This window comes from Pseudomonadota bacterium (genome assembly GCA_016195085.1).
GTDB lineage: Bacteria > Pseudomonadota > Alphaproteobacteria > SHVZ01 > SHVZ01 > JACQAG01.
The window spans coordinates 1-113,410 of the sequence record JACQAG010000071.1 but is presented as its reverse complement, the minus strand read 5'-3'; the positions used below and the strand labels follow the sequence as shown (position 1 = coordinate 113,410).

At 66.7% G+C, this 113,410-nt stretch carries 110 protein-coding genes and 1 tRNA gene (1 of these 111 cut by a window edge); 65 read left to right on the top strand and 46 right to left on the bottom strand.

What is annotated here, in order from left to right:
* Nucleotides 1–843, top strand: the 3' portion of a protein-coding gene (locus tag HY058_19560) for a sugar ABC transporter permease (GenBank protein MBI3499498.1). The gene continues 9 nt to the left of window position 1, outside the view; 843 of the gene's 852 nt are visible here — the last part of the coding sequence; its start codon lies off the left edge, out of view; it ends in the stop codon at nt 841–843.
* A 77-nt stretch (nt 844–920) separates the two neighbouring features.
* Nucleotides 921–1,682 carry a carbohydrate ABC transporter permease gene (locus HY058_19555; GenBank protein MBI3499497.1) on the top strand — a complete coding sequence of 254 codons (762 nt, stop codon included), beginning with the start codon at nt 921–923 and terminating at the stop codon, nt 1,680–1,682.
* Nucleotides 1,683–1,786: 104 nt separating this feature from the next.
* Here the strand turns inward: HY058_19555 and HY058_19550 are convergent, their stop codons facing one another.
* Nucleotides 1,787–2,200: a cytochrome c family protein gene (locus tag HY058_19550; protein ID MBI3499496.1), complete on the bottom strand. Its 414-nt coding sequence runs from the start codon at nt 2,198–2,200 to the stop codon at nt 1,787–1,789.
* 174 nt (nt 2,201–2,374) lie between these two features.
* On the opposite strand from HY058_19550, the gene HY058_19545 reads away from it, so the two are divergent.
* From HY058_19545 to HY058_19505, 9 genes are all read left to right on the top strand, one after another.
* Nucleotides 2,375–3,925, top strand: a complete 1,551-nt coding sequence (locus HY058_19545) for an ABC transporter substrate-binding protein (protein ID MBI3499495.1) — start codon at nt 2,375–2,377, stop codon at nt 3,923–3,925.
* Between the two features lie 167 nt (nt 3,926–4,092).
* On the top strand, nt 4,093–5,007 hold the full coding sequence (locus HY058_19540; GenBank protein ID MBI3499494.1) for an aldose 1-epimerase: 915 nt from the start codon (nt 4,093–4,095) through the stop codon (nt 5,005–5,007).
* Nucleotides 5,008–5,021: 14 nt separating this feature from the next.
* The gene (locus tag HY058_19535) at nt 5,022–5,783 is read left to right on the top strand and encodes an SDR family oxidoreductase (GenBank protein MBI3499493.1); all 762 of its coding nucleotides are present in this window, start codon (nt 5,022–5,024) and stop codon (nt 5,781–5,783) included.
* A gap of 11 nt (nt 5,784–5,794) precedes the next feature.
* Entirely contained in the window at nt 5,795–6,112 is a 318-nt protein-coding gene (locus tag HY058_19530) for a hypothetical protein (GenBank protein ID MBI3499492.1), read from the top strand.
* Between the two features lie 197 nt (nt 6,113–6,309).
* A complete protein-coding gene (locus tag HY058_19525) occupies nt 6,310–7,926 on the top strand; it encodes an ABC transporter substrate-binding protein (GenBank protein ID MBI3499491.1) in 1,617 nt (538 codons plus the stop codon).
* 256 nt (nt 7,927–8,182) lie between these two features.
* A complete protein-coding gene (locus HY058_19520; GenBank protein MBI3499490.1) occupies nt 8,183–8,893 on the top strand; it encodes an SDR family NAD(P)-dependent oxidoreductase in 711 nt (236 codons plus the stop codon).
* A gap of 142 nt (nt 8,894–9,035) precedes the next feature.
* Nucleotides 9,036–10,259 carry a multidrug effflux MFS transporter gene (locus HY058_19515; protein ID MBI3499489.1) on the top strand — a complete coding sequence of 408 codons (1,224 nt, stop codon included), beginning with the start codon at nt 9,036–9,038 and terminating at the stop codon, nt 10,257–10,259.
* The gene (locus tag HY058_19510; GenBank protein MBI3499488.1) at nt 10,259–11,197 is read left to right on the top strand and encodes a patatin-like phospholipase family protein; all 939 of its coding nucleotides are present in this window, start codon (nt 10,259–10,261) and stop codon (nt 11,195–11,197) included. Before HY058_19515 ends, HY058_19510 begins: the two co-directional genes overlap by 1 nt.
* A 161-nt stretch (nt 11,198–11,358) precedes the next feature.
* Entirely contained in the window at nt 11,359–12,888 is a 1,530-nt protein-coding gene (locus tag HY058_19505) for an MFS transporter (GenBank protein MBI3499487.1), read from the top strand.
* A gap of 160 nt (nt 12,889–13,048) precedes the next feature.
* Here HY058_19505 and HY058_19500 read toward each other — a convergent pair whose 3' ends face one another.
* Together HY058_19500 and secA are read right to left on the bottom strand one after the other, a co-directional pair.
* Complete coding sequence (locus HY058_19500; GenBank protein ID MBI3499486.1) at nt 13,049–13,852, bottom strand: 3'-kinase; 804 nt, start codon at nt 13,850–13,852, stop codon at nt 13,049–13,051.
* Nucleotides 13,853–14,106: 254 nt separating this feature from the next.
* Nucleotides 14,107–16,824 (bottom strand): preprotein translocase subunit SecA, encoded by a 2,718-nt coding sequence (gene secA, locus HY058_19495; protein ID MBI3499485.1) that lies wholly within the window; start codon nt 16,822–16,824, stop codon nt 14,107–14,109.
* A 342-nt stretch (nt 16,825–17,166) separates the two neighbouring features.
* Between secA and HY058_19490 the strand changes: the two genes are divergently transcribed.
* The 7 genes from HY058_19490 to HY058_19460 all read left to right on the top strand — a co-directional run bounded on the left by HY058_19490 (nt 17,167) and on the right by HY058_19460 (nt 25,442).
* Nucleotides 17,167–17,967 (top strand): hypothetical protein, encoded by an 801-nt coding sequence (locus tag HY058_19490; GenBank protein MBI3499484.1) that lies wholly within the window; start codon nt 17,167–17,169, stop codon nt 17,965–17,967.
* Nucleotides 17,968–18,115: 148 nt separating this feature from the next.
* Nucleotides 18,116–19,027: a peptidylprolyl isomerase gene (locus HY058_19485; GenBank protein MBI3499483.1), complete on the top strand. Its 912-nt coding sequence runs from the start codon at nt 18,116–18,118 to the stop codon at nt 19,025–19,027.
* 65 nt (nt 19,028–19,092) lie between these two features.
* Complete coding sequence (argJ, locus tag HY058_19480; GenBank protein MBI3499482.1) at nt 19,093–20,322, top strand: bifunctional glutamate N-acetyltransferase/amino-acid acetyltransferase ArgJ; 1,230 nt, start codon at nt 19,093–19,095, stop codon at nt 20,320–20,322.
* Entirely contained in the window at nt 20,303–21,289 is a 987-nt protein-coding gene (locus tag HY058_19475) for a GNAT family N-acetyltransferase (protein MBI3499481.1), read from the top strand. Before argJ ends, HY058_19475 begins: the two co-directional genes overlap by 20 nt.
* Nucleotides 21,290–21,471: 182 nt before the next feature.
* Entirely contained in the window at nt 21,472–22,806 is a 1,335-nt protein-coding gene (locus HY058_19470) for an MFS transporter (GenBank protein ID MBI3499480.1), read from the top strand.
* A gap of 63 nt (nt 22,807–22,869) precedes the next feature.
* On the top strand, nt 22,870–24,237 hold the full coding sequence (locus HY058_19465) for a DUF1800 domain-containing protein (GenBank protein MBI3499479.1): 1,368 nt from the start codon (nt 22,870–22,872) through the stop codon (nt 24,235–24,237).
* Between the two features lie 5 nt (nt 24,238–24,242).
* Nucleotides 24,243–25,442: a DUF1501 domain-containing protein gene (locus tag HY058_19460; protein MBI3499478.1), complete on the top strand. Its 1,200-nt coding sequence runs from the start codon at nt 24,243–24,245 to the stop codon at nt 25,440–25,442.
* A 23-nt stretch (nt 25,443–25,465) separates the two neighbouring features.
* Here the strand turns inward: HY058_19460 and HY058_19455 are convergent, their stop codons facing one another.
* On the bottom strand, nt 25,466–26,401 hold the full coding sequence (locus HY058_19455) for a methyltransferase domain-containing protein (GenBank protein ID MBI3499477.1): 936 nt from the start codon (nt 26,399–26,401) through the stop codon (nt 25,466–25,468).
* A gap of 67 nt (nt 26,402–26,468) precedes the next feature.
* On the opposite strand from HY058_19455, the gene HY058_19450 reads away from it, so the two are divergent.
* The 6 genes from HY058_19450 to HY058_19425 all read left to right on the top strand — a co-directional run bounded on the left by HY058_19450 (nt 26,469) and on the right by HY058_19425 (nt 30,527).
* On the top strand, nt 26,469–27,224 hold the full coding sequence (locus HY058_19450) for a ComF family protein (protein ID MBI3499476.1): 756 nt from the start codon (nt 26,469–26,471) through the stop codon (nt 27,222–27,224).
* A gap of 16 nt (nt 27,225–27,240) precedes the next feature.
* Nucleotides 27,241–27,606: a cupin domain-containing protein gene (locus tag HY058_19445; protein MBI3499475.1), complete on the top strand. Its 366-nt coding sequence runs from the start codon at nt 27,241–27,243 to the stop codon at nt 27,604–27,606.
* A gap of 72 nt (nt 27,607–27,678) precedes the next feature.
* A complete protein-coding gene (gene grxC, locus HY058_19440) occupies nt 27,679–27,936 on the top strand; it encodes a glutaredoxin 3 (GenBank protein MBI3499474.1) in 258 nt (85 codons plus the stop codon).
* Nucleotides 27,937–27,939: 3 nt separating this feature from the next.
* Nucleotides 27,940–28,800 (top strand): carbon-nitrogen hydrolase family protein, encoded by an 861-nt coding sequence (locus tag HY058_19435; protein MBI3499473.1) that lies wholly within the window; start codon nt 27,940–27,942, stop codon nt 28,798–28,800.
* Nucleotides 28,797–29,282, top strand: a complete 486-nt coding sequence (locus HY058_19430) for a GNAT family N-acetyltransferase (protein MBI3499472.1) — start codon at nt 28,797–28,799, stop codon at nt 29,280–29,282. Before HY058_19435 ends, HY058_19430 begins: the two co-directional genes overlap by 4 nt.
* 33 nt (nt 29,283–29,315) lie before the next feature.
* Nucleotides 29,316–30,527 (top strand): mandelate racemase/muconate lactonizing enzyme family protein, encoded by a 1,212-nt coding sequence (locus HY058_19425; protein ID MBI3499471.1) that lies wholly within the window; start codon nt 29,316–29,318, stop codon nt 30,525–30,527.
* A 689-nt stretch (nt 30,528–31,216) separates the two neighbouring features.
* Here the strand turns inward: HY058_19425 and HY058_19420 are convergent.
* The 8 genes from HY058_19420 to HY058_19385 form a co-directional block, all read right to left on the bottom strand.
* Nucleotides 31,217–32,032 (bottom strand): PilZ domain-containing protein, encoded by an 816-nt coding sequence (locus tag HY058_19420; protein ID MBI3499470.1) that lies wholly within the window; start codon nt 32,030–32,032, stop codon nt 31,217–31,219.
* Nucleotides 32,033–32,176: 144 nt separating this feature from the next.
* Entirely contained in the window at nt 32,177–33,499 is a 1,323-nt protein-coding gene (locus tag HY058_19415) for a pentapeptide repeat-containing protein (GenBank protein ID MBI3499469.1), read from the bottom strand.
* Between the two features lie 422 nt (nt 33,500–33,921).
* Complete coding sequence (locus HY058_19410) at nt 33,922–34,722, bottom strand: NAD(P)-dependent oxidoreductase (GenBank protein MBI3499468.1); 801 nt, start codon at nt 34,720–34,722, stop codon at nt 33,922–33,924.
* Nucleotide 34,723: 1 nt separating this feature from the next.
* Nucleotides 34,724–35,662, bottom strand: coding sequence for a dihydrodipicolinate synthase family protein (locus tag HY058_19405; GenBank protein ID MBI3499467.1), 939 nt, complete (start codon nt 35,660–35,662; stop codon nt 34,724–34,726).
* 161 nt (nt 35,663–35,823) lie between these two features.
* On the bottom strand, nt 35,824–38,187 hold the full coding sequence (gene xdhB, locus HY058_19400) for a xanthine dehydrogenase molybdopterin binding subunit (protein ID MBI3499466.1): 2,364 nt from the start codon (nt 38,185–38,187) through the stop codon (nt 35,824–35,826).
* Nucleotides 38,184–39,620 (bottom strand): xanthine dehydrogenase small subunit, encoded by a 1,437-nt coding sequence (xdhA, locus tag HY058_19395; protein ID MBI3499465.1) that lies wholly within the window; start codon nt 39,618–39,620, stop codon nt 38,184–38,186. Before xdhA ends, xdhB begins: the two co-directional genes overlap by 4 nt.
* Before the next feature lie 161 nt (nt 39,621–39,781).
* A complete protein-coding gene (uraD, locus tag HY058_19390) occupies nt 39,782–40,681 on the bottom strand; it encodes a 2-oxo-4-hydroxy-4-carboxy-5-ureidoimidazoline decarboxylase (protein MBI3499464.1) in 900 nt (299 codons plus the stop codon).
* The gene (locus tag HY058_19385; GenBank protein MBI3499463.1) at nt 40,678–41,904 is read right to left on the bottom strand and encodes a urate hydroxylase PuuD; all 1,227 of its coding nucleotides are present in this window, start codon (nt 41,902–41,904) and stop codon (nt 40,678–40,680) included. Before HY058_19385 ends, uraD begins: the two co-directional genes overlap by 4 nt.
* Nucleotides 41,905–42,133: 229 nt before the next feature.
* Between HY058_19385 and HY058_19380 the strand changes: the two genes are divergently transcribed.
* On the top strand, nt 42,134–42,586 hold the full coding sequence (locus tag HY058_19380; GenBank protein MBI3499462.1) for a nucleoside deaminase: 453 nt from the start codon (nt 42,134–42,136) through the stop codon (nt 42,584–42,586).
* Nucleotides 42,587–42,628: 42 nt separating this feature from the next.
* Here the strand turns inward: HY058_19380 and HY058_19375 are convergent, their stop codons facing one another.
* Nucleotides 42,629–43,498: an amidohydrolase family protein gene (locus tag HY058_19375; GenBank protein MBI3499461.1), complete on the bottom strand. Its 870-nt coding sequence runs from the start codon at nt 43,496–43,498 to the stop codon at nt 42,629–42,631.
* Between the two features lie 156 nt (nt 43,499–43,654).
* On the opposite strand from HY058_19375, the gene HY058_19370 reads away from it, so the two are divergent.
* A complete protein-coding gene (locus tag HY058_19370; protein MBI3499460.1) occupies nt 43,655–44,617 on the top strand; it encodes a hydroxyacid dehydrogenase in 963 nt (320 codons plus the stop codon).
* A 6-nt stretch (nt 44,618–44,623) separates the two neighbouring features.
* On the opposite strand, the gene HY058_19365 is transcribed toward HY058_19370, so the two are convergent.
* Together HY058_19365 and HY058_19360 are read right to left on the bottom strand one after the other, a co-directional pair.
* Nucleotides 44,624–45,334, bottom strand: coding sequence for a DUF2076 domain-containing protein (locus HY058_19365; GenBank protein ID MBI3499459.1), 711 nt, complete (start codon nt 45,332–45,334; stop codon nt 44,624–44,626).
* A 96-nt stretch (nt 45,335–45,430) separates the two neighbouring features.
* On the bottom strand, nt 45,431–47,242 hold the full coding sequence (locus tag HY058_19360; GenBank protein MBI3499458.1) for an ATP-binding cassette domain-containing protein: 1,812 nt from the start codon (nt 47,240–47,242) through the stop codon (nt 45,431–45,433).
* Between the two features lie 176 nt (nt 47,243–47,418).
* On the opposite strand from HY058_19360, the gene HY058_19355 reads away from it, so the two are divergent.
* Nucleotides 47,419–47,847, top strand: coding sequence for a cyclic nucleotide-binding domain-containing protein (locus HY058_19355; GenBank protein MBI3499457.1), 429 nt, complete (start codon nt 47,419–47,421; stop codon nt 47,845–47,847).
* Nucleotides 47,848–48,029: 182 nt separating this feature from the next.
* Here HY058_19355 and HY058_19350 read toward each other — a convergent pair whose 3' ends face one another.
* The 5 genes from HY058_19350 to HY058_19330 all read right to left on the bottom strand — a co-directional run bounded on the left by HY058_19350 (nt 48,030) and on the right by HY058_19330 (nt 51,971).
* The gene (locus tag HY058_19350; protein ID MBI3499456.1) at nt 48,030–48,830 is read right to left on the bottom strand and encodes an ABC transporter permease; all 801 of its coding nucleotides are present in this window, start codon (nt 48,828–48,830) and stop codon (nt 48,030–48,032) included.
* A complete protein-coding gene (locus tag HY058_19345) occupies nt 48,827–49,609 on the bottom strand; it encodes an ABC transporter ATP-binding protein (GenBank protein ID MBI3499455.1) in 783 nt (260 codons plus the stop codon). The genes HY058_19350 and HY058_19345 overlap by 4 nt, the downstream gene beginning before the upstream one ends.
* A 46-nt stretch (nt 49,610–49,655) precedes the next feature.
* A complete protein-coding gene (locus HY058_19340; GenBank protein ID MBI3499454.1) occupies nt 49,656–50,654 on the bottom strand; it encodes an ABC transporter substrate-binding protein in 999 nt (332 codons plus the stop codon).
* 137 nt (nt 50,655–50,791) lie between these two features.
* Nucleotides 50,792–51,520, bottom strand: coding sequence for a class II aldolase/adducin family protein (locus tag HY058_19335; GenBank protein ID MBI3499453.1), 729 nt, complete (start codon nt 51,518–51,520; stop codon nt 50,792–50,794).
* A gap of 124 nt (nt 51,521–51,644) precedes the next feature.
* On the bottom strand, nt 51,645–51,971 hold the full coding sequence (locus HY058_19330) for a cupin domain-containing protein (protein ID MBI3499452.1): 327 nt from the start codon (nt 51,969–51,971) through the stop codon (nt 51,645–51,647).
* 234 nt (nt 51,972–52,205) lie between these two features.
* Between HY058_19330 and HY058_19325 the strand changes: the two genes are divergently transcribed.
* From HY058_19325 to HY058_19300, 6 genes are all read left to right on the top strand, one after another.
* Entirely contained in the window at nt 52,206–53,408 is a 1,203-nt protein-coding gene (locus HY058_19325; GenBank protein MBI3499451.1) for a 3-deoxy-7-phosphoheptulonate synthase, read from the top strand.
* Nucleotides 53,409–53,457: 49 nt separating this feature from the next.
* Nucleotides 53,458–53,904, top strand: a complete 447-nt coding sequence (locus HY058_19320; protein ID MBI3499450.1) for a GNAT family N-acetyltransferase — start codon at nt 53,458–53,460, stop codon at nt 53,902–53,904.
* A gap of 122 nt (nt 53,905–54,026) precedes the next feature.
* Nucleotides 54,027–57,323: a CHAT domain-containing protein gene (locus tag HY058_19315; GenBank protein ID MBI3499449.1), complete on the top strand. Its 3,297-nt coding sequence runs from the start codon at nt 54,027–54,029 to the stop codon at nt 57,321–57,323.
* A 28-nt stretch (nt 57,324–57,351) separates the two neighbouring features.
* On the top strand, nt 57,352–57,711 hold the full coding sequence (locus HY058_19310; protein ID MBI3499448.1) for a hypothetical protein: 360 nt from the start codon (nt 57,352–57,354) through the stop codon (nt 57,709–57,711).
* 115 nt (nt 57,712–57,826) lie between these two features.
* The gene (locus HY058_19305) at nt 57,827–58,804 is read left to right on the top strand and encodes a fatty acid desaturase (GenBank protein ID MBI3499447.1); all 978 of its coding nucleotides are present in this window, start codon (nt 57,827–57,829) and stop codon (nt 58,802–58,804) included.
* Nucleotides 58,805–58,813: 9 nt separating this feature from the next.
* Nucleotides 58,814–59,590 (top strand): DUF169 domain-containing protein, encoded by a 777-nt coding sequence (locus tag HY058_19300; protein MBI3499446.1) that lies wholly within the window; start codon nt 58,814–58,816, stop codon nt 59,588–59,590.
* Between the two features lie 253 nt (nt 59,591–59,843).
* On the opposite strand, the gene HY058_19295 is transcribed toward HY058_19300, so the two are convergent.
* From HY058_19295 to HY058_19275, 5 genes are all read right to left on the bottom strand, one after another.
* A complete protein-coding gene (locus HY058_19295; protein MBI3499445.1) occupies nt 59,844–60,842 on the bottom strand; it encodes a membrane dipeptidase in 999 nt (332 codons plus the stop codon).
* 72 nt (nt 60,843–60,914) lie between these two features.
* On the bottom strand, nt 60,915–61,727 hold the full coding sequence (locus tag HY058_19290) for a hypothetical protein (GenBank protein ID MBI3499444.1): 813 nt from the start codon (nt 61,725–61,727) through the stop codon (nt 60,915–60,917).
* A gap of 125 nt (nt 61,728–61,852) precedes the next feature.
* Complete coding sequence (locus HY058_19285) at nt 61,853–62,275, bottom strand: hypothetical protein (protein MBI3499443.1); 423 nt, start codon at nt 62,273–62,275, stop codon at nt 61,853–61,855.
* Nucleotides 62,272–63,858, bottom strand: a complete 1,587-nt coding sequence (locus HY058_19280; GenBank protein ID MBI3499442.1) for a GMC family oxidoreductase — start codon at nt 63,856–63,858, stop codon at nt 62,272–62,274. Before HY058_19280 ends, HY058_19285 begins: the two co-directional genes overlap by 4 nt.
* Nucleotides 63,859–63,981: 123 nt before the next feature.
* On the bottom strand, nt 63,982–64,197 hold the full coding sequence (locus HY058_19275; GenBank protein ID MBI3499441.1) for a hypothetical protein: 216 nt from the start codon (nt 64,195–64,197) through the stop codon (nt 63,982–63,984).
* Nucleotides 64,198–64,556: 359 nt separating this feature from the next.
* Here HY058_19275 and HY058_19270 point away from each other — a divergent pair, with 359 nt between their 5' ends.
* The 3 genes from HY058_19270 to HY058_19260 all read left to right on the top strand — a co-directional run bounded on the left by HY058_19270 (nt 64,557) and on the right by HY058_19260 (nt 69,092).
* Nucleotides 64,557–64,919: a hypothetical protein gene (locus HY058_19270; protein MBI3499440.1), complete on the top strand. Its 363-nt coding sequence runs from the start codon at nt 64,557–64,559 to the stop codon at nt 64,917–64,919.
* Nucleotides 64,920–65,087: 168 nt separating this feature from the next.
* On the top strand, nt 65,088–67,928 hold the full coding sequence (locus HY058_19265; protein MBI3499439.1) for a response regulator: 2,841 nt from the start codon (nt 65,088–65,090) through the stop codon (nt 67,926–67,928).
* Between the two features lie 21 nt (nt 67,929–67,949).
* On the top strand, nt 67,950–69,092 hold the full coding sequence (locus tag HY058_19260) for a response regulator (protein ID MBI3499438.1): 1,143 nt from the start codon (nt 67,950–67,952) through the stop codon (nt 69,090–69,092).
* A gap of 64 nt (nt 69,093–69,156) precedes the next feature.
* Here the strand turns inward: HY058_19260 and HY058_19255 are convergent, their stop codons facing one another.
* A complete protein-coding gene (locus HY058_19255; protein MBI3499437.1) occupies nt 69,157–70,794 on the bottom strand; it encodes a beta-xylosidase in 1,638 nt (545 codons plus the stop codon).
* A gap of 204 nt (nt 70,795–70,998) precedes the next feature.
* Here HY058_19255 and HY058_19250 point away from each other — a divergent pair, with 204 nt between their 5' ends.
* A complete protein-coding gene (locus HY058_19250) occupies nt 70,999–71,322 on the top strand; it encodes a type II toxin-antitoxin system RelE/ParE family toxin (GenBank protein MBI3499436.1) in 324 nt (107 codons plus the stop codon).
* The gene (locus tag HY058_19245) at nt 71,267–71,611 is read left to right on the top strand and encodes a helix-turn-helix domain-containing protein (protein ID MBI3499435.1); all 345 of its coding nucleotides are present in this window, start codon (nt 71,267–71,269) and stop codon (nt 71,609–71,611) included. The genes HY058_19250 and HY058_19245 overlap by 56 nt, the downstream gene beginning before the upstream one ends.
* A 202-nt stretch (nt 71,612–71,813) precedes the next feature.
* On the opposite strand, the gene HY058_19240 is transcribed toward HY058_19245, so the two are convergent.
* Both HY058_19240 and HY058_19235 read right to left on the bottom strand, forming a co-directional pair.
* Nucleotides 71,814–72,599, bottom strand: coding sequence for an SDR family oxidoreductase (locus HY058_19240; GenBank protein ID MBI3499434.1), 786 nt, complete (start codon nt 72,597–72,599; stop codon nt 71,814–71,816).
* A 246-nt stretch (nt 72,600–72,845) separates the two neighbouring features.
* Nucleotides 72,846–73,709 carry a transporter substrate-binding domain-containing protein gene (locus tag HY058_19235; GenBank protein ID MBI3499433.1) on the bottom strand — a complete coding sequence of 288 codons (864 nt, stop codon included), beginning with the start codon at nt 73,707–73,709 and terminating at the stop codon, nt 72,846–72,848.
* Between the two features lie 287 nt (nt 73,710–73,996).
* Here HY058_19235 and HY058_19230 point away from each other — a divergent pair, with 287 nt between their 5' ends.
* The 3 genes from HY058_19230 to HY058_19220 are packed head-to-tail and all read left to right on the top strand — an operon-like array spanning nt 73,997 to nt 76,166.
* The gene (locus HY058_19230; protein ID MBI3499432.1) at nt 73,997–74,770 is read left to right on the top strand and encodes an amino acid ABC transporter ATP-binding protein; all 774 of its coding nucleotides are present in this window, start codon (nt 73,997–73,999) and stop codon (nt 74,768–74,770) included.
* Between the two features lie 10 nt (nt 74,771–74,780).
* A complete protein-coding gene (locus HY058_19225; GenBank protein MBI3499431.1) occupies nt 74,781–75,482 on the top strand; it encodes an amino acid ABC transporter permease in 702 nt (233 codons plus the stop codon).
* A 6-nt stretch (nt 75,483–75,488) separates the two neighbouring features.
* A complete protein-coding gene (locus HY058_19220) occupies nt 75,489–76,166 on the top strand; it encodes an amino acid ABC transporter permease (protein ID MBI3499430.1) in 678 nt (225 codons plus the stop codon).
* A 615-nt stretch (nt 76,167–76,781) separates the two neighbouring features.
* Here the strand turns inward: HY058_19220 and HY058_19215 are convergent.
* The 5 genes from HY058_19215 to HY058_19195 all read right to left on the bottom strand — a co-directional run bounded on the left by HY058_19215 (nt 76,782) and on the right by HY058_19195 (nt 79,696).
* A complete protein-coding gene (locus HY058_19215; GenBank protein ID MBI3499429.1) occupies nt 76,782–76,976 on the bottom strand; it encodes a hypothetical protein in 195 nt (64 codons plus the stop codon).
* 217 nt (nt 76,977–77,193) lie between these two features.
* Nucleotides 77,194–77,279: transfer RNA gene (locus HY058_19210), tRNA-Leu, on the bottom strand.
* An 89-nt stretch (nt 77,280–77,368) separates the two neighbouring features.
* A complete protein-coding gene (locus tag HY058_19205; protein MBI3499428.1) occupies nt 77,369–78,565 on the bottom strand; it encodes an MFS transporter in 1,197 nt (398 codons plus the stop codon).
* Nucleotides 78,566–78,660: 95 nt separating this feature from the next.
* Entirely contained in the window at nt 78,661–79,518 is an 858-nt protein-coding gene (locus tag HY058_19200; GenBank protein ID MBI3499427.1) for a cupin domain-containing protein, read from the bottom strand.
* Entirely contained in the window at nt 79,496–79,696 is a 201-nt protein-coding gene (locus HY058_19195; protein ID MBI3499426.1) for a glutathione S-transferase N-terminal domain-containing protein, read from the bottom strand. The genes HY058_19200 and HY058_19195 overlap by 23 nt, the downstream gene beginning before the upstream one ends.
* Nucleotides 79,697–79,924: 228 nt before the next feature.
* On the opposite strand from HY058_19195, the gene HY058_19190 reads away from it, so the two are divergent.
* The 4 genes from HY058_19190 (at nt 79,925) to HY058_19175 (ending at nt 82,736) form a co-directional block, all read left to right on the top strand.
* Nucleotides 79,925–80,956 (top strand): LysR family transcriptional regulator, encoded by a 1,032-nt coding sequence (locus HY058_19190; protein MBI3499425.1) that lies wholly within the window; start codon nt 79,925–79,927, stop codon nt 80,954–80,956.
* 76 nt (nt 80,957–81,032) lie between these two features.
* Complete coding sequence (locus HY058_19185; protein MBI3499424.1) at nt 81,033–81,614, top strand: DedA family protein; 582 nt, start codon at nt 81,033–81,035, stop codon at nt 81,612–81,614.
* Nucleotides 81,615–81,634: 20 nt separating this feature from the next.
* The gene (locus HY058_19180) at nt 81,635–82,156 is read left to right on the top strand and encodes a disulfide bond formation protein B (GenBank protein MBI3499423.1); all 522 of its coding nucleotides are present in this window, start codon (nt 81,635–81,637) and stop codon (nt 82,154–82,156) included.
* Entirely contained in the window at nt 82,149–82,736 is a 588-nt protein-coding gene (locus HY058_19175) for a demethoxyubiquinone hydroxylase family protein (GenBank protein MBI3499422.1), read from the top strand. Before HY058_19180 ends, HY058_19175 begins: the two co-directional genes overlap by 8 nt.
* A gap of 168 nt (nt 82,737–82,904) precedes the next feature.
* Here HY058_19175 and HY058_19170 read toward each other — a convergent pair whose 3' ends face one another.
* Together HY058_19170 and HY058_19165 are read right to left on the bottom strand one after the other, a co-directional pair.
* A complete protein-coding gene (locus HY058_19170) occupies nt 82,905–83,468 on the bottom strand; it encodes an HNH endonuclease (GenBank protein MBI3499421.1) in 564 nt (187 codons plus the stop codon).
* A 111-nt stretch (nt 83,469–83,579) separates the two neighbouring features.
* On the bottom strand, nt 83,580–84,248 hold the full coding sequence (locus tag HY058_19165) for a prolyl oligopeptidase family serine peptidase (protein MBI3499420.1): 669 nt from the start codon (nt 84,246–84,248) through the stop codon (nt 83,580–83,582).
* Nucleotides 84,249–84,339: 91 nt separating this feature from the next.
* On the opposite strand from HY058_19165, the gene gluQRS reads away from it, so the two are divergent.
* Nucleotides 84,340–85,185, top strand: coding sequence for a tRNA glutamyl-Q(34) synthetase GluQRS (gene gluQRS / locus HY058_19160; GenBank protein MBI3499419.1), 846 nt, complete (start codon nt 84,340–84,342; stop codon nt 85,183–85,185).
* Between the two features lie 29 nt (nt 85,186–85,214).
* The gene (locus HY058_19155; GenBank protein MBI3499418.1) at nt 85,215–85,643 is read left to right on the top strand and encodes a lipocalin-like domain-containing protein; all 429 of its coding nucleotides are present in this window, start codon (nt 85,215–85,217) and stop codon (nt 85,641–85,643) included.
* A gap of 274 nt (nt 85,644–85,917) precedes the next feature.
* Here the strand turns inward: HY058_19155 and HY058_19150 are convergent, their stop codons facing one another.
* The 3 genes from HY058_19150 to HY058_19140 form a co-directional block, all read right to left on the bottom strand.
* Nucleotides 85,918–86,778 (bottom strand): DUF4743 domain-containing protein, encoded by an 861-nt coding sequence (locus HY058_19150; protein ID MBI3499417.1) that lies wholly within the window; start codon nt 86,776–86,778, stop codon nt 85,918–85,920.
* A gap of 3 nt (nt 86,779–86,781) precedes the next feature.
* On the bottom strand, nt 86,782–86,991 hold the full coding sequence (locus HY058_19145; protein MBI3499416.1) for a hypothetical protein: 210 nt from the start codon (nt 86,989–86,991) through the stop codon (nt 86,782–86,784).
* Nucleotides 86,992–87,395: 404 nt separating this feature from the next.
* The gene (locus HY058_19140) at nt 87,396–88,043 is read right to left on the bottom strand and encodes a J domain-containing protein (GenBank protein ID MBI3499415.1); all 648 of its coding nucleotides are present in this window, start codon (nt 88,041–88,043) and stop codon (nt 87,396–87,398) included.
* 124 nt (nt 88,044–88,167) lie between these two features.
* Here HY058_19140 and HY058_19135 point away from each other — a divergent pair, with 124 nt between their 5' ends.
* The 7 genes from HY058_19135 (at nt 88,168) to HY058_19105 (ending at nt 92,323) form a co-directional block, all read left to right on the top strand.
* Nucleotides 88,168–88,542, top strand: coding sequence for a ribonuclease (locus tag HY058_19135; GenBank protein ID MBI3499414.1), 375 nt, complete (start codon nt 88,168–88,170; stop codon nt 88,540–88,542).
* Nucleotides 88,539–88,811, top strand: a complete 273-nt coding sequence (locus HY058_19130) for a barstar family protein (GenBank protein MBI3499413.1) — start codon at nt 88,539–88,541, stop codon at nt 88,809–88,811. The genes HY058_19135 and HY058_19130 overlap by 4 nt, the downstream gene beginning before the upstream one ends.
* Nucleotides 88,812–88,887: 76 nt before the next feature.
* A complete protein-coding gene (locus HY058_19125) occupies nt 88,888–89,082 on the top strand; it encodes a twin transmembrane helix small protein (GenBank protein ID MBI3499412.1) in 195 nt (64 codons plus the stop codon).
* A 17-nt stretch (nt 89,083–89,099) separates the two neighbouring features.
* The gene (locus HY058_19120; protein MBI3499411.1) at nt 89,100–89,654 is read left to right on the top strand and encodes a cob(I)yrinic acid a,c-diamide adenosyltransferase; all 555 of its coding nucleotides are present in this window, start codon (nt 89,100–89,102) and stop codon (nt 89,652–89,654) included.
* Nucleotides 89,655–89,737: 83 nt separating this feature from the next.
* Complete coding sequence (locus HY058_19115) at nt 89,738–90,490, top strand: electron transfer flavoprotein subunit beta/FixA family protein (protein ID MBI3499410.1); 753 nt, start codon at nt 89,738–89,740, stop codon at nt 90,488–90,490.
* Nucleotides 90,487–91,425, top strand: coding sequence for an electron transfer flavoprotein subunit alpha/FixB family protein (locus tag HY058_19110; protein ID MBI3499409.1), 939 nt, complete (start codon nt 90,487–90,489; stop codon nt 91,423–91,425). Before HY058_19115 ends, HY058_19110 begins: the two co-directional genes overlap by 4 nt.
* Before the next feature lie 25 nt (nt 91,426–91,450).
* Nucleotides 91,451–92,323 (top strand): 3-hydroxybutyryl-CoA dehydrogenase, encoded by an 873-nt coding sequence (locus HY058_19105; GenBank protein ID MBI3499408.1) that lies wholly within the window; start codon nt 91,451–91,453, stop codon nt 92,321–92,323.
* 137 nt (nt 92,324–92,460) lie between these two features.
* Here the strand turns inward: HY058_19105 and HY058_19100 are convergent, their stop codons facing one another.
* Complete coding sequence (locus HY058_19100) at nt 92,461–93,081, bottom strand: TlpA family protein disulfide reductase (protein MBI3499407.1); 621 nt, start codon at nt 93,079–93,081, stop codon at nt 92,461–92,463.
* A gap of 1 nt (nt 93,082) precedes the next feature.
* Between HY058_19100 and argH the strand changes: the two genes are divergently transcribed.
* From argH to HY058_19080, 4 genes are read left to right on the top strand one after another with little or no spacing between them, the layout of a single operon-like run.
* Nucleotides 93,083–94,516, top strand: a complete 1,434-nt coding sequence (gene argH / locus HY058_19095; GenBank protein ID MBI3499406.1) for an argininosuccinate lyase — start codon at nt 93,083–93,085, stop codon at nt 94,514–94,516.
* On the top strand, nt 94,513–94,674 hold the full coding sequence (locus HY058_19090; protein ID MBI3499405.1) for a hypothetical protein: 162 nt from the start codon (nt 94,513–94,515) through the stop codon (nt 94,672–94,674). Before argH ends, HY058_19090 begins: the two co-directional genes overlap by 4 nt.
* Nucleotides 94,671–96,026 carry a diaminopimelate decarboxylase gene (gene lysA, locus HY058_19085; protein ID MBI3499404.1) on the top strand — a complete coding sequence of 452 codons (1,356 nt, stop codon included), beginning with the start codon at nt 94,671–94,673 and terminating at the stop codon, nt 96,024–96,026. The genes HY058_19090 and lysA overlap by 4 nt, the downstream gene beginning before the upstream one ends.
* A complete protein-coding gene (locus HY058_19080; protein ID MBI3499403.1) occupies nt 96,027–98,597 on the top strand; it encodes a TIGR02302 family protein in 2,571 nt (856 codons plus the stop codon).
* An 8-nt stretch (nt 98,598–98,605) separates the two neighbouring features.
* Here HY058_19080 and HY058_19075 read toward each other — a convergent pair whose 3' ends face one another.
* A complete protein-coding gene (locus HY058_19075; GenBank protein ID MBI3499402.1) occupies nt 98,606–99,271 on the bottom strand; it encodes a zinc-ribbon domain-containing protein in 666 nt (221 codons plus the stop codon).
* A 234-nt stretch (nt 99,272–99,505) separates the two neighbouring features.
* Here HY058_19075 and ftsE point away from each other — a divergent pair, with 234 nt between their 5' ends.
* The 6 genes from ftsE to HY058_19045 all read left to right on the top strand — a co-directional run bounded on the left by ftsE (nt 99,506) and on the right by HY058_19045 (nt 106,535).
* A complete protein-coding gene (gene ftsE, locus HY058_19070; protein ID MBI3499401.1) occupies nt 99,506–100,186 on the top strand; it encodes a cell division ATP-binding protein FtsE in 681 nt (226 codons plus the stop codon).
* Nucleotides 100,187–100,190: 4 nt separating this feature from the next.
* Nucleotides 100,191–101,102: a cell division protein gene (locus HY058_19065; GenBank protein ID MBI3499400.1), complete on the top strand. Its 912-nt coding sequence runs from the start codon at nt 100,191–100,193 to the stop codon at nt 101,100–101,102.
* Entirely contained in the window at nt 101,099–101,749 is a 651-nt protein-coding gene (locus HY058_19060) for a YdcF family protein (protein MBI3499399.1), read from the top strand. Before HY058_19065 ends, HY058_19060 begins: the two co-directional genes overlap by 4 nt.
* A gap of 2 nt (nt 101,750–101,751) precedes the next feature.
* Nucleotides 101,752–102,498, top strand: coding sequence for a 1-acyl-sn-glycerol-3-phosphate acyltransferase (locus HY058_19055; GenBank protein ID MBI3499398.1), 747 nt, complete (start codon nt 101,752–101,754; stop codon nt 102,496–102,498).
* A 208-nt stretch (nt 102,499–102,706) separates the two neighbouring features.
* Nucleotides 102,707–105,025 carry an adenosylcobalamin-dependent ribonucleoside-diphosphate reductase gene (locus HY058_19050; protein ID MBI3499397.1) on the top strand — a complete coding sequence of 773 codons (2,319 nt, stop codon included), beginning with the start codon at nt 102,707–102,709 and terminating at the stop codon, nt 105,023–105,025.
* Between the two features lie 154 nt (nt 105,026–105,179).
* On the top strand, nt 105,180–106,535 hold the full coding sequence (locus tag HY058_19045; protein ID MBI3499396.1) for a HAMP domain-containing histidine kinase: 1,356 nt from the start codon (nt 105,180–105,182) through the stop codon (nt 106,533–106,535).
* Here HY058_19045 and HY058_19040 read toward each other — a convergent pair.
* The gene (locus HY058_19040; protein MBI3499395.1) at nt 106,504–107,205 is read right to left on the bottom strand and encodes a gamma-glutamylcyclotransferase; all 702 of its coding nucleotides are present in this window, start codon (nt 107,203–107,205) and stop codon (nt 106,504–106,506) included. The two genes, HY058_19045 and HY058_19040, sit on opposite strands and share 32 nt — an antisense overlap.
* Nucleotides 107,206–107,297: 92 nt before the next feature.
* Between HY058_19040 and HY058_19035 the strand changes: the two genes are divergently transcribed.
* Entirely contained in the window at nt 107,298–108,320 is a 1,023-nt protein-coding gene (locus HY058_19035) for a DUF2125 domain-containing protein (GenBank protein MBI3499394.1), read from the top strand.
* 41 nt (nt 108,321–108,361) lie between these two features.
* Here the strand turns inward: HY058_19035 and HY058_19030 are convergent, their stop codons facing one another.
* The 5 genes from HY058_19030 to HY058_19010 all read right to left on the bottom strand — a co-directional run bounded on the left by HY058_19030 (nt 108,362) and on the right by HY058_19010 (nt 113,211).
* A complete protein-coding gene (locus HY058_19030) occupies nt 108,362–109,246 on the bottom strand; it encodes a prephenate/arogenate dehydrogenase family protein (GenBank protein ID MBI3499393.1) in 885 nt (294 codons plus the stop codon).
* Nucleotides 109,239–110,348: a histidinol-phosphate transaminase gene (locus HY058_19025; protein ID MBI3499392.1), complete on the bottom strand. Its 1,110-nt coding sequence runs from the start codon at nt 110,346–110,348 to the stop codon at nt 109,239–109,241. Before HY058_19025 ends, HY058_19030 begins: the two co-directional genes overlap by 8 nt.
* 71 nt (nt 110,349–110,419) lie before the next feature.
* Nucleotides 110,420–111,274, bottom strand: coding sequence for a chorismate mutase (gene pheA / locus HY058_19020; protein MBI3499391.1), 855 nt, complete (start codon nt 111,272–111,274; stop codon nt 110,420–110,422).
* Between the two features lie 131 nt (nt 111,275–111,405).
* A complete protein-coding gene (locus HY058_19015; GenBank protein ID MBI3499390.1) occupies nt 111,406–112,323 on the bottom strand; it encodes a homoserine O-succinyltransferase in 918 nt (305 codons plus the stop codon).
* A 9-nt stretch (nt 112,324–112,332) separates the two neighbouring features.
* Entirely contained in the window at nt 112,333–113,211 is an 879-nt protein-coding gene (locus HY058_19010; GenBank protein ID MBI3499389.1) for an ATPase, read from the bottom strand.
* Between the last annotated feature and the right edge of the window lie 199 nt (nt 113,212–113,410).

Genomic DNA, 113,410 nt, shown 5'->3' with positions numbered 1-113,410 from the left:
TTCGCGGTCTATCCGCTGGCGAGCTCGTTTCTCTACAGTCTCTATAGCTGGAACGGGCTGGCGCGCGGCGGCTTCGCCGGGCTCGGCAACTTCAAGCAGGTGCTGCTCCAGGAGCCGTTCAGCTCCTGGACCTACCGGGCCTTCACCCACAATGTCGTGGTGTTTCTCTCGCTCATGGTGGTGCAGAACGGGCTCGCCTTCCTCATCGGCTTCGCCCTCTTGAAGGGCATGCCCGGCCACCGGTTCCATCAGGTGGCGGTGTTCCTGCCGGTGGTGCTTTCCACGGTGATCGTCGGCTTCCTGTGGAAGCTCTTCTTGAATCCCATCTTCGGGGCGGTCAATCAGGCGCTGATCGCGATCGGGCTCGCGGGCTGGGCGCAGCCCTGGCTGGGCCAACCGCAAACGGCGTTGGCGAGCTTGATCGCGGTCAACACCTGGCACTGGGTCGGATTCCCGGCACTGGTGTTCCTGGCCGGCATGCAGCGCATTCCGCGCGAGGTCCTGGAGGCGGCACGCCTCGACGGTGCGGGTGATCTGGCCCTGATGCGGCGCGTGATCTGGCCCTTGGTCGCCCCCAGCGCCACCATCGCCTTCGTGCTGTTGTTCATCGGCTCCTTCAACTGGTTCGAGCTCCCCTACATCATGGCCGGGCTCGACGGCTCGCCGGGCGGGGCGACCGACGTGCTCGGCCTCTACTTCTATCGCACCGCCTTCGGCGCGGTGAGCTCGGGCCTGCAGGATTTCGGCCGCGGCAGCGCCTTGGCCGTGCTCATGTTCCTGTTCATCGCCGCGGTCGCTTCGATTTGGGTGCGCATGCTGCGGCGACGCGAGATCGAGATTTGAATCCGCTCCCTCTGCCCGGCGGCGAGCGCATCCGCGACGGGCTGATCCAGCTCGTGCTCTGGGTGAACGCGCTCATCATGCTCTATCCCGTTCTCATCATGGTGTTCTCCGCCTTCAAGTCGAACGCGGAGATCTACGCCGCACCATTCGCCCCACCCACCGGCCTCAATCTCGACAACCTCGCGCGCGTGCTGGGCGAGACGCATTTTCAGCAGTATCTGGTGAACTCGGTACTGACCACCGGCGCCTCGATCGCTCTCATCCTGGTCTTGGGCACCATGGCCGCCTATGGCTTGGCGCGCTACGAGTTCCGCGGCAACGGCGCCATCTTCATGTTCTTCCTCGCCGGCCTGATGGTGCCGCTCAAGCTCGCCATCATCCCGTTGTTCATCGAGCTCAAGGCCATGGGTCTGATCGACACCCGGCTCGGCTTGGTCGCCATCTATACGGCGATGGGGCTGCCTTCGGCGGTGTTCATCTTGACCGGCTTCCTCAAGGCGCTGCCGGGAGAGCTCGAGCAGTCGGCCCGCATCGACGGCGCCGGCGAGGCCCGCATCATGCTGCAGATCATGCTGCCGCTAGCGCGGCCGGCGATGGTGATCGCCGCCATCCACAACGCCGTGCCGATCTGGAACGACTTCTTCTTTCCCTTGGTGTTCGTGCAGAGCGACCGGCTGAAGACGCTGCCCCAAGGCTTGACCGTGTTCATGGGCGAGTACAACACCGACTGGGGCGTGCTATTCGCCGGTCTCATGCTGGCAGCACTGCCGATCACGCTCCTCTACATTCTGCTGTCGCGCCAATTCATCGCCGGCCTCACCTCCGGCGCGCTCAAGTGAGGAAAGAAAACAATTCACCACGGAGACGAATATCTTCGCCGCGCGGAGCGCGGCTGAGAATCGAGCCTCCGTGCTCTCCGCGTCTCTGCGGTGAAATACCTTCCTTATTTTTTCAGCGTCTTCAGATAGGCGATCACATCGGCGCGCTGGGTTGCGTTCTTGACGCCGGGGAAGGCCATCCGCCCGCCGCGGACCACGGCCATGGGATTTTCCAGATACTTGTCCAGGCTCGCATCGTCCCAGGTGATTTTCGAGTTCTTCATCGCCGGGGAATAGCTGAAGTCTTGGACGCTCGCCGCCGGACGCCCGTAGACGCCGAAGAGGCTGGGTCCGATCAGGTTCTTGCCTTCCTCGGCCCGGTGGCAGGCGATGCATTGGGAGAAGGCCTTGCGGCCGGCGGCGGTGTCGCCATCGGCCAGGGCCGGCCGAATGGGGAGGAGGCCGAGCAAGGCTAGAAGCACGCCGAGCGAGGCGAAGGCAGGCGAGCGGATGGCGGCACGGACAGCAGACCAGATCATGTCGAAATACCCTGCGGGGCTGGTGGGTTAGGAGGAGCGCCCCAGCACATGGCATCGCCCGGGGATCGGCGCAAGCCCTTCCCGCGAGCCCTCGACAGGTCGTGATCGGTCACGGGTTTGCAAAGCCCGGCCCAGGCCGTTAGCGTATGGGAAAGTTTTTTCCAGGAGGCGAAGATGACACGCGCTCAGCGAACCGCTCTCATCGCGCTCTGTGGGGCAACGCTGCTCTTGGGAGGACCGGCCCTGGCGCAGAAGAAGGGCGGCGATTTCGTCGCCGCGCAGCCCGCCGGCACCAACACCATGGACCCGCATTTCACCGCCTCGGCCGCCGCCCGCAACATGATGCTGGGGATGTACGAGACGCTGGTCACCATCGATGAGAATGCGGCACCCATCCCGTCGCTGGCTGCGAGCTGGGAGATCGCGCCGGACGGCATGACCTACAAGTTTACCCTCCGCCGCGGCGTCAAGTTCCACACTGGCAAGGAGATGACTTCGGCCGACGTCAAGGCCTCGCTCGAGCGCTTCGCCAAGGTGAGCCCGGAGAAGACGACGATGGCACCGGTGGCGGCGATCGAGACGCCGGATCCCTACACCGTCGTCTTCAAGATGAAGGAGCTCAGCACCTCCTTCATCGACCGCATGGGCTCGCCCGCCTCGCCCCCCACCATCATCCCCGAGGAGGAGGCGACGAAAGAGGTCAACAAGACCAACAACATCTCGACCGGGCCGTTTCAGCTGGTCGAGTGGGTCGCCGACAGCCACGTGAAGATGAAGCGCTTCGACGGCTACGCCCAGAACGCCGCCGCCCCCGGCCCGACCGGGCTCGGCGGCAAGAAGACCGCCTATTTCGACACGGTCACCATCCGCATCGTGCGCGAGGCGAGCGCCCGGGTGGCGGCCCTCGAAGCGGGCCAAGTGCATTTCATCGAGGACGTGCCGGTGCCGGCGGCCAAGCGCCTCGAAGGCAACAGCAAGATCGTGGTGGCCAACCTACAGACCGCCTCGCAGCCGGCCGTGCTGGTGAACGGCGTCAATCCGCCCACCAGCAATTTGAAGCTCCGCCAGGCGATCCAGGCCGCCCTCGACATCGACGAGATCATGCAGGCGGCCAGCGACGGCAACTTCAAGCTCAGCCACGCCTTCACCTATCCGAACAATCCGTACTTCAACGATGGCGGCAAGGAGTTCTACAACCAGGCCGATGCGAAGAAGGCGAAGGCGCTCTTGGCCGAGTCCGGCTACAAGGGCGAGCCCTTGGTCATCGCCACCAACAAAGACTACCAATACATGTTCAAGGGCGCGCAGGTGATCTCCGAGCAGCTGAAGGCGGTCGGCATCAATGTGCGCTTCGAGGTGATGGACTGGCCGACCATGGCCTCGCTGGTCTTGAACAAGAACGACGGCTGGAACCTGTCGGTCTCCGGCTTCGCCATCCAGCCCTTCGTCGGTCCCTACAGCTATCTGAAGCTGTTCTGGGGCGAGGGCAATGTCAGCCGCGTCGCCAAGGACGAGGTGCTCGACAAGGCCTGGGGCAAGTTCAACGTCTCCCTCGAGCAGGCCGACCGCAAGGCCGCCTGGACGGAGATCCAGCGCCACATGGCCCAGCAGGTCTACGTGATGAAGCTCGGCGACATGGGCTTCAACCTCGCCATGGCATCCAACCTGAAAGGCTTCAAACCCTATTCCGGCGCCGAGCGCTTCTGGGACGCGTGGCTGGAGTAGCCGAGACTCGCGAACGCCGATTGCCCCCGCCCCGGCCCTCCCCCGCCTGACGGCGGGGGAGGGAGTAGGAGGCGCGCCTTTCTACTCCCTCCCCCGCGCATAAGCGTGGGGGAGGGTGGAGTGGGGGCCTTTGCGTGCCCGACCGCTTGGACGGTATGGTTTCGGCCATGGACGTCTCGCCCGTAACGCTCTTCTCCCTCAGCGCCGGCAAGCTCCGAGTCGATCTCGCCCCTGAGCGGGGTGCCTCGATCGTGCGCTTCGTCATGGACACCGACGCGGGCCCGGTCATGCTGATGCGTCCGGGCAATGCGGCGGCGCTCAAGGAGCGCGAGCCCAGGCAGCTGGCGAGCTTTCCGCTCATCCCCTATTCCGGCCGCATTGCCGGCGGGCGCGTTCGCTTCGGCCGGGAGACGGTCACCTTGCCGGGCAACTGGTCCGGGGGCCCGCACCCGATCCATGGCGATGCCTGGCTCAAGCCTTGGAAGGTCGTGAGCGCAAAGGCAGGCTCCGCCGCGCTGGTCTACGAGCATGACGGCAAGGGCTGGCCGGTCCGCTATCGCGCCCGCCAGACATTCGTCCTCGATGACGCCGGCCTGGCGATCGAGATCGGCCTCGAAAACATCGACACGCGACCGATGCCGGCAGGGATCGGGGTCCATCCGTATTTCCCGAAGACGCCGGCGACGCGGCTGGAAGCGCGCCTCGGCCATGTCTGGCTCTCCGATGCGGAGCTGATCCCGACCGAGCGGGTGGCGGTGCCGGCGGCGTGGGACTTCGCCGGCCAGCGCGCGCTCGGGCCCCTGGTGCTGGACAATTGCTTCGGCGATTGGGACGGCAAGGCCGTCATCACCTGGCCGGAGCGGAAGACCAAGCTCGCGATCACCGCCGAGCCGCCCCTCAGCCACCTCGTCATCTACACGCCTAAGGACCAGGATTTTTTCTGCGTCGAGCCGGTCAGCCACGCTGCGGGGGGCTTCGCGCTGGCCGCCGCCGGCACGCCCGACACCGGCACGATGATCCTCGGACCCGGAGAGCGGCTCATCGGCCGCATGCGCTTCGAGCCGAGCCCGGTGGACCGCTAAAGGAGCATTCGTCGATGAGCTTCGCCCGTTATCCCAGCCTCGAGTCCCGCAGCGTCTTCGTTTCCGGCGGCGGTTCCGGCATCGGCGCCTCGATCGTCGAGCATTTCGCCCAGCAAGGCTCGAAAGTGGCCTTCGTGGACGTGGACAAGAAGGCATCTCGGGCGCTGGCGGCAGGAATCGCCAGCAAGCGCCAGCCGAAGCCGCTCTTCATCCCCTGCGATCTCCATGACATCGCCGCCTTGCGCAAGGCGATCAAGAAGGCCGCCGCCGCGCACGGCCCCATCACCGCGCTCGTCAACAATGCCGCCCGCGACGACCGCCACCGGATCGAGGACGTGACCCCGGAATACTGGGACGAGCGCATCCAGGTGAACATCCGCCACCAGTTCTTCGCCGCCCAGGCGGTGGCGCCGGGCATGCGCAAGGCGGGCGGCGGCTCGATCATCAACATGGGTTCGTCCTCATGGATGAACTTCACGCCCGAGCTCACCGTCTACATGACGGCAAAGTCCGGCGTCATCGGCCAGACCCGCGGGCTCGCCCGCGACCTCGGAGCCGACCGCATCCGGGTCAACACCGTGGTGCCGGGCTGGATCATGACCGATCGGCAGGTGAAGCTGTGGCTGACGCCGGAGGCCGAGGCCGATCTCATGAAGGCGCAGTGCCTCAAGGAGAAGCTCCATCCCCCCGACATCGCCCGCATGGTGCTGTGGCTCGCCGCCGACGACAGCCGGCTGGTGACCGGTCAGGACTTCATCGTCAACGGCGGGAGGTGACGGAGGCGCGGATGCCGCAGATACCGCGGACGGCTCTCCTCAACGCTCTCGGCACGGCGCTCACCGTCGCCGTCATCGCCACAGTGTTGTTCTACACCGGGCAGACGCGGCGCGGTCCGAGCCCTCTGGTCCCGATCGCGATCTTGATGGTCGGGGTGTTCTCCGCGGCGCTCACCGGCACGTTGATCTTCGGACGGCCGATGCTTTGGTATCTGGAGGGCAAGAAGCGAGAGGCGCTGGCGCTGCTTGCCTACACCCTTGCATTCCTGTTCGTGCTGGCCGCCATCGCGCTGGCGGCGCTCGTCTTCCTGGCGCCGATCCGGCCGTAGCGGCTGCGGCCCTCGTCTACCGCCGCCTGGGGGTGGGTTTAGGGAGGGGGTGAGGATCACCCCCTCCCCTGCCCTCCTGGGGGTGGGTTTAGGGAGGGGGGTGAGGATCACCCCCCTCCCCTGCCCTCCTGGGGTTCTGCTAGGATTTGCTTCCATGAAAGAGCGCTCGAGACTCCACTCGGGCGAAAGGAGGCCTCATGTCGCACCCATTCCAAGGCGGCTGCAAAAAGGCCGCTTGCCTGGCAGCCTTGCCGCTCGCCCTCACTCTTGCCGGATCCTACGCCCACGCCGAGACCACGCTCCGCCTGGTACCCCAGGCCGACCTTAAGGTTCTCGACACGGTTTGGACCACCAACAACATCACCTCCAACCATGGCTACATGGTCTATGACGTGCTGTTCGCCCCCGACGGCAAGCTCGTCTACCAGCCGCAGATGGTGGAGAGCTACGAGAAGAGCGCCGACGGTCTTACCTGGAAGTTCACGCTCCGGCCCGGGCTCAAATTCCACGACGGCACGCCGGTCGAGGCCAAGGACGTGGTCGCCACGATGAAGCGTTGGGCGTCGCGCATCCCCACGGGCAAGACGCTGATGCAGTTCGGCAAGGAGATCGTCGCCACCGGGACCATGAGCTTCGAGCTCCGGCTGGCGCAGCCATTCGGCCCGGTCCTCGATACCTTGGGCACGCCGGAGAATCCGCTGTTCATCACCCGCGAGAAGGAGGCGATGCTGCCCGCCGACCAGCCGATCGAGGACCCGACCGGATCGGGCCCCTACATCATGGTCAAGAACGAATGGGTCCCGGGCGCCAAGGTGGTCTACCGCAAGAATCCCGACTACGTGCCGCGCAAGGAGCCGGCCGACGGGTTTGCCGGCGGCAAGCTCGCCAAGGTCGACCGGGTGGAGTGGCCGGTCATTCCCGACGCCAACACCGCGACCCAAGCCTTGATCCGCGGCGAGGTCGACATGATCGAGATCCCCACCCCGGATCTGCTGCCGCTGATGCGCAAGGAAGGCAACATCACCATCAAGGTGATCGACCGCATCGGGACCCAAGCGGTGTTCCGTCCCAACCATCTGCAGAAGCCCTTCGACAATCCGAAGGTGCGCCAGGCACTGCTCTACATGGTGGGCGACCAGAAGGACTATCTGGGCGCGATGATCGGCAATCCGGAATACGAGAAGCCGTGCTGGGCGGTGTTCGTCTGCGGCACGCCGCTCGAGTCGAAGGCCGGCATCGGTCCGTGGGCGACCAACAGCAAGGCCGACAACATCGCCAAGGCGAAGGCGCTCCTGGCCGAGGCCGGCTACAAGGGCGAGCGCGTGGTCGTGCTCGATCCCGCCGACACCCACCTCGCCCACACCCAGGCGACCGTGACCGCGCAGAAGATGCGCGAGATCGGCATCAACGTCGACCTGCAGAGCGTGGACTGGGGCACCCAGACCGCACGCCGGGCGCTCAAGGATCCGCTCGACGCCAATCCCCGGGCCTGGACCGGATTTCACACCTGGGGCGGCGGCCTGGCCATGGGAACGCCCTTGACCAATACGCCGGCGCCCACGCCCTGCGACGGCTCCAACTGGTTCGGCTGGCCCTGCGATGCAGCACTGGAGAAGATCCGGCTCGAATACCCGTTGGCGCAGACCGACGCGCAGCGCAAGGACATCGTCGACCGGTTCCAGGCGCGCTTCTACGAGACCGTGCCCTACATCCCGATCGGCCAATTCTACGCGCCCATCGCCTACCGCAACAACCTCACCGGCGTGCTGGAGACAGTCCGCCTGGTGCTGTGGAACATCGAGAAGAAGGGCTGAGCAGAGTGTCCTCGTCGAACGGTTCTTTGCTTGTTTGATCGATCGTAAAGGACCCTCACCCCGCCCCTCTCCCGCAATGCGGGAGAGGGTGCCGAGCGAAAGCGAGGCGGGTGAGGGTCTTCGCTGACTAGCCCAAGCCAGACGCTGCCAGCAAATATTGCTTTCGCAGCGCCACATGTTTTGTTCGTGCTTGCCGCTCGGCCACTTGGTCTAGGATCGCCCGCAAACCTCAAACCATCCTTGGATGATCCGAACCATGCCCGAGAAGAAAACCGCCCTCGTCGTCGGCGTCGGTCCCGGCCTCGGCTGGGCCTTGGCCAAGCGCTTCGCCCGCGAGGGTATGCAAGTCGCCGTCGCCGCCCGCAACGAGGCGACGCTGGCGGAGCTCGTCGCGAGCCAGCCCAAGTCCACCATCCGCGCCTATGGCGCCGATACCGGCGAACGCGCCGCCGTCGAGAGATTGTTCGAGCGGGTGGAGACCGAGCTGGGCTCGCCCGATCTCGTCGTCTTCAACGCCTCCTCCTTTGCCCGCGGCTCGATCCTCGATCTCGATCCCGCCGAGGTCGAGCGGGCCTGGCGCATCGGCTGCTTCGGCGGCCTGCTGGTCGGCCAGCAAGCCGCGCGCCGCATGGTCAGACGCGGCGCCGGCACCATCCTCTTCACCGGCGCCACCGCGTCGGTGCGCGGCAGCGCCAATTTCGCGCCCTTCGCCATGAACAAGTTCGGCTTGCGGGCGCTCGCCCAGAGCATGGCCCGCGAGCTCGGGCCCAAGGGCATTCATGTGGCCCATGTGGTGATCGACGGCCAGATCGCCTCCGAGCGCTATCGTGCCGCGGCGGCTGAGCGGGGACCGGACGCGCTCCTCGAGCCCGACGCCATCGCTGAGGCCTATTGGCAGCTCCACCGCCAGCCGAAAACCGCCTGGGCCTTCGAGCTCGACTTGAGGCCGTGGGTGGAGAAGTTCTGAGGGCGTCCCCTCGCCCGCCGGCGGCGATCACGCGGCCGTAAGCCGGCACGATCAGGAACTCGACATAGAGTTCGGCCTCGATCAGCGCGCGCATGAGCTCGTGTTAAGATCGCAGCCGCCCTCGCCGCCGGATGTTTTCCTCATGCCCGACGTGGCCCCGCGCCCACCCGTCATCCTGCTCATCGTCGCCAGCGCCCTCGGGCCGCTGGCGCTCAATATCTTCATCCCGTCCATGCCGCGCTTGGCTGAGGTGTTTGCTACCGACTTCGCGACCGTGCAGCTCACGCTTACGCTGTATCTGATCGGCGTGTCCCTGGGCCAGCTCGTCTACGGCCCGCTCTCCGACCGCTTCGGCCGCCGGCCTTTGCTGCTGGCGGGCGTGGCGCTCTACGCCCTCTCGGCGCTGGGAGCGCTTCTTGCCCAATCGATCGGGGTGCTGATCGTGGCCCGAATCGCGCAGGCGCTGGGCGGCTGCGCCGGCCTGGTCTTGAGCCGGGCGATCGTGCGCGATGCCTGGAGCCGCGGCCAAGCGGCAACCGTGCTCGCCTATATGAACATGGCGATGTCGGTCGCCCCCGCCTTGGCCCCTGCCGTCGGTGCGGCGATCGATGCTTGGCTCGGCTGGCGGGCGATCTTCGCAGCCTTGGCCGGCGTCGGCTTCCTGCTCGCGGCCGGGATCTGGTGGGCGCTGCCGGAGACCCACCATGAGCGCGCCCCGCTCCCCGGGCTGGCGGTCACCATCATGGGCTATTGGCGGCTCATGCGGCAGCGAGCCTTTCTCGGCTATAGCTGCAGCGTGGCCTTCTCCGCGACCGCCTTCTACGCCTTCCTCGCCGGCGCCCCCTACCTCGTCGTCGAGGTCATGCGTGAGCCGCCCCGCGTCTATGCCTTGTGGTATTTCGGCGTGTCCGCCGGCTATATCTTCGGCAGTTTCCTTGCCGCCCGGCTCATGATTCGGCTCGGCGTCGAGCGCATGATCGTCTTGGGCGCCCTGGTCGCGATCACCGGCGTGCTGGCGATGGCGCTCCTAGGCGCCATCGGCATTCTCTCCCCGGCGGCGCTGTTCCTGCCGATGATCTGCGTGACCATGGGCAACGGCTTGAGCCAACCCGGCGCCATCATCGGCGCCGTCAGCGTCGATCCCCGCGCCTTCGGCGCGGCCTCGGGGTTGCTCGGCTGCCTGCAGATGGCGATTGGCGCCTTGGGCACGCTCGCGATTGGCCATATGCTGGACCGCAACCAGATGCCGCTCGCGCTTTTCATGTTGGCCGCCCTCACCCTTTCCGCCACCGGCACGCTCTTGACCCGCCGCACCTTGACCGGGCCGGGTGCCGCCGTGCCAGCCGCGCGCCCGGTCGCCGACTGATGGCGATGCAGCGCCCGCTGATCGGCTTGGCCCTCGGCAGCGGGGTCGCCCGCGGCTGGGCGCATCTTGGGGTGCTGCGCGGCCTCGGGCGCCTCGGCATCAAGCCCGACATCGTCTGCGGTACCTCGATCGGCGCCTTGGTCGGCGGCTCGCATCTCTCCGGCCGCATCGATCAGCTCGAAGTCTGGGCGCGCAGCCTCACCAAGTTCCGCATGGTCTCCTATCTCGACTTCAAGCTGGGCGGCGGCGGCATGATTGGCGGCGCCCGCCTCTTGAAGGAGATGGAGGACCATCTGGGCGGCCTCGACATCGCCGATCTGCCGCAGCCCTTCGCCGCGATCGCCACCGACCTCTCGACCGGGCACGAGGTGTGGCTGCGCGAGGGCCCGCTGGTGGACGCGATGCGCGCCTCCTTCAGCATGCCCGGCGTCTTTCCCCCGGTGCGCCTGGGCGACCGCTGGCTGATCGACGGCGCCTTGGTGAACCCGGTGCCGGTCTCGGTGTGCCGCGCCATGGGCGCGCAGATGACCATCGCCGTCAACCTGCATGCCGATCTCATCGGCAAGCTGAGGCGGCCCGGCCGCACCTATCCGACTGTCGCCGGCTTCGACCTCCTGGCCGAGCTCGAGGAGACGCGGCCAGACGATACGGGATGGCGTGCCGACAATTTCCTCACCCGCATGTTCGGGCGGGATCCTGATGCGCCCAGCATGTTCGGGGTGATGGTCTCGGCCCTCAATATCGTGCAGGACCGGCTGGCGCGCTCGCGCCTGGCGGGCGAGCCGCCGGACGTGACGATCACGCCCCGGGTCGGCCATATCGGTCTGTTGGAGTTCCACCGGGCGGACGAGGTCATCGCCGAGGGCGAGTCCGCCGTCGACCGCGCCGTCGCCGACATCCGCGACGCGCTCGCCATCTTCGGCCACAACAGCCGCTGATTTCTTGAATATTTACCGCTGAATTCGCGGAGGAGGCGCGGAGGTCGCGGAGCCTTTGCTTGACGCGCCGCTCGATTTCGTTTCTCTGCGGATTCCCTGCGGCCTCCGCGGGTCAGCCTCATCAGGCTGGCGGTGTTCCGCCTTCCGAACGGGAACGCTCGATGTCCAACGCCGTCCATCCCTCGAAGCGCCCGTTCGTCATCGCCGCGATCATGGTGGCCACCTTCATGGTCGCCATCGAGGCGACCATCGTCGCCACCGCCATGCCCGGCATCGTCGGCCAGCTCGGCGGCCTCGGCCATTACAGCTGGGTGTTCTCCGCCTTTCTGCTCGCGCAATCGACGACGACCGTCATCTACGGGAAGCTCGCCGACATCTTCGGCCGCAAGCCGACCTTGATCGCCGGCATCGTCGTCTTTCTGATCGCCTCGCTGCTGTGCGGCTACGCCTGGTCGATGACGGCACTCATCGGCTTCCGGTTCCTGCAGGGGCTGGGTGCGGGCGCGATCCAGCCGGTGACGATGACGGTGATCGGCGACCTCTACAAGATCGAGGAGCGGGGTCGGGTGCAAGGCGTCATGTCGACCGTCTGGGCGACCTCAGGCGTGCTGGGCCCGCTCGCCGGCGGCATCATCGTCGACACGGTCTCCTGGGCTTGGATCTTCTGGATCAACATCCCGATCGGCATCGCCGCGATCATCGGCTTCGCGGTGTTTCTGGCCGAGCGGGTCGAGCACAAACAGGCGCGCATCGACTATCTGGGGGCGCTGCTCTTCTCGGTGGCGACCGGCTCTCTCCTGATCATCCTGACCGAGATCGAGGCCGGCCTCTCGATGCTGGTGCCGCTGGGCCTCCTGTTGCTCTTCACCGGCGGCTGGTTTCTGCTGCACGAAAAACAAACGCCCGAACCGATCGTGTCGATCGAGCTCTGGACGCGGCGGCTCATCCTCACTGTCAATGTCGCCACCCTGTTGGCGAGCATGGCGCTCCTGGGCCTGACCACGGTCATTCCCCTCTATGTTCAGGGCGTGCTTGCCCGCTCGCCGATCGTCGCCGGCTTCACCATCACCATGCTCACGGTCGGCTGGCCGCTGTCGGTCATGCTGTCGAGCCGGCTCTATCGCGCTTTCGGGATCCGGCGCACGCTCCGGACCGGCAGCGCGCTCTTTCCGATCGGCGCCACCTTCCTTCTGTTCCTCTCCCCCGAGAGCGATCCGATCATGGTCGGGATCGGCTCGTTCTTCATGGGGTTCGGAATGGGGATCATGAGCATCACCACCATCGCGCAGGTGCAGGAGAGCGTCGAGTGGTCGAGGCGCGGCAGCGCCACCGCATCCGTCATCTTCGCGCGCAGCCTCGGCAGCACATTGGGCGCGACGGTGCTGGGCGCCCTTCTCAACGTCGGCATCACGCATTATGGCAGCGGCGATCTCGGCATCGGCGTGCATGAGCTGCTCAGCCATCCGACCGGGCTGGCCGAGCTCGCCGGCAATCCGGCGGTTCGAACTCTGTTCGATCGATCGCTGCATCTGAGCTTTTGGGGCGTTGCAATCAGCGCGGCGCTGACCCTGATCGCAACCTGGCTCATACCGATGCATGCAAGACGAGGCCCGCACGCGTCGAGCGACTCGCGCGAGAACGGGAACCCAGCGCCTAGTGCGCCGGGAAGACACGAAGCGCGCGGCGACTAACAGCGGGATGGCCGCCCGAGGCGGCCCTGTTTGCTATTGCGCTGCCGCCGACCGCAGCGGCGCCGACATCCGCGATGTGCTCGCCATCTTCGGGCGCAGCAGCGGTGGTTCCCCACATCCATATAGTTCGTCATGCGCGGGCTTGACCCGCGCATCCACGTCACGTGGTCAACTCGGCCACGGCGATTTCCGCGATTGCAAGCGCCGGTCCGGGATCGCCGCCACTATCCAACGTCCAGCATGCGGACAAGCCAGCATAAGCCAGTATCCACATGAGTAGGCGGGTCAGATCCAGCCCGGCGATCTGCGCCACGATTTGCGCTTGGCGCCGTAGCCGGCCCGGCGCGGTAGCCATCTCTCTATCCGGGTTACACATGATGTGGGCATAGTCGAAACCGCGTTCGCCAATTAGGCCTTTGGGATCGATGGCAAGCCAGCCGCGGCCCTCGCCATCGAGGACGTTGCCGTGGTGAATGTCGCCGTGCAGCACCACGACATCACGCGGTGCCGACAGGAGCTCGCGCGCGGCCATGTCGGACTTGGCGAGAATCTCGTGGTTAGGCGCGACAGCCGGCGTCAGCTCCCGGAACCAGATGGACAGGGGGACGAGGGTTGTCGGCGGTACGGTGGCCCGAGGCGCGTGCAGTCGCGTGATCGTAGCGCAGAGGATATGAGTTGCAGCATCGTCCTGGCCGTTTCTCGCCATGTCGGCGAGGTTGCGCCGGCCAGTCGCTCGCTCGAGAAGCACCGCCTCGCCCTCAAGCTCCAGCACGCGAACGGCGCCGTTCCCGCCGTACCAGACCATCAACACTGCTCCTCGGCGTTCCTCCAAGCCGGGCGCGATCTTCAGCATCGCTGGAGCGCCCCCGTAGAGCACCGGTATGAGGTGGCTACCGGAGTGCTGTGTCTTGAAGGCCTCGCCAACCGGCCTCAGGTGCCAGCGGGTGAGCCATGGCTCGAACACGTTCCTGATCACGACGTCAGCCTAGCTCAGCCGACACTGGGCTCCAATCAACGCCGCCATAGCAAGAAAGAAAGTTCACCACGGAGACACGGAGGACACGGAGAGGAATGATCAATTCTCCGCGTTCTCCGTGTTTCTGTGGTGAATCTTATGCGCATGCAACTGCGCACGGCACCGGCGCAGGACGTGGATGCGCGGGTCAAGCCCGCGCATGACGAGTTAAGAAGGCACCGAGGAGACTAGCCGCGCCGCCCTTAGTTCGCCGCCGTGGCACCCAGCTTGCCGTGGCACTGCTTGTATTTCTTGCCCGAGCCGCAGGGACAGGGCGCGTTGCGCGCGACCTTGCCCCAGGTGGTGGGATCGGCGGCGTCGACGGCCATGCCGACGGCGCGCGGCCGCAAGCGCTGGCTGCGTTCGCCCCGCGCCCCGCCCTCTCCCGCACCGGCCGGCTCGCTCACCAGCTCCGAGGAGGGCGCCGGCTCGGGCTCCGGCCCGCGGAAGCGGAGCTCGAGGTGCGCCAAAGTCATCGTCACCTGATCGCGCAGCCGCGACAGCAGCTCCTCGAACAGAACAAAAGCCTCGCTCTTGTACTCGTTCAAGGGGTCGCGCTGCGCATAGGCCCTGAGCGAAATGCCCTGGCGCAGATGGTCGAGCGCCAAGAGGTGCTCCTTCCAGGTCGTATCCAGGATCTGCAGGAGCAGGCTCTTCTCCGCATAGCGCATCAGCTCCGGCCCGTAGTTCGCCGCCTTTTCCGCCATCTTGCGGTTGACCGCGTCGGTCAGGCGGTGCCGGATCGCCTCGTCGGCGATGCCCTCCTCCTTCGCCCAGTCGGCGACCGTCAGATCGAGGTTGAAGATGCGGAGCACCTCCGTGTGCAGTCCATGCACGTCCCACTTCTCGGCATAGGCGTTGGCGGGAATGCAGCGCCGGATCAGATCGTCGATGGTCTGCTCGCGCATGCCCTCGATCATCTCGGCGACGTCGCTCGCGCGCATGACCTCGCGGCGCTGCTCGTAGATGACCTTGCGCTGCTCGTTCATGACGTCGTCGAAGCGCAGAAGCTGCTTGCGGATCTCGAAGTTGCGCGCCTCGACCTTCTGCTGCGCCTTCAGGAGCGCCTTGTTGATCCAGCTATGGACGATCGCCTCGCCTTCCTTCATGCCGAGCTTCTGCAGCATGCCGTCGATGCGGTCGGAGCCGAAGATGCGCATGAGGTCGTCTTCGAGCGACAGGAAGAACTTGGAGGCGCCCGGATCGCCCTGGCGGCCCGACCGGCCGCGGAGCTGATTGTCGATGCGCCGGCTCTCGTGGCGCTCGGTGCCGATGATGTACAGGCCGCCGGCCTGGCGCACCACCTCGCGCGCCGCCTCGATCTCGCGTTTGATGCGCTCGATGCCGCGCTGCTTGAGCTCGGGATCTTCGACGCCGGCCAGCTCCTGGCGCACGCGCATGTCGAAGTTGCCGCCGAGCTGGATGTCGGTGCCGCGGCCGGCCATGTTGGTGGCGATGGTGACGGCGCCCGACCGGCCGGCTTGCGCGACGATATAGGCTTCCTGCTCGTGATAGCGGGCGTTCAGAACCTGGTGCGGGATCTTGCGCCCCTTCAGGACTTCCGACAGCGCCTCGGACTTCTCGATCGACACCGTGCCGACCAGGACCGGCTGCATGCGGGTGCGCGCCTCCTCGATGAGCGCCACGATCGCGTCCACCTTCTCGCGCTGGGTGCGATAGACCTCGTCGTCCTTGTCGGCGCGGATCATCGGCATGTTGGTCGGGATCTCGACCACGTCCAGCTTGTAGATCTCGCTGAACTCGCCGGCCTCGGTCATCGCCGTGCCGGTCATGCCGGCCAGCTTCGGATACATGCGGAAATAGTTCTGATAGGTGATCGAGGCGAGCGTCTGGTTCTCGCTCTGCACCTCGACGTTCTCCTTGGCCTCGATCGCCTGGTGCAGGCCCTCCGACAGGCGGCGGCCCTCCATCATGCGGCCGGTGAACTCGTCGATGAGCACCACCTTGTCGTCCTTGACGATGTAGTCCCGGTCCTTGAGGTAGAGGGTGTTGGCGCGCAGCGCCTGGTTGAGGTGATGCACCAGCGAGACGTTGGTCAGATCGTAGAGCGTACCCTCATTCAACAGGCCGGCCTCGCGCAGCAGAGTCTCGAACTTCTCCACGCCCGCCTCGGTCAAGGTGGCGGTGCGGTGCTTCTCGTCCATCTCATAGTCGTCGCGTACGAGCTTCGACATCAGCCGGTCGACGCGGCGATAGGACTCGGAGGAATCCTCGGTGCGCCCGGAGATGATGAGCGGCGTGCGCGCCTCGTCGATGAGGATGGAGTCGACCTCATCGACGATGGCGAAGAAGAACTCGCGCTGGCACATGTCCTCCAGGCGGAACTTCATGTTGTCGCGGAGATAGTCGAAGCCCATCTCGCTGTTGGTGCCGTAGGTCACATCCGAGCGATAGGCGGCCTGGCGCTCGGGATCGTCGATGCCGTGCACGATGACGCCGACGGTGAGGCCCAGGAACTTGTAGATCTGGCCCATCCATTCGGCATCGCGGCGGGCGAGATAGTCGTTGACGGTGACGACGTGGACGCCCTTGCCGGCAAGCGCGTTCAGATAGACCGGGAGCGTCGCCACCAGGGTCTTGCCTTCGCCGGTCTTCATCTCGGCGATGCGGCCCTTGTGCAAGATCATGCCGCCCAGGAGCTGCACGTCGAAATGGCGCTGGCCCAAGGTGCGCTTGGCGGCTTCGCGCACGGTGGCGAAGGCGTCGACCAGAAGCTCGTCCAGGCTCTCCCCGGCGGCGCAACGAGCCTTCAGCCACTCGGTGCGCGCCTTGAGCTCGTCGTCGCTCAGCGTCACCAGCTCGGGCTCGAGCGCGTTGATGGCCGCCACCTCCTTGCGCAGAGGTTTGAGGATGCGGTCGTTTGCACTGCCGAACAGGCTTCGGGCGAAGGCGCCGAACATGAGTGGCCTCGGGGGGTATGGATCACTGGAACGAAGGCCGCCGGGCCTTTCGATCCGCGCGGAACGCTTGAGAGATAGGTGGAGCGGCCGGGGCTGTCAACGAGACTGCCCCGAGGCCGTCGAGGGCCCGGCGGCCGCGAAGGGCCGGCCGCGACGGCCGGTTTTCGGCCCATGCGGGTGGCATCTTGAATAAGAACCGCGCCTGCATTAATATTCTACTAGTGCATGGTGTCCATGCGCCTTGGGCCTATGGCCCAGCCAATGCCGGCGCGCGGCAAAATGCCGAGCTAGGTCATTGGGTTAGATGTTTTTGGCACACCAAACCTCAGAAGGAGGTCTGTCATGTTGCCATCATTCCCGGCGTCCTCCGACGCCAATGGCAATCTTCTGGTTCAGAGTCGGCTGGCATTCGCCGAGTCCGGGGATTTGCATCTCAGGCCGACCCATCACCCGCCGGACAATCACATCGCAACCAGCGTGCATGAAACCAACGCGGGCAATAGCAGCCTCGAGGTCGCGGCCTGGGCGGCCTTCGCCCGCGGCCTGGGCCTGGCCCGCGACTCCGTCTATGACGTGGTCCGCGCCATCGGGCTCGAACCGAGCGTGGCCCACGCCGTCGCCGACCAGGTGACTGAGATCGCCAAGACTGAGGCAGGAGCGCACGTGCTGGCCGGATCGGCCTCCCAAGAGGCGCGGCTGACGCTGGCTTTCAAAGGCGTCTCGGTGGAGTTTGCCGGCGCCGGCGGCAAGTTCCAGCTCAAGGTCCAAGAGGTCTCGCTCAAGGCCAGCGGCGGCGGGGCGGGCAGCGCCGGCGGCGAGGCGCATTTCGGCGAAGCCAAGGTCGCGGTCAAGGCCGCGCAAGAGAACCTGAAGGTGAGCGCCGATGGCGGGCAATTGCAGGCCCGCTTTGCCGAGCTCGGCACCAGCCTCGATGCCACGGTGTCGGTGGGCAGCTTCTCGGACGTTGCCGCGGCTTCCTCGGACAACGGCCTCGGGCTCAGCCTGACCGGTGCCGATGGCAGCCAGAGCTGGCTTGGCGCCGGTGCGGTGACCGGACTCAGCTTCGATCTGGCCGTGCCGCTGCCCTCGAGCGGCGGGCTCTCCCTGGTGGCCGGCGGCAATCCGGTCAACGTGACGGTCTGAGCCCGGGCGGATTCTGAGCAGGATTGCACGGGCGAGCGGCTTGCCGCTTGTCGGGGCTGGATCGTGGGCTATGATTAGCGGAGACGCGCGGGCGCTCCCTGGGGTGCCGCGCTTGTCTTTTTTTCCGCCAATCGAGGATGTGATTTCCGTGATGCCCCGCTCCGCCGGCCTCGTCCGCTTCGCCCTGGCGCTCGCCGCCGTCGCCCTGATCGCTCTCGGCTCCGCCTCCCCAGCCGGCGCCCAAGCCCCCGCCGCACCCCCCGGCGGATTCGCCGGCGCGCAGAGCCAAGTCGGCAAGCCGGACGCCGATCCGGTCGTGGCCAAGGTGAACGGCGATCCGATCTACCGCTCCGATCTCGCCGGCGCCGCCCAGCAGCTGCCCCAGCAATACCAGCAGATGCCGAAGGACGTGCTCTATCCGCTCCTGGTGGATCGCCTGGTCGACCTCAAGCTGATCGCGGCTGCCGGGCGGACCCTCAAGCTCCAGGATGACCCGCAGCTCAAGCATCGGCTGGTCAACTTCGAGGATCGGCTGATCCAGGAGTCCTACCTCACCAAGGAGGTGCAGAAGCAGGTCACCGACGACAAGCTGAAGCAGCGCTATGCCAAATTCGTGGCCGACAATCCCGGCCAGGAGGAGGTGAGCGCCCGCCATATCCTGTTGCAGAGCGAGGATGAGGCGAAGGCGGTCATCGCCGAGCTCAAGAATGGCGCGGATTTCGCCGAGGTGGCGCGGAAGAAGTCGATCGATCCCAGCGCCAAGACCGGCGGCGGCGATTTGGGCTATTTCACCAAGGATCAGATGGTGCCGGAATTCTCCGAGGTGGCCTTCAAGCTCGCCAAGGGACAGACCAGCGAGCAGCCGGTGAAGAGCAGCTTCGGTTGGCACGTGATCCGGGTCGAGGACAAGCGCCGCTCGCAGCCGCCCAGCTTCGAGGAGGCGCGCGAGGAGCTGACCAGCGAGCTCTCGCAGCAGATCATCACCGACGTGGTGAAGCAGCTTCGCGACGGCGCCAAGCTCGAGCGCTTCAACCTGGACGGCACGCCGCGCACCGAATAAAAGCGGCGGAGCCGCCGCCCCTCCTCGTCCACCATCACGATCGCCTCCTGAAGCCGGTTCGCTCCATGACCCAAATCTCGCCGCTGGCGCCCCTGCGCTTTCCCGATCTGCCGCCGATCGCCGGCGTCGCCATCGCCGCCTGCGCCGCCGGTATCCGCTACCAGGACCGCATCGATCTCTTGCTGGTGTCGCTGGCGGCGGGGACTGGTGCTGCGGGCGTGTTGACCCGCTCGCTCACCGCCTCGGCACCGGTCGAATGGTGCCGCCAAGCGCTGGCGCATGGCCGCGCCCGCGTGCTCGTCGTCAACGCCGGCAACGCCAACGCCTTCACCGGTGCCGCGGGGCGCGACGGGGTCCAGCGTTCGGCGGCGGCGGCGGCGGCGCTGTTCGGCTGCGCCGGCGATGAGATCTACGTCGCCTCCACCGGCGTCATCGGCGAGACGCTGCCCGATGACCGCATCATCGCCAAGCTGGCCGAGCTCAAGGCGAGCCTTGTCGGCGACGCCTGGCCGAAGGCGGCCGGCGCCATCATGACCACGGACACCTATCCCAAGGGCTCGACCCGGACGGTCAAGATCGACGGCATGCCGGTCACCATCAACGGCATCGCCAAGGGCTCCGGCATGATCCAGCCCGACATGGCGACGATGCTGAGCTTCATCTTCACCGACGCCCGCATCGCGCAACCGATCCTGCAGAAGCTCTTGTCGGAGGGCACGCCGAAGACCTTCAACTCGATCACCGTCGACAGCGACACCTCGACCAGCGACACCCTGCTCCTGTTCGCGACCGGGCAGGCCGGCCATGCGCCGATCGAGAATGCCGGCGACCGCCGGCTCGCTCCCTTCCGCAAGGCGCTCCACGAGGTCATGCGCGATCTCGCCCTCCAGGTCGTGCGCGACGGCGAAGGGGCGGAGCGGCTGGTGGAGATCCGGATCACCGGGGCCGCCTCGGAGCGCGCCGCACGGCGCGTCGGGCTGGCGATCGGCAACTCGCCCTTGGTGAAGACGGCGGTCGCGGCGGGCGACGCCAATTGGGGCCGCATCGTCATGGCGGTCGGCAAGGCCGGAGAGAAGGCCGAGCGCGACCGCCTGGCGATCCGCATCGGCGGCGTCGCCGTCGCCGCGAACGGGGCCCGGGTCGAGGGCTACGACGAGGCGCCGGTCGCCCGCCACATGCAGGGCCGCGAGATCCTGATCGAGGTCGATCTCGGCGTCGGCAAGGGCAAGGCTACGGTATGGACCTGCGACTTGACCCACCGCTACGTCGACATCAATGGCAGCTACCGCAGCTGACGCCATCGAGCGGAGACTGCCGCTCGCCACTCAGCGCCTCGTGCTGCGTCGTCCAGAACCGGCCGATGCGGAGGCGATCGCCCCGCTCGCGGCCGACGCCGAGGTGACGCGCTACACCGCGCGCATGCCGCATCCCTACGATACCGACGCGGCCCGCTCTTGGATCGCCGAGGCGTCCCGGCCGCTCACGCTCACCGGCGAGCTCGATCTCGTGCTGCTCAAGCGCGAGGACATGGCGCTGATCGGCGGGATCAGCCTCATCGTCGCCGGACCCGATGCCGGCGAGATCGGCTACTGGCTCGGCCGTGCCTATTGGGGCCAAGGCTTCGCCAGCGAAGCCGTGCAGGCGGTCGCTGCCTTCGCCGCCGAAGAGCTCAATCTCGAGCGTCTGACCGCCACCGTGCACACCGAGAACGTCCGCTCGGCCAAGGTGCTCATCGGCTGCGGCTTCCGGCTCGTCGGCGAGGCGGTGCACGAATTCCCGGCGCGCGGCCTGTCGGCCCCGGTCGCGCTCTATCACCTCGAGCATGCCGGCTGCGATCCGGCGCGTCGGTCAGCGCCCGTGGAGCTGCCGGTGGTGCTGGTGAGCGCTGCCGCACTGGTCGACGCCGATGGCCGCGTGCTCCTGGCAAGACGCCCGCCCGGAAAGGCGATGGCCGGTCTCTGGGAGTTCCCGGGCGGCAAGGTGCATGCAGGCGAGACCCCGGAGTCTGCCTTGGTGCGCGAGCTGGCCGAAGAGCTGGGCATCGATACCTCCGAGAGCTGCCTGGCGCCGATCGCGTTCGCCTCGCATCGCTATGTCGACTTCCATCTCTTGATGCCGCTCTTCGTCTGCCGGCGCTGGCGCGGCATCGTCACCGCCCGCGAGGGCCAGGAATTGACCTGGGTCCGGCCGGCGCGGCTATCCCAGTATCCGATGCCTCCGGCCGATCAACCTCTCATCGCCATGCTGCGCGACCTGCTGTAGGGTCGCATTGTCCGGCTCTAGCAACCGGAATGCCCCCACCCCTACCCTCCCCCGCCGAGGACGGCGAGGGAGGGAGTGAGGATACGTCTTCGCTCCCTCCCCCACGCATGTGGGGGAGGGTCGGGGTGGGGGCTTGCTGCTAGGTTCAAACGTCGATACGCAAGCGCTCCCAGCCCGCTGAAATGCCGAAGCGCTACTCGCCCGATCCCGAAGCCGACCGCTCGCTCCGGCACACCATGAAGGACGGCATCGGCTACGCCATCCTGGTCGGGGCTTGCGAGAACTATCTCGGCGCCTATGCCGTCTTCCTTGAGGCGACGGCCGGCCAGGTCGCCATCCTCTCCACCTTCCCCAATTGGGTGGGCTCGCTGGTCCAGCTCGTCTCCGCCTGGATCGCCGGCTTCGGCGCGCGCCGGAAGACGCTGATCCTGGCCGGTGTGGCGATCCAGGCGATCGCCTTGGTGCCGATGATCGCGCTGCCGCCCCTATGGCCGGCACATGCGATCCCGATCCTGACGCTCTGCGCGCTCGCCTACCATGCCGGCAACAATCTGGCGGCACCGATGTGGACGAGCCTGGTGGGCGATCTCCTGCCGGAACGCCGCCGCGGCCGCTGGTTCGGCCGACGCACCGCCTGGATCAACGTCGCCACCTTTTTTGCCATCGCCGGCGCCGGGTTCATCCTCGAGGCCTTCCAGGCCGTCGAGCTGGCCTATTGGGGCTTCGCCACGGTGTTCTTCCTCGGCGGTCTCGGCCGGCTCTATTCGTTCTGGCAGCTCATGCAGGTGGCCGATCCCGGACCGCCCCGGGAATCCCAGGCGACGACGCCCGCACAATCGATCTGGCACCGCATCACCAGCTCCAACTTCGTGCGCTACTCGCTCTCGATCGGCCTCATGTATGCGGCCGTGGTGTTCTCCGGGCCATTCTTCAACGTCTACATGCTGCGCGAGCTGCACTTCACCTATATCGAGTTCATGGGCAACACGGCCGTCAGCGCGGTCACCCAAGCCTTGCTGCTGCCGCTCTGGGGCCGTGTGCGCGACAGCTACGGCAACCGCATCGTCATCGTCGTCTCCGGCGCGATGATTCCGCTGGTGCCGGTGGTGTGGATCTTCACCACCAACTACTGGCTCCTGATCGGCGCGCAGATGGTGACGGGTGCGGCGTGGTCGGGCTATGCGCTGGCATCCTCGACCTTTCTCTACGACACGGTGACGCCGAGCCGGCGCGGGCTCTTCACCGCGATCCACACGGTGCTCGCCACCAGCTTCTGGTTCGTGGGCGGCCTCGCCGCCGCCTGGCTGGTCGAGCGCATGCCGACGAGCCTGACGCTTTTCGGCGAAACCTGGTCCTGGGGGAGCCACCTCATCCCCATGTTCGCGCTCTCGGCATTGGCCCGCGCCGCGGTCGCGATCGTGACCTTGCCGCGCCTCACCGAAACCGGCGCGCGGCCGGCGGGTCACCGCAAGCGGCCGCTTTTCCCCAGGCGCTGGGGTCTGGGCGGCAGGCGCTGAGCCGGTTCCTTGGCGGAGTGATCGGGCGCACAGGAATGCTTAAGGAGGGGCGTGTATAGTGGCATGAATGCGGGGCAGATCGCCCGCCGGAGCAGCGCCTTGATTTCTCACGAAGCGGTCGTCGCCACGACGCGGTTCGGCCTCGGCGCCCGGCCCGGCGAGCTCGCCCTTGTGTCCCCGGACCCGCTCGGTTGGCTCGAAGGCCAGCTCATGCCCGAGACTGCCGCTCCGGCGGCCTATGACGCGGTGCCGCCGAGCCCCGAGCGGCTGCTGCTCTTCTTCCAGGCCCAGGGACGGGGCATCGACGAGGTCGTCCGGCTCTTCCGCAAGCAATACCGTGAGGGCTTCCTCGCCGACACCGCCATCCGTGCCAGGGCGCAGATCGAGACGGATCAGCCGTTTCGCGAGCGGCTGGTCCAGTTCTGGAGCAACCACTTCACCGTCTCGGCGGTGCGCCCGGTGGTCGCCGGCATCGCCGTTCCGTTCGAGAAGGAGGCGATCCGCCCGCATGTGACGGCCAAGTTCCAGGACATGCTGCTGGCGGTGGCGCGCCATCCCGCCATGCTGCTCTATCTCGACAATGCGCTCTCGACCGGGCCGACGAGCCCACTGGGCCAGCGGCGCGGCCGCGGGCTCAACGAGAATCTGGCCCGCGAGATTTTGGAGCTGCATACGCTGGGTGTCACCGGCGGCTACGACCAGGACGACGTCAAGAGCTTTGCCCGCATCCTTACCGGCTGGACCGTCGGCAATTTGCGGACCCGCTGGGTCGGCCACTACATGTTCGTGCCGCAGTTGCATGAGCCGGGCGAGAAGATGCTGCTCGGCCGGCGCTTCGAGGAGTCGGGTGCCGCGGAAGGCGAAGCCGCGCTCCGCATGCTGGCGCGCCATCCGGCGACCGCCCGCCACATCGCAACCAAGCTCGCCCGCCATTTCATCGCCGACGATCCGCCGGAAGCGGCGGTCCAGCGTCTCGTCCGGGTGTTCACGGAGAGCGAGGGGGATTTGGGCGCGCTCGCGCTGACGCTCGTCCGCTCCAGCGAAGCGTGGACGATGGCGAACGGCAAGATCAAATCGCCGAACGACTATTTTCTCTCCGCCTTGCGCCTGACCGGGTCCGCGGGCGCCGGCGGCGACAAGCTGGTGAAGACGCTGGCGGCGCTGGGCCAGCCGCCCTTGGCCGCACCCTCGCCCGCCGGATGGCCCGATGATGCGCGCTCCTGGGTGGGGCCCGAGTCGGTGATGCGCCGGGTCGAGTTCGCCCTTGCCTTGGCCGAGCGCACCAGGCTCGCTGACGAGCCGATGGATTTGGCCGAGGCGAGCCTCGGGCCGCTGCTGGCGGCCGATACCCGCCAAGCGATCGAGCGGGCCGGCAGCCGCGCGGAAGGGTTGGCCCTCCTCTTGGCGGCACCCGAGTTCCAGAGGAGATGAGAGCCATGCTGACCAGACGCCACACGCTCCTCGGCCTCTCGGCCCTGGCCGCAGCCGCACCCCTCGGCCTGCCGTCTCTGGCGCTGGCATCCGCCAACACCGACAAGCGGCTGGTCTTCGTCGTTCTCCGGGGCGGCCTCGATGGATTGGCCGCGGTGCCGCCCTATGCCGAGAGCGAGTATCGGAGCCTGAGGGGCGCCTTGGCGTTGCCCGAGCCCGGCCAAGAAAACGGCATGATCGGCCTCGACGGTCGCTTCGGACTGCACCCGGCCTTGGCGCCCTTGGAACGATTCTGGCAGGCCCGGCAGTTCGCGGTGCTGCACGCCGTCGCCACGCCCTACCGGCAGCGCTCGCATTTCGACGGCCAGGACCTCCTGGAGAACGGCACCGACGATCCCCGGGCCAAGCCCGAGGGCTGGCTCAACCGGGCGATCGGTCTCTTGGGTTCCCGCAAGCAGCGCCTCGGGCTTGCTCTCGGCCACGCCGTGCCGTTGGTGCTGCGCGGGTCCGCTCCGGTTGCCTCCTGGGCGCCGGCGCAGCTTCCCGACGCCTCGCCCGACTTCCTCGCCAAGGTGGCGGCCCTCTATCGGCGCGACGCGCTCCTGGGGCCGGCCTTAGAGGAGGGGCTCGGCGCGCACGCCATGAGCGCAGAGCTCATCGGCGACAGCCGGGAGATGGGCGGCAATATGCGCGGTCCGCAAGCCTTCCGCATCGCGGCTACGGCCGGCGCCAAGCTGCTAGCCGCCGCCGAGGGTCCGCGCATCGCGGTCCTGGAGATCACCGGCTGGGACACCCATGCGCAGCAAAACGGCAGGCTGATGCAGCCGCTCACGGCGTTGGCCGAAGGGCTGGCGGCGCTGGCGGACGGGCTGGGCCCGGTCTGGAGCGAGACCATCGTGGTGGCGGCCAGCGAGTTCGGACGCACGGTTGCCGCGAACGGCACCGGCGGCACCGATCACGGCACCGCCGGCGTCGCCTTCATCCTCGGCGGCAAGGTGGCGGGCGGCCGCATACTCGGCCGTTGGCCGGGCCTGGCTGAGAACGCGCTCTATGAAGCCCGCGACCTCATGCCGACGACCGACCTCCGCAGCCTGCTCAAGGGCATCTTGGGCGCGCATCTAGGGTTGCCGGACGACGCCCTCGACCGGGTGGTCTTTCCCGGAAGCAGCCAGGCCCGGGCCTTGCCGGAGATCCTCGATGCCTGACCGGTTTTAGAGCCTCGAACAGCCTATCTGGGCTTCGCCTTATCGCCGGCCGAGGCTTCGGTGGTGCCGAGCGCCGTCGCCAGCCTGACCTCGGCGCTGCCGGGCTGGAGCGGCTGCTGCTGGTTCGCCGCCGGCGCCCAGCCCGTCAGATAGATCACCTCGAAGGTAGCGGGAATGCGCCCATCGGCGAGAGCGAAGCGCTGCTGATAGGCCGCCGCCGCGGCCAGCATGGTCCGGCGCCGGGAGCAATGGCGCCGCCGCTCGCTTGTGGCGTTGCTCTCGCCCATGCCGCGGAGCTCGCGCATCAGCGTGAGCGCATCGGCATAGGTCACGGTCAAGCGGTCGCCATCGCCGACCGGGAGCGCGAAGCCGGCGCGCTGCAGCAATCCCGCCCCGTCCCGGAGATCGGCGAAGGGCGATACCCGCGGGCTCGCGCCCTGTTCCTCGGCAAGCTCGGCCTCGATGAGGCAGTGGCGGAGTTCGGTCAAGGTCTCGCCGCCCAGCAGTGCGGCCAAGAACAGCCCGTCGGGCTTGAGCGCGCGGCGGACCTGGATGAGGGCACCCGGCAGATCGTTGACCCAGTGCAGGCTCAAGACCGAGAACACCGCATCGAGGCTGCCGGAGGCGAAGGGCAGCGCCTCCTCATCGCCGACGACGGCAAGCGACCCCGCGCGCCGCGCCATGGCGAAGGCGAGGTCGACCTCAATCAGCCGCTCGACGCCGCCGCGGCCGGCGAGGATGCGGCCGAGGGTTCCGGTATGGCAGCCGAGGTCGACGGCAATGGGAAAGCGGCGGTTGATGTCGCTGAGCCGGTCCGCCAAGCGCTCGGCAATCTCGCTCAAGAGGAAGTCGTGACGCTCCAGCCCAGAAGCGGCCCGCTCGCGGTGCCGCCGGACCGCCTTGCGATCGAAGACCAAGGCGCCGGAGGCGGGTTCGCCAGGGGCTCTCAGCGTCGTCATGCCCGCTCATATTGCATGCGGGCGTGGCGATTGACAGCATGACCCGCGGCCCCGACCATGGGCAGCCATGAACGGGGGCATCCAACTCGGCGCCGTGGCCCATCGCGCGCTCCGCGCCGCCTTGGATGCCGTGCTGCCGCCGCGCTGCCTCCGCTGCGGGGAGACCGTGGATGAGCCCGGATCGCTTTGCGGGGTCTGCTGGACGAAAGTGACCTTCATCGCCAAGCCGCTCTGCCACTGCTGCGGGCGGCCTTTCGAGCTGCCGGCAGATGACGGCGCCTGGTGCGGGGCTTGCCTCGCCGACCCGCCGCCCTGGCGGCGAGCCCGCGCGGTGTTCCGCTACGACGAGGCGACGCGGCCGCTCATCACCGGCTTCAAGTTCCACGACCAGACCCATGCCGCCCCGGCCTTCGGCCGGTGGATGGCGCGCGCCGGGCGCGAGCTCCTGGGCGAGGCGGATCTGATCGCGCCGGTGCCGCTGCATTGGCTCCGGCTGTTCTCCAGGCGCTACAACCAAGCTTCGCTGTTGGCGAACGCGCTCGGGCAGGAGACCGGCATCCGCGTTCTTCCCGATCTCTTGCGCCGCCGCAAGCGAACCCCGCCGCAGACCGAGCTCAACCGCCGGGAGCGGGCGCGCAACGTCGCCCATGCCTTCGCCATCCGCCCTGGACAGATGAGCGTCCTGGCCGGCAAGCGGGTCCTGCTCGTCGACGACGTGCTGACCACGGGCGCCACGGTTGCCGCCTGCGCCCAAGCCCTGAAAGGGGCGGGAGCGGCAGCAGTGGACGTGCTGACGGTCGCGCGCGTCGTCTACGGGAGCTGAGCGGAGAGCCCAATCAATGTCGAATACCAGGGTCGCCACGGGTCATGGGTTTCGCGTCGGCGTCGAGGAGGTGCTGGCGCGGATCGAGCTTGCCGCCGGCATTCGTTCGGCGACCGCGTTCCGCCACGGCACCCTGGAGCTGAAGCTCTATGCGCCGAAGCAGCAGGATCCGCAGCAGCCGCACACCCGCGACGAGGTCTATGTCGTCGTCAGCGGCAATTCCCGCTTCGTCCACGGCGAGGCGGTTGATCTGGTCGAGCCCGGCGATATCCTATTCGTGCCCGCGGGCATGGCGCACCGGTTCGAGGATTTCACCCATGACTTGGTGCTCTGGGTCATATTCTATGGCCCGGAGGGCGGCGAGCAGCCGGGCAAGGCATGAGCATGGGCACGAATGCAATCGGTGGACGCAATGATCGCCACTGACCATCGTTAGGATTGAAGCGGAGTCGCCATGGCCAAGGTCGAGATCTATGCCAGCTCCTTCTGCGGCTATTGCGCGCGGGCGAAGGCGCTCTTGCGCGAGAAGGGCGTGTCTTTCCTGGAGTACGACGTCGATATGGATCCCGGCTTGCGCAAGGCGATGCGGGAGCGTGCCGGCGGCCGCAACACGGTGCCGCAGATCTTCATCGACGGCGTGCATGTCGGCGGCTCGGACGACATTCACGCCCTCGACAGCGCCGGCAAGCTCGACCCGATGCTGGGAGCATAAGCAATGGATCGCCGCTTCAAGCTGGCGCTGCTGCAGACCAACTCCGGCCGCGACATCGAGCCCAACGTCAAGGCCGTGCTGGCGATGATGCGCGATGCCAAGGCCAAGGGTGCCCACTTCGTCACCATGCCCGAGGTCGTGCAGATGATCGAGCCGAAGCGCGATCAGGCCCGCGCCAAGGTCACGACCGAAGAAGCCTCGAGCGCGCTCGCCGCCTTCCGCGCGGCTGCGGCCGAGCTCGGGCTATGGGTGCTGGTGGGCTCGCTGCAGATCAAGCTCGCCGAAGAGCGCATGGCCAACCGCAGCTTCCTCCTCGACCCGGCCGGCCACATCGTCGCCCGCTACGACAAGATTCACATGTTCGACGTCGATCTCGGCGACGGCCAGCGCTACCGCGAATCCGCCGCCTATCAGGCCGGCGAGCGTGCGGTCATGGCAGAGCTGCCCTGGGGACGCCTCGGCCTCACCGTCTGCTACGATCTGCGCTTTCCGCAGCTCTATCGGGCCTTGGCTCAGGCCGGTGCCGAGTTCTTGACGGTGCCGTCGGCGTTCACGCGGGTGACCGGCGAGGCGCATTGGCACGTGCTCTTGCGCGCACGCGCGATCGAGACCGGATGCTTCGTGGTGGCACCGGCGCAGACCGGGGTGCATGCTGAGGGCCGCGAGACCTTCGGCCATTCCCTGGTGGTGGGGCCGTGGGGCGACATCCTGGCCGATGCGGGGACCGAGACGGGCGTCACCGTCGTCGACATCGACCCGGCGCACGTGGCCGAAGCCAGGCGCAAGGTTCCGTCCTTGACCCATGATCGCCCCTTCGCCCCGGCGGAGCTGGTGAACCCCGCCTTCCGCGCCGCCGGCGAATGAGCCGGGCGGAGATCGTCATCCGCCGCGCTCGTCCGGCGGATGGCGAGCGCGTCGCGGAGCTGGTTTTGGGGCTCGCCCGCTTCGAAGGTAAGGTCGGCACACGCATGACCGCCGACGGCTTCCGCCGCTTCGGCTTCGGCGCCCGCGCCCGTTTCTCGACCTTGGTCGCCACCTGCGCCGGCACGCTCCAGGGCTACGCCATCTACATGCCGGTGTTCAGCGTGGAGGATGCGAAGCCCGGTTTCTACCTCGACGATCTCTATGTCGAGCCGGACTGGCGCCGGGCCGGCGTGGGCCGCCTGTTGCTCCAGCGCCTGGCGCGCGAGTGCCACAAGCGCGGCTTTTCCCACATCATGTGGCATGTGCGCCTAGCCAACACGGATGCGATGGCTTTCTATGATCGCATCGATGCCGTCCGGACCGAGGTCAATTGCCGCTGGATCGAAGGCGACGCGCTGGCGCGGTTAGCGGAGCGACACTAGCCGGTAGTTGCAGCCGCCTGCTAGGCTCCGGGCATGAAGATCACCGCGCTCGAGACCATCCAGCTCCGCTCGTTCCCCAACATCCTATGGGTGCAGCTCCACACCGATCAGGGCCTCGTCGGCCTCGGCGAGACCTTCCGCGGCGCCGACGCGGTGGCGGCCTACCTGCATGCGCAGGTCGCCCCCTACCTCCTCGGCAAGGATGCGCTGCGCATCGAGGCGCATTCGCGCCACCTGCTGCAAGGCTATCTCGGCTTCGCCTCCAGCTCGGTCGAGACCCGTGGCGCTTCGGCGGTCGACATCGCGCTCTGGGATCTCTTCGGCCAATCGGTCTCGCTGCCGATCCACCAGCTTCTGGGCGGCCTCTCGCGCGACCGCTTGCGCGTCTACAACACCTGCGCCGGCTACACCTACAACGCCCGCTCGGCGCAGCGCCGCGAGATCGCCGCCTGGAGCAAGGAGGATGCCGCCGCCGAAGGGCCGTATGAGGACCAGCAGGCCTTCGTGCACCGCGCCGACGAGCTGGCGCTCAGCCTCATCGAGGAGGGCTTCACGGCGATGAAGATCTGGCCCTTCGATCCCTATGCGGAACGATCCGGCGGCACCTACATCTCCGGACCGGAGCTCGATCAGGGCCTCGAGCCCTTCGCCAAGATCCGCAAGGCCGTCGGCAACAGGATCGACGTCATGTGCGAAATGCACTCGATGTGGAACCTGCCGGCGGCACTCCGCATCGCCCGGGCCCTCGAGCCGTTCCAGCCGTTCTGGGCGGAGGATCCGATCAAGATGGACAACGTCGCCGCCATCGCCGAATTCCGCCGCGGCACCCGCGTTCCCGTCTGCGCCAGCGAGACCATGGCCACCCGCTCTGCCTTCCGCGACCTCTTGGAGGCGCAGGCGACCGACATCGTCATGCTGGATCTGTCCTGGTGCGGCGGCATCAGCGAGGCGAAGAAGATCGCGACCTTGGCCGAGACCTATCAGCGCCCGGTAGCACCCCATGATTGCACCGGCCCGGTGGTGCTGGTGGCCTCGGTGCATCTCTCCTTGAACGCGCCCAACGCCCTCATGCAGGAGGTGGTGCGCGCCTATCTCACGAGCTGGTATCGCGAGCTGCTGACCGAGCTTCCCCTGGTCAAGGAGGGCTACGTCCATCCCATGTCGGGCGCCGGTCTCGGCACCAGGCTGCAGCCCGACGTGGCCAAGCGGAAAGACGCGATCGTCCGGCGCACCGATCTCGCCTGAACGCATATTTCGCTGGCGGCCAGGTTTAGACTCAGCGCATCTGGAGACGAGACCGTGTGGGGACAGTCGGGGAGATACGCAATCGCCGTCTACCCGTCGTGAGGTGCATTCGACTCAGAACATCGGATCGCCACTGTGCGGAGGGATGCCCGGGGGGGAACGCACATGGCTGGCAGCGCCATCCTCGCAAGGAGGCTCGTCGAATCACTGCTGTTGATGCTCGTGCTCTCGACCGCCTCGACCGTGGCCGATGCGCCCGCGGCGAAGAAGCGATCCGCCGTCTCGTGGGCGGTGCTGATACAGGCCTCCGACCCGGGTGAAGGCACCGCGCCGGAGCCGATCCCGCGTACCGCGCCTTTGGGTGCCGGCGAGCGGCGGCTCCGCGTGGCATCGGCAGCGGAGCTCGGGGGAAGTCCCCGCGGCGTCCGTTCGAGCCGCGGGGTGGCGCGGCCTATCGCTGCGGGCGACGGTGAGGCGCTCATGCAGCTCGATCGGGAAGTCTTGGGGCTGTTCGGCCTGGCCGCGCTCGTCTGGCTCGGCGGCAACAGCGACCATGCCTCGAACAAGGCCTCGGTCGAAGTCATGATCGCCGGCATGCGGGAGATGGCTGACGGCGTGCGGCTCCATGGCCGCGCGACCGTAGCAAAGCTGGGTCCCGCCGATCCTCCGCCGCCAGCGCTCGAGCGCGCTCATTCCGGCGAGGGTGCGATCTCCTGCAGGCGCATGGCGTGGGCCAAACGCAGCATGTTGCCGTCGATGCCGTTGAACTCGACGGCGATCAGGCCGGCTTCCGCGTCCCGGCGTACGACGCGCGCCGGCGACAGCCCCGCCTCCTTGCTGCCTTCCCAAGAGACGCCGATGGTGACCTTGTCGCCGACCGCCAGCGGACCCTGATAGGCCTCGATCAAGAGGCCGCGGATCGACCAGTTCACCGTCTTGTAGCTGGTGCCGGCGATGGTCGCGGTGACCAGCGGATCGTTGTAGCGGATGGCGCGTCGGCGCTCGACCCCGTTCGGAGCCTTGGAGACGGGCTGCGGCTTCGCCGCCTCGTCCTCAGCCGCCTTCTTCGCCTTCTCGCTGGTGCCGGCGGGGCTGGTCATGCCGATCATCTCCAGCTTGCGCTTGACCGCGAGCTTGAAGTCCTCATCAGCGCCGGCGCGCAGCGCCATGGAGTAGTGCTCCTTGGCCTTGGTGATGAGCTTGTTCTTGCGCTCCTCGTCGCCCGCCCTGACGGCACCATTGGCGTCGTCGAGAAAGAGATTCACGCTCATCTCGTAGGCTTGCCGCAGCAAGAGCTTGCAGCGGTCCTGGAACTCCTTTCGCCGCGCCATCGGGAACGCCTTGTCCTTGGCGATCTCGGCCACACGGTTGGATTTGCGCTCGACGGCATCGGGATTGCCGTTTGCCGCATCGCCGATCATCTTCTCGAACTCGGCCTCGGCCCGCTTGACCAGCGCTTGCTCGAGCTCTTGGCGCGATTGCGCGGATTGTACTGCTACCGCCATGGCTACCTCGCAATGCCGTCACCACTCCTCCGCTTCTCGGAGGTCATACGGACATGCTCGCGTAACCCGCTTAACGTTTGATTAATATATGGAATTCAACCTAAAGTCCGCGCATCTCGGGCGCCGATCGCCGCCTCGCGGAGATCAGTCGGCGGTGCCGGAGAGGGTGGTGATCGCCACCGCCAGCTGCTCGGGCGTCACCGTGGCGCCGCGCAGATCGGCTTCGCGCAGATCGGCCTGGGTCAAGTCGGCGCCGGTCAGGTCGACGCCGCTCAAATCGACGCGGCAGAGATGCGCACCCTTGAGGCGCACGCTCCACAGCCGGGCCTTGGTGAGCTTGGTCGGTCTCACCGGATCGCTCGAACCCTTGCCATGGAGCCCGAGGATGGCCTCGCTCAGATCGGCGCCGCCAGCAAACGCGCGGCTGAAATCGGCGCCGCGCAGATCGGCGCGACGCAGCTTCGCATCGCGCATGTCGCAGAAGCCGAAATCGGCAAAAAGCAGCCTGGCGCCGCTGAAATTCGCGCGCGCCAGCTCGGCCCCGGTGAGCTTGGCGCCGGCGAGGTTGGCGTCGCGGAAATCCGCACCCTTCAGATCGGCGCCCGGAAGCTCCAGGCGGACCCCCTTGGCGCCGCCGGATTCCACCCATTCCAGGTGCGCCGCGATCATCTCGGCGATCGGCTTCGGCGGCGGCGTTCCCGGCTTCACCGGCGTGCCCTTGGCGCCGGATTTGCTGATGTCGCCGTTCATGATGGTGCCGAACAGCTTGGCGCCGGTCACGTCGGCGCGGGTCAAGGTCGAGTCGGTCAGAACCGCACCGAACAACGTGGCGCCGCTCAAATTGGAATCGGTCAGGTCCGCCTGCACCAGGATGGCGCCGGTCAAATTGGCGTTGCGCAAATCGGCGCCATTCATGCGCGCGCCGCGCAGCACCGCGTCGCTCAGATCGACCTGCGCGCCGGAGGCCTTGGAGAAGCGGGCGCGGCTCAGATCCGCCCGCCGCATCACCGCGGCCGTCATGTCGGAGGGGGTGAGCTTCTGCCGGTTCGTGGTGAGGTCGCCTTCCTCGACATAAGCTACCTCGCCCTCGCGCATGTCGGCTTCGGTCAGGATCGCATTGGTGAGATCGGCGCCGCTGAGGCAGGCACCGCGCAGATCCGCCTTGGTCAGGTCAATCCCTTGCGCGGTGATGGAGCGCAGATCGGCGCCGAACAGGATGACATTGGCCAGGGCGGCCCGGGTAAGCTTGGTGCCGGCGAGCTTGGCCCCGGTCAAATCGGCGCCGGCGAGATTGACCCCGGTCAGGTCGCGGTTCGAAAGATCGCGCCGGGCGAGGGTCGCGCGCCGTCCGCCGCGCGCACCCTTGATGAAGCGCAGATGGCAGTCGAGGGCGTCCTTGAGCGCGTCGTCGTCGATCCTGACGAACCGTTTCGGCTCTTCGTTCTGCTGCCCCGCCACACCGCCCATCAGGCTACAACCTCGTCAAACATCCGCACTGCCCCGCTGCACCGGAAGGTTTCAACTATTACCGGCTGAACAACTGAAACAGGTGACACCCCATTTCGAGGTTTATATCTGTTCAACTAATTCTCTTCAAGAAAAACGGATGAATTTTCTTAGTCCGATCAAGGTTGTCGCCTATCGGGACGCTTGCCGATGGTTACTTGATTAATGCACGAGTTTTACCAAAAACTGTCGAGCATTGTCCGACCTACTAGGAATAGCGGGTGAGCATTGCAGGCTAGCATATGTTGCGCCCGCGAAGGCCCGGCCTGGCAGAGCAGCAAAAGCATGGGGGAGGCGGCCCCGCGGACTGCCGCCGGCGCTTCGGCCGGCATCTCAATCGGGCCAGAGGAACACTCGTGACCGAATCAGCGCGGTGCTTGAGCTCAGCGCCGGACGTAGCCGTCGCTGGTGAACGGGCCGCCATGGAAGCGGCGCGCCGGATCGCCTTCCGGCCGCGGATCGCCATGGCTCAGGATCTGCTTGGCGTAGGTCTCGGCATTGTCCTCTGGCCGGTAGGCGACATGGGGCGAGAGCGAATTGTCCCACCAGCTTCTGGTGTTGTTGGACATGCCGTACATGATGGTGAAGCCGAGGAACGGCGCCTCCAGACAAGCTTGGATGAGGCGAAGCAAATCGGGATAGCTGAGCCAGGTCGAGAGATGGCGAGCCTCCTTCGGCTCGGGCAAGCAGGAGCCGATCCTGAGGCAGGCGACCTCGAGGTTGTGCTTGTCGACATAGAGGCTGCCGAGATCCTCGCCGAACGCCTTGGAGACGCCGTAATAGCTGTCCGGCTTCTGCAGCGAGGTGGCATCGAGCCTGGTCTCGACGGTGTGAAAGCCGATGGCGTGGTTGGAGGAGGCGAAGACCAGGCGCTTGATACCTTTGCGCCGTGCCGCCTCGAAGACGTTGTAGGTGCCGATGATGTTGGAGTGGAGGATCGTCTCCCAATCGGCCTCGACGGAATAGGCGCCGAAATGCAGGATCGCTTCCGTGCCCTCGACCATGCGCTCGACCGCCGCGAGATCGTGGAGGTCGCAGACGACCTGCTCCTCGCCATTGAGCGCCGGCGCGAAGCTCACCTTGTCGGCGCTGCGCAAGCGGCCATAGGCCTCGATCAGCTTCGGCCGGAGATAGCGGCCGAGCGCGCCCGCCGCACCGGTCAAGAGGATCGGCTTTGCCGCCATCTCAGGCCGCCGCTGCCGCGGCTGCCGCCCGATCGGAAGCGATGAGCGCGGTCACCAGCTTCTTCAGCGCGAAGTGATGCTGCGGCTCGAGATTGCTCAAGAGCGGCAACACCACGCCCATATCGGCAATCCCCGACAAGGTCACGGCCTCGTGCAGCACGGTGATGAAGCTGAGCTTCTCGCGGAAATCTTCGAGCGGGATGAAGAACTGGCGCAGCCGCTCGGCCGCGGCCCAGTCCTTGCGCCGGCAAGCCTGCAGCATCGCCCGCGCGCTGCGGGGCGCGATGCATACCGAGCCCGAAGTGAAGCCGGCGAGATCGAAGTCGCGCATATGCACCAGCGCCGGCCGCTCGCCCATGCCGCTGACGATGCTCTTGCGGTCGATGAGATGGACCAGGCGCTGGAGATACCGGTCCTCCTTCGGATCGGAGCGGGCGATTGCGTATTTGACCGCGGCGATCACGCCCGCATCGACGAGGCGCTTCACACCTTCGGGCGCGATCTGGCCCTCGCTCTTGATATAGAGGATGACCGGACGGCCGAAGCGCGTGGCGAAGCTCTGCACCCCCGCCTCGACGCCGGCCTGGGTCATCGGCGCGGCCGGCGGCATCACCATGGCGGTCGGAAATGCGCGGCTCCTAAGCACGTCGGCCTGGTCCAGCATCTTGCCGAAATCCGGACCGACGGAGGGAATGACCCAGCTTCCCGGTGCTGCGGCCTCCGCCAGGAAATCGAGGATGCCGGCGAACTCGTAGAGGCCGACATGATAGAAATTGGCGTTGCCGCCATAGAGGAGCGTGCTGACGCCGCCGGCTTCCACATGGCGGATGAGCCGGGTGTTCTCCGGCTTGTCGATCGACAGATCGCCATGGCGCCCCAGGGGCAATACGGCCATGACCGAGTTCGACAGATCGGCCAGCGCGACCGGAGAGGTCTTCATGGCAGATGCTTCCTTCCCACTGGGGTGACGCGGGGAGAACGATAGGGGCGGGTCCGGCAGCGGTCAATTCCCCGGGGCGCTCTCGGGGAGCGCCTCAGGTTGATCCTACCTCCGCAGCAGCCGGCGCGCGCTCGATACGCTCGAGCGCCGACGACGAGGATTCACGCCGGGACCGGCTCGGTTGCCTGAGCGGGCGCGATCGGTGCCGCCGCACGCTCGCGCATTTCGGTGACGGCAGCAAGGATGCGCTCGGGCGTCGCCGGAGCGTCGAGATGGACGGGAGACTGGTGGTCGGAGAGGCTCGCGACGGCGTCGCGCAAGGCAAGCCAGACGGAGATCGCCAGCATCAGCGGCGGCTCGCCGACGGCCTTGGAGCGGAAGATGGTCGGCTCCGTGTTGGGCGAGTCCTCGAGAATGTGGACACGGAAATCCACGGGTACGTCACGGCTGCCGGGAATTTTGTAGGTCGAGGGAGCATGGGTCCTAAGATGCCCCTTCTCGTCCCACCACAGCTCCTCCATCGTCAGCCAGCCCATGCCCTGGACGAAGCCGCCTTCGATCTGACCGCGATCAATCGCCGGGTTGAGCGAGCGGCCGCAGTCATGGACGATATCGGTGCGCAGCACACGGTGCTCGCCGGTCAGGCAGTCGATCGCGACCTCCGAGGCGGCGACGCCATAAGCGAAATAATAGAAGGGCCTGCCCCGCAGGCGCGCGCGGTCCCAAGAAAGCTTTGGCGTGCGGTAGAAGCCGGTCGCCGAAAGCGAGACGCGCTGGCTCCAGGCGAGCTTGGCCAGCTCGGCGAAGCGCATCGACCGGCCGCCGCCATGGACGCGGTTTTGTGAAAAGACGATCCGATCGATCGACACATCAAGCTCGGCCGCGGCGACATGAGCCATGCGGCCGCGGATCTCGATCGCCGCATTGTAGGCCGCCATGCCGTTGAGATCGGAGCCCGAGGAGGCGGCGGTGGCCGAAGTGTTCGGCACCTTGTCGGTCGCCGTGGCGCTAACCTGGATTCGCTCGATGTCGATCTGGAAAACATCGGCGACCACCTGTGCGACCTTGACGAACAGCCCCTGCCCCATCTCGGTGCCGCCGTGATTGAGAAGGACGCTGCCGTCGGTATAGACGTGCACGAGGGCGCCCGCCTGGTTGAGCGTCGGGAGGTTGAAGGAAATGCCGAATTTGACGGCGAAGGTCGCAAGCCCCTTGCGGATCACCGGGCTCGTCCGGTTGAAGGCGTCGATGGCGGCGCGGCGCTCGGCGAGCGCGGCGCTCGCCGCCAGCTTCGCCGTCAAAGGTGCGATGATGTTGTCCGTGACCGACTGGCCATAGGGCGTCGTCGCACGCGGCGGCGCTCCGTAATAGTTGCGTTCCCGCACCGTCGCGATTGGAAGCTGCCGGTGGCGGGCGATCTCTTCGATCATGACCTCCGTCCCGATCATTCCCTGCGGGCCGCCGAAGCCGCGGAAGGCAGTGTTCGACACGGTGTTGGTCTTGCAGGCATAGCCGCTGAGCCGGACATGAGGGAGGAAATACACGTTGTCGACATGGCAGAGCGCGCGGCCCAGCACCGCGGGCGACAGATCGGCGACATTGCCGGCGCGCGCGGCCAGGCGCATGTCGAGGGCGAGAATGCGCCCCTCCGCGTCGAAGCCGATTTCCCAGTCGAGGAGGAAGTCGTGGCGCTTTCCCGTCACGATCATATCGTCGTCGCGCGCCAGGCGCAGCTTTGCCGGTCGTCCGGTCCGCAGGGCGACGAGCGCCGCCATCCCGGCGATCTGCGTCGCCTGGCTCTCCTTGCCGCCGAAGGCGCCGCCCATTCGCCGCACCTCGACCGTCACCGCGGCGTTGGGCAGGCTCAGCAAATGGGCGACGCCGTGCTGCACCTCGGTCGGATGCTGCGTCGAGCTGTAGACCAGCATGCCGCCGTCCTCGCGCGGGATCGCCAGCGCAACCTGCCCTTCGAGATAGAAATGATCTTGTCCGCCGGTGCGGAGCCGCCCGGTCAGGCGGTGGGGCGCGGCGGCGAGCGCGCCGGCAGGATCGCCGCGCTGCATGATCTGCGGCGGCGCCACGTAGCTCTCCGCGGCGAGCGCCGCCTCGATCGTGAGCGTCGCCGGCAGCTCCGCGTAGTCGACCGCGACGCACTTTGCCGCCTGCCGCGCTGCCGCGAGGCTCTCGGCCGCGACGATCGCGACAGCCTGACCCGCATACGCCGCGATCCCCGCGGCGAGGCATGGCTCGTCCTTGAGGATCGGGGCGATGTCATTGACGCCGGGAATGTCCGCCGCGCTCAGCACAGCAGCGACGCCGGGGTGCGCCAGCGCCGCCGTGGCGTCGATGCCGAGGATGCGGGCATGGGCGTGCGAGCTTACCACCAGCTTGCAATGCAGAAGGCCCGGCGGCTCGGGCATGTCGTCGATGAAACGTGCGGTGCCGGCGACATGGAGCCTGGCGCTGTCGTGAGGCCTGGGCGTGCCGGGAGCGCCGGAGATGCCGCCGGTCGGAGTCTCGCTCATAGCGCCATCACATCGAGCGGAAGGTCGGAACGCACCGTCTCGAGCCAGAACCGCCGCAGCAAGTTGCCGGCGACCTGCGTGCGATAGGCCGCGCTGGCGCGCCAGTCGCCGATCGGGTGGAAATCTTCGGCCAGCGCCGCCGCGGCCATCTCGACGGCCGCTTCGCTCCACGCCCGACCGATCAGCGCATGCTCCGCCCGCAACGCCCGGCGCGGCGTCGCCGCCATGCCGCCATAGACGATGCGCGCGGCAGCGATGCGGCTGCCGTCGAGGGTGATGCTGTAGGCGCCGCAGACCGCCGAGATGTCCTGGTCCCAGCGCTTGGCGATCTTATAGGTGCGAAACTGCTCCCCGTGCGGCAGCGGGATGCGCACGGCCTCGACGATCTCGTCCTTGGCCAGGGCGGTCCGGCGATAGTCGAGGAAGAAGTCTTCGAGCGGCAGCACGCGGCGCCCGGTGCGGGAGCGCAGGGCGACCGTGGCCCCAAGCGCGATGAGGCCCGGCGGCATGTCACCGATCGGCGAGGCATTGGCGATGTTGCCGCCGATCGTGCCGAGATTGCGGATCTGACGGGAGCCGATCCGCTTGACCAGGCGTGCCAAGGACGGCCAATGGCGCTCGATGACCGGCAGGGCGTCGGTATAGGTCACGGCGGCGCCGAGCGTGAGGGCATCGGCCTCGACCTTGATCTCGCGCAGCTCCGGCACGCGCGTCACCAGGATGACGCTCTCCAGCGCACGATAGTCCTTGGTCACCAGAAGCGCGAGGTCGGTGCCGCCCGCGAGGAGATGCGCCGCGGGCCGCTCTGCCCGCAACGCGAGCAGCCGATCGAGCGAGGCCGGCGCGAAGAAGCTCTCGCCGCCATGCTTGAGCGCGATCTCCTCGGTGCGGCGGAGCGGCGCCAGCGCGTCCAGCAGCGCCGATTCCGCCGCATCGAACCGGTCCGGCTTGCCGGCGATCTGGCGCGCCGCGGCGACAATTGGCCGATAACCGGTGCAACGACAGAGATTGCCGGCGAGCGCCTCGTGCACCGCCTCCTCATCGGCCGCCTCGCCGCCATGCTGGAAGGCGAAGAGCGCCATGACGAAGCCGGGTGTGCAAAATCCGCATTGGCTGCCCTCATTGTCGACCATCGCCTGTTGAACCGGGTGAAGCGAGCTCCGCCCGGCGAGGCCCTCGACGGTCAGCAGGATCGTACCGTCGATCTGCGGCAGGAAAGCGACGCAGGCATTGATCGCGCGCCAACGGATCCCCATTCCCGCCGGCTCGCCGAGGGCGATCGTGCAGGCGCCGCAATCGCCCTCGGCACAGCCCTCCTTGGTGCCGCAGGCGCGCTCCGCACCACGCAGATAGTCGAGCACCGTCGTCGTCGGCGCCACATCCGCGAGACGCCGCGGGGCGCCGTTCAGCAGGAAACGGATCTCGCCACCCATGGACTAGAGAGTACCGCGGGTCTTGCATTGGCGCGAAGCGCAGATTTCGTCCGAGCCGTTGCCGAAAGAGGCAAGCGGGTCTACGCGGATCCCGGCTACCACCTCGTCAGCGCAGGCGCGCCGCAGCCCATCAAGGGGCCGCCGCGCCGCGATCGCCGAATTCAGCTCCCGCGATAGGTCGAATAGGACCAGGGCGTGATCAGCAGCGGCACGTGATAGCGGCCTTCCGCCTCGGCGACGGAAAAACGGATCGGCACGATGTCTAGGAAGGGCGGGTCGGCGACGCGGACGCCGCGATCGGCAAAGTAGTCGCCGACCGCGAAGGCGAGCTCGTAGCGACCGATCGGCACCGGGCGACCGGCAATGAGCGGAGCGTCGGTGCGGCCGTCCTCATTGGTGACGGCGCGCGCGACAAGACGATCGCCGCCGCTCGCCGAGAGCTCGCGCAGCTCGATGGCGAGGCCGGCGGCGGACCTCCCGGCAAGGGTGTCGAGCACATGCGTCGACAGGCGACCGGCGAGGTTGAGCCGTCCCTCGCCGGTGACGAGCGCGTCGAGGCGCAGGGCGGCGATGCGATCGATCTCGTCGAGCGCGGTCGCGAGCTCGGTCGCGGGCGCGTGGGCGAGACGCTTCTCGAAACTCGCCAGGATCGACGCCCTGGTGTGGCGACGGACGCAGATGATGAAGGGAAAGCCGAACTTTGCCCGGTAGGCGTCGTTGAGGCGGTGGAACGCGGCGAACTCCGCTTCGCCGAGCTGGTCGAGCCCGGCGCTCGCCTGCTCGCCGGTCGAGTCCGCGGTGAGCGCGCCGGTCCGTGCCGCCTTGCCCGCGAGATCGGGATGGCCGCGGACGAAGGCCAGACGCTCGGCCTCGGAGGCTTGGTGAATTGCCGCGCTCATGGCTTGGTGGAGGGCGACGGTCGTCGCGAAGGGGCGCGCCGCCGCCGCCGCTGCGGCGACCCAGGGTGCATGCTCGTAGACGTTGCCGAGGTGCTGGGATAAATCGGCCACCGAAAGCGCGTTCAGCGTCGTCAGCGACACGGTCCGCGCCGTGCCGCTCATGGTCTCACGCCCGGCCACCACGCCGCGCGACCGGCCAGGCCCGCGCCAACCAGCCGCCTTTCCTCCTCGGTAATCAGGGTGACGTTGCCGGGCGGCATCGCGTCGGTCAGCACGGCAAAGATCATGATTTGCCGCGCGCGCGCCGCAATGTCGTCGGGCGTATCGAGCAGCACATCGTCGGGGGCGTGGATGAAGCCGTTCCAGACGGGCTCGGCCATATGGCACATGCTGCAGCGCGTGGCGATGATCTCGGCGACCTGATCGAAAGATGGGGGCGGCGTGCCGGACGCCGCGGCGGCGCCCCCGGAGCGTGCGCCCGCCCAGGAGAGAAAGGCGATCGCCGCCATGCCGATCGCCGCGGCGACCCAGGTCCACCACGGGTTCGGCAAACCCGCATGACGCAAATTGTAGAAATGGCGGATGATGAAGCCGATCAGCAGCACGATCGCGAAGATGAGCCAGTTGTAACGGGTGGCGAAGAACAGCGGATAGTGGTTGGCGAGCATCAGGAAGACGACCGGCAAGGTCAGGTAGTTGTTGTGGACCGAGCGCTGCTTCGCCTGCTTGCCGAGGTCCGGATCGGGTGCCGCCCCGGCGAGCAACGCCGCCACGACCCTTTTCTGATTGGGGATGATGACGACGAAAACGTTCGCCACCATCATCGTGCCGATGAGCGCCCCCATCTGAATGAAGGCGCCGCGACCGCTGAAGGCGTGCGTAAAGCCCCAGGCGAGTCCTACTAGGAAGACAAAGCCGACCAGCGCGAGACGGACCTCGTCACGGCCGAGGGAAGAGCGGCACATCGCCTCGTAGGCGAGCCAGCCGGCAAGGAGCGTGCCGAGGCTGAGGGTGATCGCGGCGGCGGTGCCGATGTCGAGCACCGCGCGGTCGACAAAGAAGAGATCGGCGCTCCAGTAATAGGTCACGATCAGCAGCGAGAAGCCGCTGAGCCAAGTCGTATAGGCCTCCCATTTGAACCAGGTGAGCTCCCTGGGCAGGCGCGCCGGCGCCACCAGGTACTTCACCATGTTATAGAAGCCGCCGCCATGCACCTGCCAGGCCTCGCCCTGGGTGCCCTCGGGGCGCCCAGGCGTGGGCCTGAGACTGAGATCGAGATGGATGAAATAGAACGAGCTGCCGATCCAGGAAATGCCGGCAAGGACGTGCAGCCAGCGCAGCCCGGCGCTCAGCCACTCGGTCAGGACGATGTCGATCGCGCTCATGCCGCCCCCGCATTGCTCGGAGCCGACGATACGCCGCCGGTTCCGTCCGAAAAAGTGCCGTCTTGCGCTCGAAACCTCGCCGGAATGCGAACGGTGCGGGCGGACATCGGCCGCTGCGCGACGGCCGCAATGGCGGTATTCGTTCCGGCATTGGTTTTGCTAGTCTCGGAATCTGATCGGATGCGTGCGAGTGTCGATGCGCCCACCTGAGGCCTTGCAATTGGAACTGATGCGCCGCGCCATCGCCCTGTCCGCCGAGAAGATGCGGGAGGGTGTCGGCGGGCCGTTCGGCGCCGTCATCGCGCGCGACGGCACCGTCATCGCCTGTGGACATAACCAGGTTACCTCGGCCAAGGATCCGACCGCGCATGCCGAGGTCGTGGCGATCAGGGCGGCCTGCGAGGCGCTCGGCTCCTTCAGCCTCGCCGGTTGCGAGATCTATACCAGCTGCGAGCCGTGCCCGATGTGCCTCGGCGCCATCTATTGGGCGCGGCTGGACTGCGTCTACTATGCCAACACGCGTGCCGACGCGGCGGCGATCGGTTTCGACGATGCCCGCATCTACCAAGAGTTTCAGGCCGGCATCGACGACCGCTCGGTGCCTCTCATCCGGCTCGGCTCCGAGGAGGCGAAGCTGGTGTTCCAGGAGTGGTTGGCGAAGCCAGACAAGATTCGGTACTGATGGCGACGACCGCTCTACGCAGCGCCCCCGGGGCGTACTGCCTCAGAACTGATAAAGCGATGCCGGGTTGTCGACGAGGATGCGCCGACGGCTCGCCGCGTCCGGCACCCACTCGGCGATGAGGTCGAGGAGCTGGCCGTCGTCGGGCATGTGGCTGGCGACCGCCGGATGCGGCCAGTCCGTGCCCCAGAGGCAGCGGTCCGGTGCCGCCGCCGCCAGGGCCGATGCGATCGGCGTGACCGCGGCATAGGGCGGGCGCGCCTTCGGATCGAGATAGGGGCCGGACAGCTTGACCCAGCAGCCGCGCTTGGCGAGGAGCTGCAGCAAGCCGCGGAAACCCGGATCGCCCAGGCCCTTCTCCGGCCGCATCGATCCCATGTGATCGAACACGGCCGGCACCGCAAGGTGGGCCACCCGCTCGACCAAGGCGGGATCGGCGGTCACGTCGACCATCAGCTGAATGTGCCAGCCCCGGGGCTTGAGCCGTGTCGCCATGGGCTCCAGATGCCGGAGCGAGACGGCACCCACCATGCTGTCGGAGAGGCGGATGGCGCGCACGCCGAGCGCGTGCAGGCGATCGAGCTCGGCCTCGCTCACCGTGGGCTCGAGCACGGCCACGCCGCGCAGCCGCTTGGGATCGGCGGCGAGGGCCTCCTCCATGGCGCGGTTGTCGGTGCCGTAGACCGAAGGCTGCACCAGGACGCCGCGGGCAACACCGATCCGATCCAGCATTCTCCGATAGTCGTACTTGCTGGCGAGACCCGGCGTGTAGCCGCGCTTCGCCTGGAGCGGAAACCGATCGAAGGGTCCGAACACATGGGCGTGGCAATCGCACGCCCCCGGCGGGGTCTTGTGCTTGGGCGCTTGCGGCGTCGGATCGAAGGGAAGGGTGGTGCGGAGCGGCTCGGCCATGATTCCTCTGGCTCTGGGCCCGCCTATCCGGGGGGCCGGTGCAGCCTGCCTCAGCTGCCGCGGCTTGTCACCGCCGCTTCTCTTCCGTCATGCTCGCCGCCTCACACCCCAGGGACGAGGGACATGGTTGGCATCTTGTTGACGCATCCAAAGACGATGCGCGAGCAGAAATACGGCGCGAAGGCGGTTGCCGGGCTTGCGGCCCTGGGCACGCTCGCGCTCAACGAGACCGACGACATCCTGGCGCCGGACAGGCTGATCGAGCGCGCCCGGGACTGCGCCATCATCGTCTCCGACCGGCTGACGCCGGCGCCCGCCCACCTGTTCCAAGGTCTGCCGCGGCTCATCGCGCTGGTTCGCAACGCCATGGATATCCGCAACATCGATGTGCCCGCCGCCTCGGCTTCCGGCGTGCTGGTGACGCGTGCCGGACCGGGCTTCATCCCCGCCGTGGTCGAGCTGCTCCTGGGCCAGATGGTGGATCTCGCCCGCGGTACCTCCGACTATGTCGCCGCCTATCGCGCCGGACGCATTCCCGAGCAGCGGCTGGGCATCCAGCTCGCCGGCAAGACCGCGGGGGTCATCGGCTATGGCAATCTCGGCCGGCGCATGGCCGACGTCTTGGCCTTCCTCGGCATGCGCGTGCTGGTGCACGACCCCTATGCCAAGACGGCGGCGGCGGCGGTCTTGCTCGTCGATCTCGATCGTCTGCTTGGCGAAGCCGATTTCGTGCTGTGCCTCGCGGTGCACAGCAAGGAGACGGAGGGAATGCTGAATGCCGGCTTCTTCCGGCGCATGAAACCGACCGCCTTCCTCATCAACCCTTCGCGCGGGCCGGTGCTGATCGAAGACGACCTGGTGGCGGCGCTCCGGGAGAAACGCATCGCCGGTGCCGCGCTTGATGTCGGCAACGAGCCAGACGACATTCCGCCGGTCAAGCTCGGCCGGCTTGCCAACGTCATCGCGGCCCCGCATATCGGCGGCATGGTGCCGGATTCCATGGAATCCCAGGCGCAGGACACGGTGGATCAGGTGCGCCAGATCCTCGCCGGCGAGATGCCGAAATTCGCGGTCAACCCAACCGAGGCGCGGCGCTTCAAAACCAGCGCACGCGCTTAGCCGGGGCTAGGCCGAGTCGTCGGAGGAATCGAAGCCGCCGGCGTTATCGTCGCTGTCGCTCTGGTAGCTGGCGTCGGTGAGCCCGGCGCTGGCGGGATCGTCTGGCTGATAGGCGGTGTCCACCACGCCCGGCGCGTTGCGCCCCGCCGCGGCGCTGTCGCCGTAATAGTTGTTGGTGATCTCGGTCACGCCGGGCTGGCTGACGGTGGTGCCGAGCGCGGAGGAGAACGGACCGGCGCTGTGGCCCATCAGCCCGCGGATGCCCTCGAACAGCAAGGCGCCGCCGGCGACGCCGGCTGCGGTTGCGAGCGCGGCATGGAGGAAGCCGCCGCCTGCGGCTGGAGCCGCCATGGGTTGCCCCGGCATCGGCGGCATGGCGGGTGCGGCTTGCGCCTGCATCGGCGCCGCCGGTCGCTGCGCCGAGGTGAACGAGCCCCACGGCCCGCTCTTGGCGGCGCCGCCTAGGAAGCTGGTGCCGGCGCCGGACGATGAAGCGGCCGCCTTCGCCTTGGCCTCGAGCTCGGCGATCCTCGCCTGCGCCCCCGCCAGCGCCTGCTCCTGCACCAGCACCGTCTGGGTCAGGAGATAGGAGACGCTCGGCTGCTCGGCCACCAGCCGGCGGATCAAGTCCTCGGCCTCGCGGTCTTTCTCTGCGGTATCGGCCGTCTTCAGCTTGGCGAAGAGGCCGGTGATGAGAGCGCGTTCCTCTGGGGTCATGGCTCACCTGTTAAGGAGGGTCGATTGGTCCCGCCATCATGTGGGGGGCCTCCTCGCAGCCTGCAACGGTTACAAAATGTTAATGTCCGTCATGGCTTAGCATCCCTCCAGCGCTTCCCGCCGGAGCTCGAGGAGAAGCCACGCGTCCTCGGCAGCTTGGAGCTCGGCCTCCCCCGTCGCCAGGGCGGCCACCAGGCGCTCGAACTCCGCGGCATCGCGGGCATAGAGGCCGGGATCGGCGAGCGCCCCTTTCAGCCGGGCGATCTCGCCTCCGAGCGCCTCGATCTTCTCAGGCAAGGCCGCCAGCGCATGCTTGTCGTTGAAGGTGAGCCGGCGCACCCGGCCAGAGGGTGCCGCCGCCTTGGGTTGGGAGGGTGCCCGGGCCGAGGGCGGGCGCGCCAACGTCTTGGGTCCGATCCCACGACCGCGCTGGGCCAGCATGTCCGAATAGCCGCCGGCATACTCGACCCACAATCCCTCCCCCTCGCCGACGATGACCGAGGTGGCGACGCGGTCGAGAAAGTCGCGGTCATGGCTGACGACGAGGACGGTGCCGGCATAGTCGGCCAACAGATCCTGAAAGAGGTCGAGGGTTTCCAGATCGAGATCGTTGGTGGGCTCGTCCAGCACCAGGAGGTTCGAGGGCTCGAGAAAGGCCAGAGCCAGCATGAGCCGGCCGCGCTCGCCGCCGGACAAGGCGGCGAGCGGCGTATGCGCTTGGTCCGGCAGAAACAGGAAATCGCGCATGACGCCGATGACGTGGCGCGCCTGGCCGTCGACCACCACGGTGTCGCCGCGGCCCTGGGTCAGCGTCTCCGCCACGCTCCGCTCGGGATCGAGCGCCGCACGGCGCTGATCGAGGGTGAGCATCGACAGATTGGCGCCGTGGCGGACATAGCCCGAGTCCGGCGCCAAGCTGCCGGTCAAGAGGTTCAACAGCGTGGTCTTGCCGGCGCCGTTGGGGCCGACGACGCCGATGCGATCGCCGCGCAAAACCCGGATCGAGAAGTCGCGGATGATCGGCTCGGCGCCGAAGGATTTGGCGATGCGCTTGGCTTCGAGCACCAGGGTACCCGAACCTTCGGCCTCGCTGAGCGCCATCTTCACTGTCTCCGGAGCGCGGCGCAGCTCCCCTCGCCGCTGGCGGAGCGCCTGCAGCAAGGCGAGCCGTCCCTGATTCCGCTTGCGGCGCGCCGTCACCCCGTAGCGCAGCCAGTCATCCTCGCGCACGAGCTTGCGGTCGAGCTTGTGGCGCTCCAGCTCCTCCGCCTCCAGCACCTCCTCGCGCCATGCCTCGAACGCCTCGAAGCCGCGGTCCAGGAGCCGGGTCATCCCCCGGTCGAGCCAGAGCGTGCGGCGCGACAGCGTGCCAAGGAAGCGCCGATCATGGCTGATCATCACCAAGGCCGCGCCCAAGCCGCCGAGCTCTCCCTCGAGCCACTCGATCGCCGGCAGATCCAAATGGTTGGTGGGCTCGTCCAGGAGCAGCACGTCGGGTCCGGGCGCCAGCACCCGGGCCAAGGCGCAGCGGCGCGCCTCGCCGCCCGAGAGGCGGGCGGGATCCTCCTCGCCGGTCAGGCCGAGCGCGCTCAAGAGCGATCTCGCACGATGCTGCTCCTCGCCTTCAGGAAGGCCGGCGGCGACATAGGCAAAGGCGCTCGCATGGCCCGACAGGTCCGGTTCCTGCAGCAGGTAGCGGACCTTGGTGCCGGGCTGGAGAAAGCGGACGCCGCGGTCGGGCTCGATGAGACCGGCGGCGATCTTGAGCAAGGTCGACTTGCCCGACCCGTTGCGGCCGACCAGGCACAGCCTTTCCCCCGCCGACACCTGCAGCTCGGCCCGGTCCAAGAGCGGCGGGCCGCCGAAGGTGAGGTGGATATCCTGCAAATGAAGGAGAGGCGGGACCATGGCGGGCGAGCTTTATCAGGTGCGGGCCGATCGCGCACCGGTCGTTTCCGCCATAGGCTGGAATGATTGAACCGATAGCCGCGCCGGGGGTATCAAAACCCCGGAACCCGGGCCAGGATCGGTCGCTGGATGTTATGGTGTCGGCCCGACGCCAGGACCAGGCATGGAGGGATCCGATGATCGACAATCCGAATGCGTCCGGCGCGCGCGCGGCGACGCGCGTGCTGGATCGTCGGCTGTTCCAGATAGGCCAAATGATCTTCCGCGCCGACGAGCCGGGCTCCCATGCTTTTCTCATCAAGCGGGGCGCGGTCGACATCTACAAGGTGCATGACGGTCAGGAGATCGTCATCGCCACGCTCGGAGCGAACGAGATCTTCGGCGAGATGGCGCTGTTCAATACCGGCCGGCGCAGCACCAACGCGCGCGCCGCCGGGCCGACGGAGTGCGTGGTGCTGACCACGGGCAATCTCGAGAAGCTGCTGGAGGACGCCACTCCCGGCGTGGCGGCGCTCATGCGGACCTTGGTGCGCCGACTGACCGAGCTCAACGACCGGATCGAGGTCTGCCCGGAGACCGGCCGCTTCCGGATTCCCGCGGCCTAGCCGCTAGGGGCTTGCGCAGGTTCCGCCTAGGCGGCATCGCTCCTCATTGCGTCACCCCCGGGCTTGTCCCGGGGGTCCACGTCTTGGATCGAACAGCGGCACGACGTGGATGTGCGGGTCAAGCCCGCGCATGACGAAGTGGAGTTGAGGGAGCCGTACCGTTTCCGCATTAGCCTAGCCCGTCAGCGATCCTCGCGGCCGGATAGCTCCGCCTGCCAGGGTGCGAGCCGCCGCTCGAGGGCGCCGATGAGCGCATTGAGGCCGATCGCCAACGCCATCAGCACCACGATCGGCACGAACATGCGCGCCGTGTCGAAATTGTTGGCCGAATTGATGATGATCGCACCCAGCCCGGAAATGGTGGTGAAGAACTCCGCGATCACCATGGCGACCACCGCTCGGCCGACCGCCAGCCGGGTGCCGGCCAGGATGTAGGGCAAGGTCGCCGGCAGGATGATCCGTCGCAGGATCGTCATATCCGAGGCGACGAAGGACTTGCCCACCTCGATCAGGGTCTTAGGCACCGCGGCGACCCCCAGCCAGGTGTTGATCGCGATCGGAAACAGCGACATCAGAAACACGATCGCGACCTTGACGGCAAAGCCGAGGCCGAGCCACAGGATCAGCAACGGCACCAGAGCCACCAGCGGCATGGCATAGCCGGCGGTGATGTAGATGCCGAGCGCTGCCTCCAAGATCCGAAACCGCCCGATCACCAGGCCGAGCGGCACGCCGACGACGATCGCCAAGGCGTAGCCGAGGAGGAAGGGTCTGAGGCTGTCATGGAGGGCCGCGACGAGCTTGCCGTTGGCGACCAGCTCCCCGAAGGCGATCGCGATGGCGCTCGGATAGGAACCGAAGACCGGATTGATGTCGCGGCCGAAGAGCTCCCAAGCACCGAGGAACACCGCCAGCGAGGAGAGCGTCACCACCCAGCTCGGGATCGGCCGCGACGACGCTTCGTTCGTCTCGCGCGGGGTCAATTGACCGGCTCCTTGGCAACCCGGAGCGCCTGCCAGATCAGGTGGCGGGTCTCCACGAAAGCCGGGAGCGCCCTGATCGCCGCCGAGTCGCCCCGCGGCCGCTCCAGCGGCACCTCGATGATCTCCTGCAGGCGTCCTTCCCTCATCACCGCCACCCGATCGGCGACCAAGACTGCCTCATCCAGGTCGTGGGTCACGAACAAGACCGTCTTGCCGCTGCTTGCGTGGATTCTGAGGAACTCCTCCTGCAGCCCCTCGCGCGTCTGCGCGTCGATGGCGCCGAAGGGCTCGTCCAACAGCAGCACCTTCGGATCGATCGCCAGGGCGCGGGCGATGCCGACGCGCTGCTGCATGCCGCCGGAGAGCTGGTGCGGCCGGCGATCCAGCGAGTCCGCGAGCCCGACGAGATCGAGACAGGAGACTGCCGTATCGCGCAGCTCGCTCCCCTGCATCCCTTTCAGCTCGAGGGCGAACATCACATTCTGCAAGGCCGTCAGCCAGGGCAGGAGCTGGGCCTGCTGAAAGACCATGCCGCGATCATAGCCGCAGCCGCGGACCTCCCGCTCGTCCACCAGCACGCGCCCGCTGGTCGCCGTCTCCAGCCCCATGACGATGCGCAGCGCCGTGGTCTTGCCGCAGCCGCTCGGTCCGATGATCGCCACGATCTCGCCGTCGCCGACGGTGAGGCTCACGCGGTCGACCGCCAAGACGCTGTGCGCGGCACCGCGGATACGGACCGGGAAGCGCTTGGAGATCTCGATCAGCCTCACCACGGCCACGGAAGGCCCCGCCGCATCGATGAGGGGTGCCGGTCCATTCTCCGGCTCACGGACCGAGGAGCGCCAGCGCCTTCTCCCGCGGCCTGGGATCGATCATCTTCGCCACGTCGCCGGGCTGGGTCATGTCGCCGCTCCTGACCAGGAGGTCCTGCATCCAGGCGATCTTCTCGATCGGAATCGGCATGTCGGGGTCGACGGCGCCCGAGCTGACGGCGTCGTCGAAAATATAGGCCGCGCGCGGATCGCCGGGCTTGGCTTCGGTGATCTCTCGCGCCAGCTTGAGGGCTTCCTCGCGGTGGGAGAGCGCATAGCGGAGACCGGAAATTTCCGCGGCGAGGAAGCGGACAGCATCCTCGGGGCGCCCGGCCAGGGTCTTGCCGGTCATCATCGTGCAGTTGCGTATGTAGTTCGGCAGCACCTCGCGGCCAGGAACCAGGAGCTTCAGACCCTGATCCTGGGCGATCGGCAGGTATTCCCCGGAGACGACCGCGGCATCGACCACGCCGGCGGCCAGCGCCTTGAAGCGATCGAGATCGCTGCCGAGATTGACGAAGCGCACGTCGGCCGACGGAATGCTGTGCTTGTCGAGGAGCGCTCGGGCCAGCGAATCCGGCATCGCCCCCGGGGCTGAGATGGCGAAGGCCTTGCCCCTGAGCTGCTCGACACTGGCGATCCCGGCCTTGACGAAGATCCCGTGCGGCAGGCCCTGCCAGAAGCAACCGACGAACTTCACATCGACGCCCCGCGCGGCAACCTTGATCGAGCCGCCGATGCCGCCCTCGAAGCTATCCAGCTCGCCGGCGAGCAAAGCCTGCAGGCCGGTGATGTCACTCTTGATCTGTACGATCTCCAGCGCCAGCCCCTGTTTTACGGCAAAGCCGCCGCGGCTCGGCATCAAGATGATGCCGGCGTCGCTCTTCGCCTCCAGGAGGCCGTGGCGCCATGGCTTCGGCGGATCGGCTGCGGTCGCTCCCGGCACGGCACCGCCGAGCGTTGCCGCCAAGACTGCGCCGGCAAGCATCGTCACGCCGAGCATCGATCGCATTGTTGAACCTCCCCGAGCCGACCCTCACCCGCCTCGCTTACGCTCGGCACCCTCTCCCGCATCGCGGGAGAGGGAGGGGCCCACGCGCTCGCGTGGGAGGGTGAGGGATCTCTATATCGACCAGTATACGTCGATCGTCATTCTCCCAATGCCTCATGCTTCCAATAGTTCCAGGCGCGGTCGAGCGAGCCGTCATTGGCCTCCGCCGCTTTCTTTGCTTCTTCATCGGCGAGAAAGATCGGCTGGCCCAGCTTGACCGCGTCCATCTGCAGCTGGGCGTTCACCGATGCGTAGATCGAGCGATAGACCACCTGCTTGATCGACTTGCCGACCATGGTGGCGCCATGACCGCGCATCAGCACCACGGGCTTGTCGCCGAGGGATTTGGCGAGAGCCTTGCCCAAGGCCGGCGTCCTCACCAGCATGTTGGTCATGCCGGCGGCCTCGCGGATCTCGAAGATCGGCACGCCGGCGCCGAGAAAGCCGCTCATGTGAAAGATCGGGCGCAGCAGCGTTCCCGTAGCACCATAGGGAATGAGCTCGCGGGCATGGCAATGCACCACGGCGACGATCTCGGGCCGCGCCTTGTAGATCTCGCCGTGAATGTAGCGCTCGCTGTAATAGCGCTGGCCCTTGTCGACGATCGGATTGCTGTCGAGATCGAAGGTCACGATGTCGGCTTCCGTCACCAGGCCCGGCGCCAGGTGGCGGGACATCAGGTACCGGGTTGGATCTTTGTCGTGACGCACGCTCAGATGCCCGAAGGCGTCGACCACCTTCTGGTGCGACAGGATCTTGTTGCCGATGACGAGCTCGTCGATCAGATCAGAGGCGGGCAAGGTGCCGGCGTCCCCCGATCCGGTCATGCATCGCACCCGCGCGCGGCCTCGAGCATCGTTGAGTTCTCCCCTCTGCCCGCCATGGTCGCTGCCAGTCTAGCAGGTCTCGGATACCGGCCGGGATTGCCGCGCGCCGGCGGTGCCTGCTTGCTCATTTCGCCCGCTTCGGCCCGTAGAACAGCACCCAGGTCTGGAAATCCTCGGAGAAATTCAGAAAGCGGTGTTCTTCATGGGCGGCGGCGAACAGCACGTCGCCGGCCGCGAACGGGACCGTCTCGCCCGCCCGCTTGAAGGAGCCGGTGCCGCTGATCACCACATAGAGCTCGTCCTGGTCATGGGGCACCTGATTGTCGACGCCCTTGGGCGCGTAGTGCCGCAGCTCGATCGCGCCGGTATCGAAGGCCTGCTTCGACAGACGCCCCGGCGGAAACGGCAGCAGGTCGAGATCGCCGACGCGGGTTCTGGTCTTGGGATCCATGCCGGCTATCCTCCAGGGCGATCACCGTTCGGATCATTCGAGCCGGTCCGCGCCCGTAACGCAAGGGCATGGGAGCGCCAAGAGCGGCGCGGAGCGCATCGGCGGGTGTTTACACGATGGCGCTTCCCGACTAGTGTCTGCGGCATGCACCTCGTGCCCGCCAACCGCTTCTATCGATTTTATGGCTATCCGAAAGTGGCGGCGGACGGAGGGCTGCGTTCAATCTGAATTTGGATGCATAGACACCCCGAAAGCCGCCAGCCTCACTGGCGGCTTTTTTGTGCCGCCGGTGTGGTGAAACCCCGAGGAGACCACACCGTGACAAGCACGACCGATGACGTTCGGATCCGAGAGATCAAGGAACTCATTGCTCCCGCGGACGTCATAGATGAATTCCCGCGCACCGACGCGGCGACCCGCACGGTCGCCAACTGTCGTCTCGCTCTGCACGACATTCTGCATGGTGCCGATGGCCGCCTTGCGGTAGTAGTCGGACCTTGCTCAATCCATGATCCGACAGCCGCACTCGACTATGCGGGTCGGCTCGTCGGCATGCGCCGGCGCTTAGGCGGTGCGCTCGAAATCATCATGCGAGTCTATTTCGAGAAGCCACGCACGACCGTCGGCTGGAAGGGACTGATCAACGACCCCAACCTCGACGGCAGCTTCGAAATCAACAAGGGCCTGCGGCTCGCGCGCAAATTGCTGCTTGAGATCAACGGTGCGGGCTTGCCTGCCGGCTGCGAATTTCTGGACACGACGACACCGCAATATATTGCCGACCTCGTCGGGTGGGGCGCCATTGGCGCGCGCACGACGGAAAGCCAGATCCATCGAGAAATGGCCTCGGGCCTCTCCTGCCCGGTTGGATTCAAGAACGGAACCGACGGCAATGTGAGGATTGCGGTCGATGCGGTCATGTCAGCCTCGCAGCCGCATCATTTCCTTGCCGTAACCAAAGGCGGCCGCTCTGCCATCGCGGCCACGAAGGGCAACGATGATTGCCACATCATTCTGCGTGGCGGCAAGACGCCAAACTTCGATGCAGCAAGTGTCAACGCCGCTTGCGGAGAGCTGGATCGATCCGGGCTGCCTCCGGTCGTCATGATCGATGCTAGCCATTCCAACAGCGCCAAGGACCCGGAGAAGCAGCCCCGGGTCATCGAAGATGTGTCGCAGCAGATCGAGGCGGGCGACAGCCGCATTGTCGGTGTCATGGTGGAGAGTAATCTGGTGGGCGGGCGCCAGGAACTCATCGCCGACCGACCGCTTGTCTATGGCCAAAGTATCACTGACGGCTGTATCGGCTGGGATACATCGGTCAGAGTGCTCGAACGGCTGGCGGCGGCCGTGGAACAACGGCAGCAGTCGCGAGCCCTGAACGCCGCTTCACCCGGTCAAAATATCCGTTCGATTCAGACTGCGAGACGAAATTGAGAGTTCATTGCCCGGTAGTGTGCCGCATCCGCCGCCATTCGGAGGAACGATGACCGCCATCACCATACGTCCCTTGGCACAAGGCGATCACGCCCTCTGGTATCCGCTCTGGCGGGCCTATCAGGTCTTCTACAAGGTCGATATCGCCAAAGAGGTGAGCGACGTCACCTGGGCGCGGCTCAACGATCCGGCCGAGCCTATGGGCGGCGCCATCGCCCTCCAAGACGGCGGCGCCGTCGGCATCGTGCACCACATCCGTCACCGCTCCTGCTGGACCACGGGCGACTATTGCTATCTGCAGGATCTCTACGTCGATCAGACGGTGCGCGGCCAGGGCGTCGGCAGGCGCCTCATCCAGCATGTCTACGATCTGGCGCGAAGCGGCGGCTGCTCCCGGGTCTATTGGCTGACCCACGAGACCAATCACACCGCCATGCAGCTCTACGACCGCATCGGCGACCGCTCCGGCTTCATCCAGTACCGCAAGATCCTCTGAGCGCGGCCTAACCCCTCGCCCTGAACGGGCGCCCCCATTTGCGTGGTGCCGGATCGCTCGGCATTGAGTAGTATTGTCGGAATTCCACAGTAGCCGCAGAGATTGGCGTCAGGGGGGGCCCAATGCACCGTCCGATCGCCTACTCAATCCGTCTGGCCGTGCTGGTGCTTTTGGTGCTGGCCGCCGGGACCCTGCGCCTCGCCGGTGCTGAGGCGCTCTTGCCGATGCCGCAACTCGCGGCCGGAGACGCGGCCGGATCGGTCGCGCCATCCCCCGCCTCACCCGCGCCCGTTCGCAAGACGTCGCCTCCGCCGGCAAGCCCGGTGCCGCAGCCCGAGGCGAGCAGCCCCGCAGCACCGCTCATGGCGCCGCCGCGGACGATCGCGGATATCACCGAGATCCTCGACAAGCAGAAGCCGGACCCCGCCAAGCGTGCCGCCAACTTTGCGGCGGCGGATAAGGAACCGCCCAAGGGGTTGGAACCGGCGGCGCTGGCGGATTTCTATTTCCAACGCGGACTCGCCGCGGGCGAGATCGGCCGCTCGCAGCAACGGCTCGCGGACCTGAAGCAGGCCTCCGAACTTGGCAAGCGCGCGAATATCGCGCCTGCCTTGCTGGGGGCTTACCTGCAGCAACTGACCGGCGCCCTTCAAGGCGCAGGCGATACCAGGGCGGCCCTCGAGCTGGTCGACGAGCGTCTGCGGCTCATGGCCCAGTCGCAACAATTGACCGCCCTCTTTGGCTTATATGCTCAAAAGATCTCGCTCGCGCTGACCCTTGGGCAGCTTGCTATGGCGAGCGACGCCATGGCTCAGGCAGAGGCGTTTATGGGTACCTATTCCAACTTGCAGCGGGTGCCGACACACATGCGCGATGCTGCGCGCACGACGCTTCTTTCAGCTCGCGCCCAGATCGCGCAAGACACCGGTCGCTACGCCGAGGCCGAAGCGACCTTGCGCGAGGCCTTGTCTCTCTTCACGAAGAATGTGCTTCCAAACGAAGGCCAGTTCCCGGTTGCGCCTGGAACCTTCGCCGATGCGCAGGACCGCTATCTCAACGGCCTCACCCTGTCGTTGATGTCCCAGGGTCGGCTCATCGAGGCCGAGGCCGAGTCACGCCGCTCGCTGTTGGGCCGGCTTGAACGACGGGGACGCTACGCCGCCGAGAGCGCAACCGAAATTCTCCTTCTCGCGCAAGTGCTGTACGAGCAGGGACGCTATGCCGAGGCCGAGCGTCTGGCCGACGCCGCTCGCGACATCCTGGAAAATCTCGGGCATGGCAAGGGATCCGGTTTCCTCGCCAACACAAGGCGCTGGATCGCCCAATCGCAGTCGGCCGCAGGCAAGCACGAGGCGACGCAGGCGACCTATGCGGCGCTCGAACGGGACATCGGCGATGAGCCGGGGCTGCGCCGAAAGTTCCTCGATGGCAACATTAACTATGGCCTGGTCTTGCTTCGATCCAATCGGAGCGAAGAGGCGATCCGCATCATCCAAAACGTCGCCGAGCAAAATGCGAAACGGCTGGGCGAGAAGGCCTATGCGACCGCCGAGGCGCGGGGCTGGCTCGGCGCGGCGCTGGTGCGTGCCGGGCAAAATGATCGAGCGCTCAAGGAGTTCTTGATGGCGCTACCGATCCTGACCTCGGCCTCGCGCGAGGCCAATGACAATAGCGAGGCCGGCGGCTCGATTGCCGAGCGCGATCGACGGGCGCAGAAGATCATCGAGGCTTATTTGGGCCTGCTTGCCGACTCTAAGGGTGCGGCGGCCGCCGCTGAAACCTTCCACCTGGCCGAGGCGGTGCGCGGTCGATCGGTTGAGCGGGCACTCGCCGCCTCCGCCGCCCGCGGCGCCGCCTCCGATCCGGCGCTGGCCGAGCTGGTACGACGCGAGCAGGATGCGCAAAAGCAGATCGCTGCTCTGCAGGGCATGCTGACTAATGTTCTATCCCTGCCGACGAACGAGCAGGATCAAGCGGCGGTGCAGAAACTGCGGGAGCAGATCGATCAGCTCCGAGATGCGCGCGCGCGGCTCAGGGAGGAGATCGAGCGAAGCTTCCCGGACTACGTGAACCTGATCGACCCGAGACCGGCGACGATCGAGCAGGCGCAAAAAAGCCTCCGTCCCGGCGAGGCGCTGATTGCCACCTATGCTGGCGAGGAGCGTTTGTTCGTCTGGGCGATCCCGCAACAAGGCTCGGCCGCCTTCGCCGCGGCCAAGGTCGGCGATCGCGAGATCGCTTCCATGGTCTCCGAACTCCGCAAGGCGCTGGATCCGAACGCGTCCAGCCTGGAGGAGGTGCCGGAGTTCGACCTGGCGATGGCCTACAAGCTCTACGAGCTCATCTTGAAGCCGATCGAGACCGGCTGGGGGAAGGCGGAGGGCCTGATGTTCGTGCCGCACAAGGCGCTGGGCCAGCTGCCGATGGCGCTCTTGGTGACCGAGCCCATCAAGCTGCCGGCGAAGACCAAGCTGCCCTTTGCGCACTACAAGGCGGTGCCGTTCCTGGTGCGCAAGGTGGCGGTGACCCAGCTGCCTTCGGTTGCCTCGCTGGCGACCTTGCGCTCGCTGCCGCCGCCCAAGGGTGCGCGCATCGCCTTCATCGGCTTCGGCGACCCTTGGTTCAGCCCGGAGCAGGCCGAGCAGGCGCTGGCCGAGGCCAACCCCGGCCCGCTGAAGACGCGGGGGGCGCCCAAGACCGCGCAGCTGCAGACCCGCGGCATTCCCTTGGTGCGTCGCAGCGCGCCGGCGACCCAAGGTGTGAACAGCGCCGAGCTGGCGATGCTGCCGCGGTTGCCGGACACCGCCGAGGAGGTCCGCAACATCGCGCTGGCGCTCAACGCCGATCTCACCAAGGACGTGATCCTCGGCGCCGCGGCCAATGAGAAGACCGTCCGGTCGATGAACCTCGCCGACCGTCGCATCATCGTCTTCGCCACCCATGGATTGGTGCCGGGCGATCTCAATGGGCTGACACAGCCGGCCCTGGCGCTGTCTTCGCCGGCGGTGGCGAAGATCGACGGCGATGGCCTCTTGACCATGGAGAAGATCCTCGGCCTCAAGCTCAACGCCGACTGGGTGGTGCTGTCGGCCTGCAACACCGCGACCGCCGCCGGCGCCGGTGCTGAGGCCGTCTCCGGCCTCGGCCGCGCCTTCTTCTATGCCGGCACAAGGGCGCTCCTGGTCTCCAATTGGCCGGTGGAGACGAGCTCGGCCAAGACGCTGACCACCGATCTCTTCCGCCGCCAGGCGGAGAAGGCCGGGCTTGGACGTGGCGAGGCGATGCGCCAGGCCGAGCTGGCGCTGATCGACGGTCCGGGATATCTCGACCCCGAGAGCAAAGCGCCGTTGTTCTCCTACGCCCATCCGATCTTCTGGGCGCCGTTCACCGTCGTCGGCGACGGCGGCAGCACGCTGTAGCGGTGGCAATGCAGATCCGGCCGATGCCGTGAGCGCGCGTCTCCTCGTCTTGGCCTGGGCGCTCATGGCGCACCCGGCATGGGCGACCGAGCGCGGCGATTTGCAGGCGGCGATCACGAGGCTCGAGGCCGGACTCGCCGCCGGTCTGTCGCGGGAGGCGTTCCACGAGGTCAAAGGCGCAATCGTCCATGCAGCCGACCGCCTCGCCGCGGCCGGAGGCAAGGCCCCGCAAGCTGTCCGGGAGCTCTTGGCCGCCGCCACCGCCGCCGATGCGGTTTGGCGCGAGGCCTTCACCGCCAGCCTCTGCAGCGATCCTGAGGATATGGCCCAGGCGCTGGGCGAGCTATGGCTCAAGGCCGAGGCGGCGCTGCAAGCCTTTGCCGATTGAGCCGGATCCCCCAGCCTCGGAGCGGCCGCCCTCGCTCCGGCTCGGCCAGGCGGCGCTCGACAGCTTCGCGCCGATGGCGTAGGAGCAGTTCGGCCGCATCCCGAGAGCAACCTCCTTGACTGAAATCCCGACGGTCGGCGCGAGCGGGCTCCAGGCCGATATCAGCGAACCCAGAAGCTGGACCACGCGCAACCGCGACGACCGGCCGATCCCGCTCGATCTGCTGCGCGATCTCACGCGGCGCTCGGATGCGCGCGGCCTGGCGCAGATCGGCTTGCATCTGACGTTGCTTGCGACGACCTCGACCTTGATCAGCCTCGTCGGCGGGGTATGGCTGCTGCCGGCGATGCTGCTGCAGGGAATGCTGCTGGCCGCCTGCTTCGCGCCCATGCATGAGAGCGTGCACTACACCTCGTTCAGGTCCCGACGCGTGGCCGAGCTGGTCGCCTGGATCGCGGCCTTGCCCAATCTCTACAACGCGACCCACTATCGCCTCTTCCACAAGGCCCACCATCAGTTCACCCAGGATCCGGTGCTGGATCCGGAGCTGGCCGGAGCCAAGCCATCCTCGCTTACGGGCTATGCCTGGCGCATCATCGGCCTCACTTTCTGGCGCGACCGGGCGCGCTTCCTCATCCTGGCGCTCCGCGGCCGATTCCTGACCATGCCTTATGTGCCCGACGCGGCGAAAGCGGGGCTCAGGCGCTCGGTCGCCCTCCAGCTCGTCCTCTACGCGGCGGTCGGCACTTCGGCGGCGGCCTTCGAGAGCCTGGCGCCGCTCACCTACTGGATCCTGCCGGCGATGCTGGGCCGGCCGTTTCTCAGCGTCATGTTGCTGGCCGAGCACACCGGCTGCAGCAACGAGCCCGACGGGCTCGCCAATACCCGCTCGACCGAAACCTGGGGGGCGTGGCGCTTCATCTTGTGGAACATGCCCTTTCATGCCGAGCATCACTTCTACCCGTCGATTCCGTTTCACGCGCTGCCCGCGGCCCACACCTTGATGCAGGGCAAGCTCGCCCATGTGGCGCCTGGGTATCTCTCGACCCATCGGGGATTCGTGCGCCGGCTCGCATCCGGCCAAGCCTTGTAGAGGAGCACCATGCAGCCCGACATAACCAAGCTGGTCGCCGACCTCGAGCGTCTGCTCAAGCTCCGTGCCATCCCCTTCGGCATGAAGCTCTTTGAGAGCGTGGAAGAGATGGCGGCGATCCCGCGCATTCGGCGGCCGAAGGCGGTCCACACCTTGGATCAGGTGGTGGCCCAGGCGGCACGGCTCGGCTGGACCGTCGGCATCACGGCGGAGGATCTGGTGGGCCAGCAATGCCGCGCCGTCGTCGGGCTGACGGCGCAGGACGAGTCATGGCGCGCCGGCACCAGCTATGTCGGCGTCTGGTATTCGAGCCCGGAGGACGCACGCCGGCACCAGGAGGCGATGGACGTGGTGCCGCACGGGCGCTACCGCGCACTCGCCGTAGCCCCGCTCGCCAGCGGCAGGCTGGACCCGCCCGACATCGCCCTCTTCTACGCCACGCCCGGCGCCATGATGTACTTCATCAACGGATTGCAATGGCAGGGCTACAAGAAGCTCGATTGGGGCGTGGTCGGCGAATCCGCCTGCGCCGATTCCTGGGGAAGGGCGTTGAAGACGCGGGAGCCCAGCCTGTCGATCCCCTGCTTCGCCGAGCGGCGCTATGGCGGCGTGCTCGACGATGAGATGCTGATGGCGCTGCCGCCGGAGCTGTTGGCGAAAGCGATATCCGGCATGGAGGCCTTGGCCAAGAACGGGCTGCGCTATCCCTTCCCGCAATACGGCATCCAGCAGGATGTGCGCGCCGGGATGGCGGTGAGCTACCCCGGAAAGGCGGGCGGAGGCTGAAGCGAGGGCTGTCCCAGCGCGTGCGTGCGCGGGGCGGGGACGCTGGTACGGAGACCGAGCCTCGGTCCATCGCTGTCCCATCCCAGGCGTGCCCGGGACTGGGACACTGGGACACCGTCGCGCCGCCCGTGGCAATTCGTCAGCCTAGCACCGCGGCGCCGGATTCGACGTCGGCGAACCGTGGCGGATATTCAGAAGATTTGCCGGCCGTTATCCGCCACACGCATTTCGACGCTGCTCACGCGGGGAGGCTTCACCGCCACACCCGGCTCGCCAGCCGGAAGAAGTTCTCGCCCAGGATGCCGCGCACCTCGCTGTCGCTGAAGCCATGGGCCAACAGCCCTTCGGTCACCGCCGGGAGCTGCTCGGGATCGGCGTTGCGGGAATTCCGGTACTTGCCGTAGCCGGCGGCGGGCGGCCAGAAATGCGGGTCGCGGATGTCCACGGGCTCGCCGGGGCTGCAATTGTAGTCGAGCCCGATGCCGACATGCGCCGCGCCGATGCGTTCGGCGACATAGGCGATGTTGCGGACCAATGTCTCGGTCCGCGCCTCGGGATCGCCCATGAAGAGGCCGATGCCGTGCAGGCCGACGACGCCGCCCGTGGCGCCGCAGGCCTTGATCTGCGCATCGACGATGTTCCGCCCATGGTCGTTGAGCGCCTTGGGGTTGGAGTGGGAGAAGATGACCGGCTGGCTCGAGGCCTCCATCGCTTCCAGCGAGGTCTTGAGGCTGCAATGGCTCAAATCGACCAGCATGCCCACCCGGTTCATCTCGGCGATCACCGTGCGCCCGAACGGGGTCAGGCCGACATTCTCGTCGTGGCAGCCGCCGCCAGCCCTATTGTTGCGGTTGTAGGCGAACAGCATCTGGCGGACGCCGAGCTTGTAGTAGAGCGACACCATCGCCGCGTGGCCGTCCAAGGACTCCATGCCTTCGATGTCGAAGGCGATGGCGAGCCGGCCGGCACGCTTGGCCCGGCGAATGTCCTCGGCGGTGTCGACGAGGCGGAAGCGCTCCGGGTGCTTCTCGAACCAGGTGCGGAACGCCGCAAGATTCTTGACGGTCTTCTGCCAGTCCTCGACGTCGAAGCCGACATTGACCGACAGATAGTCGACGCCCGACGCGATCCAGCGATCGAGCTTGTCGAGATCGGCTTCGGGGTAGGGCCAGAACCCGGAGTGGTCGTCCCAGACCAGCGCATCGGCGTGCAGTGTCGCCGCACGCTCGGAAATGTTCCATCGGCTGGACATGGGCCCGTTCCTCCACCCTCTGGGACGGATCCTAGACCCACGGGCCGTTCCCCGCGGGCGAATTCCGATCCCTCAGCGCTTGAGCCCGAATGCCCAGATGAGACCGTCGCGCAGCCAGACCGGCGCCAGATCATGCCCGCCTTGATGCACGCAGAGCTGCAGCTCCCGGCCCGAGGCGCAGCCGATCCAGCTCCGGCACTCGAGATCGCCCTGTTGCTCGCGGCGGTCGGGCTCGGCCGGGCAGCGATCGAGCGCCTGCAAGATCTCGAAGCTCTTCAGCGTATCGCCTTGATGCCAAGAGCCGCCGATGGCGCGCCCGCCCATCGGCACCGTGCGGTCGTTCAGCCCATGGACATGGCGGAGATCGATAGATCCCGTCTCGCAGCCTTCCGGGTAGGGCAGCCAGAAGCTGCCGGACATCGGCAGGAAGGCGGTGAAGCCGGAGGCCGCATGGCAAGCGAGCTCCCAGACCATCGAGCCGCCGATCGAGAACCCGGCCGCCACCACACGCGTGCGGTCGACCGGCCAGCGCGTTTGCGCATCGGCAACGACCGCACGGAGAAAGGCGACGTCGTCGCGGCCCCGTTGCGGCGAGCCGTGAAAACCCCAACCATTGTTCACCCCGTCGGGCGCCACCAGCAAGCCGCCGACCGAGGTGACCGCGTCGACCATATACTCATTGCCGACGATATCGGCGCCGCTTCCTCGGTAGAGATGCAGATAGAGCACCAGCGGCAAGGGCGACCGGCCGTCCCATGCGGCCGGCGCCACGGCATGATAGGTGCCGGATTCGAGCCGAACAGTGACCGGCTCGCCGGCAAATGCGGAGGCGGCGCAAAGCAACAGCGCGACGAGCGCGGCCAGCACCGTCCGCAATCGCCGCATGCCCCCACCCCAACCCTCCCCCGCATTCGCGGGGGAGGGAGTCAAGAACTGCGTCCCTCTTACTCCCTCCCCTAACTTGTTGGGGGAGGGTCGGGGTGGGGGCATCGCACAATCTGCAAGCATCTCTATCGCCATAGCCGCCCCCGTTGTTTCACCCGTTCGAGAAGCTGCCATGTCGCCTCGTCGGCTTCGATGAGGCGATGGCCCCGGGGCTGCGGCGGCTCGATCCGCCATCCCAGGGATCGGATCACCGCCGGCATTTCGTAGTAGTCCTGCAAGACCGTCAGCACCAGGAAGCGGAACGCCTCGGGCATACGCTGTTCGACCGCGCGCATTGTGGCGATCCTCGCCTCCGGCGAGGCTCCGAGGAAGCGCTCCGCGCCGCCAGCTTCGGTGGCGATCGCATCCAGCGTCGCCGCATGCGCCCCTGCCCGAGGGGCAAGATCGACGCCGCAAGCGCTGGCGGCGGGCAGCGCGCCTTCCGATGCCGCCGTCGCCTCGCCCGGCATGAGCGTATCCAGAACGGCGCGGAGAAACTCCGGGCTCATGCGAGGTCCCGCGCGAGATCGTCGGCGATCTTCAAGGCAAGCGCGCCGATGGTGGAGCCGGGGTTGACGGCACCCACGGTCGGAAACAGGCTGCCATCGGCGATGAGCAGGTTGGGTGCGCCATGGCAGCGCCCGCTGGCATCCGTGACCGAGCTCGCCGGATCGGTGCCCATGCGCGCCGTGCCCAGAAGATGCCATCCGGTCATCGGCGAGGGATTCATGCGGGCGATGCGATAGGCGCCGGCGGCACGTAGCACCTCCTCCGCCCGCTCGACACCGAAGGCGAGGCTTCGCTTGGAATGCTCCGACATGGTGTAGTCGAGCTTCACCCCCGGCAACCCGTCGGCGGCGATGTCGTCGGTCAAGCTCACCCGGTTGTGGGCTTCCGGCAGATCCTCGGCCATCACCAGGATGGCGATGGAGTGCCGAAACTCCTCGCGGAGCTGCCGATGCGCCGCCTCGCCCCACAGCGTCTCCAGGCGCGTGGCCTGCGTCAGCGCATTGTTCTCGCGGGTGACCTGCAGGTGGATGCCGCGCTTGAAGCCGCGGGCCGGATCGGTCTCATAGAATTCATGGCTATAGAGGGCGCAGCCGACCGGCCCGATCGGTCCGTCGAGCTCCTGGCTGAACATGCCGCGGAGATAGGCCGCGGGATGGAACATGAGATTGCGTCCGAGTGCCGGACTCTCGAGCCCGGAGGCGAGCAGCAGGCGCGCCGTGCCGATGCCGTTGCCGGCGACGACCACGAAAGCCGCCGGCTGCAGCACCTCGCGTCCGTGGCTGTCGCGATACAAGGCGCCGGTGGCGCGGCCGCCTTCGATCAGGACGCGTTCGACCACCGCCTCGGTCCTGAGCTCGACGCCGCTCTGGATTGCCTTCGGCCAATAGGTGGCGTCGACCGACGATTTGGCGCGGCTGGCGCAGCCGATGAGGCAGGGGCCGCAATTGTTGCAGGCGTCCCGGCCGTCATAGGGGCGGGAATTGACCGCGGCATCGACCGGCCACCAATGCCAGCCCAATCGATCGAACCCGCTGGCCGCCGTCATGCCGAGCTTGCCCAAGGGCAAGGGCGGCATCGGGCGCCGCATCTTCGGCGGATAGGCGGGATCGCCGTCGAGCCCGGCGACGCCGACCTCGACGTCGTTCTGATCGTAGTAGGGCTCGAGCGCGAAATAGTCGAAGGGCCAGTCATCGCCGACGCCGTCCAGGCTCCGGGTGCGGAAATCCGAGGGATGGAGGCGGGGAAAATGCGCGGCCCAGGTGATGGTGGAGCCGCCGACGCCGCTCCACATCAAGGGTTTGAAGACCGACCCGCGGTCATCGACGGGATAGTCCGCCGATGGCGAGGGCGCTTCAGCTTTGAGGCGGAGATTGGGCGATGTCGCCCATTCATTGAGGATGGCGCGCTGCCAGTCCTGGCGATGGGCCGGCATGGCGGCGCGGTCGACCCAGCGCCCGCGCTCCAGGCAGACGATGCGGAGCCCGGGCCGGCGCTCTGCGAGGCGCCGCGAGAAGGCCGCACCGCCGAAGCCGGCACCGACGACGACCACGTCGACGGGATCGAGCCGCGCTTCCGGCATCATGCGCGTTTGCTAGTGTCCCGCCGCAGAAATTCGTCAGCGAATTTCTGGGACAAGCGGGCCACCAATCTATTGAATCTAGTGTGATGATTCCGAAGTTCGTACACGAACTTCGGAATCATCACACTAGTGGACGGCGCCGTCATGCCACCAACGTCCGCCCAGAACCACACCAAGCGGCATGAGGCGCCGGTCCGCCTCGAGCTCGCCGCCGACGGCATCGATGTAGGAGACCGGCCCTTTGCGGATCTCCAGGATCGCCTTGGCGACATCGGCGATCCCGTCCCGGCTCTGGGCCGGGTCGATGACATGGCCGCCCTTGATGAGAAGATCGTAGGTCAAGTCGTGGCTCCCCGTGAGGGGCGCCAGCCTAGTGTGATGATTCCGAAGTTCGCAAGCGAACTTCGGAATCATCACACTAGATTCAACAGAGTAGTGGCCCGCTTATCCCTGAAATTCGCCTGCGAATTTCAGGGGCGGGACACTAGGGGGACGAAGCAAGACGGGCAAGGAACGGCCGGCGAGAGTTGACGGCCGAAGATCCTCTGCCGGCTTCTACGCGTCGCCCTCGACATTCGATCAATTTCGCGTAAAATTGCCGATGTTGGCTGGCCAGGAGCCACCGTTCCGAAGAAAAGCTTCGGAAACGAGCCGCAAAGTCGGCCTCGACCTGACGGCGACGATCCAGAAAGGAGCGTTCCATGGCCTCCCAATCCCCTCCGAAGTCTCCGATCACCAAGCCGGCGCGCCCGACGGGTGGCGGTCCGCGCGAGCCCGCCAATGCCTATGAAGAGGTGTATGCGGGATGGCGTATGGCGACGGCGGCGAAGATCTTCGTCCTCTTGGCGGCGACTCTGTTCCTATGCGCTCTCGGCGGCACCGTGGTCGTGCATCTGGCGCAGCCCTTCGCCCGCGCGCTCCTGGTGGCCGCTCTCGCCATTCCGGTGACCGTGCTCCTCTACTACATCTGGCAGAGCTGGAAAGCGCTCGCCCACACGCAGCACACCCACGCTCAGCCGCGGCCGGGTGGCGCCATCGCATCCGGGCACCGAAGACCCTTCTAAGGCTTCGCTGTCGCGACATGCGCGCGCGAGTGAGGCGCCGCCGGCGCCAACGCGCGATTGCGTCCGAGAGAATAGCCGCCATACAATAAGAACTCGGTGGTTCCATTCGTGAAAAACCGCGCGAAATTAGTGTGACAGTCTGCGCGTGGGGGGCGGTCTGTGCCATCTATGCTTGAACTGGACTGGCGGTTTTTCCCGGTCTACGATGCGATCGACCGGGCCACGGCTTATCTCGGCGCCTATGATTTGGCGCTGGTGGCGACTTCGGTCGTCATTGCCATCCTTGCCGCCTTCGTCGCCCTGTCGATTTCCGGGCGCATCGTCGCCGCCGCCACCCAACGCGGCCGTTGGGCCTGGGCGACGGCCGGCGCTCTCAGCATGGGCGGCGGCATCTGGTCGATGCACTTCATCGGCATGCTCGCCTTCTCGCTGCCCTGCGGTATCACCTACGACTCGGTCGGCACCGTCTTATCGATGATCCCGGGCGTGCTGGCGAGCGGCACCGCGCTCGGCACGATCAGCCGCCCGACGGAGCCGGATGTGAAGCGCCTCGGCGTCAGCGCGGTGCTGATGGGGGCCGGCATCGGCACCATGCACTACTCCGGCATGGCGGCGATGCAGCCGGAGGCGCTGCTCCGATACGATCCCGGACTGGTGCTGCTGTCGATCGTCGTGGCGGTGGTGCTGGCCTTTATCTCGCTCAGCATCCATTTCCGCATCCATCGGCCGTTTTCCTCGGGCCGGCCGGAAACGATCATTGCCGCAACGGTCATGGGCTTGGCCGTCGCCGGCATGCATTACACCGCCATGCAGGCGTCGATCTTCTATCCGCTCCCCGACGCGCCGACGTCCAGCATGGCGCTCTCTCCGACGCTCTTGGCGCTCCTCATCACCATCTTCACCGTCCTCATCGCCACCAGCACGCTGGTCGCGACCTTCGCCGGCCGCCAGAACGAGCTCGCCCTTAGCCTGACGGCCGAAGTGCAGCGCCGGCAACGAACGGAAGAAGATCTGGTGCGCGCCCGCGAGCAGGCCGAGGCAGCGAACCTCGCCAAGTCGCAGTTCCTGGCGACGATGAGCCACGAGATCCGAACGCCGATGAATGGCGTGCTCGGCATGGCGAACCTGCTCATCTCCACGCCGCTCAATGACCGGCAACGGCGGTTGGCGGAGACGCTGTCGCGTTCGGGCAAGGCGCTGTTGGCGACGATCAACGACATCCTCGATTTCTCCAAGATCGAAGCCGGACGGTTCGAGCTCTTTGATGTGGATTTCGACCCGCGCGAGGTGATCGCGGAGGTGACCGATCTCTTCTGCGAGCCCTCGGCCAGCAAGGGACTCGAGCTCGTCTACTTCATCGCCGAGGAGGTGCCGGGCAAGCTGCACGGCGATCCCATTCGGCTGCGCCAGGTCCTTATCAACCTCGTCGGCAATGCCGTCAAGTTCACCGAGCGCGGCGAGGTCCTGATCGAGATCGATGTCGCCGGCAGCGGTCCCGACCATGTGGTGCTTGCCTTTTCCGTGGAAGACACCGGGATCGGCATCGCCTCCGCGCAGCGCCAGCAAGTGTTCAGCTCCTTCTATCAGGCCGACCATGCGATGACCCGCGCGCGCGGCGGCACCGGGCTCGGCCTCACCATCGCCAAGCATCTCGTCGAATTGATGGGCGGCGAGATCGGCGTGACCAGCGAGCTCGGCGATGGATCGCGCTTCTGGTTTACCGTCCGGCTGGGGCGGGTCGCCGGCGAGGCGGACGAGACCCGCGCCTCCCGCCATGTCGCGCGGCCGTTCCGCGCGCTGCTGGTGGATACCAACGCGGTTAGCGCGCGCGTCTTGTCGTTGTACCTGTCCAGCTGGAGAATCGAGACCACGGTCGCGACCAATGCCGAGGAAGCCGAGGCGGCGTGGACCGCGGCCGGCACCTCGGCGCGCGGCTTCGATGTGGCCATCATCGACGTCAAGGGGCTGAAGGGGGCCGGCGTCAACCTCGCGCACCGGATCCACACCGATGACAGCGGCAGGAAGGCGAAGGTCGTGGCGCTGGCCGGCATCGACGGCCTCATCACCGACGACAGCCAGACGCGGCTCGGCATATTCGCGACCCTGACCAAGCCTGCGCGTCCATCCGAGCTGTTCAACTGCCTAGCGACGCTCGCCTCTAAGTCGCGCGAGACCGACGTCGCTCCCTACTTCATGCGCCGCAGCGTGCGCACGCAGCGTGCGCAGTTCGACGCCCGCATCTTGGTCGTGGAGGACAACGCCACCAACCAGGAGGTCGCTGTCGGTATGCTGGAAGCCATGGGCTGCCAGACCGTGACCGCGTCCAACGGCAGCATCGCCGAAGAGCGCTTCACGGAGGATCGCTTCGACCTCGTGCTGATGGATTGCGAGATGCCGGTGATGGACGGCTTCGAGGCGGCGCGGCGCATGCGCAAGATCGAAGCTAAGGTCGCCGAGGCCGGCGAGGCATCCCGGCGAAGGACCGCCATCGTCGCGGTGACGGCGCATGCCTTGACCGCCGTGCAGCAGCGCTGCTTCGAGGCGGGAATGGACGATTTCCTGGTGAAGCCCTACGACGAGGTGCAGCTCGCCGAGACGCTGAGACGCTGGCTGCCGAGCTTGGAGCGTGCGCCCGTCAGATCCGATCCGCGGGGCGCCGCCGATCCAGCGACGATCGACCACAGCACCATCGAAAAGATCCGCGCCATCAAAGGCAAGGGCAGCGTCGAGCTGCTGCAGCGCGTGGTCACGCAATTCACCCAGACCAGCCCGCCGCTCGCGGCCACGATCCGCGCCAAGGCCGATGCCGGCGACGCCGAGGCGGTGTGGCGGGCCGCGCACAGCCTCAGATCCAGCGCAGGTGCGATCGGCGCGCGCAAGCTTTCCGAGCGCTGCGCCGAGATCGAGACCATCGCCCGCGAGGTGGGCGCCGAACCGGTCAAGCCGCTCCTCGACGCGCTCGATGCCGAGCTCGCCGCGGCCACCAAGAGTCTCAAGGAGCTGACCTAACAATCCCCGGACCCGTGCTGCGTGGAGAAGCAAGCCTCGATTCTAATCGTCGACGACGATGCGCTGGTGCGCTCGATCATGCGCGCCAGCCTCGAAGACGACGGCTACGCCGTCACCGAGGCGAGCGACGGCGAAGAGGCATACCGGCTGTGCCAGGAGCAGAGCCCGAATCTCCTGGTGGTCGACCTGGTCATGCCGCGGATGGACGGGTTCGAGCTCTGTCGCCAGCTCAGGCAGCTTCCGCAATGGGCGTATGTGCCGATCCTGATGGCGACCGGCCTCGACGACCTGCACTCGATCACCAGAGCCTACGAAGTCGGTGCCACCGATTTCATCGCCAAGCCGATCCAGTGGGTCATTTTGAGCCATCGCGTGCGCTACTTGCTGCGCGCCAGCAGCGCCTTCGACGAGCTCAGGCAAAACCAAGAGCGTTTGCTCACCGCCGTCGCCGCGGCCGAGACCGCAAACCGGGCGAAGACCGAGTTCCTCGCCAATATGAGCCACGAGCTGCGCACGCCGTTGAACGCCATCATCGGCTTCGCCAGCATGATCCGCGCCGGCATGAACGGGAAGGCGACGCCGAAGCACACCGAATACGCCGGCTACATCACCGACAGCGGCGAGCATCTGCTCGCCATCATCAGCGACATCCTCGACATCACCAAGGCCGAATCGAACCGCCTGGTGCTGAGCGAAGAGGCAGTCGAGATCGCCGGTGTCGTCTCGCTCAGCAGCAGCATCGTCAGGGAGATGGCGGAGAAGGCCCAGGTGACCTACAGCGTCGAGATCGAAGAAACCCTGCCCCAGTTCTATGGCGACGCCGCCAAGCTCCGCCAGATCCTGATCAATCTCCTCTCCAACGCGATCAAGTTCACCCCGGCCGGCGGCACCGTCGCTCTCAAGGTCGCGCGCGACGCCGAGGGCCGGCTGCAGATCCGCATCGAAGATTCCGGCATCGGCATCGAGGCGGAGAAGCTTCAGATCGTGCTGACGCCCTTCGGTCAGCTCGATACCAGCTTGGTGCGGCGATTTGGCGGCATCGGCCTCGGCTTGCCGCTGACCAAGCGCCTAGTCGAGCTGCATGGCGGCACGATGGACATCAAGAGCGCGCCCGGCGCCGGGACCGTGGTCACCGCCAGGATCCCCGGGGAGCGGTTCCGCTAGGACCTGAGGGAGGTCGGGACGGTCCCGCAGGCGGCGGCCGAACGCTGAAGTGCCTGGTGCGCGCTCAATCACCCCATGTCAACCGCAGCAACGAGACGCCTTGGCGCGGCAGGGTGAAGGAGAGCGGCAGCGCGCCGCTCGTCGCCGTCACGCTTCGCTCGGGCTCGAAACGCTGCAGCTGCCCCGCCCGTTCGAGCGTCGCATAAGCCTCACCGGCGAGATCCTGGGGCTCGCCCATCTCCTGCCAGAGGCGATGGGCGTTGCTGTGGCGCTCGTCCATCCGGTAGTGGCGGAGGCTGACCGGCTTCGATGCATGCGGCAGGCCCGAGACCTCGAGCGTGATCGCCGCCTCCGGACCGGCGGCGTCGTCATCGTGATAGTGCCAGAGGAGGATGCTCACGCCCGCATCGCTCGACGTCGCCAGCGCATTGACGTCCGGCGCACCGCGCACGCCCTGGCTCAGGATGGAATCAAGGGATAGAGCGTGGCTGGAGGCGACATGGAGCCAGGCGCCTTCCAGCATGCCCAGCATGCGCAACGCGTTCAACACCGCCTTGTCGATGCCGTTCGTCGCCAGATCGCGGAAGCCCTCGAAATACGCCTGGCCCTCGAAGAGGAAGGCCCAGGTGACGCTGCCTTCGATGTCGACCCCCGCGCGCCGTGACAGCTCATAGGTGCGCGCGATCGCCTCCACCACATAGGCGCCATAGAGCGGCCCGTTGCGATAGGCGTTCTCCGGATGGGTCCGCATCGAGCAGGCGGCACACCCCTCCGGGTCGGACTCGCCGAGGATGACGGGCCGGCCCGCGAGCTCGGGAAATTCTTTGACGATATCGAGGTTGGTCTGGATGTCGTTGAGGTGCCGCTGGAGACCCATGCGCACCACACCGGAGCCGATCGAGGGACGGCCCTTGGCGTGGCAACCGATGAAGTCGAGCTGGGTCCCGCGGGCGCCGGTCGCCCAATTGGTGCCGCCGACGCAGTGCTGGAGAAACTGCCTGAGGAACGGACCGGCACCGGGACGGCCATGGGCGCCGCAGGTGTGTGGGCCGCCTACGCGCACGCCCGGCAAGACGCGGGTGAGCGCATCCACCGTCACATCGTAGAGTCGGCAGAACTCCTCGACCGTGCCGGTCCAATAATTGCCATCGGGCTCGTTCCACACCTCCCAGGGCCAGGAGGCAACCACGCGCTGGCCGTAGCGCTCGGCCATGTGCCGGGCCCAGGCGGCAACGAGCTCGCCCCATTTGCCGTAGTCCTTGGGCGGTGTGGCCCATCCCGTCTTGATGCCGCCCGGCCCCATGTCGGGGAAGCTGTGGCGGTAGGGCACCGGCTTGGTCGACAAGGCCTCGGGCATGAAGCCGACCTGGACGAAGGGCACCACGCCGGCATCGAGAGTGGCATCGAAGATGCGGTCGATGATCCGCCAATCATAGACCGGCCGGCCCGTCCTATCTTCGGTGTAGGCGTTGGTCGAACCCCATTTCAAGGACGGCGTGCCGTCGCCGCTGGTGAGCAGATTGTGGGTGCGCGCATAGGAAGGCGCCGGACAGAGCTCTGCCAGCTCGCCCAGGAGCTTTCGGCCGTTCTCGGTATAGGTGTAGTTCGGCTCGTCATAGCCGAACCAATTCCAGATCGGCCGATAGGGCCCGAGCGGCTTGTCGGCCGCCACCTTGATGCTGACGGGTATGGTCTCTGGCATTGCTGTCGACGCCCCGCAAAGGCTCACTCTGCTCGGCCCTATTGGGCGCGATCTTAGTCGATGCCGCAGCGGCGCGGGTAGATTGCGAATGCCACGTAACTGGACACCGCGAGCTTCTCACGGCAAACAGCAATCGAACAGCCCGCACCATGCTGCGGACTCACGCACCTTCCCTCGTATAAGACATTGCCGTATAGTCCCAACATGAGGGTGGTAGCCACGCCGGGTTACGACCGGCGGGCGCGTAAGCTGCTGACCGCCGGCGAACGGGCCACCGCCGAGCTTGAGATTGCGCTGGCGCCGTTGGCCTGGCCTGTGATCGCCGGCACCGGTGGAGCGCGCAAGGCGCGGGCGGCTCGCGGCGGCAAGGGCAAGCGGGGTGGTGCCCGCGTCATCTACTACGTCATGACCGCTCGGGACGTGCTCTACTTGATCGATATCTACGCCAAGAATGACAAAGAGGATGTGACGAATGCCGAGAAGCAGGAAATCCGCAGGCTCACCGCGGCGCTCGAAGCCGCGTCATAGCGCGCTCGGCCGCCGCGTGATCGCGGGGCTCCGCGATGCGCTTGCCCATGCGCGTGGCGAGACGAAGCTTCCCGAATACACCGTGACGGTGCCGGAGAGGGTCAACGTGGCTCAGCTGCGAAAGGCCCTGGGTCTATCGCAATCCGCCTTTGCCCGGCGGTTCGGTCTCGATGTGACGGCGATCCACGCCTGGGAGCAAGGCCGCCGCTGCCCCGACCGCGCGGCTCGCGTCCTTCTCGCGGTCATTGCCAGGGAGCCTGAAGCGGTGCGTCGGGCGCTCGCTGAGTAGCGGACCGAGCTCTTATCGTCCGCCCGAGGCCGGGCGGTTCTATTCCCTCATTGTCGATGGCGGTCGTTTGCTGCCCCTGGCCGGACTTGAACCGGCATGCAGGCAGCAGATCACGAGCTGCTGATGTGGGTCTCCGGCGCGGTCGCCGTTAGCCGCGGAGGTGGCAGGCTGCCACATGGCTTGAACATGAGATCGGTCCGGCTCAGCGCTTCTCATAGAAGTCGGGGTTGAAGGTGCCGATCGAGTTGCCGCCATCGACGGCAAGCGTGGCGCCGGTGATGAACGCCGCCGCCGCCGATGAGAGGAACATGACGGCGTTCGGCGCATCATGCGAGCCCGAGGCGCGGCCCATGGGGATGCGCTGGATCATGGTCTTCACGTAGTCCTCGCTGAGGAGACTGACCTCGCTGCCCGGCGCGAAGCCCGGCTCCACCGCATTGACGCGGATGCCGAACGGGGCCAGCTCGAGGGCAAAGCCCTTGGTCAGGCGGTCGATCGCCGTCTTCGAGGTGCAGTACGGCACCGAGCCCATGGCCATGCGCCGGGACGCGCCGGAGGAGATGTTGACGATGCTGCCCTTGACGCCACGGTCGCGCATGAGCCGGGCGAAATCCCGGGAGAGAAGAAAGGGTGCCCTGAGGTTCACGTCCATGAGCCGATCCCAGTCCTCGGTCTTGATGGCGAGAAGCGAGCCGCTGCGCGGATAGATGCCGGCGTTGTTGACGACGACGTCGGGAGAATTCCAGGCCTTGGCGACGTGGCGGACGAGCTGTCCGATCGATTTCTCGTCGGTCAGCTCGGTCGCATGAGTGAGATAGCGGCCCCGCTTGAGGCCGAGCGCCTTCGGCAGCTTGGCCAGCTCTTTCGAGCGGATGTCGGACAGGCAGAGAAGTGCGCCGGCGGCGGCGAAATCCGCGGCGATGCGCCGGCCGAAGATGCCGGCGGCTCCGGTTATCACCACCTTCTTGTCCTTGAAGCTCCAGGTCATCTTGGTCTCCTCGGGGGTGCCGATGGTTTAGGAACGGGTGAGCGAACGCAGACCGAAGCGGTCGCGGAGACCCCCGAGCCAAGGCGAAGTTAAATGCCGCCATCCAGCAGCGTGGCGGCGCGGGCGGCGTCGAGGCTCTCTGGAACAGCGCCGGCCACGACGCATGCCGGCGCTCCAGGACATTAACCAAGGCCTCACGCGCGGCCAACTACCCGTCGCTCGGCGGGTCCCGCTTGCCTCCGACGTTCAGGCCGCGCCCAGCTTTTCCATGTGATGCGCAAACAGCCGGTCCATCTCGCCATTCACCACTACGAACTGTCCCCAGAAATCGAGGAACGCTTTCCACTCCGCATCGCCATAGCGCACGGCCCAGGTGTTCGGGCGCTTGTCGATCGGCTGATCCGGCGCAAACACCGTGGCCCAGTTCGCATTGCGCTTGGCGAACAGGATGACGTCGCTGTCGCCGCTCATCCAGGCATGGGCACGCTTGGCGCGCACGGGCTCGGCGCCGAGGGTGACTTGTCCGGTCGTGGTGACAATTTTCGCCTTCGGCCACAGGACCGGGATTCGCCCCTCTTCGCTGGCGCCCGCGGTGACCGAGAAGGTCACGCTGGGGTCGTTGAAATCGGCCACGGTCTTGAACCGGGATGCGTCGTCCTTGTGGATCAGCAACAAGCTGCCCTTGGAGTAGAGCGGGCCGACATAGTTCACGGTCAGCGCGCGCGGAATCGTATAGGTCAGCGACGAACCATAGAGGTCGTAGTCGCTGCGGCGCAGACCCACCGTCGCGTTGGCGAACGTCACTTCCTTGTATTCGGGCTTGATCTCGAGTTCCTTGCACAGGCGATCGCAAACATCCTTGTAGATGCCGCCGAGATCGCCGGTCTTGGCGTCCTTGTAGAACCAGGGGCCGGTCTGGGAGTAACCGATCCTGAGCACGCCTTCCTTGCGAACCTTGGCCAGGATCGAGTCCTCCCGTACCCCCGTTTCAAGCACCTGAGCCAGCAATTCGCGCGGCGCCATCGCCGCACCCACCAGGCTCGATGCCGTGCCCAGGATCGCGGCACCCTTCAGAAATTCCCGTTTGCTCGTGCTGACTTGATCGCTCATATCGCTCTCCTCAGGTTTGCGTACGAAACCGCGCTTAAGCGTCAAAGCCCCGCCTAGGGCGACCGCTTACGCAATCGCGCGCAAGCGTATCGCGGCGAGGATGCAATCGAATTGCCATGATCAACGACGGTCGCTCCGGTGCGACCGGAATGGAGTGTCATGGCGAGGTTGCCAATCGAACGACGGTTGAACCATCATGACGGATTAGGCAATCCCATCATGCTATACGACTTCGTGCAAGGTCTAGGCACGGGCGAAGGTATGGAGGGACAGGGAGAGGCCCAGGCATGGACGCGGTTCCCGCAATACGCGTGGTCGATCTGCGCAAAAGCTTCGGCGCGCTCGAGGTGCTGCGCGGCGTGTCGTTCGATGTCCATCGCGGTAGCGTCGTCAGCATGATCGGCGCCAGCGGGTCGGGTAAGAGCACATTGCTGCGCTGTATCAATCGCCTGGAAAGGCCGAGCGCGGGTGAGGTCTTTATCGACGGCGAACCGATGGGCGGGCCGGTGACGGCTTCCGGTGACCGAAAAGAGCGGCCGATGTCGGACATCAACCGCATGCGACGCGACCTGGGCATGGTGTTCCAGCAGTTCAATCTGTGGCCCCATATGACCGTGATCGGCAACGTCATCGAAGCGCCCCTGCGTGTACGCCGGATGAGCCGAAAGGACGCCATCGCGCTTGCCGAAGAATGCTTGGCGCGCGTGCACTTGTCGGAGAAGGGCGAGGAATATCCGGCGCGACTCTCGGGCGGACAGATGCAGCGCGTTGCCATCGCGCGCGCCTTGGCGATGCAACCTAAGGCCATGCTGTTCGATGAGCCGACCTCCTCGCTCGATCCCGAATTAACGGACGAGGTTCTGACAGTGATGCGCGAGCTGGCCGCCGACGGCACCACGATGATCGTCGTCACCCACGAGATGGCGTTTGCCCGCGATGCGTCCGACCGCGTGTTGTTCTTGCATAACGGCCGGATCGAGGAGGAAGGCCCGCCCGATCAGGTCTTCGGCGCACCCAAATCCGAGCGCTGCCGCCAGTTCCTATCCAAGAAGCTGCAGTAGGAACCCCGAATTGTCAGAAGCACTCATCGACGCTCTCAATCCGGCGCTGTTCTGGGAATATCGCCTGGTCCTGCTGCGCGGCCTGGCCTTCAATGCTTATGTCTTCTTTGCCGCGGCCACCGTGGCGTTGATCGTCGGACTGGCGGCGGCGCTGCTCAGGGTCAATCGCGCCTGGCCGTTCCGCTGGATCGGGACCCTGCATGTCGAGGTATTCCGCAATGCGCCCGACTACATCATGGTCATCTGGGTGCATTTCGTTCTGCCGTTGCTGCTGGGCAAATTAATCGGCCAGCGCATCGAGTTTTCGCCCTTTGTGTCGGCTGTGATCGCGCTTGGCTTCGTCTACAGCGGCTATTTCGCGGAGACGTTCCGTGCCGGCATCCAATCGATCCCCCAAGGCCATCTCGATGCCGGGCGTGCCTGCGGCATGGGCGAGTCTACGATCCTGTGCCGGATCATATTGCCGCAAGTGGTCCGCCGCATGCTGCCCGAAGCGGTCAATCAATTCGTATCGCTGTTCAAGGCAACGACGATCGTGTCGCTGATCGCTGTACCCGACTTGATGTATCAGGTCTCGATGGTGACGCAGCAAGAAATGCGGCCGCTGCCGCTCTATACCGGCGCGGCGGTGACCTATTTCGCAGTCATTTACGTCGTTGCCGGGAGCGTCCGCGGGCTGTCCGAGCGTTGGCGCAACAAGGTCTATGCCTGAGAGTGCATGGCGATGAGCAACTGGGAACGCCTGGTCTGGAATCAACGCGGCCTTCTGTTGCAAGGGTTGGCTGTCACGGTCGAGGTCTGCGCCATCGCCTTTTTCATGGCGATCGTCGGCGGGTTGGTGCTGTGCCTGGTTCGTCTTCATGTCCGGCCGCTACGACCGGCAGCCATGGCGCTGATCGAGTTTTTTCGCGCGACACCGATCTTCGTGCAGCTCATGTGGGTCAACTACGTCTGGCCTGAGCTGTTCGGCTGGCCCAACAGCTTCTTCACCGCGGGGTGGGTGGCGCTTGGACTGCAATCGAGCGGTTATCTGGCCGAGACCTTCCGCGCCGGAATCGAGGCCGTGCCGCGCGGCCACCGGGAAGCCGGTTATTCCGTCGGCATGTCGCCATTCCAGGTCTTTCAACGGATCGTCCTGCCGGAGACTCTGCTGACCGTGGCGCCCTCGATCGTCAACCAGTTCACGGTCATCGTGAAGTCATCGACCCTGGTGTCGGTCATTACAGTGCCGGATTTGATGCTCCAGGCCATGAAGCTGGTCAACATCTGGTACGAACCGATCGAGGTCTTGACCGCAACGGCCGCGATCTACATTGGACTCGTGTTTCTGGTGTCCACGGCGGGCAAGGCATTAGCCGATTTTCAACGCCGCCGCTTCGGTTTGAATTCGACCTGACTGTGAATAAGCATGGAACCGGGACCCCGCCAAAGCGCCGGACCAAAGCATTGTCTCAGCGATTAAAATTGGCGATCTGCCGGGCTCCCGATCGGCGCCGATCGGGAGCCCGCGCAAGTGTTCATTTTCCCCGAGCGGAGCGGCGTGTTGTCTCGAAATCTGACGGCCCCCCCCCGTTTCGTGCGAAGTACAAGTTGGACAATGCGGCTGAAACGCTTCTGCGGGGCTCGCACGCGCCGTGGGACGCCGTGCAGATGGATGGCGATCCGGACGAAGCGGGGAGCCTGGCGCTATCGGTTGCATGGTGGATTGAGCACGGGCCCGAAGACCGACGATGGAAAACCTCGGATCGCCGAAGCTCGACGGAAACTAGAGTCTGATCCGATGAGGTGGGATCAGCCATTGAACCCGCATCGTCCTTAACCCCTCGCCCGCGAAGCGGGCGAGGGGCCTCAGGCAATTCCTTCCAACCGGATCAGACTCTAGGACGAGGTTCAAGGACTGAGGCGCCAGCGAAGATGTAACCGGCCCTTATGCGAGAGAGATGGCCGAGAGGGCTAACGGACCCCCAAGGGGGGGTCGAAACAACCAATGTGGCGTCTCGATCATCAGCTCTCACTCGTTGCCGGAAAGCAGGTCATACACAACTCCAGCAACAACAACACCCAACGACAATGATGCGGCGACGGGACTCAGAATGCGAGTAGCGTAGATCACCGCGGTGATTACGCCTGCGTATTGTTCCCCGGTTGGGCGAGCCTGCTCAGATGCCTCCGACGAACGATCGATTCGAGAAGTGCGCTTGCTCATTGTGAGCTCCTTTGTGAGCGCCCTCTCGGCTGGTGATGATGTGGAGCCGAGCGACAAATGGGTCAAGGCCCTTCGACGTGCAGGAAGAGTTTGCTGAAACGCTTTGTCCTTCGAATAACCCCATCCGCTGCTATGTCGCCTGCTACCTATTTGCTACCTGGCGCGATCGCTCGACGGATTCGATTCCGGAGTGTCGAAGTTAAGACATTGGAATGGTTGGTGCCCCTGGCCGGACTTGAACCAGCACGCCCTTGCGGGCAACAGATTTTGAGTCTGCCGCGTCTACCATTCCGCCACAGGGGCAACGCGCCCTGGGATTAGCCCGGAATACCGCGGGACGGCAACTTCGAAATGCGTCCACGGGGAGCCCTCGCGGGATCCGCTTCCGGTGGTCACGCGTCTTTAGTCGAGCCGGCCGGGCTCGGAGCGGGTTCCCGCAGGATGAGCGGCAGGAGCAGAAATACAAGGGCGATCGAGAACAGGATGCCCAGCGCCGACAAGACGGACGGTAGGCCCCAGCCGTCGATCCCATAGCCCACGAGGGGGCCGAGGAGAAAGAACGCGCCGCGGATGCCCATTTGCGCCATGGAGATCACGGTCGCGCGGAACGCGGAAGAAATCCTCTCGTTGAGCGCATTGAGGAAGAGCACCTCGCCCAGGCCCCGGCCGACCTGGCCCACGGCCCCGGCCAAGATCCCGCCCCAGCCGAAGAAGGATGCCATGGCGAAATACGCGACGATGGGCAACACGCCGACCGCGGCCAGCAATCGTCGCCTTCCGTACCTTGCCTGCAGAAGAGCGGCGGATCTCCCGGCGAGGCCGAGGATGAGACCGTAGCCAGCCAACAGGACTCCGAAATAGGCGAGCGGCACGCCGCTCTCCTGCCAGTATTTCTGGTTCACCCAGAACATCACCAGCCCGCCGGTTCCCCAGGCGACCATATTGAGGAGCACGAGCCGTATCGCGGCGTCCCGCACCAGCGTGGTCGAGAGCATCGTCTTGAGCGCTTCCGCCCGTATCTTCCCCCGGGCCGGGCCCGCTTGCGGCTCGGCGAGGCCGAGCACGAGGATGACCGGGATCCAGCTCAGCACCGCGTTCGCCCACAAGAGATGCCCATAGGACAGGATGACGACCGCGCCACCGATGAGCGCGCTCACCGTCGTTCCGATTTGCGCGGCGAGCTTGGCGTTCCCGAGAACGGCTGTTCCCCGGGACTTCTCGCCGCCCGCCGCGAGATACGATTCATAGACGAACGCCACATCGCCGCCTGAGATCATGCTGAGGGCGATCCCCATGGTGAGGTGGTAGAGGAGGAAACCCTCATAAGTGTCCCACAGCGGAAGGAGCGAAAAGCTGGCCGCCTTCAGGATCGAGCCCAGCAGCAGCGTCTTCTTCCTTCCCCACACGTCCGAAAGCAGGCCGGTCGGCATCTGGCCGCAGACGATCACCAGCGCGAACACGGCTTGCAGCTCCATGAACTGCCCCATGCCGATACCCTTCGTCGCGAGATAGGGGACGAGCAGGGGGATCACGATCATGAACTGATCGAAGAAGGAGAAGCCGTAGAGGAGCTTGATGTTCTTCTTCACGGGTTCGACCGTACAACGATGTTCAGCGTGTTCATCGCCAACCGCTCCGCTTTTCGGCCGCGACGAGAGCTCGCTCGACCGTCATGGCCATTTGCTCAGGCCGGCTTGCGCTCGACCGTGCGCGGGTCGTCGACATCGAGCTCGATATGCTCGCCGGGAAAAGGCGTCACGGCCATTTGCGTGGCACCCTGCGAAGAGAGAAGGCGGTGCCACGCACCCTGCGGAATGACGGCGATCATTCCGGTGCGAAGCTCGAATGACTTCGGCGGTCCGTCATCGCACACGATGTCCAGGGTTGCAGTGCCGTCGAGGATGTGAACCAGCTCGTCGCCGGTGAGATGACGTTCCCAATGATCCTTCCCCGAAGACTTGATGGCCAAAAGGAGGCCGTCGCGGTAGGAAGCCAATTGTGCGACGCTTCCTTCGCGATCCGCCGCCGTCGAATTGGGGGCCCGTCGGAACATCTTCAGCTTCGCGACTTCTTGGTTGAGATCGATGATGCTGGGCGTTCCGGTTGTTATTACTTTCTTCGGCTCTACCGTCCGAGGGTCGTTGACATCGAGCTCAATGTGGTCGCCGGGAAGCGTCGCGCTCCAGGTCGTTCCGCCCTCCGACGATTGAAAGCGGTGCCACGCACCCCGCGGAACGACGGCGATCATTCCGGCGCGAAGCACGAAGGACTTGGGCGGCCCGTCATCGCAGACAATTTCCAGGGTCTTCGTACCGTCGAGAACGTGAACTAGCTCGTCGTCGGGATGTGTTTCCCAATGACTTGTCCCTGCGGACTTACCGGCGATGAGGATACCGTCGCGATAAGGGCCCAGTTGCGTCCCACTGCCCCGGCGCTCCGCCCTCTTTGTTTGCGGTGTCAGTCCACGGAACATGGTCAGCTTCGCAAGTTCCGCGGTGAGATCGATGATGCCAGGCGTTCTATTTCCCATTTCCTTCTCCATAGCCGTCTTCCTCGATCGTCGGCGCCAGGCCGTTCGGATTCATGGCGAGATAGGCCGGCTCCTCTTTGGCGCGCCCGTGCGGAATGTCGATGTGCTCGTGCGCCACGCCGAGTTCGTCGATGCACCACATAACCTTCTGGACGTTGGTCGATGTCATCCGTCCCCACACCTTGATCATCGGTTGGCTCGTCAAAGCGGTTTGGGTTGGCTCAGAGGCGCGCGACACCCGCCTTGGCGCCGCGGAGCATCGTGAGCTTCGGCTTCGGCGTTGAGATCGATGATAGTGGGCGTTTTGCGTTCCATGTCTTCCTCCGCTTTTTAATGGATGCTGCACCGCGGTGAGGGAGCGTAGCGCCGCAATTTAATTGCAGTGATCGCCGTTTTTGGAGACCACTGGAACGTTTTCGTGGCGCCGATTTCCTGGTACGAAGTCGGAACGTTCCGCTTCGCGAGGAAGGGACAGGGCATGGCTGCACCAGAGGGTTTGGCGATCGCCGAGGACGAGCCGCGGCATGAGCCGGCAACGCAGCGGCCGCCATCGAGCCGCGGAACCATGGACTGGGACGGAGTGCGGGTGTTTCTTGCCGTTGCCCGCGAGGGCTCAATGCGTGCTGCTGGGCGGGCGCTCGGGTTGAGCCAACCGACCATCGCGCGCCGACTGGCCGCGTTCGAGGCCGGTTTCGACGGTCAGCCCTTGTTCGACCGGCTGCCCGAAGGGGGGCGCCTCAACGCTGCCGGTGAGCAACTCCTCGGCGCGGCTGAAGACGCCGAGCGGGCGATGCTGGCGCTTGAGCGGCGGCGCGCGGCGGTCTCGCCGATGCTGAGCGGCACGGTGCGGGTATCGACCGGCGAGTGCGCCGCCGGATTTCTGGCGCGGTGCTTGTCGGGAGCGACGGCAACGCCGCTGCCCTCCGGCATCACCTTGGAGTTTGTCCAGTCTCTGCAGCCGGCGAACCTCGTGCGACGCGAGGCCGATCTGGCCTTGCGTCACCAGCCGCCGGAAAGCGGCAACTATTATGTCGTCAAACTCGGGACCTTCGCCGTCGCGGTTTACCGGCGCCGCGGCGAGGACACTGATGCCTGGGTGGCCTATACCGAGGAGCAGTCGCAGGGGCAGTCGCACGAGCCTGCGCGCTGGGTCCAGCGACAGGTGGAAGAGACCGGAATGCCGGTGGCGCTGCGCGCCTCAACGCTGCTGATGCATGTGGAGGCCATCCGCGCCGGCACCGGTCGCGGCGTAATACCTTGCTATATCGGCGACGGCCATCCCCTGCTGGAGCGGCTGACCTCGCCGATCCCCGAGCTTGCCGCCACCTACTGGATGATCGTCCACCGCGATTTGCGACGTGCCCCTTGCGTGCGCGCGGTCATCGATTGGATCAAGGTGCTGTTTGCCGAGCAGGCGGACGTGCTTGCCGGCAATCGGTGCGGATCGTAGTCGAGCCGCCTTCCGGGCCGACCAGAGTCATAAGCCCTTCACTTCGGGTCGTCTCACCTGCTAGACCCGCATCCCCATGCTGCGAAAACTCTACGACCGCATCCTCGCCCTCGCCGGCCATTCCCGGGCGACCGAGGCCCTGGCGTTCGTCTCCTTCGTCGAAAGCTCGGTCTTCCCGATACCGCCCGACGTGCTGTTGATCCCGATGGTATTGGCCCGGCGCGAGCGGGCCTGGTGGTATGCCTTCCTCTGCACGCTTGCCTCGGTTCTCGGCGGGTTCCTCGGCTATGCCGTCGGCTACTATCTGTTCGATGCGATCGGCCGGCCGATCCTGGAATTCTACGGCTACGGCCCGCGCATCCTGGAATTCCAGGAGCTGTTCAACCGCTATGGCTGGTGGATCATCGTCATCAAGGGGATGACGCCGATCCCCTATAAGCTGGTGACCATCGCCAGCGGCGCGGCTGAGTTCGACCTCTTGTCCTTCGCGGCCGCCTCGCTCATCTCCCGGGCACTCCGCTTTTATCCGCTGACGGCGCTCTTGTGGTGGTTCGGGCCGCCGATCCGCCGCTTCATCGAAGAGCGGATGGTGTGGGTCACGAGCGTCTTCGCCCTCTTCCTCGTCGGCGGCTTTGTGCTCGTCCGTTTCCTCCTTTGACCGGCTATAGTCTGATGCCCATGAAATTCCTCTCAGAGCTCGATGCCTTGCCGCCCCGGGCGGTCCCTTCGCTGGTGCTGGCGGCGAGCGCGCTGGTGCTCGGCACCGCACTCGCCTCGCAATATGTGGGCGGGCTGCAGCCTTGCGTGCTCTGCCTGTATCAGCGCTACCCCTATTGGATCGCGATCGCGCTGTCGGTCCTGGCGCTGGCGGCTATGCGCATGCCGGGCGGACGGCGGGCGAGCGCGGCTCTGGTGGGCCTCGCCGGAGTGGGCTTCCTCGCCGGTGCTGCCATCGCCCTCTTCCATGTCGGGGTCGAGCAGCATTGGTGGGCGGGCACGGCGGAATGCGGCACCACGCTCCCGGCCGCCGCCAGCGCCGCGCAGCTGAAAGCGCAGCTCCTGGCCCAGCCGGTGGTGCGCTGCGACGAGGTCGCCTGGTCCCTGTTCGGGGTCTCCATGGCCGGGTTCAATGTGCTGGTGTCGCTGGGATTGACGGCCTTCGCCGGTCTCGGCGCCAAGCGGCTCTTCGGCCATGACTAGGAAGGAGCCGCCCCTAGGCCCGCCCGCGACCGAGCGCACCGGCGAAGGCCGGCTGCCGGGCGACCTCTCGGGCCGCCAGCTCATCGAGCGCATCATCCGCGTCGACCATGCCGGCGAATACGGCGCCAAGCGCATCTATGAGGGCCAGCTCGCCATCCTCGCACGCTCGCCCGCCGCACCGTCGCTCCAGCACATGGCCCGCCAGGAGGAAGAGCACCTGGCGGAGTTCGAGCGGCTCATGGTCCAGCGGCGGGTGCGGCCAACCTTGCTGCAGCCGCTCTGGCATGTGGCCGGCTACGCGCTGGGAGCGGCCACGGCGCTCTTGGGCCAGCGCGCGGCGATGGCCTGCACCATCGCCGTCGAAGAGGTGATCGACGAGCACTATCGGGGCCAGATCGATCGGCTGGGCGAGGACGAGGCTCCGCTCCGCCAGACCATCGACCGTTTCCGCCGGCAAGAGCTCGAGCACAAGGAGATCGCGGTTGCCGCCGGCGGCGAGACCGCCACCGGCTACGATCTGTTGACGCAAGCGATCAAGCTCGGCAGCCGCACCGCAATCTGGCTTTCGGAACGGCTGTAGAGGCACGGGAGAAGCGGTGAACCGCTGAGAGCGCTGAGAAGTCGCAGAGATCGCGGAGGGTAAAATCTCAATGCCGCGCTTCGCCGCGGCGGAAATCGGAAGTCTGCGCGCTCTGTGTCGTTCTCCGCGCCCTCCTGAGCTCGTCGAAGGGGCGTGAAATTTCGCCGGCTAGCTGCTTTCCAACTCGGCGTCCCAATAGAGGAAGTCGCGCCAGCTCTCATGCAGGAAGTTCGGCGGAAACGCCCTGCCGTTCTCCTGCAGCTCGTAGACGGTCGGCTGCACCGGCTCCTCCAACGGGAACATCTTCGCTTCCCTGGGAAGCCGGTTGCCCTTCATCAGGTTGCAGCCCGCACAGGCGGTGACCACGTTGGTCCAGGTGGTGCGGCCGCCGCGCGAGCGCGGCACCAGATGATCGAAGGTCAGCTCCGGTGTGGGATAGTTGTCGCCGCAGAACTGGCAGGCGAAGCAATCGCGCAGGAACACGTTGAACCGGGTGAAGGCCGGGCGCCTTGCCGAGGAGATGTAGTCCTTGAGCGCGATCACGCTGGGCAGGCGCATCTCGAAATTGGGCGAACGCACCGTGCGCTCATATTCCGAGACGATGTTGACGCGACCCAAGAACACGGCCTTGACCGCATCCTGCCAGGACCAGAGCGAAAGCGGAAAGTAGCTGAGCGGACGGAAGTCCGCGTTCAGGACCAGGGCCGGACAGTTTTCAAGCGATAGGGACAAGAGTTCGCGCTCACCAACCTACCCGAATTACCAAGGCGCGGCGCGGCTGAGCGCACCGCAACGACCATTCCTTGATAGCCGATGGGCGAAAAGAACACAATATCTGGGGGGCTATTTCCCGGTTAAGGCTTTGTGACTGCTGAAGGCGGCCACGAGACGCTCGCCGCCCCGCTTGAGCCCGGCCTCGTCGATGGAGTGACCGAGGCGTGGCCGCGCCAGGGTCTCCACCGGCACGCCGGCGGCTTTGAGGGATGCCGCCGCATGCGCCAGGGACTCGAACGGCACCACCTCGTCGGCCTCGCCATGGACCAGCTGCACCGGCGGGCGCGAGCGGATCTCCTCGGCCAAGCGCTCGGCACCGATGATGCGGCCGGAATAGCCCAGCACCTGGGCGACCGGTCGGGCCCGGCGGAGCGCCACGTAGAGGGCCATCATGGCACCCTGGGAGAATCCCACCAGCGCCAGATCGTTCTCCGCAAGACCGGCCTCGCCGAGCTCTTGGTCGATGAAGCCGTCGAGGATGGGTGCCGCGGCTTGCACGCCGGCCTGGATGCGATTGGGCGAGCGGTCGAGGAAGCTGAACCACTGATAGCCATAGGGCGCCATGTCGCAGGGAAAGGGCGCGTTGGGCGAGACGAAGGCGGTGTCCGGCAACAGCGGCGCCCAATAGGGTGCCAGCCCGATCAAGTCGTTGCCGTCGGAGCCGAGCCCGTGTAGCAGGATGACGAGGTGCTTGGGCTTGCCGCCGGATGCGGGAGGCAGCCGCGGACCGGTAAGCACGAAGGGATTCTGCAAGGCCGATGATCCTCTATGGGGGCGGTAGTCCTAGCCGATATGGCGCCGGGGTGTCACGCCTGCCATCCGCTCCGGCGTGAGCCAAGCCGTCGTTACCCGCTTCGCGCCGAGCCCGACCGGGCGATTGCATCTGGGCCATGCCCATGCAGCGCTGGTCGCCTGGCGGCAAGCGCGGTCGACGGGCGGGCGGTTCCTGCTGCGCATCGAAGACATCGACCAAAGCCGCTGCCGGGCGGAATTCACCGACGGGATCCTCGAGGATCTCACCTGGCTCGGGCTCGACTGGGACGGCCGGGTGCGCCGGCAATCCCAGCACATGGACGACTATCGAGCCGCCCTCGATCGCTTGGCCAGGCGCCAGCTCCTCTATCCCTGCTTCTGCACGCGGAGCCACATCGGCGCCGAGATCCTTCGCTCCGGGGCGGCCCCCCATGGGCCCGACGGCCCGCTCTATCCCGGCACTTGCCGAAGCTTGAGCCTGGCCGAGCGCGAAGAACGCCAAGCCGCGGGGCACCCGTTCGCGATCAGGCTGGATGCCGCGCGGGCCGCTTCCATGCTCGGCGCCTTGAGCTGGCACGACCGCGAGCGCGGCACCCAGGCGCTCGATCCCAAACGCTTCGGCGATGTGGTGCTGGCGCGCAAGGAAACGCCGACGAGCTACCATCTCGCCGTCACCCTCGACGATGCGATCCAGGGTGTGAGCCTGGTCACCCGCGGCCTCGATCTCTTCGAGGCGACCCATGTGCATCGGCTCCTGCAGGCGCTCCTCGGCCTGCCGACGCCGGCGTATTTCCATCACCGTCTCCTGACGGATCGCGACGGCCGTCGCTTCGCCAAGCGCGACCGCGCGCCCACTCTGGCTCAGCTGCGCCTGGACGGGCATGATCCGGCGGCGGTGCGCCGCATGGCGGGTTTCGATTGAGAGCAACACCGATTGGAGGGCGTCTCAGAATGGCGAGGGCAATGGATTTCATGGGCACCTGGCGCTTGGTGAGCTGGATATTGGACGACGGCGCGGGCACGCGGCACGAGCCGATGGGGCCGAACCCGATCGGGCTGCTCACCTACACCTCCGACGGCTACATGTTCGGCACATTGATGGCGCCCGGTCGCGAGAAATTCGCCGGCAACGACCCCTTGGGCGGGAGCGAAGCGGAGTGCCACAAGGCGATGTCCACCTGCCACAGCTATTGCGGGCGCTATCGGCTCGACGGCGACAGCGTCGTGCATTCGGTGGAGCTGGCGGTCTATCCGAACATGGTCGGCAGCGAGCAGCGGCGCTTCTTTCGCTTCGAAGGCGAGCTCTTGAAGCTCCGGACGCCGCCGATGACCCGCAAGGGCCAATCGGGCATCGCCGAGCTCACCTGGCGGCGGGCCTAGCCCGCATTTCTCAAACCTATCGGGAGCAGCGTCGCGTTTGGCGGGTCGCCCGCAAGGAGCGGACCGAAGGGCGTAGCCCAGCTACGGCCGAGGTTCGCGACGACGTCGGGCGACCCGCTAAACGCGACCCGAAGGGACGGGCTCCTGCGGTCACAGGACGTCGTCAAGGCGCTCGACCGATGCGTGGCATCGCTCTTCGCGCCTTTCCTAGCCTGTGACCGCATGAGCCACGTCGCTGCCCCGATAGGTTTGAGAAATGCGGGCTAGAGCGGGGCTACAGCGTGTCGGACCTGAGGCCGCGCACCAAGGCCAGATAATCCGGGTGCTCGGGAGGAATGATGCCGCGCCGGATCAGGAGGTCGATGACGACGAGCGCGCAGTTGAACTTGAACGCGGGGCCGCGCTCGACGATCGCCGCCACCTCGGCGATCGGCAGGAGCCGGTATTCGGCGGTCTCGCCGTCATTGGGCTTGGGCGTGAAATCCTCCGGCAGCGCCAGATCGTAGCAATAGAGCACGTCGCGCCTGAGGCCCTGATCGACCATGCCGGGCTCGGTGTCCGTCGCATAGGTGATGGCGCCGACCGGCCGCGCCAGACGTGCCAGCGCCGCCGGGATGCTCGCCTCCTCCTCGCATTCCTTGATGAGGTTCGCCCGCAAGGAGAGGCCGAATGGCTGGCCGCCGGCGACGATGTTGTCGAGCTCGCCCGGAAAGGTCTCCTTCGTCGGCGAGCGCCGCCCGACCCAGAGATGGACGCCGCCCTGCTTCTCGACGATGCCGCTCAAATGCACCCCGCGGGCCCGCACACCAAGCGCGCAAATGGCGCCGCGATCCACCTTTGCCAGCGCCTCGCCGCCGGTCTCGACCCGATACATCTCGCCGGTGATGCGCCGCACGAATCCGGCTTGCCGCAACATCAGGGCGGCCTCGGCCAAGGCGGCTGAGCGGGCCTCGAAACCCTTCGCCGCCAGGCTGAGGCGAGCCTTGCCGCCAAGCGCGAAGAGATCGCACCGTTCCGCCAGAATCTCGGCCACCGCCAGCCGGACATAGCCGGCGACGCCGCCATCGATCAGCCAGGGCCGGAAGGCCTTGGGATCGTGCCTGGTGCAGCGCCTGACGTGATCGAGGAATGCCAACTCTCAGCGTGCCTGGTGGGCGCGGGTGAACAGCACGCGCTCGACATAGGCGAGCTGGCCCAGCGCGCGGGCGATGTGCTCGGCGGTCTCGCGTTCCAATCCCACGACCTGGATCTCGATCACCAATTCCTCCCGATCCGGCCCGCCGAGGGCGGCCATCAGCCGTGTCGGCATCAGCCCGCGCTTGACGAAGTGCTCGAGCACGCGGGCCACGACCGAGGGCTCGGCATGGGCCTCCACGCAATAACAATAAGGGAGGTGGTTGGGTTCAGACGAGGGGAGGAGGGCGGACGACATGGCACGAAGACTCCGGACGGGATGTGAGGGGACGAATAGCGACGACCCGATCCTCGACGAGGACCGGGGCGCTAATTCGCCCAACCATCCGGAGGCTCATTGCCATGGAAATAATATTACGCGAGAACGCCCAAGACATCAACAGGGTCCGCCGGAATGCCCCCACCCCCGCCCTCCCCCGCCTCCGGCGAGGGAGGGAGTCGAGCTGCGCCTCCTGCCCCCTCCCCCATGCGTCCCGGGGAGGGTCGGGGAGGGGGTGATCCTCACCCCCTCCCAAATTCCACCCCCAGGTGGGGCGGGCTGGGGTGGGGGCATGCCCGCTATGCCCGCGTCAACATTCGGATCGCGGCGTTGAGCTGGCTCATGCGCAGATGGTCGCCGGTGGCGCTGTCGGGGTGAAGGATCTGGGCCAAGGCGCGGAACCGCGCCTTCATGAGCTTGGCATCGGGCCTGGCGCCGGGTGGGAAGCCCAGGACATGGAGCGCCTCCTCGCGGTTGGCGATGCCGCGGGCGAGCGGCTGGAACGCCAGGGTTCCGACCATGCCCTTGAGCCGGCGGATCTCCTCCGCCGGATCGATGCCGTCGGACGGCGTCTCTCCGGCTTCGAGGCGGATTCGAAACCTGCCCTCGGCCAGATCCAGGGCCAGCGCCAAGGCGCGCCGGAGCTCGCCCGTCCCATGGCCCGGCTCCAGGCGGAGCTGCAGGCGCGGTTTGCGCCGGAGCCGGCGCCCCTCGCCCGGACCGGATTTGAGCCGGACCTCCTCGCGGTCCCCTTGGCCGGGCTCGCCTGGATCGGGGAGACCCGCCAGCGCCTCCTCCGGCAGGGTCAAGAGGACGGCGCGGGCCAAATCGGCGACGCTGACGCCCCGGCGCCGGGCGAGCGCGTTCACCCGATCGCGGAACCGGCTCGGGCAGGCGACCGTGTAGGTTTTGCTCTCGGGGTAGGTTTTGCTCTTCGGCGCCGGCATTGACCTTGTCTCAAGAGGGCGAAGCTCGCAGTCTCTAACCATGCGCCGCGATCGGGTCCAGCCCAAGCCGACCTTGCGTCTGTTGCTGGCCCTCTTGCTGTGGCTGGCGCTGGGCGCCGCCGGGATGGCGGCAAGTGCCGAGCGCCTGCAGGACTTCGCCCGCCAATTCGGCATTCTGGATACCGATGCCTTCGTCCAGACCATGGAGACCCTGGACCGCACCGGACGGTTGCCCTCTCGCTATCTCACCAAGGGCGAAGCCGAGGCAACGGGATGGAAACCCGGCCAGGATCTCTGGCGGAAGGCGCCAGGCAAGAGCATCGGCGGCGACGGCTTCGCCAACCGGGAGCGGCTGCTGCCCGGCGGGCTCCGCTACATCGAGGCCGACCTCGACTATCGTGGCGGCCCGCGCAACGCCAAGCGATTGATCGTGGCCTCCAACGGCAGGCGCTGGATCACCGTCGACCACTATCAGAGCTTCCACGAAGTGCCGCAATGAGCAGGCGGCAAGCCGATCTCTCCGGCATTCGCTCGCTGGGTGAAGCCTATGACCGGCTCGCCCGGGACCTCGCCTTGCCCGGCCATTTCGGCCGCAATCTCGATGCGCTTTGGGACGCGCTGTCGACCGACGTGGCCGGGCCGCTGCTGATCGTCTGGCGTCGGGGTGCTGCTTCCCGGACGGCCATGGGCGGCGACTATGACCGCTTGGCGGACCTCCTGCGCCAGCTCGAAGCCCGGCGCGCCGACGTCACCCTTGAGATCGATTGAGGGGCGAAATCGAAGGAGCCGCCATTTTTCCATGAGGCGATGGTTCCATCCCCTCCGCAGGGCTATATGAATAGCCATGAACACCTTCTTTGCCATCGCCGTCGGGCTTGCCATGGTCGCCACCTTGGGCGTGCTGTTCGCCGGCGTCATCGGCATGGCCCGGGGCGGCCCCGACCATGCCCAGCGCAGCAACAAGCTGATGCGCTGGCGCGTGCTCTTGCAGGCCTTGGCGATCGCGCTCTTCGCGCTCTTCATGCTGCTCAGCCGCTAGCCCAGGCCTCGGGGGCGATGGTCCGGCTCACGCGCATCTACACCCGTGGCGGCGATCAGGGGCAAACCTCGCTTGGCGACGGCGAGCGCGTCGCCAAGCACGATCCGCGCGTGGCCGCCTACGGCACCGTGGACGAGGCCAATGCCGTCCTCGGCGTGGCCCGGCTCTACGTCAAGGGCGATGTGGATCAGATGCTGACCCGCATCCAGAACGATCTCTTCGATTTGGGCGCCGATCTCTGTCGTCCGGAAACCGCCCAAGCGGCGCTTCGCATCAACGCCGCCCAGGTAAAGCGGCTCGAAGCCGAGATCGATCGGATGAACGCCAAGCTCGCCCCGCTCACCTCCTTCGTGCTCCCGGGCGGGACGCCGAGTGCCGCCTATCTGCATCTGGCGCGCACCGTTGTGCGCCGGGCCGAGCGGATGATGACCCTGCTCGCCGAGACCCAGAGCGTGAACCCGGAAGCGATCAAATACGCAAACCGCTTGTCCGACCATCTCTTCGTCCTGTCCCGGCACGTGAACGAAGATGGCGGCAAGGACGTGCTCTGGGTTCCCGGCCAGAACGGCTAGGTACGGCCGGCTGGCTTGACTTGCAGATAGCCCTCCCCTAAAGAAACCGCCAATCATCAAATGCCGGTTTCATTGAGGAAGCGATGAAGATACTCGTCGCCGTCAAGCGGGTCGTCGATTTCAACGTCAAGGTCCGGGTCAAGGCCGACAAGACCGGCGTCGAGACCGCCAACGTCAAGATGTCGATGAACCCGTTCGACGAGATCGGGGTCGAGGAGGCCCTGCGCCTCAAGGAAGCCGGCAAGGCCGCCGAGGTGATCGCCGTCTCGCTCGGCATCCAGCAATGCCAGGAGACGATCCGCACCGCGCTTGCCATGGGTGCCGACCGCGGCATCCATGTCTTGACCGATGCCGGGCTGCAGCCGCTTGCCGTGGCCAAGCTGTTGAAAGCGGTGGTCGCCAAGGAACAGCCCGGTCTCGTCATTCTCGGCAAGCAGGCGATCGACGACGATTGCAACCAAACCGGACAGATGCTGGCAGCCCTCCTCGGCTGGGCGCAGGGAACCTTCGCCTCCAAGCTCGTGCTCGGCGATGGCAAGCTCGAGGTCACCCGCGAGGTCGATGGCGGGCTGGAGACGGTCTCCTTGGTGCTGCCGGCGGTGATCACCACCGATCTCCGCCTGAACGAGCCGCGCTATGCCTCGCTTCCCAACATCATGAAGGCGAAGAAGAAGCCGATCGAGCAGCTGACCCCGGAAGCGCTCGGCGTCGACCCGAAGCCCAGGCTGAAGACCCTCAAGGTGGACGAGCCGCCGAAGCGCAAGGCCGGCGCCAAGGTCGCGAGCGTGGCCGAGCTCGTGGCCAAGCTCAGGCAGGAAGCGAAGGTGATCCCATGACCGTGCTGGTGCTGGCCGAACACGACAACGCCACGCTCAAGCCGGCAACGCTCAATGCGGTGACCGCGGCGACCAAGATCGGCCTGCCGGTCGAGGTGCTGGTCGCCGGCCAGAACTGCAAGCCGGCCGCCGAGGCGGCAGCGAAGATCGCCGGCGTGGCCAAGGTGCTGATGGTGGATTCGAGCGAATACGCCCATCCCATGGCGGAGACCCTCGCCAATCTCCTGGTGGCGTTGGCGCCGGGACGCAGCCATCTCTTGGCGCCCGCCACCACCTCGGGCAAGAACGTGATGCCGCGGACGGCAGCACTGCTGGATGTGGCGCAGATTTCCGAGATCATCGAGGTGGTCTCGCCCGATACCTTCATCAGGCCGATTTATGCCGGCAACGCCCTGGCGACCGTGCAGTCGGCCGATCCGGTCAAGGTGATCACGGTCAGGACCACGGGCTTCGATCCGGCACAAGCGACCGGCGGCTCGGCCCCGATTGAGGCCGGTGAGCCCAAGGGCGATGCCAAGCTGTCGAGCTTCCTCAGGAGCGAGCTCTCCAAATCCGAGCGCCCGGAGCTCACCAGCGCCCGCATCGTCATCTCCGGCGGCCGCGGCATGCAGAACGGCGAGAATTTCAAGCTCTTGGAAGCGGTCGCCGACAAGCTCGGTGCGGCGGTCGGCGCGTCCCGCGCCGCCGTCGATGCCGGCTTTGTGCCCAACGACTACCAGGTCGGCCAGACCGGCAAGATCGTCGCCCCCGATCTCTACATCGCCGTCGGCATCTCCGGCGCCATCCAGCATCTGGCGGGCATGAAGGACAGCAAGGTGATCGTCGCCATCAACAAGGATGAAGAAGCGCCGATCTTCCAGGTGGCCGATTACGGCCTCGTCGGCGATCTCTTCAAGCTCGTGCCGGAGCTGACGGCAGAACTGGACAAGCGCTGAGCCTCACGCAAGAACGGAGAAGGCAATGACCAAGACCATCGGCGTCATCGGTGCCGGCCAGATGGGCAGCGGCATCGCCCATGTGGCGGCACTCTGCGGCTACGACGTCCGCCTGTCGGACATCAGCGCCGAGGCGCTGAAGAAGGCGATCGGCAATATCGATCGCAACATCGAACGCCAGGTCTCCCGCGGCAAGGCCACATCCGAGCAGAAGGCGGACGCACTGGCGCGCATCTCCACCTCGACCGAGTTCGCCTCGCTCAAGGGCTGCGATGTGGTGATCGAGGCGGCGACCGAGAACGAGGACGTCAAGCGGGCGATCTTCAAGAAGCTGGTGCCGGAGCTGGGCCCGGAGACCATCATCGCCTCCAACACCTCCTCGATCTCCATCACCCGGCTCGCGGCCTCGACCGATCGCCCGGGCAAGTTCATGGGCATGCATTTCATGAACCCGGTGCCGGTGATGCAGCTGGTCGAGCTCATCCGCGGCATCGCCACCGACGAAGCGACGTTCAAGGTCATCCGCGAGCTTGCGGTCAAGATGGGCAAGTCCCCGGCGGTGGCCGAGGACTTCCCCGCCTTCATCGTCAACCGCATCCTCTTGCCGATGATCAACGAGGCGGTCTACACGCTCTACGAAGGCGTGGGCTCGGTCGAGGCGATCGACACGGCGATGCGGCTCGGCGCCAACCACCCCATGGGGCCGCTCGAGCTGGCCGACTTCATCGGGCTCGATACCTGCCTTGCAATCATGCATGTGCTCCATGGCGGCCTGTCGGACTCGAAATACCGGCCCTGCCCGCTCCTGGTGAAATACGTCGAAGCCGGCTGGCTCGGACGCAAGACCAAGCGCGGCTTCTACGACTACTCGGGCGAGAAGCCGGTCCCGACGCGATAAGCGCTGTCGAAGAGCCCCCACCCCAACCCTCCCCCACGCTGCGCATGGGGGAGGGAGTGGAGCAATTTTTAGCTCCTTCCCTCGCCGTCAGGCGGGGGAGGGTTGGGGTGGGGGCATCGTTCGCAATAAAGCGGTCTTCAGCCGCCGGTCTTGATCACCGCGGGGCCGCCTGAGGGCTTGGCGGGCGCCAGATAGTGCCGGATGAGGGCGGCGGCTTCCGGCGAGTCCCAGGCGGCAGCCCCTTCCAGCCGGCCCACCTCGCGTCCATCGCGGTCGATCAGGATGGAGGTCGGCAAGCCGCGGGCTCCGGTCCCACGGGTGAAGCTGGAATCGGGATCGAGGTAGATCGGCAGCAGCTTCAAGGCGAGCTTCTCCAGGAACGGCGTCACCGCCTTATTGCCGGCGCGGTCGGAGGAGACGGCAATGATGGTGAAGTCCTTGCCGCCGAGGCTCGCTTGCAAGCGCTCCAAGGACGGCATCTCCTCCACGCAGGGCGCGCACCAGGTCGCCCAAAGATTGACCAGGACCACCTGGCCCAGGAACTGGCCGAGGGGGACACGCTTGCCCTCGCGGTCCTGGAAGCCGCCCTCGGGCGCTGGCCGCGGCGCCTCATGCAAGGTAAACTTGCGCATCTGCCCGGTGAGCGGCGGCCGATCGCCTGCCGCCAGCGGCCCGGCGATGACGACCCAGCCGATCGCCGCAGTCGCCAGCAGGGCCACTCCCAGCACCCAGATTCGCAGGCCGCGCACCCGATCCATCATGAAGCAAAAATCCTCAACCGCACCCGCATCAGAACGTTCCCCCGCACCCGCCGACCCGAACGCGCTGTGGGGCGGCCGTTTTGCCAGCGGCCCCGCGGCGATCATGCAGAAGATCAACGCCTCGATCGGCTTCGACAAGCGCCTCTACGCCGAAGACATCGCCGGCTCGCTGGCGCATGCCGAGATGCTGGTGGCCCAGCATATCATTTCCCAGAAAGATGGTGCCGAGATCCGTCGCGGTCTAGAGCAGATCCTGGGAGAGATCGAGTCCGGCCGCTTCGTCTTCAAGGTCGAGCTCGAGGACATTCACATGAATGTCGAGGCGCGGCTGGCCGAGATCATCGGCACGCCGGCCGGACGGCTGCATACGGCGCGCTCGCGCAACGACCAGATCGCGACCGACTTCAAGCTCTGGGTCAGGGGCGCCATCGACGGCTTGGACCGGCAGCTCGCCGATTTGCAGCAGGCGCTCATCGACAAGGCCGAAGCGAACGCGGCGACCGCCATGCCCGGCTTCACCCACTTGCAGGCGGCCCAGCCCGTCACCTTCGGCCACCATCTCCTCGCCTATGTCGAGATGCTCGGGCGCGACCGCGGGCGCTTCAAGGACGCGCGCAGGCGCTTGAACGAGTCGCCCTTGGGGGCAGCAGCGCTCGCCGGCACCTCCTTTCCCATCGACCGCAAGCGGACGGCGAAGGCGCTCGGCTTCGACCGGCCGGCGGCCAATTCGCTCGATGCCGTTTCCGACCGCGACTTCGCCTTGGAGTTCCTTGCCGCCGCCGCGATCGCCGCCACGCATCTCTCGCGCTTCGCCGAGGAGCTGGTGTTGTGGACCTCGGCGCAATTCGGCTTCGTCAAGCTGTCGGACGCCTTCACCACCGGCAGCTCGATCATGCCGCAGAAGCGCAATCCCGATGCGGCCGAGCTGGTGCGCGCCAAGGCCGGACGCGTCATCGGCGCCTTGGATTCGCTCCTCATCATGATGAAGGGGCTGCCGCTTGCCTATGGCAAGGACATGCAGGAGGACAAGGAGCCGACCTTCGAGGCCGCCGACACGCTCTCCTTGTCGCTGGCCGCCATGACCGGCATGGTCAAGGACATGCGCCCGCAGGCGGACGCCATGCGCCGGGCGGTCGAGCAGGGATATCCGACCGCCACCGACCTCGCCGATTGGCTGGTGCGCCGGCTCGGCTTGCCGTTCCGCGAAGCCCACCACCTCACCGGCCGGATCGTCAGGCGGGCCGAGGAGCGGGGTGTCACCTTGGACCGTCTGGGCTTGGCCGAGCTGCAGGCGATCGAGAAGCGGCTGACCGCCGATGCGCTCGCCGTCTTGGGCGTCGATCGCTCGCTCGCCAGCCGGACCAGCTATGGCGGTACCGCGCCCAAGAATGTCCGCCGCGCCGCCGCCGCCGCGCGCAAGGCCTATCTATGAGGCGGGCTCTCATGCTGGCGCTGGCGCTGGTGCTGGCGACCGGGCTCGCCTCCTGCGGGCGCAAGCCCAACCGCCTGCAGCCGCCGGGGGACGACGCGCAGACGCAGTTCCCCAAGACCTACCCGAAGCCAACACCTATGCCGGCACCGACGCCATGACCGAGTTCGCCTATCGCCAGGGTCGGCTCTACGCCGAGGACGTTCCCTTGGAACGCATCGCCGCGTCGGTCGGCACGCCCTTCTATTGCTATTCCTCGAAGGCGCTGGAAAGCCGCTACCAAGCCTTCGCCGATGCTCTCAAAGGCATCGATGCGACCATCTCCTACGCCTTGAAGGCCAACTCGAACCAGGCGGTCATCGCCACCTTTGCCGGGCTCGGCGCCGGTGCCGACGTGGTTTCCGAGGGCGAGCTCCGCCGGGCGCTGGCGGCCGGCGTCCCGGCGCACAAGATCTACTTTGCAGGGGTCGGCAAGACCCGCGCGGAGATGGAGTACGCGCTCGGTGTCGGCATCGCGGAGTTCAACGTCGAGTCCGAGCCCGAGCTCGAGCTGCTCTCCCAGCTGGCGACGAGCGCCGGCCGCACCGCATCGGTCGCCGTCCGGGTGAACCCGGATGTAGATGCGGGGACCCACGCCAAGATCACGACCGGCCGCAAGGAGAACAAGTTCGGGATCGACATCGATCAGGCGCGCGCCGTCTATGGCCGCGCCCGGCGCTTGCCCGGCATCAAGCTCATGGGCATTTCCGTGCATATCGGCTCGCAGCTGACCCAGCTCGACCCGTACCGCCTCGCCTTCGCCCGCATGGCCGACCTGGCCCTGGCGCTCAAGGCCGATGGCCACCCGATCGAGGTCCTGGATTGCGGCGGCGGTCTTGGCGTGCGCTATCTGAGCGAACAGCCGCCGCCGATTTCCACCTATGCCGCCCTCATCGGCGAGGCGGCGCGGAAGACCGGCTGCCGCGTGGTGGTGGAGCCAGGCCGGGCGCTGGTCGCCGAGGCGGGCGTGCTGGTCGCGAGCGTCATCTACGTGAAGGATGGCACGGCGAAGAGCTTCGTCGTCATCGACGCGGCCATGAACGACCTGATTCGCCCGACCCTGTACGAGGCCTATCACGAGGTCGTGCCGGTGCGGCAAAAGGCCGCCGATTCGCTCGAGCGCCCGGTCGATATCGTCGGGCCGATTTGCGAGAGCGGCGATTATATTGCCAAGGATCGGGCGTTCCCGGAGGTTGCCGCAGGCGAGCTGGTGGCGATCAAAACCGCGGGAGCATATGGCGCGGTGATGGCATCGAGCTACAATACGCGGCTGCTGGCGCCCGAGGTCATGGTGCGCGGCGGCGAGTTCGACGTGGTCCGGCCGCGCCCGAGCTACGACGATTTGATCGGCCAGGACCGCGTGCCGGCCTGGATCGCCCGATCCGACGATCGGCTGGCTGACGATCGGCATGCCCGGGAGCGGCTGGTGCATCTGCCGAAGACCGGAAGGACGGCGAAGAAAGGAGTGGCGTAGATGGCGACCAGCGAGCGAGGGATTCTCGGCGCCGCCGGACTCGATCTGCCGCCGCGCCTCGCCCGGCGCATCGTCCAACGGCTCCAGCTGGCGCGGGTGACGCTCTTCTGGGAGCGGCTGTGGCCGGCGTTGTGGCCGGCGCTGGCGGTCATCGGCAGCTTTCTCGCCCTGGCGCTCTTCGACATGCTGCCGGCCTTGGGCGGCATCGCCCATGCGGCCGCACTCGCCGGATTCGGCCTCGGCCTGGTGTTCGCCTGCTGGTATGGGCTGAGGCGCCTCAGCCTGCCCGGCTTTGATGCCGCCCGCCGGCGGGTCGAAACCGCCAGCGGCCTCATCCACCGCCCGCTGACCCAGCTCGAAGACGATTTCGTCGGCCGCGGCGACGACCCCTTGACCCAGGCGCTGTGGCAGACGCACCGCAAGCGGCTGATCGAGCGCTTGCGCCATTTGCGCGTCGGCCTTCCCGCCGCGGGCCTCGCCCGGATCGATCCTTGGGGCCTTCGTGCGGTTCTCGGCCTCGTGCTGGTGGTGGCGCTCGTCGCCTCTTCCGAGGATCGCTGGCTGCGTCTGGAGCGCGCTCTGTCGCCCAATCTCGCCGGCGCCGGTGCCGGCCCGGTGACGCTCGATCTGTGGATCAGCCCGCCGGCCTATACCGGGCTCCCGCCGGTCCTCCTCGATGCCGCCGCCCAGAAGTCCGCGCAGCCCATCCCGGTGCCGACCCATTCGAGCGTGCTGGCGCAGGTGAATGGCGGTAGCGCGTCGCCCACCTTGATCATCGGCGATGAGACGACGCAATTCGAGAGCATCGGACCGACGAGCCACCGCGTGCAGGCGACCATCACCACGGGCGATCGGCTCGTGGTCAAGCGCGGTCAAACCGAGCTCGGCGCCTGGCCCATTCAAGTCTTGCCCGAGCACGCGCCCACAATCGCCTTCCGCAGCCCGCCCTCGCAGACCGACCGCGCCGCCCTCAAGCTCGACTACACCGCCAGCGACGAATACGGCATCGAGACGGTGCAGGTCCGCATCCGTCGCGTGCGCGACGGCGACGGCGCCAAGACGGACGAGGAGGCGGAGACGGAGACGATCGAGCTCGCCCTGCCGCTGCCGGGCGTGGGCTTGCACCAGGCGCAGAGCGCCAGCTTCCACGATCTGACGGCGCATATCTGGGCCGGCCTGCCGGTGGAAGCGGTGCTGGTGGCAAAGAATGTCGCCGGCCTCTCCGGCGAGAGCCAGCCCGAGCGCTTCAAGCTGCCGGAGCGGGTCTTCACCCATCCGGTCGCGCGCGCGATCGTGGCCGAGCGCCGGCGGCTCACGATCGAGCCCGACAGCCGCAAGCAGGTGATCACCGCCTTGGGCGAGATCGCATCCAGGCCTGGCACCTACTACGACGACATCGTCACCTTCCTTTCGCTCAAATCGGCGGTCGGCCGGCTCAGCCTCGATCGGACCAAGGAGGGCCTGGCCGCCGTGCAGCAATTGCTGTGGGAGACCGCGCTCAGAGTCGAGGATGGCGAGATGTCGACCGCGCTCCGCGAGCTCCGGATGGCCGAGCAGCGGCTGGAGGATGCGCTCGCCCGCAATGCCGAGGACAAGGAGCTGCAGCGCTTGATGGAAGAGCTGCAGCGGGCGCTCGACCAATATCTGGACGCGATGATGCGCCAGATGGAGCAGCAGCAGCAGGCGAGCCCGCAGGACATGCAGCCGCTGCCGCCGAATGCGCAGCTCTTGAGCCGGCAGGATCTGCAGAGCCTCATGGATCGGGCGCGCGAGATGCTGAAAAGCGGCAATCGCGAGGCGGCGCGCCAGCTGCTCTCGCAGCTCCGCGAAATGCTGGAGAATTTGCGCGCGGCCCAGCCGCAGATGGGCGACCCGAAGACCCAGCAGGCGATGCGCATGCTGCAGAACCTGCAGGATCTGGCCCGCCGCCAGCGCCAGCTCATGGACCAGACCTATCAGGACGCCAACCGCCAGAACAACCAGCAGGGACAGCAAGGTCAGCAAGGTCAGCAGGGACAGCAAGGCCAACAGGGCCAGCGCGGTCAGCGCGGCCAGCCGGGCCAGCCCGGGCAGAATGGTGCCGAGAGCCAGGAAGCGATCCGGCGGATGCTGGGCGAGCTCATGCGCCAGATGGGCGAGATGGGCGACATCCCGCAGCCCTTCGGCCGCGCCGAGCGGGCGATGAAGGAGGCGGCGGAAGCCCTCCAGCGGGCCCAGCCCGGCGAAGCCGTGGGCCCGCAGGGCGAGGCTCTGGACCAGCTGCAGCAAGGCGCCCAGGCCTTGGCCGATCAGCTCGCCAATCAGATGGCAGGCTCAGACCCTGGCAACAACAACGGCCAGGGCCGGCCCGCCGGCACCCGTCCCGGACAGGCGAGCCGGGATGGCCGCGATCCTTTGGGCCGCACCACCCGCAATTCCGCCGGCATGGACCAGGGCGATGTGGAGATTCCCAAAGAGGCGGATCTGCAGCGCGCGCGGGAAATCTTCGACGAGCTGCGCCGGCGTGCCGGCGAGGCCAACCGCCCGCCGATCGAGCGTGAATATATCGACCGGCTGCTCAGGCGGTTTTAGCGTCGCCCTCACCCGCCGCTGAAGGTAATGGTGAGGTCGACCGCCTCGGCAGACGGGTTGGCGAACTCGCTCTTGAAGTGCACAGTCTCGCCTGGCAAGAGCCTCGGCGTATCGGCGGGAAACACCCAGCTCTGCAGCTCGTGGCGGCCCGAGTCGCGCAAGGCCGCGCGCAAGGGCGGTACGTCGCGCACGTCCGTCGACATGTTGGCGATCTCGCCCATCACCACCAGGACCGGCGTGCCGGCTTCGACCTTGCGCTCGGAGTTGATCTCGCGGAGCGCCAAGCCGGCGCCTGGAGCCGGCACCGGAATGCCGATCGCCTCGTAGAGCCGCGCCGAGGGTGGCCAGGCGGCAACCAGGGGCTCGCGCCCGAGCACGACGCCCAGCAAGAGGACGACGGCACCCAGAGCGAGAGCCGCCCAGCCGCGCCGCCCGCTGCCCGACCGCGCCTGACCGCGGAGCGCCGGCAGGTTGGCGCCGCGCCGCAGGGGCGGCGGCTCGATCGCGTCGGCCGGCGGCACGATCACGTCGACCGGCTCTTGCTCCTCGATCTCGGCCGGGGCTTGGAACCAGGTCTCGCCGCAATTGCCGCAGCGCACCTTCCGCCCCTCGTCGCCGACGGCGCTGGAGGCGAGCGCATAACGCTTGCTGCACGACGGACAGGTCAGAATCATGAATTAGGGGCCGAATCTCGCCAATCGGTTCCAATTACGTCGATCTATAGGGACTAGCCGGTTGTTGAGCAATCCCCGCATGTCGCGATGCAACCAATTCCAGCCTGCCGCCCCGGCGGCGGGTTCGTAGCTCGGCACGGATTTGCCCCCGGCTGTGGACGCAAACGCGGCTGCCATGCGATGCTCCGGCCGATCCAGCCGATGACGAAGGCAGCCTGCTAGGATAGCGATACGGTGGTTCGCTTCGAGGACGTGGCCGCGCGCTATGGCCAGGGACCGGAAGTACTGCGCGGGCTCAATTTCGAACTCGCTCCAGGCTCATTCCATTTCCTGACCGGCTCCAGCGGCGCCGGCAAATCGACCTTGCTGAGGCTCCTTTATTTGGCGCTGAAGCCGGCGCGCGGCCGCATTGTCCTCTTTGATCGGGAGGCAGCGCTGATTCCGCGCGGCGAGCTGCCGGCGCTCAGGCGGCGCATCGGCGTCGTCTTCCAGGACTTTCGCCTGCTGCCGCATCTCTCCGCCCTCGACAACGTGGCGCTGCCCTTGCGCGTGGCCGGAGCGAAGGAAAGCCAGATCCGCGATCATGTGGCGGAGCTGCTAGCCTGGGTCGGGCTGGGAGCGCATGTGGACGATCTGCCGCCGACCTTGTCGGGTGGCCAGCAGCAGCGGATTGCCATCGCACGCGCCGTCATCGGCCGGCCAAGCCTGCTCTTGGCCGACGAGCCGACAGGCAATGTCGACGACCGCATCGCGGTGCGCCTCATGTACCTCCTGGACGAGCTCAACAAGATGGGCACCACCGTGCTGATCGCCACGCACAACGATGCCCTGGTCGCGCGCTTCAAGCATCCTCAGCTCCATCTCGAAGACGGGCATCTCTACGAGGTGCCGGCGCGACGGCGGGCGCAGGCATGATCCCATGCTGAGACGACGCTCCGACCTGCCGCTGGCGGGCGACGCCAGCGGGCGATTTCTCCCCTGCATCGCCGCCGCGATGGTCTACCTGGCGGCGCTGGCGCTCGCCGGCGCCTTCAGCGTGCACGCGGTCATCGAGCGCTGGAACGCGGCTCTCACCGGCACGCTCACCGTCGAGATCCCTCTATCCCAGAACGCAAGGCCCCAAAACGCCGCGAACGCCGAAGCGCGCCTGCAGAGCGAGCGGGTGCAGCGTGCCGTGACGCTGCTACGAGCGACGCCGGGGGTGGCGAAGGCCGAAGCCTTGGACCGCGCCGCCACGCTCAAGCTCATTGAACCCTGGCTCGGCCAGGGCGGGCTCATCGAAGACTTGCCGCTGCCCTCGCTCATCGAGGTCTCCCTAGCGCGCGATGCCAAGATCGACGTCAAGGTCTTGGCCGAGGCGCTCAGCGCCGCGGTTCCCGGCAGCCGGCTGGACGACCACGGGCTATGGCTGGGCGGTGTGGCGGCGCTGGCGCGCAGCGTCGAGGCGTTGGCGGGCATCGTGCTCGTCATCGTCGGCATCGTCGCGGTCGCCGCCGTCGTCTTCGCCACGCGCACCGGCCTTGCCATCCATCACGACGTCGTCGAAGTCCTGCATCTCATCGGCGCGCGCGACCGCTACATCGCCAACCAGTTTGCCCATCACGTCTTCCGGCTGAGCCTGTGGGGTGGGCTCGTCGGCCTCGGCTTGGCGCTCCTCACGCTGGCCGCGATCGGCCGCGCCCTCGATGTCGTGCACGTGGCGCAGATACCGGGCCTCGGGCTGGATCCGCTGGCATGGGCGAGTCTCGGCCTGCTGCCCCTCTCGGCGAGCCTGATCGCCATCGTGACCGCGCGCCTCTCGGTCGCGCGCCGGCTGGCGCGCCTGCCATGACCACCTTGGCGACGGGCTCGTTCCGCGGACCCAAGGCCGGATTCTGGCGCTGGCTGTCCTTTGCGGTCGTCGGCCTCGGCCTCGTGTGGACCGTCGGCCTCATCCTCTTTGCCGGGAGCCTGCCGCGCGAGGTCGAAGACGCCGACAGCATGACCGATGCGATCGTGGTGCTGACCGGCGGCAGCCGACGGGTTTCCGTCGGGCTCGAGCTGTTGGCCTCGGGGCATGCGCGCAAGCTGTTCATCTCCGGCGTCCACTCCGATGTGGTCAAGGCGGAGATCGCCGGCCATGAGCCGAAGCTCAGGGGACTGCTCTCCTGCTGCGTATCGCTCGGCTACAGCGCCAGCGACACGGTCGGCAACGCCGCCGAGAGCGCAAGCTGGATGGCAAAGGAGGGCTTCCGCTCGCTTCGCTTGGTGACCTCCGGCTACCATATGCCGCGCAGCCTCATCGAGTTCCGCCGGGCGCTGCCGCATGCGGCGATCGTCGCCAACCCGGTCTTTCCGAGCAATGTGCGCCAGGATGCCTGGTGGCGCTGGCCGGGGACGGCGGAGCTGATCGCGAGCGAGTTCAACAAGTTCCTGTTCGCGTGGCTACGCTCGAGCCTGAGCGGTCTCTGGGCGCACGAGCGAGACCCGGTCCTGTGAGCATCTGGCTGCGCTCGCTCGCCTTCAACATCGCCTTCTATCTGTGGACGACGCTCGTTGTCGTCGTGGCCTCGCCGAGCCTCGCCTGCCGTCGCACGGTGCTGATCGCCGTCGCCCGCTTCTGGGCCAGAGGCGCGGTGTGGCTCTTGAAGGCGATCTGCCGCCTCGACTACCGGATCGAGGGAGGCGAGAACCTGCCGACGGGCGCGGTGATCATCGCCGCCAAGCATCAATCCGCGTGGGACACCTTCATCTTCAACGTCTTTCTCGAAGACCCCGCCTATGTGCTGAAGCGCGAGCTCCTGCTCATCCCCTTCTACGGCTGGTATGCGGCCCGAGCAGGGATGATCTCGGTCGACCGCAGCGGACATGCCTCGGCATTGAAGTACATGGTCCGACAGGCGGAGCGGGCCGCAGCAGCGGGCCGCCAGATCGTGATCTTCCCTCAGGGAACCAGGATCGCGCCCGGCGAATCCAAAGCCTATCTGCCGGGGGTACAGGCGCTCTACGGCAAGCTCGGCGTGCCGGTGGTGCCGGTGGCGCTCGATTCGGGCCTCTATTGGGGCCGCCGGGGTTTCCTCAAGCGGCCCGGCACCATCCGGCTGGTCTTCCTGCCGGCGATTCCGCCGGGGCTGAAACGCGCCGCCTTCACCGAGCGCCTGGAGACGGCGATCGAGACGGTGTCCAACCGGCTCATCGCCGCCAGCTCCGAGCCCGCCCTTGGGGGCGTCGCTGCCGACCAAGGATAATCTTTGTTTACCAATTCGTTAGCGGTCGGTTCCGGTACAAAACGAAACGGGAACATGGCTTGACCACGGGCTTACTGATCCGTACATTTCCCTCGCAATAGCGTAAAATCGGCGAAGTATCGTCGCTCCGGCCTCGAGCCGAGATGCCCCGCGTGCAAGCGGCCCGCGGGCGATCTTGGGTTCGGCGCCGATGGTGGAGCTTCCGAAGATGACGCAGGTAGCCGCGATCTCCCAGCAGATCTGGGACATGAAATATCGCTTCAAGAGCGCGGACGGCCAGCCCGTGGACAAGACCATCGACGAGACCTGGCGCCGGGTGGCATCCGCCGTCGCCGAGGCCGAGAAGCCGGAAGACCGCGCGCTCTGGACCGAGCGCTTTCACGGGGTCATGGCCGATTTCGAGTTCCTGCCGGCGGGTCGCATCATCGCCGGCGCCGGCACGGCGCGCGCCGTTACCCTCTTCAACTGCTTCGTCATGGGCACGATTCCCGACGACATGGGCGGGATCTTCGAGCACTTGAAGGAGGCCGCGCTCACCATGCAGCAGGGCGGCGGCATCGGCTACGACTTCTCCACCTTACGGCCGAAGGGCGCGCCGGTGAAAGGCGTGGGTGCGGATGCTTCGGGTCCGCTCACCTTCATGGATGTCTGGGATGCGATGTGCCGCACCATCATGAGCGCCGGCCACCGCCGCGGCGCGATGATGGCGACCATGCGCTGCGATCATCCCGACATCGAAGCCTTCATCGAAGCCAAGCGCGAGCCCGGGCGGCTCCGGATGTTCAATCTCTCGGTCTTGGTGACGGATGCGTTCATGACGGCGGTCCGCCAGGACCAGCCCTGGCCGCTCAGCTTCGGCGGCGTTGCCTATCGCACCGTCCAGGCGCGCGAGCTCTGGGACAAGATCATGCGCGCGACCTACGCCTATGCCGAGCCCGGCGTGATCTTCATCGACCGCATCAACCGTCGCAACAACCTCCATTATTGCGAGAGCATCCAAGCGACCAATCCGTGCGGAGAGCAGCCATTGCCGCCCTATGGCGCCTGCCTGTTGGGCTCGGTCAATCTGGCGCGCCTCGTTAAGGATCCATTCGAGGAGACGGCGGCACTCGACCTCGAGCGCCTGGACACGCTGGTACGCACCGCCGTCCGCTTCATGGACAACGTGACCGACGTCTCGCGCTTCCCCTTGCCGCAGCAAAAGGCCGAGGCGGAGGCGAAGCGGCGGATCGGGCTCGGCGTCACCGGGCTCGCCGATGCGCTCATCATGTGCCGGGCGCGCTACGGTAGCGAGCAGGCGGTGACCTTGACGCGCGCCTGGATGAAGGCCTTGCGGCGCGCGGCCTATCTCGCCTCCTCCGAGATCGCCGCCGAGAAGGGCTCGTTCCCGCTCTACGACGCCGAGCGCTACCTCGCCAGCGAGACCGTCGGCGGCCTGGAGGAGGACGTCAAGGACGCCATCCGTCGGAACGGCATGCGCAATGCGCTTTTGACCTCGATCGCGCCCACCGGCACGATCTCGCTCTTGGCCGACAATGTCTCCTCGGGGCTGGAGCCGGTGTTCAGCTTCCGCCACACGAGGTCGGTCATGATGCCCGACGGCAGCAGGCGGCAGGAAGAAGTGGCCGATGCCGCCTATCGGCTGTTCCATCGGCTCAAGGGCGAAACCGTGGCGTTGCCGGAGTATTTCGTCGATGCCCAGCAATTGTCGCCGGGCGACCATGTGGTCATGCAGGCCGCCGTCCAGGAATACATCGACAGCTCGATCTCGAAGACCATCAACTGTCCCGCCGACCTGCCCTTCGAGGTGTTCAAGGACGTCTATCAGCAGGCCTACGACCTCGGTTGCAAGGGCTGCACCACCTATCGCCCGAACGAGGTGACCGGCGCCGTCCTGCACGCGCATGCCGACGAGCAGGCGAAGGCGCAGCCGGAGCTGCCGCTCACCATGCCGACGGCGGCCGCCGCCAAGCCCGCCGACGACTTCGATGCCGGCGGCGTTGTCTACATGACGCAGCCCCTCCAGCGCCCCGAGGAGCTGCCGGGCAAGACCTACAAGATCAAGTGGCCGGAGAGCGACCACGCAATCTACATCACCATCAATGACATCGTGCAGGACGGCCGCCGCCGGCCCTTCGAGGTGTTCATCAACTCGAAGAACACCGAGCATTACGCCTGGACCGTCGCCTTGACCCGCATGATCAGCGCGGTGTTCCGGCGCGGCGGCGATGTGTCCTTCGTAGTCGAGGAGCTGAAGGCGGTCTTCGATCCGCGCGGCGGGCAATGGATGGGCGGCCGCTACGTGCCCTCGCTCCTGGCGGCGATCGGCGACGTGATCGAGCATCACATGATCGACATCGGGTTCCTGCAGCCGCCGGAGCGGCAAGTCCCGGCGCTGGCCGAGCGCAAGGTCGTCGGCCTCGCCGACGGGCGCATGCGCCATTGTCCCAAATGCAGCCAGCCCAGCCTCATTCGCCAGGAGGGCTGCGATCAATGCCTTGACTGCGGCTACTCGAAGTGCGGTTGACGGGATCACCGCCATCGGCCGGGCCGGCTAGTCCCGGCCCGCGAGGATGACCGCTTCGGATAGCGGCTCCGAAGAAGCGCCGGCGCTATTTTCAGCGCCTGGCGCACCGGCTGAGCGGTCTCCGCTGGGGTCCGCCGAGGCGGGTGGTGCGGCGTTGAGCGCCGGCGAAGTGGCGCGGCTCGATGAGCGGATCTTCGCCGCCCGGGTCGGCCTGCTCTATCGCCAGCTCTACCTGGCGCTCGTCGCCAACGTGGTAATCCCGCTCTTGATCGCGCTGGGCCTATGGCAGAGCGCGGATCGGCTCGTGCTGATGCTGTGGGTCGGCGGCATGACCCTCCTCCAGGTCGTCCGCCTCGGCCTGAGCCTTGCCTTCGAGCACGCGCAGCCCGCCTCGGAAGAGGTGCGGCGATGGGCCGGCTTGGCGATCGCGGGCGCCGCCTTCAGCGGGCTCGGATGGGGCTTCTCCAATTTCTACTTCTTCGATCCGACGTCCCCGACCAGCATCCTGATCCTAACCAGCGTGACGGTGGGAATGGGTGCCGCGGCGTCGGTCTCGACGGCCGCGGTACCGGCCGTGTTCTTCGCCTACTTCTTCCTTCACACCCTGCCGCTTGCCGGCCGCTTCATCGTCTCCGGCGACCAGACCCAGGTGGTGATGGGCATCATGGCAACGGCATACATCGCGCTCCTCAGCCTAGCCGCGCGCAACACCAGCCGGATCATCGAGCGATCGCTCAGGCTGCGCTTCGAGCGCATGGACATGATCGATCGGCTCGAGCGGGCACGCCATCTCGCGGAGTCGGCCAACCGCGCCAAATCGGAATTCTTGACGATGATGAGCCATGAGCTGAGGACCCCGCTCAATTCCATCATCGGCTTCGCCGAGCTCCTGGAGCGCCTGCCGCCGGAATCGATCAAAGCCGGCGAATACCGCGCCTATTCCGCCGATATTCATGCAAGCGGCACGCATCTCCTGGCGCTCATCAACGACATTCTGGACATGTCGCGGGCCGAGGCCGGCGACATCGAGCCGATCCCGAGCGTCTTTGCGATCTCCTCGGTGATCGACCGCTGCGGCCGGCTTCTGGCTCAGCGCGCGACCGAGGGCGGCGTCGAGCTGAATCTATCGACCGGGCAACCCTTGCCGAAGCTGTATGCCGATGAGCGCATGGTCAGGCGCATCGTGCTCAACCTCATGAGCAATGCCGTGAAGTTCACCCGCCCCGGCGGCAAGGTGACGGTCGCGGCCGAACGCCTCGGCAGCGGCGCGCTCGCAATCGACATCATCGACACCGGCATCGGCATGGCCGCGGACGACATCCCGCGCGCGCTCGAGCCATTCGGCCAGGCCGACACCTCGCTGAAGCGCAGACATTCCGGCAGCGGCTTGGGTCTGCCTTTGGCCAAGCGGCTCATCGAGCTGCATCAGGGCCGCCTGGAAATCCAGAGCCGCCCCGGTCAGGGAACCAAGGTGACCATCATTTTCCCGCGGGAGCGGCTTGCCGATTAGCCCAATTCAATGACGACGCATTGAGCACCACCGGTTCCGGCGGCGGTGGCGGCGGCAGAGTCGGCGTCTCGAGCCTGCCCGCGCAGAGACCCTCGACAAGGCTTTCCAGCCGGCTCAAGCCGCGGTCGGCGAGGCCTAGATCGCTGAGATGGCGAAGCGTGTTGCCGAGATAATCGCGGCATGGGCCGCGCCCGCCATGGCCTTGCAGCACGAGGGCCGCCGTCTGCACGGGCGTGAGCCCGCCCGCATATTGCCGGTGGGCGCGGTTGACGACGAAGGCGAGCGCCGGCACGGCGCGGCCGCGATCCAAGCGTGCGGCAATCAGGCGCGGATGATAGACCCGCGTCAGCATCTCCCGGCGCCACAGGTAATCGAGCACGGCCGGCAGCTCCGATCGGGGAATGCGGAGCGCCAGACCATGACAGGAGCCACCGCGATCGAGGCCGAGCACCAGACCCGGCCGCTCCGGCGTGCCCCGATAGAGGTGAGAGTAGACGCAGAATCGCCGATGAAAGCCGTAAATGCGGGCCGGAGCGTGCTCGGCATGGGCAAAGCCCGGATCCCACATGAGCGAGCCGTAGGCGAACACCCAAGCCGCACCTCGGCCGGGCCAGCCTTTCGGCAATTCGGAGGCGGGTTCGCGCGACCCGTCACGCTTGGAGCTCGGCATCGCCGGCACTATAGCCGAGCGGGTAGCCGGCTCAAGGTTCCTCGGGCCGACGGCTGAGGCTATAACGGCGCGTCTCACGCGCGAGGGCGGCAATGCGGTGGCGTTTGGTTTGGTCGGCAGGGGCGCTGGCTTTTCTGCTGCTGGCGACAGGTGCGGCCTCTTGGTGGCTCGCCGCCAGAGCGCTCGACCAGGCGATCCAGCGGTGGGTCGAGGCGCGGCGCAGCGACGGCTACACCGTCGAATGGCGGGCGCGAGCCATCGGCGGCTTCCCGCTTTGGATCCGGGCCAGGTTCGAGCAGCCGGCGCTGACCGCACCCGGCGGGGCGACACCGTGGTCCTGGCAAGCCGAGAGCCTGACCTTGGCCGCGCGTCCCTGGAATCCGACGACCGTATCGTTTGAAGGCCAGGGTCGGAACCTCCTCGTGCTCGCCATTCCGCAATCCGTGCAGGTGACGAGCGATGCGGTCCACGGCAGCCTCGTTCTCGGCCTGAACAGGCCGCTGCAAGGCGAGATGGAGGTCGCTGCGCCGGCGCTCTGGACCGAGAAGGACACGCCGAGCGCCTCGGCCCGGCGCCTCGACGTGGCGCTCGACAAGTACCTCTCCGGCCAGGCGGACGAGCGGACGGAGAGTGCCGCGGGTCGCCTCAGCCTCGAGGGCCTGGCCCTCGCCCCGCCGCTGGCGCAGCGCCTGCCATTCTCGGAGCCGATCGACCTCAGCCTCGCGCTCAGCTTGTTCGGAACGGTGCCGGTGGACTCGCCTGCCCGCGCGCTGGCGCGCTGGCGGGATGCCGGCGGCATCGTCGAAATCAGCCGCTTGGATCTCAATTGGGGCCCGCTCGGCCTCACCGGCAACGGCACGGTGGCGCTGGACGAGGAGATGCGGCCGCTGGGTGCCGGAACCGCTTCGATCCGCGGCTGGGATGCGACCCTGGAGCGCCTCGTCGCCCTCGGCGCGGTCGCCACGCGTCAGGCCTCGATCGCGCGCGTGGTCTTGAGCGCGCTCTCGAAGCCCACACCCGCCGGCGCCGAGGTGACGGTGCCGCTGACGGCCCAGGACGGCAAGCTTTCCGTGGGCCCGGTGCCGATCATGCCGCTGCCGAAGATCGTGCCTTAGGGAACTACACTGCTTTTCGTGCGCGCTTGAACGCGTCGGACTCACGCCTGCTTGGCGGCGACCACGCCGCGGCGGATGGCGCGGGTGCGGGTGAACAACTCTTCCAGCTTCTCGCCTTCGCCCCAGCGAATGGCGCGCTGCAGGCTCGACAGGTCCTCGCTGAAGCGCTGCAGCATCTCCAGGACCGCCTCGCGGTTGTTGAGGAAGATGTCGCGCCACATGATCGGATTGGAGCCGGCGATGCGGGTGAAGTCGCGGAAGCCGCCGGCGGAGAACTTGATCACCTCGGACTGCAGCGAGGTCTCGAGGTCGGTCGCGGTGCCGACGATGGTGTAGGCGATGAGGTGCGGCAGATGCGAAGTGATCGCCAGCACCTTGTCGTGGTGCTCGGCATCCATGATGACGACGTTGGAGCCGAGGCCCCGCCACAGCCACGCGACGCGATCGGCGGCGGCCTGATCCTCGCCGGGAAGCGGTGTCAGGATCGCCCAGCGGTTATGGAAGAGTGCGGCGAACCCCGCATCGGGCCCGGAGTTCTCGGTGCCGGCGACGGGATGGCCCGGAACGAAGCGGGCATGGCGCGGCAAGGCCGGCTTCAAGGCCCGGATCGCCGCCTGCTTGACCGAGCCCACATCGGTCACGATCGCACCCGCGGCCAAATCCGGCGCCATCGCCTCGCCGATCGCCTGGTAGGTGCCGATGGGCGTGCAGACGATCACCATGTCGGCGCCGCGAACCGCTTCGCCCGCATCCGCGGTTGCCGATTGGCAGAGCCCGAGCTCGAGCGCGCGGGCCCGGTGCTCCTCGTTGTTGTCGGCGACGACGATCCGCTCCGCCAGCTTCTGCTCGATGACGCCGCGGGCGATCGAAGAGCCGATATGGCCGATGCCGATGAGCGCCAAGGTCTTGATGGGAAGCTCAGCCATGCGTGCGGCCCAGGAACTGGCCCAGCTCCGCGAGCAAGGCTTCCATCTCTTCGGCCGTGCCGATGGAGAAGCGGAAATGCTCGGCAAGCCCGTAGGTCGCCATCTCGCGCACGAAGATGCCGGCCTTGGCCAAGTGCTCGATTGCCGCCTCGGCGGTCTTGCCGGTCTTCGCCGGCACGCGCACCAGCACGAAATTGGCGACGCTGGGCACCGGCTCGAGACCGAGCTTCCGCAGCGATTCCTGGATCGTCGGCATCCAGGCGGCGTTGTGATTCCGGGCGGCTTCCTGGAACGCCGCATCGGCCAACGCCGCCATGCCGGCCGCTTGCGCAGCGAGGTTCACGTTGAAGGGGCCATGCACCCGGTTCAAGGCATCGAGGATCGCCGGCGATCCATAGCCCCAGCCGAGCCGCAAGCCGGCGAGCGCGAACAGCTTGGAGAAGGTGCGCAGCATGATCACGTTCTGGCTGCGCTCGACGAGCCCGCTGCCGGCCGAGTAGTCGTTGCGGTTGACGTATTCCGCGTAGGCGGCATCCAGCACCAGAACCACGTGCTCCGGCAGCTTGCGATGCAGGCGCTCCACCTCGTCATGGGGGAGATAGGTGCCGGTCGGATTGTTCGGATTGGCGAGGAAGACGAGCTTGGTGCGTGGGCTCACGCGCTCCAGGATCGCATCGATGCTGACGGTGAAGTTGACGTCGGGCGCGGAGATCGGGGTGGCGCCGGCGGCCCTGGTCGACTGCTTGAACATGACGAAGCCGTATTGGGTGTGAATAGCCTCATCGCCCGGTCCGGCGTAGCAATTGGCGAGCAGCTCGATCAGCTCGTCCGACCCATTGCCGACGATGAGCCGCTCCGGTTCGAGACGGTGATGCCGGGCGAGCGCCTGCACGAGCTCGCCCGAGCCACGCTCGGGATAGCGATGGATTTCGCCCGAAGCGGCCTTGAAGGCGGCGACCGCCTTCGGGCTCGGCCCCAGCGCGCCTTCATTGGCCATCAATCGAATGACGCGTCCTTGGCGCTTGGGCGGCTGAAAGGCCCGATAGGGCGGCAAATCGAGAATGCCGGGCGTAGGTGTCGGTCGAGTGGCCGATGCGGTCATGACATATCCCTAAAGTTCACAGCATAGGAAGTTAGCGGCAATTCCGCGTTTCGTTTAATCGCATCGAAGCCCTAGGAGCCGGATAGCGGCGTCGCATAGCCGCCGATGGTTAGAGCGCGGCCGATGCCGGGTTCGCGCGCAAGCAGCGCGAGCCGTCGGTCATCGGCGCCGACGAAGCCCGCGAGCTCGAGCAAGCGCCATTGCGTGTCGTTCTCCTTGTCGGGGGCAATGGCGAGGACGGACCCTTTGAGCTCCACGCGCTCGAGCGCCGTTGCGATGCCAGCTTCGTCGGCGCCTGCCTTTGCCGCCAGGGCGACGAGCGTGCGATCCTCGCCGCTCTCCTCATGCGCCATCGCCGCCACCACGAAGGCCGTGGCAATGGCGGTGCGGCTCCGGCTCCGGTCGGCGAAGGGCAGCTTGACCACGACCCGTGGCGGATTCGGTCGGTCCGAGAGGAGGAGCGGCCACCACGGTGCCGCCTCGCCAGGCCCGGGCGCCGGCAGCACGCCGACCGTCGCCGTGCCCGCCGCGACGGCATCGACGACCTCGCCCGGGCTCCGGCAACTCCGCATCGGGACGCTGCCGCCGTAATGATCGCGGGCCAGATCCCAGCAGCCCACACCGTCTTCGCCCCCATAGACCGCCACCAAAACGTTCTCCTGCAACCCGAGCGAGCCGCCGGTTATGAGCTCGCGCCAAAGCCGCACCATGACGCCCATGGGCACGGGGCCGCGATGGCGGCGGGCCAGGCGCCTGAGCACTTGGGCTTCCCTGGCCGGGCGCAGCATCGGCGAGGCCACGCTCGTCTTCACTCGGCCGATCTCGCGCACGATCTCGGCGCGTCTGAGGATGAGATCGTGGATGGCGTCGTCGATCTCGTCGATCTCGCGGCGCAACGCATCGAGCGCTGGCGGGGCGGTCGTCATGGTCGCTCTAAGTCGTCGGGTTGTTGAGCCTAGTCGAGGGACTGAGAGGTGTAGTCCCGGGTTTCGGCAAAAGCAAAGGAAACCCTATGCGAGCCCGGCGGTGGGATGGGTCAACCCACGCCCATCGCATTCTATTCTCCGATCCTTTCGGGATCGAATGGCGACGTCTGATAGACTTCGTTGATCCAGTTGCCGAACAACAAATGGGCGTGGCTGCGCCAGCGATTTTCCGGCGGCGCCTTGGGATCGTTCTTCGGAAAATAGTTGACCGGCAGCTCGATCGGCTTGCTCGCCTTGACGTCGCGCCAATATTCCTCGCTCAGCGAATTGGTGTCGTATTCGATGTGGTTGAACATGTGGAGGGCACGGCGCGGCGCGTCGGCGACGAGGCAGAGACCGGCTTCGTCGGACTCCATCAGGACCTCAAGGCCTTTGCCATTCGGCAGGTCGGTGCGGTGGTTCTCGGTCCAGCGCGAGACGGGAATCATAAAGTCGTCCGAAAAGCCGCGCAGGTACGGCGAGGACGGGTTGAGGTTGCGGTGGCGATAGACGCCGAAGGCCTTCTTCGGCAAGGCGTGCTTCGGCACATCGTGAAAGTGACAGAGCGCCGCCTGCGCCCCCCAGCAAATGTTCATCGTCGAATGCACATTGGTCTGGGTCCAATCGAAGATGCGGCAGAGCTCGTCCCAATAAGTGACGTCCTCGAAGTCGAGCTGCTCCACCGGGGCGCCGGTGACGATGAAGCCATCGAATTTCCGGCGCTTGATGTCTTCCCAGTCGCTGTAGAAGGCGATCATGTGCTCAGCCGGGGTGTTCTTCGGCGTGTGACCGGTGATCTTGACGAGGGTGAGCTCGACCTGCAGCGGCGTTGCGCCGATGAGCCTGGCGAACTGCGTTTCGGTCTTGACCTTGTTGGGCATGAGGTTGAGGAGCCCGATGCGCAGAGGGCGGACGTCCTGGCGGAGCGCCGTCGCTTCCGTCATGACCATGACGCCTTCATGCTCAAGCGTCAGACGGGCCGGCAAATCATTGGGGATCTTGATCGGCATGAGTGGGATCTATTGCAGGTCGATGGCGCGCGAAACAAGGGCTACGAAGTCTTCCTCCGCCTGTTGCGGCGTTTGCGCCCTAATGCCGCGCAATTCCTCCATGTGCACCCGGTAACCGTGATTGCGGGCGATGGCTTCGTAGATGGGAAGGCGATGGTGGAGGAGCTGCTCGAAGCCCCAGGCGGCGAAGTCGTCGGGAGGGACGTCGTTGTCTCCGATGATGCCGTAGATCGATTTGTACTCGGCCCATTTCTCGTCGAGGAACTTGGGCCGGTAGTACATGGGCTTCGGATCGTCGCGGAAGCGGTCGACCAGCATCTTCGTGTGCTGTTCGCTGCCTTCTATATAGAGGAGAAGGCTGGTGTCCGACAGGCATCTGAGCACCGGGTCCGAAGCGTCTGAGGGATCCGCCACTTCGCACAGGCTGCCGCCCGTATCGCAGATGAAATGCTCGTACCGATAAATGTCGCGCGCCCTTTGGATGAATTCGGGAACATCGAGGAGCGCGCGGATCTCCGCTTCGCGGTGCTGCTCTTGGCGGCGCTGGTATTCCGCGAACGGGATGCCCTTGAGCGCCGTGTTGCCGGGCTTGCCCGTGTAGGTCGAGAGCGGGCTCAGATTTTCAAAGGTAATGTTCGAGCAGATATAGATCGAATCGGACAGCAGCAGATCGCGCAGAAACTGCACCTTCATCGCCTCGCGCTTAAAATTGTCGATGATGTGCTCGCCCATGTAGCGGGTGCCGATGCGGTAATCGACGGAATAGTGGAACCAGCCACTGCGCTGCAGGAGCCCGGCGAGCGTGGTTTTGCCGACGCCCGACATGCCGAATATCGTCACCGCCTTGGCGGGCCATTCGCGGAACTCTTCGCCTGATTTGAAGCGCATGGGGGTTCTTTAGCCGAAGCCCGGGGAAATGGGCAACAGGCGGGCTAGAAAACCCTCACCCTCCCACGCTCCTTCGCCACGCTCAGGAGCGCGGGCCCCCCCCACGCCCGCCCAGGGAGGCCCGGGGCGGGGGTGCGGCGCACCCCCTCCCCGGCCCTCCCGGGGGGGGAGTGGGGGGGGCCCGCGCTCCGGAGCGTGG

Bases quoted from the DNA above. Each gene is read 5' to 3' on its own strand.
- lysA (MBI3499404.1), top strand. From the start codon at position 94,671: ATGACCGAGTTCGCCTATCGCCAGGGTCGGCTCTACGCCGAGGACGTT.
- HY058_19335 (MBI3499453.1), bottom strand. From the start codon at position 51,520: ATGACCGGATCGGGGGACGCCGGCACCTTGCCCGCCTCTGATCTGATC.
- HY058_19490 (MBI3499484.1), top strand. From the start codon at position 17,167: ATGTTGCCATCATTCCCGGCGTCCTCCGACGCCAATGGCAATCTTCTG.
- HY058_19130 (MBI3499413.1), top strand. From the start codon at position 88,539: ATGAGCAGGCGGCAAGCCGATCTCTCCGGCATTCGCTCGCTGGGTGAA.
- HY058_19340 (MBI3499454.1), bottom strand. From the start codon at position 50,654: ATGCGATCGATGCTCGGCGTGACGATGCTTGCCGGCGCAGTCTTGGCG.
- HY058_19300 (MBI3499446.1), top strand. From the start codon at position 58,814: ATGCAGCCCGACATAACCAAGCTGGTCGCCGACCTCGAGCGTCTGCTC.
- HY058_19250 (MBI3499436.1), top strand. From the start codon at position 70,999: ATGAGGGTGGTAGCCACGCCGGGTTACGACCGGCGGGCGCGTAAGCTG.
- HY058_19180 (MBI3499423.1), top strand. From the start codon at position 81,635: ATGAAATTCCTCTCAGAGCTCGATGCCTTGCCGCCCCGGGCGGTCCCT.
- HY058_19430 (MBI3499472.1), top strand. From the start codon at position 28,797: ATGAGCCGGGCGGAGATCGTCATCCGCCGCGCTCGTCCGGCGGATGGC.
- HY058_19460 (MBI3499478.1), top strand. From the start codon at position 24,243: ATGCTGACCAGACGCCACACGCTCCTCGGCCTCTCGGCCCTGGCCGCA.
- HY058_19285 (MBI3499443.1), bottom strand. From the start codon at position 62,275: ATGAGCCCGGAGTTTCTCCGCGCCGTTCTGGATACGCTCATGCCGGGC.
- HY058_19505 (MBI3499487.1), top strand. From the start codon at position 11,359: ATGTCCAACGCCGTCCATCCCTCGAAGCGCCCGTTCGTCATCGCCGCG.
- grxC (MBI3499474.1), top strand. From the start codon at position 27,679: ATGGCCAAGGTCGAGATCTATGCCAGCTCCTTCTGCGGCTATTGCGCG.
- HY058_19200 (MBI3499427.1), bottom strand. From the start codon at position 79,518: ATGGAGAAGGAAATGGGAAATAGAACGCCTGGCATCATCGATCTCACC.
- HY058_19230 (MBI3499432.1), top strand. From the start codon at position 73,997: ATGGACGCGGTTCCCGCAATACGCGTGGTCGATCTGCGCAAAAGCTTC.
- HY058_19455 (MBI3499477.1), bottom strand. From the start codon at position 26,401: ATGACGACGCTGAGAGCCCCTGGCGAACCCGCCTCCGGCGCCTTGGTC.
- HY058_19530 (MBI3499492.1), top strand. From the start codon at position 5,795: ATGCCGCAGATACCGCGGACGGCTCTCCTCAACGCTCTCGGCACGGCG.
- HY058_19105 (MBI3499408.1), top strand. From the start codon at position 91,451: ATGACCAAGACCATCGGCGTCATCGGTGCCGGCCAGATGGGCAGCGGC.
- HY058_19315 (MBI3499449.1), top strand. From the start codon at position 54,027: ATGCACCGTCCGATCGCCTACTCAATCCGTCTGGCCGTGCTGGTGCTT.
- HY058_19140 (MBI3499415.1), bottom strand. From the start codon at position 88,043: ATGCCGGCGCCGAAGAGCAAAACCTACCCCGAGAGCAAAACCTACACG.
- HY058_19450 (MBI3499476.1), top strand. From the start codon at position 26,469: ATGAACGGGGGCATCCAACTCGGCGCCGTGGCCCATCGCGCGCTCCGC.
- xdhB (MBI3499466.1), bottom strand. From the start codon at position 38,187: ATGAGCGAGACTCCGACCGGCGGCATCTCCGGCGCTCCCGGCACGCCC.
- HY058_19475 (MBI3499481.1), top strand. From the start codon at position 20,303: ATGGCAGCTACCGCAGCTGACGCCATCGAGCGGAGACTGCCGCTCGCC.
- HY058_19540 (MBI3499494.1), top strand. From the start codon at position 4,093: ATGGACGTCTCGCCCGTAACGCTCTTCTCCCTCAGCGCCGGCAAGCTC.
- pheA (MBI3499391.1), bottom strand. From the start codon at position 111,274: ATGACGACCGCCCCGCCAGCGCTCGATGCGTTGCGCCGCGAGATCGAC.
- argJ (MBI3499482.1), top strand. From the start codon at position 19,093: ATGACCCAAATCTCGCCGCTGGCGCCCCTGCGCTTTCCCGATCTGCCG.
- argH (MBI3499406.1), top strand. From the start codon at position 93,083: ATGAAGCAAAAATCCTCAACCGCACCCGCATCAGAACGTTCCCCCGCA.
- HY058_19090 (MBI3499405.1), top strand. From the start codon at position 94,513: ATGAGGCGGGCTCTCATGCTGGCGCTGGCGCTGGTGCTGGCGACCGGG.
- HY058_19375 (MBI3499461.1), bottom strand. From the start codon at position 43,498: ATGGCCGAGCCGCTCCGCACCACCCTTCCCTTCGATCCGACGCCGCAA.
- HY058_19025 (MBI3499392.1), bottom strand. From the start codon at position 110,348: ATGACCGCATCGGCCACTCGACCGACACCTACGCCCGGCATTCTCGAT.
- HY058_19270 (MBI3499440.1), top strand. From the start codon at position 64,557: ATGGCCTCCCAATCCCCTCCGAAGTCTCCGATCACCAAGCCGGCGCGC.
- HY058_19425 (MBI3499471.1), top strand. From the start codon at position 29,316: ATGAAGATCACCGCGCTCGAGACCATCCAGCTCCGCTCGTTCCCCAAC.
- HY058_19435 (MBI3499473.1), top strand. From the start codon at position 27,940: ATGGATCGCCGCTTCAAGCTGGCGCTGCTGCAGACCAACTCCGGCCGC.
- HY058_19445 (MBI3499475.1), top strand. From the start codon at position 27,241: ATGTCGAATACCAGGGTCGCCACGGGTCATGGGTTTCGCGTCGGCGTC.
- HY058_19365 (MBI3499459.1), bottom strand. From the start codon at position 45,334: ATGACCCCAGAGGAACGCGCTCTCATCACCGGCCTCTTCGCCAAGCTG.
- HY058_19545 (MBI3499495.1), top strand. From the start codon at position 2,375: ATGACACGCGCTCAGCGAACCGCTCTCATCGCGCTCTGTGGGGCAACG.
- HY058_19030 (MBI3499393.1), bottom strand. From the start codon at position 109,246: ATGGCTGAGCTTCCCATCAAGACCTTGGCGCTCATCGGCATCGGCCAT.
- HY058_19535 (MBI3499493.1), top strand. From the start codon at position 5,022: ATGAGCTTCGCCCGTTATCCCAGCCTCGAGTCCCGCAGCGTCTTCGTT.
- HY058_19120 (MBI3499411.1), top strand. From the start codon at position 89,100: ATGGTCCGGCTCACGCGCATCTACACCCGTGGCGGCGATCAGGGGCAA.
- uraD (MBI3499464.1), bottom strand. From the start codon at position 40,681: ATGAGCGGCACGGCGCGGACCGTGTCGCTGACGACGCTGAACGCGCTT.
- HY058_19470 (MBI3499480.1), top strand. From the start codon at position 21,472: ATGCCGAAGCGCTACTCGCCCGATCCCGAAGCCGACCGCTCGCTCCGG.
- HY058_19050 (MBI3499397.1), top strand. From the start codon at position 102,707: ATGACGCAGGTAGCCGCGATCTCCCAGCAGATCTGGGACATGAAATAT.
- HY058_19065 (MBI3499400.1), top strand. From the start codon at position 100,191: ATGCTGAGACGACGCTCCGACCTGCCGCTGGCGGGCGACGCCAGCGGG.
- HY058_19135 (MBI3499414.1), top strand. From the start codon at position 88,168: ATGGCGGCAAGTGCCGAGCGCCTGCAGGACTTCGCCCGCCAATTCGGC.
- HY058_19265 (MBI3499439.1), top strand. From the start codon at position 65,088: ATGCTTGAACTGGACTGGCGGTTTTTCCCGGTCTACGATGCGATCGAC.
- HY058_19195 (MBI3499426.1), bottom strand. From the start codon at position 79,696: ATGATCAAGGTGTGGGGACGGATGACATCGACCAACGTCCAGAAGGTT.
- secA (MBI3499485.1), bottom strand. From the start codon at position 16,824: ATGTTCGGCGCCTTCGCCCGAAGCCTGTTCGGCAGTGCAAACGACCGC.
- HY058_19465 (MBI3499479.1), top strand. From the start codon at position 22,870: ATGAATGCGGGGCAGATCGCCCGCCGGAGCAGCGCCTTGATTTCTCAC.
- HY058_19035 (MBI3499394.1), top strand. From the start codon at position 107,298: ATGCGGTGGCGTTTGGTTTGGTCGGCAGGGGCGCTGGCTTTTCTGCTG.
- HY058_19255 (MBI3499437.1), bottom strand. From the start codon at position 70,794: ATGCCAGAGACCATACCCGTCAGCATCAAGGTGGCGGCCGACAAGCCG.
- HY058_19080 (MBI3499403.1), top strand. From the start codon at position 96,027: ATGGCGACCAGCGAGCGAGGGATTCTCGGCGCCGCCGGACTCGATCTG.
- HY058_19280 (MBI3499442.1), bottom strand. From the start codon at position 63,858: ATGATGCCGGAAGCGCGGCTCGATCCCGTCGACGTGGTCGTCGTCGGT.
- HY058_19245 (MBI3499435.1), top strand. From the start codon at position 71,267: ATGCCGAGAAGCAGGAAATCCGCAGGCTCACCGCGGCGCTCGAAGCCG.
- HY058_19235 (MBI3499433.1), bottom strand. From the start codon at position 73,709: ATGAGCGATCAAGTCAGCACGAGCAAACGGGAATTTCTGAAGGGTGCC.
- HY058_19515 (MBI3499489.1), top strand. From the start codon at position 9,036: ATGCCCGACGTGGCCCCGCGCCCACCCGTCATCCTGCTCATCGTCGCC.
- HY058_19015 (MBI3499390.1), bottom strand. From the start codon at position 112,323: ATGCCGATCAAGATCCCCAATGATTTGCCGGCCCGTCTGACGCTTGAG.
- HY058_19320 (MBI3499450.1), top strand. From the start codon at position 53,458: ATGACCGCCATCACCATACGTCCCTTGGCACAAGGCGATCACGCCCTC.
- HY058_19290 (MBI3499444.1), bottom strand. From the start codon at position 61,727: ATGCGGCGATTGCGGACGGTGCTGGCCGCGCTCGTCGCGCTGTTGCTT.
- HY058_19410 (MBI3499468.1), bottom strand. From the start codon at position 34,722: ATGGCGGCAAAGCCGATCCTCTTGACCGGTGCGGCGGGCGCGCTCGGC.
- HY058_19370 (MBI3499460.1), top strand. From the start codon at position 43,655: ATGCGCGAGCAGAAATACGGCGCGAAGGCGGTTGCCGGGCTTGCGGCC.
- HY058_19415 (MBI3499469.1), bottom strand. From the start codon at position 33,499: ATGGGCGGTGTGGCGGGGCAGCAGAACGAAGAGCCGAAACGGTTCGTC.
- HY058_19110 (MBI3499409.1), top strand. From the start codon at position 90,487: ATGACCGTGCTGGTGCTGGCCGAACACGACAACGCCACGCTCAAGCCG.
- HY058_19355 (MBI3499457.1), top strand. From the start codon at position 47,419: ATGATCGACAATCCGAATGCGTCCGGCGCGCGCGCGGCGACGCGCGTG.
- HY058_19100 (MBI3499407.1), bottom strand. From the start codon at position 93,081: ATGGATCGGGTGCGCGGCCTGCGAATCTGGGTGCTGGGAGTGGCCCTG.
- HY058_19185 (MBI3499424.1), top strand. From the start codon at position 81,033: ATGCTGCGAAAACTCTACGACCGCATCCTCGCCCTCGCCGGCCATTCC.
- HY058_19215 (MBI3499429.1), bottom strand. From the start codon at position 76,976: ATGAGCAAGCGCACTTCTCGAATCGATCGTTCGTCGGAGGCATCTGAG.
- HY058_19510 (MBI3499488.1), top strand. From the start codon at position 10,259: ATGGCGATGCAGCGCCCGCTGATCGGCTTGGCCCTCGGCAGCGGGGTC.
- HY058_19295 (MBI3499445.1), bottom strand. From the start codon at position 60,842: ATGTCCAGCCGATGGAACATTTCCGAGCGTGCGGCGACACTGCACGCC.
- HY058_19175 (MBI3499422.1), top strand. From the start codon at position 82,149: ATGACTAGGAAGGAGCCGCCCCTAGGCCCGCCCGCGACCGAGCGCACC.
- HY058_19075 (MBI3499402.1), bottom strand. From the start codon at position 99,271: ATGATTCTGACCTGTCCGTCGTGCAGCAAGCGTTATGCGCTCGCCTCC.
- HY058_19405 (MBI3499467.1), bottom strand. From the start codon at position 35,662: ATGAAGACCTCTCCGGTCGCGCTGGCCGATCTGTCGAACTCGGTCATG.
- HY058_19360 (MBI3499458.1), bottom strand. From the start codon at position 47,242: ATGGTCCCGCCTCTCCTTCATTTGCAGGATATCCACCTCACCTTCGGC.
- HY058_19380 (MBI3499462.1), top strand. From the start codon at position 42,134: ATGCGCCGCGCCATCGCCCTGTCCGCCGAGAAGATGCGGGAGGGTGTC.
- HY058_19550 (MBI3499496.1), bottom strand. From the start codon at position 2,200: ATGATCTGGTCTGCTGTCCGTGCCGCCATCCGCTCGCCTGCCTTCGCC.
- HY058_19420 (MBI3499470.1), bottom strand. From the start codon at position 32,032: ATGGCGGTAGCAGTACAATCCGCGCAATCGCGCCAAGAGCTCGAGCAA.
- HY058_19060 (MBI3499399.1), top strand. From the start codon at position 101,099: ATGACCACCTTGGCGACGGGCTCGTTCCGCGGACCCAAGGCCGGATTC.
- HY058_19115 (MBI3499410.1), top strand. From the start codon at position 89,738: ATGAAGATACTCGTCGCCGTCAAGCGGGTCGTCGATTTCAACGTCAAG.
- HY058_19220 (MBI3499430.1), top strand. From the start codon at position 75,489: ATGGCGATGAGCAACTGGGAACGCCTGGTCTGGAATCAACGCGGCCTT.
- HY058_19010 (MBI3499389.1), bottom strand. From the start codon at position 113,211: ATGCGCTTCAAATCAGGCGAAGAGTTCCGCGAATGGCCCGCCAAGGCG.
- HY058_19155 (MBI3499418.1), top strand. From the start codon at position 85,215: ATGGCGAGGGCAATGGATTTCATGGGCACCTGGCGCTTGGTGAGCTGG.
- HY058_19040 (MBI3499395.1), bottom strand. From the start codon at position 107,205: ATGCCGAGCTCCAAGCGTGACGGGTCGCGCGAACCCGCCTCCGAATTG.
- HY058_19520 (MBI3499490.1), top strand. From the start codon at position 8,183: ATGCCCGAGAAGAAAACCGCCCTCGTCGTCGGCGTCGGTCCCGGCCTC.
- HY058_19555 (MBI3499497.1), top strand. From the start codon at position 921: ATGCTCTATCCCGTTCTCATCATGGTGTTCTCCGCCTTCAAGTCGAAC.
- HY058_19240 (MBI3499434.1), bottom strand. From the start codon at position 72,599: ATGACCTGGAGCTTCAAGGACAAGAAGGTGGTGATAACCGGAGCCGCC.
- HY058_19525 (MBI3499491.1), top strand. From the start codon at position 6,310: ATGTCGCACCCATTCCAAGGCGGCTGCAAAAAGGCCGCTTGCCTGGCA.
- HY058_19125 (MBI3499412.1), top strand. From the start codon at position 88,888: ATGAACACCTTCTTTGCCATCGCCGTCGGGCTTGCCATGGTCGCCACC.
- xdhA (MBI3499465.1), bottom strand. From the start codon at position 39,620: ATGGGTGGCGAGATCCGTTTCCTGCTGAACGGCGCCCCGCGGCGTCTC.
- HY058_19330 (MBI3499452.1), bottom strand. From the start codon at position 51,971: ATGGATCCCAAGACCAGAACCCGCGTCGGCGATCTCGACCTGCTGCCG.
- HY058_19325 (MBI3499451.1), top strand. From the start codon at position 52,206: ATGCATAGACACCCCGAAAGCCGCCAGCCTCACTGGCGGCTTTTTTGT.
- HY058_19385 (MBI3499463.1), bottom strand. From the start codon at position 41,904: ATGAGCGCGATCGACATCGTCCTGACCGAGTGGCTGAGCGCCGGGCTG.